70 protein-coding genes (2 of these 70 only partly in view) are annotated in these 115,343 nt (G+C 34.0%); 48 read left to right on the forward strand and 22 right to left on the reverse strand.

What is annotated here, in order from left to right:
* On the reverse strand, positions 1-332 hold the 5' portion of the coding sequence (locus tag OZP15_RS04590) for a low molecular weight protein-tyrosine-phosphatase (protein ID WP_269227308.1). The gene continues 136 nt to the left of window position 1, outside the view; 332 of the gene's 468 nt are visible here — the first part of the coding sequence; it begins with the start codon at positions 330-332; the stop codon falls past the left edge of the window.
* Positions 333-339: 7 nt separating this feature from the next.
* Complete coding sequence (gene dnaA, locus OZP15_RS04595; protein WP_281337135.1) at positions 340-1,767, reverse strand: chromosomal replication initiator protein DnaA; 1,428 nt, start codon at positions 1,765-1,767, stop codon at positions 340-342.
* A gap of 176 nt (positions 1,768-1,943) precedes the next feature.
* On the opposite strand from dnaA, the gene OZP15_RS04600 reads away from it, so the two are divergent.
* Positions 1,944-2,348, forward strand: coding sequence for an acyl-CoA thioesterase (locus tag OZP15_RS04600; protein ID WP_269227310.1), 405 nt, complete (start codon positions 1,944-1,946; stop codon positions 2,346-2,348).
* 49 nt (positions 2,349-2,397) lie between these two features.
* On the opposite strand, the gene OZP15_RS04605 is transcribed toward OZP15_RS04600, so the two are convergent.
* From OZP15_RS04605 to ribD, 3 genes are all read right to left on the reverse strand, one after another.
* On the reverse strand, positions 2,398-3,006 hold the full coding sequence (locus OZP15_RS04605; protein ID WP_281337136.1) for an IMPACT family protein: 609 nt from the start codon (positions 3,004-3,006) through the stop codon (positions 2,398-2,400).
* A 218-nt stretch (positions 3,007-3,224) separates the two neighbouring features.
* On the reverse strand, positions 3,225-3,836 hold the full coding sequence (locus OZP15_RS04610; protein WP_269227311.1) for an HAD family hydrolase: 612 nt from the start codon (positions 3,834-3,836) through the stop codon (positions 3,225-3,227).
* Positions 3,829-4,872, reverse strand: a complete 1,044-nt coding sequence (ribD, locus tag OZP15_RS04615; protein WP_281337137.1) for a bifunctional diaminohydroxyphosphoribosylaminopyrimidine deaminase/5-amino-6-(5-phosphoribosylamino)uracil reductase RibD — start codon at positions 4,870-4,872, stop codon at positions 3,829-3,831. The genes OZP15_RS04610 and ribD overlap by 8 nt, the downstream gene beginning before the upstream one ends.
* A 435-nt stretch (positions 4,873-5,307) precedes the next feature.
* Here ribD and prmC point away from each other — a divergent pair, with 435 nt between their 5' ends.
* Entirely contained in the window at positions 5,308-6,192 is an 885-nt protein-coding gene (prmC, locus tag OZP15_RS04620; protein ID WP_281337138.1) for a peptide chain release factor N(5)-glutamine methyltransferase, read from the forward strand.
* A 121-nt stretch (positions 6,193-6,313) separates the two neighbouring features.
* On the opposite strand, the gene OZP15_RS04625 is transcribed toward prmC, so the two are convergent.
* Both OZP15_RS04625 and OZP15_RS04630 read right to left on the reverse strand, forming a co-directional pair.
* A complete protein-coding gene (locus OZP15_RS04625; protein ID WP_281337139.1) occupies positions 6,314-6,676 on the reverse strand; it encodes a four helix bundle protein in 363 nt (120 codons plus the stop codon).
* Positions 6,677-6,791: 115 nt separating this feature from the next.
* Positions 6,792-8,030, reverse strand: coding sequence for an ABC transporter permease (locus OZP15_RS04630; RefSeq protein WP_281337140.1), 1,239 nt, complete (start codon positions 8,028-8,030; stop codon positions 6,792-6,794).
* A gap of 222 nt (positions 8,031-8,252) precedes the next feature.
* Here OZP15_RS04630 and hisS point away from each other — a divergent pair, with 222 nt between their 5' ends.
* Positions 8,253-9,623: a histidine--tRNA ligase gene (hisS, locus tag OZP15_RS04635; RefSeq protein ID WP_269227313.1), complete on the forward strand. Its 1,371-nt coding sequence runs from the start codon at positions 8,253-8,255 to the stop codon at positions 9,621-9,623.
* Positions 9,624-9,729: 106 nt separating this feature from the next.
* Here hisS and OZP15_RS04640 read toward each other — a convergent pair whose 3' ends face one another.
* From OZP15_RS04640 to OZP15_RS04670, 7 genes are all read right to left on the reverse strand, one after another.
* A complete protein-coding gene (locus tag OZP15_RS04640) occupies positions 9,730-9,933 on the reverse strand; it encodes a hypothetical protein (protein WP_269227314.1) in 204 nt (67 codons plus the stop codon).
* Between the two features lie 348 nt (positions 9,934-10,281).
* Complete coding sequence (locus OZP15_RS04645) at positions 10,282-16,728, reverse strand: DUF8693 domain-containing protein (protein WP_281337141.1); 6,447 nt, start codon at positions 16,726-16,728, stop codon at positions 10,282-10,284.
* A 652-nt stretch (positions 16,729-17,380) separates the two neighbouring features.
* Positions 17,381-17,599, reverse strand: a complete 219-nt coding sequence (locus OZP15_RS04650; RefSeq protein ID WP_269227318.1) for a hypothetical protein — start codon at positions 17,597-17,599, stop codon at positions 17,381-17,383.
* 159 nt (positions 17,600-17,758) lie between these two features.
* Positions 17,759-22,363: a DUF8693 domain-containing protein gene (locus OZP15_RS04655; protein WP_281337142.1), complete on the reverse strand. Its 4,605-nt coding sequence runs from the start codon at positions 22,361-22,363 to the stop codon at positions 17,759-17,761.
* A gap of 242 nt (positions 22,364-22,605) precedes the next feature.
* The gene (locus tag OZP15_RS04660) at positions 22,606-26,871 is read right to left on the reverse strand and encodes a M14 family zinc carboxypeptidase (protein ID WP_281337143.1); all 4,266 of its coding nucleotides are present in this window, start codon (positions 26,869-26,871) and stop codon (positions 22,606-22,608) included.
* 183 nt (positions 26,872-27,054) lie between these two features.
* Positions 27,055-29,142: a TonB-dependent receptor family protein gene (locus OZP15_RS04665; protein WP_281337144.1), complete on the reverse strand. Its 2,088-nt coding sequence runs from the start codon at positions 29,140-29,142 to the stop codon at positions 27,055-27,057.
* A gap of 211 nt (positions 29,143-29,353) precedes the next feature.
* Positions 29,354-29,917, reverse strand: coding sequence for a helix-turn-helix domain-containing protein (locus tag OZP15_RS04670; RefSeq protein WP_269227326.1), 564 nt, complete (start codon positions 29,915-29,917; stop codon positions 29,354-29,356).
* A 309-nt stretch (positions 29,918-30,226) separates the two neighbouring features.
* Here OZP15_RS04670 and OZP15_RS04675 point away from each other — a divergent pair, with 309 nt between their 5' ends.
* Entirely contained in the window at positions 30,227-31,909 is a 1,683-nt protein-coding gene (locus OZP15_RS04675; RefSeq protein ID WP_281337145.1) for a GH39 family glycosyl hydrolase, read from the forward strand.
* An 18-nt stretch (positions 31,910-31,927) separates the two neighbouring features.
* Positions 31,928-33,220, forward strand: a complete 1,293-nt coding sequence (locus tag OZP15_RS04680) for a PQQ-dependent sugar dehydrogenase (protein ID WP_281337146.1) — start codon at positions 31,928-31,930, stop codon at positions 33,218-33,220.
* On the opposite strand, the gene OZP15_RS04685 is transcribed toward OZP15_RS04680, so the two are convergent.
* The 6 genes from OZP15_RS04685 to OZP15_RS04710 form a co-directional block, all read right to left on the reverse strand.
* Entirely contained in the window at positions 33,221-34,357 is a 1,137-nt protein-coding gene (locus tag OZP15_RS04685; protein WP_281337147.1) for an acyltransferase family protein, read from the reverse strand.
* Positions 34,358-34,470: 113 nt separating this feature from the next.
* Positions 34,471-35,256 carry a 4'-phosphopantetheinyl transferase family protein gene (locus OZP15_RS04690; protein ID WP_269227331.1) on the reverse strand — a complete coding sequence of 262 codons (786 nt, stop codon included), beginning with the start codon at positions 35,254-35,256 and terminating at the stop codon, positions 34,471-34,473.
* Entirely contained in the window at positions 35,243-39,241 is a 3,999-nt protein-coding gene (locus OZP15_RS04695) for a non-ribosomal peptide synthetase (protein ID WP_281337148.1), read from the reverse strand. The genes OZP15_RS04690 and OZP15_RS04695 overlap by 14 nt, the downstream gene beginning before the upstream one ends.
* Before the next feature lie 344 nt (positions 39,242-39,585).
* Positions 39,586-42,216, reverse strand: coding sequence for an amino acid adenylation domain-containing protein (locus tag OZP15_RS04700; RefSeq protein ID WP_281337149.1), 2,631 nt, complete (start codon positions 42,214-42,216; stop codon positions 39,586-39,588).
* A gap of 591 nt (positions 42,217-42,807) precedes the next feature.
* Positions 42,808-46,782, reverse strand: a complete 3,975-nt coding sequence (locus OZP15_RS04705; RefSeq protein WP_281337150.1) for a non-ribosomal peptide synthetase — start codon at positions 46,780-46,782, stop codon at positions 42,808-42,810.
* Between the two features lie 83 nt (positions 46,783-46,865).
* Entirely contained in the window at positions 46,866-53,471 is a 6,606-nt protein-coding gene (locus tag OZP15_RS04710) for a polyketide synthase (RefSeq protein ID WP_281337151.1), read from the reverse strand.
* Between the two features lie 459 nt (positions 53,472-53,930).
* Here OZP15_RS04710 and OZP15_RS04715 point away from each other — a divergent pair, with 459 nt between their 5' ends.
* From OZP15_RS04715 to nagB, 29 genes are all read left to right on the forward strand, one after another.
* Positions 53,931-56,003, forward strand: a complete 2,073-nt coding sequence (locus OZP15_RS04715) for a DUF8693 domain-containing protein (protein ID WP_281337152.1) — start codon at positions 53,931-53,933, stop codon at positions 56,001-56,003.
* A 638-nt stretch (positions 56,004-56,641) separates the two neighbouring features.
* Positions 56,642-57,061 carry a T9SS type A sorting domain-containing protein gene (locus tag OZP15_RS04720; protein WP_281337153.1) on the forward strand — a complete coding sequence of 140 codons (420 nt, stop codon included), beginning with the start codon at positions 56,642-56,644 and terminating at the stop codon, positions 57,059-57,061.
* Positions 57,058-57,786: a DUF8740 domain-containing protein gene (locus OZP15_RS04725; protein WP_269227346.1), complete on the forward strand. Its 729-nt coding sequence runs from the start codon at positions 57,058-57,060 to the stop codon at positions 57,784-57,786. Before OZP15_RS04720 ends, OZP15_RS04725 begins: the two co-directional genes overlap by 4 nt.
* The gene (locus tag OZP15_RS04730) at positions 57,783-59,984 is read left to right on the forward strand and encodes a hypothetical protein (RefSeq protein ID WP_281337154.1); all 2,202 of its coding nucleotides are present in this window, start codon (positions 57,783-57,785) and stop codon (positions 59,982-59,984) included. Before OZP15_RS04725 ends, OZP15_RS04730 begins: the two co-directional genes overlap by 4 nt.
* Before the next feature lie 472 nt (positions 59,985-60,456).
* Positions 60,457-60,810, forward strand: a complete 354-nt coding sequence (locus tag OZP15_RS04735; RefSeq protein ID WP_281337155.1) for a hypothetical protein — start codon at positions 60,457-60,459, stop codon at positions 60,808-60,810.
* A 159-nt stretch (positions 60,811-60,969) separates the two neighbouring features.
* Entirely contained in the window at positions 60,970-62,382 is a 1,413-nt protein-coding gene (locus tag OZP15_RS04740; protein ID WP_281337156.1) for a nucleotide sugar dehydrogenase, read from the forward strand.
* 82 nt (positions 62,383-62,464) lie between these two features.
* Positions 62,465-63,766 carry a lipopolysaccharide biosynthesis protein gene (locus tag OZP15_RS04745; protein WP_269227349.1) on the forward strand — a complete coding sequence of 434 codons (1,302 nt, stop codon included), beginning with the start codon at positions 62,465-62,467 and terminating at the stop codon, positions 63,764-63,766.
* Positions 63,767-63,773: 7 nt separating this feature from the next.
* Positions 63,774-64,568, forward strand: coding sequence for a glycosyltransferase family 2 protein (locus tag OZP15_RS04750; protein ID WP_281337157.1), 795 nt, complete (start codon positions 63,774-63,776; stop codon positions 64,566-64,568).
* Between the two features lie 40 nt (positions 64,569-64,608).
* Entirely contained in the window at positions 64,609-65,532 is a 924-nt protein-coding gene (locus tag OZP15_RS04755; protein WP_281337158.1) for a glycosyltransferase family protein, read from the forward strand.
* A gap of 9 nt (positions 65,533-65,541) precedes the next feature.
* Positions 65,542-66,540, forward strand: coding sequence for an alpha-mannosyltransferase (locus tag OZP15_RS04760; RefSeq protein ID WP_281337159.1), 999 nt, complete (start codon positions 65,542-65,544; stop codon positions 66,538-66,540).
* 16 nt (positions 66,541-66,556) lie between these two features.
* Positions 66,557-67,528 carry a hypothetical protein gene (locus OZP15_RS04765; RefSeq protein ID WP_281337160.1) on the forward strand — a complete coding sequence of 324 codons (972 nt, stop codon included), beginning with the start codon at positions 66,557-66,559 and terminating at the stop codon, positions 67,526-67,528.
* Positions 67,529-67,751: 223 nt separating this feature from the next.
* Positions 67,752-68,729 carry an exostosin domain-containing protein gene (locus OZP15_RS04770; RefSeq protein WP_269227355.1) on the forward strand — a complete coding sequence of 326 codons (978 nt, stop codon included), beginning with the start codon at positions 67,752-67,754 and terminating at the stop codon, positions 68,727-68,729.
* On the forward strand, positions 68,726-69,811 hold the full coding sequence (locus OZP15_RS04775) for a glycosyltransferase family protein (protein ID WP_281337161.1): 1,086 nt from the start codon (positions 68,726-68,728) through the stop codon (positions 69,809-69,811). The genes OZP15_RS04770 and OZP15_RS04775 overlap by 4 nt, the downstream gene beginning before the upstream one ends.
* On the forward strand, positions 69,808-71,058 hold the full coding sequence (locus tag OZP15_RS04780; protein ID WP_281337162.1) for a glycosyltransferase family 4 protein: 1,251 nt from the start codon (positions 69,808-69,810) through the stop codon (positions 71,056-71,058). The genes OZP15_RS04775 and OZP15_RS04780 overlap by 4 nt, the downstream gene beginning before the upstream one ends.
* A gap of 5 nt (positions 71,059-71,063) precedes the next feature.
* Positions 71,064-72,368: a hypothetical protein gene (locus OZP15_RS04785; protein WP_281337163.1), complete on the forward strand. Its 1,305-nt coding sequence runs from the start codon at positions 71,064-71,066 to the stop codon at positions 72,366-72,368.
* Entirely contained in the window at positions 72,369-73,541 is a 1,173-nt protein-coding gene (locus OZP15_RS04790; RefSeq protein WP_281337164.1) for a glycosyltransferase family 4 protein, read from the forward strand.
* Positions 73,538-74,620, forward strand: coding sequence for a glycosyltransferase (locus tag OZP15_RS04795; RefSeq protein WP_281337165.1), 1,083 nt, complete (start codon positions 73,538-73,540; stop codon positions 74,618-74,620). Before OZP15_RS04790 ends, OZP15_RS04795 begins: the two co-directional genes overlap by 4 nt.
* A complete protein-coding gene (locus tag OZP15_RS04800) occupies positions 74,617-75,729 on the forward strand; it encodes a glycosyltransferase family 4 protein (RefSeq protein WP_281337166.1) in 1,113 nt (370 codons plus the stop codon). The genes OZP15_RS04795 and OZP15_RS04800 overlap by 4 nt, the downstream gene beginning before the upstream one ends.
* A 7-nt stretch (positions 75,730-75,736) precedes the next feature.
* A complete protein-coding gene (locus OZP15_RS04805) occupies positions 75,737-76,288 on the forward strand; it encodes a DapH/DapD/GlmU-related protein (RefSeq protein ID WP_269227367.1) in 552 nt (183 codons plus the stop codon).
* Positions 76,281-77,108, forward strand: a complete 828-nt coding sequence (locus OZP15_RS04810; protein WP_281337167.1) for a glycosyltransferase family 2 protein — start codon at positions 76,281-76,283, stop codon at positions 77,106-77,108. Before OZP15_RS04805 ends, OZP15_RS04810 begins: the two co-directional genes overlap by 8 nt.
* 1 nt (position 77,109) lies before the next feature.
* Positions 77,110-78,051: a UDP-glucuronic acid decarboxylase family protein gene (locus OZP15_RS04815; protein ID WP_281337168.1), complete on the forward strand. Its 942-nt coding sequence runs from the start codon at positions 77,110-77,112 to the stop codon at positions 78,049-78,051.
* 342 nt (positions 78,052-78,393) lie between these two features.
* A complete protein-coding gene (locus OZP15_RS04820) occupies positions 78,394-79,143 on the forward strand; it encodes a glycosyltransferase family 2 protein (RefSeq protein ID WP_269227371.1) in 750 nt (249 codons plus the stop codon).
* A gap of 97 nt (positions 79,144-79,240) precedes the next feature.
* Complete coding sequence (locus OZP15_RS04825) at positions 79,241-80,005, forward strand: polysaccharide biosynthesis/export family protein (RefSeq protein WP_269227372.1); 765 nt, start codon at positions 79,241-79,243, stop codon at positions 80,003-80,005.
* A 99-nt stretch (positions 80,006-80,104) separates the two neighbouring features.
* Entirely contained in the window at positions 80,105-82,435 is a 2,331-nt protein-coding gene (locus OZP15_RS04830) for an exopolysaccharide transport family protein (RefSeq protein WP_281337169.1), read from the forward strand.
* A 61-nt stretch (positions 82,436-82,496) separates the two neighbouring features.
* Positions 82,497-82,931 carry a VanZ family protein gene (locus OZP15_RS04835; protein WP_269227374.1) on the forward strand — a complete coding sequence of 145 codons (435 nt, stop codon included), beginning with the start codon at positions 82,497-82,499 and terminating at the stop codon, positions 82,929-82,931.
* 20 nt (positions 82,932-82,951) lie between these two features.
* On the forward strand, positions 82,952-84,301 hold the full coding sequence (locus OZP15_RS04840; RefSeq protein WP_281337468.1) for an exopolysaccharide biosynthesis polyprenyl glycosylphosphotransferase: 1,350 nt from the start codon (positions 82,952-82,954) through the stop codon (positions 84,299-84,301).
* Positions 84,302-84,323: 22 nt separating this feature from the next.
* Positions 84,324-84,518 carry a hypothetical protein gene (locus OZP15_RS04845; RefSeq protein WP_269227377.1) on the forward strand — a complete coding sequence of 65 codons (195 nt, stop codon included), beginning with the start codon at positions 84,324-84,326 and terminating at the stop codon, positions 84,516-84,518.
* 221 nt (positions 84,519-84,739) lie between these two features.
* The gene (locus tag OZP15_RS04850) at positions 84,740-86,833 is read left to right on the forward strand and encodes an alpha-L-fucosidase (protein ID WP_281337170.1); all 2,094 of its coding nucleotides are present in this window, start codon (positions 84,740-84,742) and stop codon (positions 86,831-86,833) included.
* Between the two features lie 151 nt (positions 86,834-86,984).
* Positions 86,985-88,898 carry a glucosamine-6-phosphate deaminase gene (nagB, locus tag OZP15_RS04855; RefSeq protein WP_269227379.1) on the forward strand — a complete coding sequence of 638 codons (1,914 nt, stop codon included), beginning with the start codon at positions 86,985-86,987 and terminating at the stop codon, positions 88,896-88,898.
* 336 nt (positions 88,899-89,234) lie between these two features.
* On the opposite strand, the gene OZP15_RS04860 is transcribed toward nagB, so the two are convergent.
* Positions 89,235-89,948, reverse strand: coding sequence for a LytR/AlgR family response regulator transcription factor (locus tag OZP15_RS04860; RefSeq protein WP_071185486.1), 714 nt, complete (start codon positions 89,946-89,948; stop codon positions 89,235-89,237).
* Between the two features lie 60 nt (positions 89,949-90,008).
* Positions 90,009-91,067 carry a sensor histidine kinase gene (locus OZP15_RS04865; protein ID WP_281337171.1) on the reverse strand — a complete coding sequence of 353 codons (1,059 nt, stop codon included), beginning with the start codon at positions 91,065-91,067 and terminating at the stop codon, positions 90,009-90,011.
* A 128-nt stretch (positions 91,068-91,195) separates the two neighbouring features.
* Here OZP15_RS04865 and OZP15_RS04870 point away from each other — a divergent pair, with 128 nt between their 5' ends.
* The 14 genes from OZP15_RS04870 to OZP15_RS04935 form a co-directional block, all read left to right on the forward strand.
* Positions 91,196-93,442: a GH92 family glycosyl hydrolase gene (locus tag OZP15_RS04870; protein ID WP_281337172.1), complete on the forward strand. Its 2,247-nt coding sequence runs from the start codon at positions 91,196-91,198 to the stop codon at positions 93,440-93,442.
* Between the two features lie 16 nt (positions 93,443-93,458).
* Positions 93,459-95,336, forward strand: coding sequence for a sodium:solute symporter family protein (locus OZP15_RS04875; RefSeq protein WP_281337173.1), 1,878 nt, complete (start codon positions 93,459-93,461; stop codon positions 95,334-95,336).
* A gap of 66 nt (positions 95,337-95,402) precedes the next feature.
* On the forward strand, positions 95,403-96,368 hold the full coding sequence (locus OZP15_RS04880; protein ID WP_281337174.1) for a glycoside hydrolase family 130 protein: 966 nt from the start codon (positions 95,403-95,405) through the stop codon (positions 96,366-96,368).
* Positions 96,369-96,387: 19 nt separating this feature from the next.
* A complete protein-coding gene (locus tag OZP15_RS04885; protein WP_349293292.1) occupies positions 96,388-97,440 on the forward strand; it encodes a carbohydrate-binding family 9-like protein in 1,053 nt (350 codons plus the stop codon).
* A gap of 36 nt (positions 97,441-97,476) precedes the next feature.
* The gene (locus OZP15_RS04890; RefSeq protein WP_281337175.1) at positions 97,477-98,637 is read left to right on the forward strand and encodes a glycoside hydrolase family 18 protein; all 1,161 of its coding nucleotides are present in this window, start codon (positions 97,477-97,479) and stop codon (positions 98,635-98,637) included.
* Positions 98,638-98,648: 11 nt separating this feature from the next.
* Positions 98,649-99,752: a family 10 glycosylhydrolase gene (locus tag OZP15_RS04895; RefSeq protein ID WP_269227383.1), complete on the forward strand. Its 1,104-nt coding sequence runs from the start codon at positions 98,649-98,651 to the stop codon at positions 99,750-99,752.
* 13 nt (positions 99,753-99,765) lie between these two features.
* Positions 99,766-100,782 (forward strand): isoaspartyl peptidase/L-asparaginase family protein, encoded by a 1,017-nt coding sequence (locus OZP15_RS04900; RefSeq protein ID WP_281337176.1) that lies wholly within the window; start codon positions 99,766-99,768, stop codon positions 100,780-100,782.
* Positions 100,783-100,834: 52 nt separating this feature from the next.
* Positions 100,835-103,141, forward strand: a complete 2,307-nt coding sequence (locus tag OZP15_RS04905) for a glycoside hydrolase family 20 protein (protein WP_281337177.1) — start codon at positions 100,835-100,837, stop codon at positions 103,139-103,141.
* 22 nt (positions 103,142-103,163) lie between these two features.
* Positions 103,164-105,029, forward strand: a complete 1,866-nt coding sequence (locus tag OZP15_RS04910; RefSeq protein WP_281337178.1) for a glycoside hydrolase family 35 protein — start codon at positions 103,164-103,166, stop codon at positions 105,027-105,029.
* Positions 105,030-105,059: 30 nt separating this feature from the next.
* Positions 105,060-106,544 (forward strand): alpha-L-fucosidase, encoded by a 1,485-nt coding sequence (locus OZP15_RS04915; protein ID WP_281337179.1) that lies wholly within the window; start codon positions 105,060-105,062, stop codon positions 106,542-106,544.
* Positions 106,545-106,553: 9 nt separating this feature from the next.
* Positions 106,554-108,797, forward strand: a complete 2,244-nt coding sequence (locus OZP15_RS04920) for a GH92 family glycosyl hydrolase (protein ID WP_281337180.1) — start codon at positions 106,554-106,556, stop codon at positions 108,795-108,797.
* Between the two features lie 12 nt (positions 108,798-108,809).
* The gene (locus OZP15_RS04925; protein ID WP_281337181.1) at positions 108,810-111,470 is read left to right on the forward strand and encodes a glycoside hydrolase family 3 N-terminal domain-containing protein; all 2,661 of its coding nucleotides are present in this window, start codon (positions 108,810-108,812) and stop codon (positions 111,468-111,470) included.
* A 324-nt stretch (positions 111,471-111,794) separates the two neighbouring features.
* Positions 111,795-114,887, forward strand: coding sequence for a SusC/RagA family TonB-linked outer membrane protein (locus OZP15_RS04930; RefSeq protein WP_281337182.1), 3,093 nt, complete (start codon positions 111,795-111,797; stop codon positions 114,885-114,887).
* A gap of 21 nt (positions 114,888-114,908) precedes the next feature.
* Positions 114,909-115,343 carry the beginning of a SusD/RagB family nutrient-binding outer membrane lipoprotein gene (locus tag OZP15_RS04935; protein ID WP_281337183.1) on the forward strand. Its footprint extends 1,167 nt past the window's final position, so 435 of the gene's 1,602 nt are visible here — the first part of the coding sequence; it begins with the start codon at positions 114,909-114,911; the stop codon falls past the right edge of the window.

Genomic DNA, 115,343 nt, shown 5'->3' on the forward strand with positions numbered 1-115,343 from the left:
TTCAAAATGAGTTGTACTTTTTCTCGGTGTTCTGGATTTTTAGTCATTAATATTACATCGTCATAATTGGAATTATCCATTACGTATATGTAATCAAATGCCTCAAAATCGTTCATAGAGAATTGTCTTCCTCTTTGATTTGAAATGTCTAAATGATGTTTTTGGGCAACAGCTATAGAACGTTCGTCAGGTTTTCGACCAATGTGCCATGAGCCTGTTCCTGCCGAATCTACACTGAATTTATTTTTAGGAAGTTTGGAGGCTAATATCCCTTCGGCTAGTGGTGACCGGCAAATATTACCTAAACAAACCATCAAAATTTTTACCGGCATAATGCGATTATAACGTTAGTTTTTTGTTGATATCTTCAACAAATTTCTTGAATTGTTTGTCGGTTGCTACTAAATTGTCAACCGTTTTGCAAGCGTGTAAAACGGTAGCGTGGTCTCGATCTCCTATTTGAGAACCGATGTTAGCTAATGAAGCTTTGGTGAATTTTTTGGCAAAAAACATGGCTAATTGGCGTGCCTGAACAATATGTCTTTTTCTAGTTTTGGATTGGAGCGTTTCCACGTCCAATTGGAAATAATCCGAAACAATTTTTTGAATGTAATCGATAGAAATTTCTCTTTTTACATTTTTAACGAATTTTTCGACAACACTTTTGGCCAGTTCGAGGGTTACTTCTTTTTTATTGAAAGAAGATTGTGCGATTAAGGAAATAATGGCGCCTTCCAGTTCTCTTACGTTCGATTTGATATTCCGGGCAACATATTCTATAATTTCTTCTGGAATTTCTACTCCGTCACGGTATAAAATATTCTTTAGGATTGAAATTCTAGTTTCGTAATCGGGTTGGTGTAATTCGGCAGATAATCCCCATTTGAAACGAGATAACAGTCGTTGTTCGATATCTTGCATGTCAACAGGAGCTTTGTCCGAAGTCAAAATGACTTGTTTTCCGTTTTGGTGCAAGTAATTGAAAATATGGAAAAATACATCTTGAGTTCCTGACTTCCCTGATAAAAATTGAACATCATCAATAATCAAAACATCGATTAGTTGGTAGAAATGAATAAAATCATTTCTGTTGTTCTTCTTGACCGAATCGATATATTGTTGTGTAAAAATTTCGGCAGAAATGTATAAAACTGTCTTTTCTGGATATTTGTCTTTGATTTCAACACCAATAGCGTGGGCCAAATGGGTTTTTCCTAAACCAACTCCACCAAAAATCAATAGGGGATTGAATGAAGTTCCACCAGGTTTATTGGCCACAGCCATACCTGCAGAACGGGCTAATCTATTCGAATCGCCTTCCAAGAAATTATCAAAACTGTAATTTGGATTCAATTGTGATTCGATTTTTAAATTTCGAATACCTGGAATCACAAAAGGGTTTTTTAATTCTGGATTGAGGTTTTTGTAAGGAGCATCAACATCCTGTGCTTTCATTGGCGAACGATTGGCACTTGGTAATTGTTCTGTAAACGGTTGTTTGTTACCATAAGTGTTCTCCATTTTAATTTTATAGAGTAACTTTGCATTTTTTCCGAGTTCTTTGGTCAATGCTACTTTTAATAATTTAACGTAGTGTTCTTCTAGCCATTCGTAGAAAAATTTACTTGGAACCTGAATATAAAGTGCGTTATCGGTAAGTTCAACTGACTTGATTGGTTCAAACCAAGTTTTATAGGCTTGATCTTGAATGTTGTCTTTAATAAAAGACAGGCAGTTTTCCCATACTGATTGTGCAGTCTTGTTCATATATTTGGTTAAATTATTCTTGTTTTGGTAATCGTTATTTGATAAAAAAGTGGTTGATTTTTTATCCGTTTTTCAGGGTAACAAATATGTGAATAAAAATCTCTTAAAAAAAATATTTAGCCCATAATTTTTATAAAAAAATGTTGTATGTACATTAGAATTTTAAAAAATAAGCAATGAATTATCATCAAACACAAATACGCGTTCGCTATTCAGAAACAGACCAAATGGGGGTTGTTTATCATGGGAATTATGCTCCTTATTTTGAGATTGGAAGGGTCGAATGGTTGAGAAACAAAGGGATTTCATATAAATCAATGGAAGAAAACGGAATTATGCTTCCCGTGGTTTCGTTGACTATGAATTACAAAAAATCAGCTCGTTATGACGAACTTTTGACTTTGAAAACAATACTAAAAAAACAGACTACTGTTAAGATTGAATTTGAGTACGAACTCTATAATGAAGGAGGTGAGTTATTAACAACGGGCAGTTCAATATTGGTTTTTGTGGACATAAAAACAGGAAGACCAATTGCTCCTCCGCAGTATATTTCAGAAGTTTTAAATAGAACGGAATAGACTTGCTGATTCATTGCGAAATAATGAAAAAACAGTGTCTTTTTTGGCATTATGAAAAGTTGGGTTTAATCTCAATTTCAAACATAGAATTGAAGATGTCGAATATCATTTCGGCATTTTTTTTTCGGGTTAGGATTTCAATTTCGCAACTCATTTCCATTTTTTGGTTTACAATTTCGATATTTTTTTCCTTGATAACCCGCATCACTTTGTTGATATTTTTATAACCGAACGAAATCAAGTAATGAACATCGATTGTTTTTTCGATGATTTCCGATGATTCGAGCGTGAGTTGCGCTGTGGTTTTATAAGCAGCAATCAATCCGCCAACGCCCAATTTTATGCCACCAAAAATTCGTACGACTACAATTAACACATTGGTCAAGTCAAAAGACTGAATTTGTCCATAAATAGGCATTCCTGCCGAATTGCTGGGTTCGCCATCATCATTGGCGCGGTACATTATTTTATCTGTCCCAATTTGATAGGCATAACAATAATGCACGGCATGAGGATGCTGCTTGCGTAAGTCGTCAATAATAGGCTTTACTGCTGTTTCTGATTGGATAGGGAAGGCGTAACCAAAGAATTTGCTATTTTTTTCTTTAAATAAAATCTCCGTTGAATGAACGGAGATTGTTTTATAGGTGTCTTTCATTTTTCAATGGCAATGCGAGGTATTCGCTTTTAAAAGTTTTCGCCACGAATTACACTAATAAACACGAATTACAATTCGTTTTTAATTGCACGAATTCTTAAAACATACAGAATTCGTGCAATTCAATTTTAAATTTTGAGAAAAATTAGTGATGATTGGTGCAATTCGTGGCTAATTTTTTCTTTTTTTAAAGCGAATGCCCTGATGGCAATGACAATTTACTGTATATTCAATTCAGTTTTTGAAAATAAATCTACGACATCTTCCTTGCCTACTTGAAGATTCCAAACATTAATCCCCAATGAAGCTGCAGAATCTGTGTTTTCTTTCTTGTCATCAACAAATAAAGTATGTTTAGCAATCAATCCGTGTTGTGCCAATACATAATTGTAAATTTCGGCATCGGGTTTACGCATTCCCATTTCAAAAGAGAAATACACTTTTTCGAAACATTGGTAAAAATCACTGTAAAAAGAAGTACCCGTTTTATTTTCGAAAGTATTGATGTGAATAGAATCTGTATTGCTTAATAAAAACAAACGGTACTTGGTAGCTAATTTTTGTAAAAACTCCAATCTTTTCAAGGGAAAATCCAATAAAATAGCATTCCAGGCTTCTTCAATTTCTTCAATAGAAGCTTTGGGCATTTGTTTTTGAAAGCCAAGCAAGAAGTTTTCTCTAGAAATTTCTCCTTTTTCGAATTGAATGTTCAAATTATCTAAATCCGTGTTCCATTGCGATAAACCTAATTTTTTAAGTCCATCCATAGTGGCTTGTTTATCTAAATTGATAAAAACATCGCCAAAATCAAAAATGATAGTATCAATCATAGTTTCTTGTTATTATAAGTGTGTCGTTTCCGACCGCTTGTTTTTCAATATTTTTAAAAGCTAGTGTTGGTGCTTGGGTTCCGTTTTCGAAGGAGTTGTTTCCTGTGAATATTCGTGCTTCATCCCAAAGATTTTCGTCAATAAAAGTCTGCAATGTTTGTCGTCCACCTTCAATAATCATGGATTGGATTTGGTGTTGGTGTAATCTGTCAACGATTTGTTGCGCCATATTTTTTCCAAAATCAATTCCCTCAAAGGTATCGATTTCTTTAGGATTTGAAGTGTCAGATTTCGAAAAAACAATCGTTTTAGCTTGATTATTAAAGATGCTGCTGTCTTTCGGAATGCGATTGTTTTGATCCAAAACAATTCGGATAGGATTGTTTCCTGTCCAATCTCTCACGTCTAGTTTTGGATTGTCGTCAATAACAGTTTGTGTTCCCACAAGAATAGCCTGTTCTTCGCTTCGCCATTTGTGAACCAACTGTCGTGAAAATTCATTGGTTATCCAAACTGGTTTTTGTTCTGCTTTGGATGAAGGAGCAATAAATCCATCCTGACTTTCGGCCCATTTCAAAATGATATAAGGTCTTTTCTTTTCGTGAAATGTAAAAAAGCGTTTGTTCAACTCGTTGCATTCTGTTTCGAGAACACCAACGGTTACTTTTATTCCAGCTTCAATTAGTTTTTTGATGCCGTTTCCAGCGACTTTTATGTTAGGGTCAACTGTTCCGATAACGACATTCGGAATCTCGTTTTCGATAATCAAATTGCAACAAGGCGGTGTTTTTCCGAAATGACTACAAGGTTCCAGACTGACGTAAATAGTCGATTTTTTTAACAACGATTTGTCTTTTACGGAATTCACAGCATTGACTTCGGCGTGTGGCTCTCCTGCTTTTTTGTGCCAGCCTTCGCCAATGATTTTGCCCTCACACACAATAACACTTCCCACCATCGGATTAGGATAGGTTGTTCCTAAACCATTTTGTGCTAATTCAATGCAGCGACGGATGTATTTTTTGTTGGTTTTCACAGATACAAAAGTAGTGATTTCTGCCGCAAAGACGCAAATCCACAAAGTTTATTAAGTACGCTTTTTTTATTTTACATGAAAAATAATATCTCACAGAGCAATGTTATTGAGATAAGCTTTTTGCCGTCACTTCGAGTGATTTTGAATAGTAATGCGACAGCTTTACTATTCAAAATTGTATCGAGAAGCCTTTTGAAATAGAAAGTTCTCGATACATTTTATTAAAAAAAGCTATCGCATTTTTTAATAAAACACTCGAACAGACGAGAATGAATACTTAGCTTAATAACACTGCTTTGAAAGGTTTTTTTTAATTTGAAAATGCAAGTTTTTTTCTTTGTGCCTTCGTTGCAATTTTGTTTTATTTTTTTGTGGTAAAATCCACTTGAGCAGAATAACAATAGCTATTTTTGTATCCTAAATTTTGCATTTCCTATGAAAATCAAAGAATACCGAACCCAATTTATTCAAGAACTTTCCACCATTTATGATGCTGGCGAAGCAGAAAGTTTTTTCTATTTGATTTTAGAAGATAAAAAACAGTTGAAAAGAATTGATTTGGCATTAACTCCCGATTTGACTTTTTCAGACGATGAAATTCAACTTTGGAATTCAATTTTAGAACAATTGAAACTAGAAAATCCAATTCAATATCTTTTAGGAAAAACGAGTTTTTATGGTTTGGATTTTGAAGTCAATGAAAATGTACTAATTCCTAGACCAGAAACTGAAGAACTAGTAGAATGGGTCATAACGAATCAACAAATCAACGAATCAACAAATCAACTAAAAATTCTAGATATTGGAACGGGGAGTGGTTGTATCGCCATTTCATTGGCAAAAAATATTCCGAATGCACAAGTTTTTACGATTGATGTTTCGGAAAAAGCTTTGGCTACAGCCCAAAAAAATGCGACAATGAATCAAGTGGAGGTTAATTTTATTAAAACTGATATTTTAAAAACCGACGATTTAGGAAAACTTCCCACTTCCCACTTCCCACTTCCCACTTCTTTTGATATTATTGTTTCGAATCCGCCTTATGTTCGGGAACTCGAAAAAATAGAGATCAAGAAAAATGTGTTGGACAACGAACCGCATTTGGCATTATTTGTTGCTGATAATGATGCGCTTGTTTTTTACAGAAAAATAGCCGAATTGGCTCAAAAAAATTTATCTCCAAACGGACAATTATTTTTTGAAATCAATCAATATTTAGGAAAAGAAATGTTGGAATTACTTGAAAATATGGGTTTTAAAAATATTGAATTGCGTAAGGATATTTACGGTAATGATAGAATGATTCGAGGTACGAGGTAAGAAGTACGAGATACGAGGTGGGAAGTGCGAGGTAGGAAATACGAAGTACGACATTCGAGGTATGAGGTACGAAGTGCTAGGCAAGAGATACGAAGTACGAAGTGTAAAAGTAACTAAAGTTTCACTTCTTGTCCAAGTTGTTTCTGGCTGTTTTTATTGACGCTACAACAATTGCTAAAATTTCATTTGATTCTTTCAAAAGTTTTTCAATTTCAATTTTAAGGTCTTGGTTTTTATTTATCTCAAGTATTATTTCAAGAAAAAAGCAACTTTCATCAGCTTCTTCCTCCACAATTTTTAACTTATTAATGAAATCTGCAGTCGATTTTGCTCTTTGTGATGCTCTGTAATTCGCTCCAACAGAACTTGAATACCTAATTAACTGATTGACATAAGCATTAAGCTCCCGAGAAACTGGCAATTTCGAACATAAAAAAGAACTATCGATAGTAAACTTTTTAGTTCTTGCTTTCATATCTATCATAATCTATAATTTAATTTTACTCTGTTTAACTCCTTGATTTTTTCCTTTTTTACCTAGCATATCCTACCTCTGACTTCCCACCTCGTACTTCGTACTTACTATCTCGTACCTCGAACTATTCATAGCGCAACGCTTCAATCGGATCGAGTTTCGAAGCCTTAATCGCTGGATACAAACCAGAAATGATGGCTACCGTAAAACTGGTCAAAAAAGCTGCAGAAATAGCGCCCCAAGGAATAACAAACACAAAATCTATAGCTGTAGCTATGGCATAACCTATTGCGATTCCTAAAATAATTCCAACCAAACCTCCTAATTGTCCAATGAGTAGAGTTTCTATAAAAAATTGGAAAGCAACGGTAGTTTTTTTGGCTCCTAATGCTTTTCGAACGCCAATTTCACGAGTACGTTCCGTGACTGAAACAATCATAATATTCATCAAAGCGATAGACGAACCCAAAATGGTAATGATGCCAATAACCCAAGAAGCCAATCCCAGATATTGTGTAATGCTCAATATTTTGTTGATTAAATCGTCACTTCGAACAATGGCAAAATTGTTGTCTTTTACAGGACTCAATTTGCGTACTCTTCGCATCGTACTATTGGCATTGTCAATGGCTTGATCCAAGAGTTCTTTTTTGGAAACCATAATGCTCATCGTGTAATTGATGTTGGGAGCTGTAAACAAAGAACGGGCAACTTGAATCGGAATTAAAACCCTTAAATCTTGGCTGTTGCCAAAGGTGGATCCTTTTTCTTTTAAAACTCCAATGACTTTAAATTTGGCACCACGAATGGAGATTATTTTATCAATTGGATTGACATCTTTCAATAATCCTTTTTCAAAATCGGAACCTACGATGCAATTATACGTATTGTTTTTAATGTCGAATTCGGTGAAATTTCTACCCGAACTGGTTTCTAAACCCGAGTTGGCCATAAAATATTCATCCACTCCTACGATTTTGTTTTCGGGATCAGTTTTAGTGGCTTCAAATTTAATTTCGGCGGTAGAAGTAGCTGTAAAAGAAATAGAAGTTTGAGTCAGAGGATAGCTGTATTTGTTCTTGAAAGCGACCGCTTGTGGATAGGAAATAATAGGATTGATAATTTCTCTTTCGCCGCCACGTTGTCGGGTATTGCTTTCGTATCGATTGATGTTGAACGTATTGGCTCCCATCGAAGCAAAATCCGAAGATAATGTATTTTCGAGAGCCGAAACTACTGTCAGAATTCCGACCAAAGCCGTGATTCCTATAGCAATAATCAACACAGTAAGGATGGTACGCAATAACTGGGTTCGGATAGAACCAATTGCAATTCGGACGTTTTCTCGAAATAGTTTAAACATAGTGGCTATTTGACACGAAATTACAATTTTTGTTACAAGTTTGCTTTAGATGATGGGATATTTATTTTAAAAACAAGATATTTGCATTGAGAATTAAAAATTACGAATTAAAAATTAAAAATCATACTCGAGAGCTCTGCTCGTAAACGCGAAGCAATTGGGTTTGAAGGAATTTTAATTCGTAATTTTTAATTTTTAATTTTTAATTCGTAATTTATTAAAATGGCATCAAAACCAAGTATTCCAAAAGGAACAAGAGATTTTTCACCTGCCGAGGTGGCAAAACGTCAATATATTATAGCAACCATAAAAAGTAATTTCGAGAAATTTGGTTTCCAACCGATAGAAACACCTTCGTTCGAAAACTCTGAAACCCTGATGGGAAAATACGGAGAAGAAGGCGACCGATTGATTTTTAAGATTTTGAATTCGGGAGATTATTTGGCGAAAGCTGATACTACTTTATTAGAAAATAAAGAAAGTAATAAATTGACTTCTAGTATTTCCGAGAAAGCATTGCGTTACGATTTAACAGTTCCATTTGCAAGATATGTGGTGCAACACCAAAGTGAGATTGAATTTCCATTCAAAAGATACCAAATTCAACCGGTTTGGCGTGCTGATCGTCCGCAGAAAGGGCGTTTCAGAGAATTTTTTCAATGTGATGCCGATGTGGTAGGTTCAAAATCGTTGTGGCAGGAAGTAGAATTAGTGCAGTTGTACGATTCGGTTTTTACACAATTAGGTTTGGAAGGCGTAACGATTAAAATCAATAACCGAAAAATTCTTTCGGGAATTGCAGAAGTCATTGGTGCTAAAGATAAATTAATCGATTTTACAGTCGCTTTAGACAAACTCGACAAAATAGGCGAGGACGGAGTAAAAACGGAAATGATGGAGAAAGGTATTGCAGCATCGGCAATCGAAAAAGTACAACCGTTATTCAATTTTACTGGAACCATTTCAGAGAAAATAGAAAAACTTTCAACATTATTAACGGAATCTCAAGAAGGATTAAAAGGAGTAGAAGAGTTGCGATTTATTTGTGACAACGTTGCTAATTTGGGTTTGAATAAAGCGGTTTTAGATTTAGATGTGACTCTCGCTCGTGGATTGAATTATTACACAGGTGCTATTTTTGAAGTGGCTGCGCCTAAAACTGTTTCGATGGGGTCTATCGGTGGCGGTGGGCGATATGATGATTTGACTGGGATTTTCGGTTTGAAGGATATGAGTGGAGTAGGAATTTCTTTTGGTTTAGACCGAATTTATTTGGTTATCGAAGAGTTGAATTTATTCCCGGAAACGGTGACTTCGACATCCAAAGCGTTGTTCATTAATTATGGAGAAAAAGAAGCTTTCTATTCGATGCAAGCTATTAGTCAATTGAGAAGTTTTGGGGTGAAAGTCGAATTGTATCCTGATAATGTAAAAGTGGGAAAACAATTTCAACACGCTGATAAGCGAGGAATTCCTTATGCAGTAATTGTTGGAGAATCAGAAATGAAAGAAGGGAAATTTGCTTTGAAAAATTTAGTTTCTGGCGAGCAGGTTTTAGTTGATTTTGAAGGACTCAAAGAGGCTTTGTTGTAATTTAGATATTGATAAACTTTGTCAAAGTTTTGAACTTTGACAAAGTTTTTAAACGAAAAACGTCCCGAGAAATCGGGACGTTTTTTTGCTTTTGTAAGAATGTGTTTTATTTTTTGGTACAACAACTTTTTGATTTTGTTTTGTCTTCAGTTTTGCTTTTTGCTTCACATTTTTTAGTTTCGTCTGCGCTCATTTTTTTAGAGCAACAAGATTCTTTTTTTGTAGTTTTTTTTGTGGTTGTTTTGGTTTCATTTGCTCCAGCATTGATAGAGAATAAAACAACTGCTACTGCGATGATTATTTTTTTCATTATTTTGATTTTTAATTTGTCTTTAAAGTGTGGTTCAAATTTAGGCAAGAATATTTTATTTCCAATAAGGAAACGAGTTAATGTTTGCTTAAGGTTGTGTATGACGAAACTTTAAACGTTGTAAAGAAGTTAATGGTTTTTCCGTCTCTTCGAGTGGTTTTCAATAGTAATGCGACAGCTTTACTATTAAAAATTGTATCGAGAAGTCTTTGGTAGTAGTGTTCTCGATACATTTTATTGAAAAAAGCGGTCGCATTTTTCAATAAAACACTCGAACAGACGAGTACTAATCTTTTAACTTTCTTATTTCAATAAAATGTTTGCAATAATTTTAGTAAAACCTTTCTTTTAGTTTACTATAATTTTCTTGCTGCTTTCGCCTTTAGCTGTTTTTACTTTTATGATATATACTCCAGCACTAACATTTGTCAGAGGGACTTGAATGTTTTGTTGGTCTAGATTATCCAGTTTCCAACTATTCATTTCTTGACCCAAGAGGTTGAATAAAGTCAGTTTTTCAACAGTAATGTCTTGTAAGTCGTTTTTGATTTCAACAATATTTCCGTTTTGTATGTGAGATACTCTGATATCATTAACAGTGTTTTGAGTCACATTTAATGTTTTGTCAATAAAACGCAAACTGAATCTAGAGTTATTTGTACCTGCTGGCAAAGTCACTTCATAATTTTGGGTTCTAATATCATGATAGGTATCTGTTAGATTATCATGAATAAACACTGGTTGTTGAGGGTCAAAGTTTTCTATTTCATCTATAGTGAAATTTACTTTTCCTTCGGTATTTGTTTTCACTCCAATTGGATAAGTCATATTGGTATTGAAATAACCTTCTCCTTGAATGACCAGTTGTTTACCACTGTTTAAGAAATACATATCGTTAGGAAAATCATCCATAATTTCGCCATCATAACCATTGTCAAAACCGTTAGTGGCTTTGTCATCCATAAAGCCAATCAATACCTGACGGTGGTAATTGTCTTTGTTGTTGTAACCCAAACGTATTTTTTTGTAAGCTACCGTCGTGTTGCTATTGATTACTTGAGGGATTTTACTTGTTCCTTTGGTTCTAAATAGGGTAGTTGAGGTTGCATCTGTTTCTTTGACAAAAGCTCTTTGTCCGTTGTTAAAATTAACTGCTCCACCAGTTCCGTTTCCATATACAAAGAAACCTTGACCCACCGGAATGTATTGTTTTGGAGTTTTAGAACTTGTTCCTACACCATTAATACCAGCAGGAGCCACAGGAGGTAAACCTCCAGTTAAATTAAGTACTCCATAGCCTCCAGCATATTCCCATAAGGTATGAGAGTTATTGCTTGGTGCGTGTTCCCAGAAATATAATGTTCCGTCAGTTGCTACACCATTACCATTACCTTTGTTAATATTGGCATTGTCATTGATAAATTGATAACCATCTATTGCTGATGGATAAGGATTACCTACCAGTAATAATTGGTTGGCGCTAACACTATTGCCAGTTATGGTGCCATTATTTGGTTTACCCACAAAAGTGAAATTAGTTGCTGTACCAGCTCCTTTTAAGGTGTATCCTTGCCCCACACGAAGTGAAAAGCTTTCGCTTATTGATTGCCAGTTAGCGTAAGAATCGGGTAAATTATCAAATGTGTATAACCAATAGCGAGCTAAACTTACAGGAGTGCCAGCATTTCCTGCCACACCATCATAAGTTGTGTTCCAAGTGATGTTTCTTGGAGTGGTATTAAACCCATCTTTCATAACACCAGTTACTGTATAATTCGTGTTGTTAGCAGTGCCATTAATTGGGCTAACAGGAGAACTCCAATAGTTGTAATTGTATTTGCTGGCTTGTCCTTGTTGGTCTCTTTCGATAGATCCTGCGCTGGTTACATCCAAGTCACTTCCTTGGGTTTGCACCAATTGTGACATTCCTACTAAATCTATTTTTCCGTCTAATTTTAGGTAATGCGACACTTCAATTTTAGTATTGTTGGTTGCGCTTATAGTACCGCTATTGACAAATAGTCCTAGTACAGTTTTGTCTGTAGTAGAGCTGATGTTATGAGTTGATCTTACGATATTCCAGTTAATTTTTGTCCCATTTTCTATAGAGTTACTGTTCGGAATGTACTGTAATGTACTATTAGTCCAAGTTCCTGCACTTTCCCACGGCGCATTTGCCGCTGATATATAGGGTAGAGGAGCGGTTTGTCTGTCAACGGTTACTACATTTCTTAATGCAGCCGTATAGTTGTTGTTGGATATGTCTTTGGCATTAGTATAAGTATAAGTTGACATTGGGTAATAAGCCATAAGATTTGCCCAAGGAATACTGCTAATTTCGTTTAACGTAATGGTATTTGGAACAATAGCACCATTTGTAGCGGTTCCGTTTCTCAAAATTTCTTGATTCATTACATATCGGAATTGAGCATCGTTTAGGGCTACATTCCATACTCGAACTTCGTCTATTGATCCATTAAAGTATGAAGTTGGAGCTACGCCATCTGCTGCTGCAATCAAGAACGATTGGTTGGTAGCCGCTGTTGGAGTTCCTGCTAGATTTGTACTAACGGCATTTATTCCGTCAATATAGATTTTAGCAGTTGTACCGTCAAAGCTTACACCAATATGATGCCAGATACCCACAGGAATTACTGCTGATGAGGTAATTGTTTTTTTACTAGCTCCTACAAACCAGCTCATTTCTGCTCTTCCTGCTGCATTGATACTTAAATCATAACCTTCGGTAAAAGTACTGTTTCTTTTAGAAAAAATGGTTCTGTTGGCAGTAGTACGATTTACCCAAGCCGAAACGGTAAAAGCAGGAGTTAAGTCTAATACTTTTCCAGCATCTAAATAATCGGAAGTACCGTTAAACTTGATACAACGTTCGAATGTTCTTTCTGGAGCATACCCAAAAGTGATGTATTTTGTTCCGTCAAAGTCATAAGAAGTTTCTAGATTGGATCCGTTTACGCTCATTACCCTGTATTCTGCAGTTGGGTTAAAAACTGGAGTATCAGATATAAACATCAAGAAATCGCCAGGAGGTGTTATGGTAGCAGTAAGCATGATAGAAGGGATGGATACTCTAGCTGTAGGAACATTTCCTCCAACTTCTACAACTTTCCATGTTCTTCCTACTGATACAAATTCAACGTTTGTGGTTAATGTAGGAGTTATTCCTGTACTCATATCGACAATAACAGGTGCTTGGGCCGCTAAAGTGCCTTGATTGTTACCCCAAACCAAGAAGTTTCTGTTGTTACAGGTGTTAGGGTTTAGATTATTTGTTGCTGCTATCGTGTTTAATCCAATAGTAATATCGTCAGTGGTATTAACTGTTTTAGATTGTTTTTGGTACAATTGGGAGTCATCATCTCTACCAATACCGGCAACGTCATAATTGTATCCTGTATTTCCAATAGTATTCCAGATTATATTTCCAGCTGAATCTATGTAATTTACATCATTAAGTCGAGTAGTAAGACTTACCCCTGATACATTACTACTGTTTGTTGCATGTAGCGTTATTCCGTATTTAAGACCTAAATAACTTTGTATTTTTTGTTGGTTTAAAGCACTGTTTGGAGCAGTGTAAACTACTACTTCTGAAAGTCTTCCGTTTAGAGCAGAAAAAGCTCTACCACTGATACCACTTCGTCCTGTTCCTAGATAAAAAGGGAGGTTTTTATACTCATAGAAGTTTAATAAGCTACCTGTTCCAGTGTCTCCAGTTCTACCGTCAAGATTGTCTATTTTAATTCCGTTTTTATAAATTTCTGTTGTAGTGCCACTTGAGTTAGTTTTTACGTTTATAATAAGCGGTTCGTTGTAAGTAACAGTTGTAGATGAAAATGATTTTCCATAGGAGTCAACACCTGGGGTAGGTGAGCCTGATCCAGGAGCATAAGCACCTACGTTGTGTGCTATAACTTCTGGTGTACTGTATCTTGCTGTTGTGTTTCCTAATCCTAATCCAGTAGGATCTTCGTGAAAACTTTGTTCATCACTTTTTCCACCCAGAGGAATTTGTCTTCCGTTAGTTCCCATGGTGTTTTGTGTTACATCATCAGGATAAACCACCACAAAATAATCTTGAGAGTACAAGCCTCCTTTACCATTCATATAGTCTTTATTAGCTGCATTAAAATCAACTACGGGATTAAAATTTAAGTTTCTCGCAGCATTATCTCTATATGTTGGAGCATCTGTAGTCAATGCTTTTACATTTTCTTTATTAATTAAGTCGGCTCTACTAGTATCATAAGCTTGGTCTTCCCATGCCGTTAATGGTGATCCATCTGTAGCAGCTATTCCTGCATTACTTTTGAACCATAGTCTTAAATTTTGATTGATGTTGGCAGGAGCAATAGGAGAATCAGCTAGCGCTACAATAGCATCTCCTTCTACTCCTACATTGTCAAAGGCAACTCCATTGTCAGTAGTTGAACCATTGGATCTAAATTCTACTTTGAAACGTACGTTTGATTGATTTCTAAAAGTTCCGTCTGCTAATAGAGTAGTAGCTCTGATAAATCGATTTGGACCAACTCCTACAGGTGTAAAAGCTAAAGCTGCAGTTGCATTGTTATCGCTCCACCCATTACTTCCTAGTGCGGATACAGATGTAGAATTGTACCAATTTATTCCGCTACCAGAAGCTCCTAATTGTACAAAGGCTCCATTGTTGATAGAATATAGTATGCGCATACCATCTACATTTGTTTCCGTGTCGTAACGTACATCTATATTGAATAACATATTTTCATACCCTGTAAAATTATAAACAGGACTGGTAATTTCTATAACGGCATTATTCGCATAATCATTAAAGTTATTGGTTCTCCAAAATGAATTTTCTCCAATTTCGGCTACCCCAGTGAATGTGTCTGTTCTTGTCCATGAGCCATTAGTGTTGGTTGTGTTTGTCCAACCTCCATCTGTAGCGTCAAAATCTTCATAGAATAAAGTGTAATCTCTGTGGTAGTTGGCATCAAGATAGGTAACAGAGATGTCTGCTGAAGTTGTTCCGCAAGAATTGTTTACTGTCCATCTAAAAACATAAGTTCCAATAGTAGGTACTGTAGCCGTTGACGAACCATTGGATGCGTTGCTAAAAGTAACTGTTCCTGAAGGTCCCGAAATTTTAGTCCAAGTCCCAGAGGCTGGGCTTCCTCCTAATGCTGGTGAAGTTAGCGAACCGTTAACTGTTATAGCACTACTGGCTACAGTTGCAAAAACACCAGTAGTTACAACCTGTGTTTTAGATGCTGTAGTAGTTCCACAACTACCACCAGCTGTGGTAAGTGTTAGCGTTGCTGTTCCTGTATAAGCAACAGGTGCTGTCCAAGTGGTTGTGTTTGGCGTGCTTCCAGTATTGTTAGTAAATGTTCCGCCTACACCACCGTCAGACCAAACTGCACTCGTAGCACCTCCTCCGAATGATCCACCTAATGCTACTGTTGTAGCACCTGAACAAATGGTTGTTAAAGCACTTCCTGCTGCGGCTGTTGGTGAGTTTGATGTTACTCCTAATGTTTGAGCAGTTCCATTACCACAACTATTAGACGGAGTAACACTTACAGTTCCTGAATTTCCGTTAGTAGTGACAGTAATTGAGTTTGTAGTTCCTCCAGCAGTTTGAGACCATCCAGCAGGGAAAGACCAAGTATAAGTAGTTCCAAGAACATTGGTTACACTATAACTTTGAGATGTTCCACCACAAAAAGAAGTACTTCCTGTTATTGCACTAGGTTGTGCTGGCACAGCGGTTAGCGTAACGTTAGCTGTATTATTAACTGTTATTGCATTGCTACAATTGTCTGGCGATACACCACTCGAAAGATTGGTAATCTGTATGTTAGTTAAACCAATATTATTTAAAGTACTAGTTGTAAAACTCCCTGTACCTGCTGATGTTACACTCATTGTAGCTGTAGCATTTGTAGCAGTATTTGCTCCAGTAAGGCTATAAGTTACGGTGTAATTTCCGGTTGGTAATCCAGTTCCTCCTGTAAGTGTAACTGTAGCTCCATTACCTGTACACAAAGGCGAAGCTATAGCGGTACTCGTTAAACTATAAGTTGGACAAGTCCAAGTAAGGATTACTTGACCGTTGGCTCCTGAACCACCATTTCGAGTGCCTGAAGTCCTTACAGCTCCCGAACCACCACCACCAAATGTATTCCCATTTAGTCCATTTGTGTTTCCTGAAACACCAGCTGCTCCATTGCCACCACCACCAGCACCACCAGCACCACCAACGGCTAATAATGCAGATAAACCATTACCTCCACTGCCAGCTCCACCACCACCAGCACCAGAACTTAAAGCACCACCAGCTGCACCATTACCACCATCACGTGTTATAGTACCCGTAGATGCTCCTGCTGTACCACCAGTACCAGCTGCAGTAGAGTTATTTGTTCCTCCGTTACCACCATCAGCTATGACTAAAGTAGCAAATGAAGAGTTTCCACCAGATGTATTCGCACCACCCCCTGTTCCAACGGTTATAGAGTATGCACCAGATAAAGCAGATACAGGAGTTGTTGGATTTGCTGCAAAAGCACCACCACCACCACCACCGCCTCTTCCATTTGAGCCAGATCTTGATCCACCACCACCACCAGCTCCCCAAGCTTCTACTCCTACTGTAGTAACTCCTGCGGGAACTGTAAAAGTCCCCGAAGCGGAATACGTTTTAGGTGATTGTGCTAAACCTGAAAAAGGAATAGCTATAAATAGCAGTAGCGTAAATAAGCTAATAAGAGGTAAAGTAGTTTTCTTCATGGTAATACAGTTTAATGATTCTCTGTTTTTGTTTTAAAATAGAGTCTTAAAATTGTTTTTCATGAATTAAAGGTATTTGTTTTTTGTCTAAAACATAGATTAAGTGCATATAAAATCGATGAAATACACAAATTAACAAAATAATGTAGGAAAAAAGAATTTATTTAAAATAAATAACTAACTGCTTTTTTTGATTTTTTATCAAAAAAAAGAAGACTGTTGCATTTGTTTTTTTAAGTTAATAAGCAAAGGGGAGAAGAGTGGTTTGTTTATGTTGATTTGCTGTTTTTTTTTATACTGTTACCTTTGTCAAAGTTTTAAAATTTGACAAAGGTTGCTATCTCCTGATAGATTTTATTACACCAAGCTACATATCGGTAATTGAAGAATTCGTCCCCGTCTGTTCGTTTTAAAGGAAAATGCGATAGCTTTTTCTTTAAAATGTATCGAGAACTTTAGGTTTAAAGGCTTCTCGATACAATTTCGAATAGTAAAGCTGTCGCATTACTATTCGAAATCACTCGAAGAGACGTTCATTAAAATCAGAATTAAAACGGTGTGAAATCCTTGTTATCCGTGTGCCATTGTATCATACAAATAGTTAAAAAAAACCTCTTATTTCACAATGAGAATAAGAGGTCTTGCTATCTGATTAATTGTTGATACTGTGTTTGATATTGTTTTTTAATTTCCAAAAAACAAAGGACAAGCCTACAATAGCTAAAATCCATAGATAATCATCAATAGGTAATGGGGTATCTGTTTCTTCTAAAGTTCCAGTATCGTCAGTTGTTCCTGGGTCGGCCATCATTACATAAGTAGCACAAAAATATAAGACTAGGGCGTAGATTTTTATTATATTATTTTTCATTTGTATCATTTTTTATTGGGGTTAAAAATGGGCATTAGTAGGCTTTTTTATTGAGTAGCTTTGTCAAAGTTTTAAACTTTTATAAAGCTTGATTTTTTTGTGCTAGGTTTATCTTTGTCAAAGTTCAAAACTTTGACAAAGATTTTCCTGACTGACAGTTTAATTCACTATTTTCTTACTGATTACTTTTTTGCTGCTTGCTGTTACTTTTACAATCAAAACCTGATTAGCGATTTTGGCAGTATCGATGCTAAATTCTTTGGCATTGATATTGTTTTTTTCGATTAGCAAACTTCCTTTGGTATCAAATAGTTGAATGCTTTCAATATTTTCAGCATCGGATTTGATGTGAATTGCAGCTTTAGATTTGTATATAGTTACATTATTGTCATTCAATTCTGGATTAACAATTCCTAGCGTTTTTTGATATTTCAAAGCAAATCTAGTATTGTCTGTTCCAGCAGTGGCAGAGAATGAGTAAGAGCTTGTTTTCAAATCGGTTTCAGCACCTGTGTTATTGTCTTTCAAGATGATGTCTTGATTTCCAGAGAACAAACCATCTACATGGTCAATAGTTATTTCAAAATTCCCAGCTGTTTCTGCTTTGAATGCAAGAGGAACAATATCTGTATAGTCAAAAGGAATGGCTCTACCTTGGATTACAAATTCTTCGTTTTCGACTAATGAGGTCAATGCGGTAGGATTATCGTTAAAGTATCTTCCGTCTATTGTAGCATCAATTCCAGCAGTAGCTCCAGTCATATAGGCAACCATCATTTGGTTAACAGGTTCGCTGTTTTTAGAAAGGTTCAGCCAAATTCTGTTTTTTTCGATAGCTTTAGTTCTTAAAAACTGATTGGCATTATTGCCTATACGCATGCCATTGTTGAAAATGAGGTTAGACAAAGTTGCTTTGTAGATAAATCCTTGCCCTACTTGGATGATACCATTAGGGATGATGCTACTACCGCCTCCGCCATTGGCTACTCCACCAGCAGTGGTGTATGTGGCATAAGAACTGGTGGCTGCATTATTGGTTTTTCTCCAAAAGTATAATGCTTCTATAACGCTGTTGGCACCTATAAAATCATCGGCATCAATAGTAGATGGATAAGGGTTTCCTGTGGCGTAATACCTGTTTGGAGTAATCCCTATACCAAAGCTTCCGTTGTTTGGCACACCTTGAAATTGACCTTCCCAAATGGTTGCTGTAGTTGGGTGATTGTTTGGCATACGAATTAAATACCCAGTTGTTGGCGTAAAATTAGTCGCAGCTGGTGTAGGAACTACATTGTAAAGATTGGTTACTGGATTGTAAGTATAGAAACGGCTGGCCAATGTTTGAGCCGAGAACGATTGCAGTTGTTGACTCGCTACAGGAGAAGACCATAATACATAATCCAAATATTTTAATGCACTAGTTTGTCTTTTTACAATGATGTTTCCAGTGTTTACAGCATTGGTAGTTTGAATTAAGTTGGCATTATTGTTCAAAGTAAAGCTACCTGAACTTACCGTTATAGCACCTGTTAATGTTACATTAAATCCAGACGGAATAGTAACTACAGCATTGTTGTTTACTGTTAGCGTGCAAGCGGTAATATTAGCAGCAACACTATAAGGTCCGGCAATAATTGCAGCTTTGCTAGCTGTTGGCGTTCCGTTAGACCAAGTTGCTCCATTCCAAGTGGTACTTTCGATAATTACATTTTGATTGGCAGTTATGCTCTGACCATTTCCATCGTTAAATGTCCAAGTGATAACAGTAGTTCCTGGAGTTGTAATTGGGAATACAGTAGGAGTAGTTCCTGTTATAGTTCCTGCGCAGGCATCTGTAGTTGTTGGTGCTGTTGGAGTTACCGAACACTGTCCTGTTATGTTTGCCAATGTTGGAGTTACTGGCGCAACGGTATCATCTATAATGATGTTTTGATCGGCAGTTGTAGTATTTCCGTTTCCGTCATTAAAAGACCAAGTCACTATCGTTGTTCCTTGAGTTGTAATTGGGAAAGTAGTTGATGTTGTACCTGTGATTGTACCAGCACAAGTGTCAGTAGTTGTTGGTGCAGTAGGGGTTACGGAACATTGCGCAGTAACATTGGCTAATGTTGGAGTAACAGGTGGTGTTACATCATTGATTGTTACGTTTGCAGTACAAGTACTGGTTTGTCCGTCAGCATCAGTAACAGTAAGGGTTACTGCTTGAACTGTGTTGGCATGAGTACAGTTGAAGGTATTTGGAGAAACTGAAATACTTGTAATTCCGATATCATCTGTTGAACCATTATTTACATCAGTTGTCAATACGGTTAATGAACCACTACTGTTTAATGATAGCGTAGCATCTTTGCAAATGGCTACAGGAGGAGAAGATATGATTTCTAATACTTTGAAATTGTCAAATCGAAACCCTTTGAAAGTTGTGTTGTAGCCGTGATTTCTATTGTTAGAATCGGTTCTTAATATGAATCGGAACTTTACACTTGCTTTATTGAATAATCCTGCATTTTCGGTTGCACTAATGTAATATTCCTCTAATACCCATTTGTCAAATTTATCTCCGTCATACAAAGCTTGTCCGTCAGGTTGGAAACCTTTATCGGCTGTTGTTTTTGATGTTGTTGAAAGGGTAGTGGAGTAATCGGTTACAGAAGTTGTTGTACCAGGTTTTGTGTATTTTCCATTCATTGTAATCCAAGTGGTTCCACCATCTGGTGATCCTTGTAATTGCACATAGTCAAAACTTCTTTCTAAATCCCATTTAGCGTTAAATTGAATGGCAACTTGTTGTTTTCCAGCTAATGAAATAGCATTTGTTTGCGTTAGATTTGCAGTAGTTATTGCGTTGGCGTAAGATGCAGCAGTATTTGTTGTAATACCAGCAGTTCCTCCAAAACCATCTGTAGTAGTTATGGCCCAAGAAGCAGTTCCTGAAGCAGTCCAACCAGCCAAAGCCAGTGTGGTTGGGTTAGCTAATGAGGTAAAAATGCTTGTTGGATTGTAATATTTTTCTATTCGAGTTTTATAAATGATGTAAGACCCGTTTGAAAGCGTAACTTCAAATTCAATTTTCTCTTTATTCGCAATAGTTGGGCTAAGAGTAAAATTTACATCTAGATTTCTTTGTTGTAAAACTGTCATTCCTGTTTGAACGGCAACATTAGTAACGGATAGAATATTTGAAGAAATAGGAGTAACCGTTAGAGTGAAATCTCCATCCGTTTGTCCTACTCTTTCAAGTCCAAAGTTTAAAGTCCCACTAGTACTTGTAATATCTGATTTAGTTAAATCGTGTAATTTTGCATATACCCCGCTGTAATAAGCAGCAATGAAATTCATTCTTACTGCTCTTTTTGCTATTGGTGTTATTTGGGTTGGTGTTGGCCAAAAACCACCTTCACCTGTTGGGGCTCCATTTTCAGGCGTCCAGCATAAAGTGTTTTTTCCAGAACCTTCACTCATCCAATCATTACAGTTACCATTGTTCCAATAGCTGATATTAGGACTTGATCCGTAAGCATATCTGCTGAATTGGGTCATGTCGTGAGAATATTGATAGTATTCATTTTCTCTTCCTGTGGGTACTCCTGGATTTGTAGCTAGATTATTGGTTCTATAAAAAGCAGCTCTACCATGAAGGGCGGCATTTTTGTAGGCGTGATGGTTTACAGATGTTTTGAAATTATGTAATAAGAAAAAATCTCTTATTATTGAAGTTTCAGCTTCAGAGAATCCAGCAGTTCCTCTGTAAGTGTCGTCACATCCATCAGGAGAAGATCCTTCATCGTCATAACCCCAATACGTTCCCCAGTTTCTGTTCAGGTCAATACCATCTAAATAAGTAGTACAAGCTCCAGTTTCTCTTCTGTTTTTTCTTTGCATTCCTCCACCATTTGGTGATTGTGTTTGGTTGTAAGCCAAACCGTCAGGATTTACGATTGGAATAAAATAGAGGTCGTGATGATCTACTAAATTCTTAACATCTGGATCAGTTGCATAGTTTTCTAGTAGATACCACATGTAGTAAGTTAGGTTCATTAAACTAGAAACTTCTCTAGAATGTGTCATTCCAGTATATAAGGTTTCAGGTTTGCTTCCTGTAATAGCTGAATTTGAAATTTTAACAACATAAATAGGTCTGCCTTCAATTGTTCGTTGGTCTGTTGGTGATGCATTTACTTTTGCAGTGATTAAGTTTGGGTACAAACTTCTCATCAAATCTAGTTGAGCATTGGTTTCGTCAACCGTTAAACAGCCTCCAAAAGAAGCTCCTAATTGAAAGTTAGCTGGAACCGTCCAGTCAATTTCTGTGTTTTCAAAACGATGGGTTATGTTGCCATAAGTAGTCGATTTTAAACTTGTGGTTCTAGCATTATTTTTACTTTTATTTTTAGCTGATGCTTTCAAAGTTCTCAAGTTGGTTTTGGCTTGAGGTAAATCTTTCACTGCTCGTTTTGCATAAAATGCTTCCATATCGGTAACAACAACTTGATAAGCTGTTACTGTTTTTACTTTTGATTCTTCACGAGTAGATAGCTCTATCAGTAAATTACCATCTGTATCAATTTGTGAACCACAATCTAAATCAAGTCCAAGTCTTCCCAACTTGTTCATTAATTCTGGTGTAGGGTTAGCTATTTTAATTTTTTTGTAAATCTCATTAGGTTCTGTTTTCGTTTTATGTGATTCATGATTGTGTGATTGCGAATGCAAAAACGTTGTAAAAAATAAAACAGGTAACAAATAAAGAGTAATTTTTTTCATATCTATTTGATTTAGGAATGTCAAATGTATGTTAAAATTTTTTAACCAACAAAATAAATTACCGTTTAAATGCATTTTATATCGATAAAATACATTTTTATTTTTAATAAAGTGTAAAAATATTACAAAAATTATTTTGCAAAGGTGAATAAATTATTAACAAGAATAAAATTGAATTCATGTTATTTTATAAAAAAAGCTTCCACATTAGTGGAAGCTTTAAAATATAAGATTGAAGTTTGTTATTGTTTAATTATACGTTTATTAGTAGTATTGCCATTGTCTAAAATTTCAAGAACGTAATTTCCAGAAGTTATTCCAGAAAGATCAATTATATTATTGGATAAATTTCCTTTAATAATGGATTGTCCAAGTAAATTGTAAATTGTATATGTAGCTGAGGATGAAGTTTCTTTAATATTCAATATTCCAGTTGTAGGATTTGGATATACTAGTATTGTAGAAGAAATGGAGTTGTTGGTTTTTGAAGCAATTCTAGCAGTGCTAGAAACTATATTTACAGTATAATCTTCTACCTGACCAGATGCAAATGTTTCGCAAGCAGTAGGAATCCCATTGTATTTCATTGAAACTCTCATTCTTGTTGCTCCAATTGTTGCAGTTGTAGGAATAGTAAAAGTTCCTGAAATTGGAGTTGTTGTTGAAATTGCTCTTGAAAAGACAAGTTCTCCAGTGTCAGCAAAATCACCATCACTGTTATAATCAATCCAAACCGCATATCCTTCATTTCGTCTTGAACTTGTCCAAGAAGGTGTAATTGTAATGGTGTATGCAGTTCCCCTATTTGCATTTGTTGCAATAGCCGTAAAGTTTTCATATCCAGCACTACCTGTAGAGGTGTTATTAATGTTTCCTAGTACTACTTTACCAATTCTTTCTCTTGATGTACTCGTTCCTTGTGAATTGCAATACACTAATGGAGGAGGTAAAGTGTTTACATTTAATGTGTTGCTAGAAGTTGATGTGTTTCCAGCTCCATCTTTTGCTGCAACTGTAAAAGAATAAACGGTATTAGCGGTCAATCCTGTAACCGTATAATTTGTTGTTGTTACCGTAGCTAATTTTGTAGTACCTCTATAGACATCATAACTTATTGGAGTACTGTTGTCGGTAGATGCTGTCCAAGTCAAATTGGTAGTTGTAGTTGTTGTTCCTGATGCTGATAAGCCTGTTGGTACTGATGGGGCTAAAGTATCTACAACTACCACTGTTTGCGTTTGAGTTGAGGTATTTCCGTTTCCATCATCATAAGTCCAAACGATTGTAAAATTCCCTGGCGTTGAATAAGTCAAAGGATTTGGTGTTGTTGCAACTATGGTTCCTTTACAATTATCTGTTGCAGTTGGAGGAGCGGTTACTGTAACCGAATTTTGTCCTGAAACATTTGGTAAAGATGTTATATTGGCTATTGGAGCAATGGTGTCATCTATAATTACATTTTGATTTTGCGTAATAATAGTACCATTTCCGTCATCAAAAGTCCAAGTTACAACTGTAGTTCCTTGAGTGGTGATTGGGAAAATTGTATTGGTTGTTCCTGTGATTGTTTGATTGCAAAAAAGGGTTATTGTTGGTGTATTTGGCGTTGCTGAACATTGTGCGCTAATATTTAGAAGTGCTGTCTGAGGAGTGGTATTATCAATGATTATGTTTTGATCGGCAGTTGTAGTATTTCCGTTCCCGTCATTAAAAGACCAAGTCACTATCGTTGTTCCTTGAGTTGTAATTGGGAAAGTAGTTGATGTTGTACCTGTGATTGTACCAGCACAAGTGTCAGTAGTTGTTGGTGCAGTAGGGGTTACGGAACATTGCGCAGTAACATTGGCTAATGTTGGAGTAACAGGTGGTGTTACATCATTGATTGTTACGTTTGCAGTACAAGTACTGGTTTGTCCGTCAGCATCAGTAACAGTAAGGGTTACTGCTTGAACTGTGTTGGCATGAGTACAGTTGAAGGTATTTGGAGAAACTGAAATACTTGTAATTCCGATATCATCTGTTGAACCATTATTTACATCAGTTGTCAATACGGTTAATGAACCACTACTGTTTAATGATAGCGTAGCATCTTTGCAAATGGCTACAGGAGGAGAAGATATGATTTCTAATACTTTGAAATTGTCAAATCGAAACCCTTTGAAAGTTGTGTTGTAGCCGTGATTTCTATTGTTAGAATCGGTTCTTAATATGAATCGGAACTTTACACTTGCTTTATTGAATAATCCTGCATTTTCGGTTGCACTAATGTAATATTCCTCTAATACCCATTTGTCAAATTTATCTCCGTCATACAAAGCTTGTCCGTCAGGTTGGAAACCTTTATCGGCTGTTGTTTTTGATGTTGTTGAAAGGGTAGTGGAGTAATCGGTTACAGAAGTTGTTGTACCAGGTTTTGTGTATTTTCCATTCATTGTAATCCAAGTGGTTCCACCATCTGGTGATCCTTGTAATTGCACATAGTCAAAACTTCTTTCTAAATCCCATTTAGCGTTAAATTGAATGGCAACTTGTTGTTTTCCAGCTAATGAAATAGCATTTGTTTGCGTTAGATTTGCAGTAGTTATTGCGTTGGCGTAAGATGCAGCAGTATTTGTTGTAATACCAGCAGTTCCTCCAAAACCATCTGTAGTAGTTATGGCCCAAGAAGCAGTTCCTGAAGCAGTCCAACCAGCCAAAGCCAGTGTGGTTGGGTTAGCTAATGAGGTAAAAATGCTTGTTGGATTGTAATATTTTTCTATTCGAGTTTTATAAATGATGTAAGACCCGTTTGAAAGCGTAACTTCAAATTCAATTTTCTCTTTATTCGCAATAGTTGGACTTAAGGTGAAATTTACATCTAGATTTCTTTGTTGTAAAACTGTCATTCCTGTTTGAACGGCAACATTAGTAACGGATAGAATATTTGAAGAAATAGGAGTAACCGTTAGAGTGAAATCTCCATCCGTTTGTCCTACTCTTTCAAGTCCAAAGTTTAAAGTCCCACTAGTACTTGTAATATCTGATTTAGTTAAATCGTGTAATTTTGCATATACCCCGCTGTAATAAGCAGCAATGAAATTCATTCTTACTGCTCTTTTTGCTATTGGTGTTATTTGGGTTGGTGTTGGCCAAAAACCACCTTCACCTGTTGGGGCTCCATTTTCAGGTGTCCAGCATAAAGTGTTTTTTCCAGAACCTTCACTCATCCAGTCGTTACAATTTCCATTGTTCCAGTAGCTGATATTAGGACTTGATCCGTAAGCATATCTGCTAAATTGTGTCATGTCGTGAGAATATTGATAGTATTCATTTTCTCTTCCTGTGGGTACTCCTGGATTTGTAGCTAGATTATTTGTTCTATAAAAAGCAGCTCTACCATGAAGGGCGGCATTTTTGTAGGCGTGATGGTTTACAGATGTTTTGAAATTATGTAACAAGAAAAAATCTCTTATTATTGAAGTTTCAGCTTCAGAGAATCCAGCAGTTCCTCTGTAGGTATCGTCACATCCATTAGGAGACGATCCTTCGTTGTCATATCCCCAGTAGGTTCCCCAGTTTCTATTTAGGTCAATACCGTCTAAATAAGTAGTACAAGCTCCAGTTTCTCTTCTGTTTTTTCTCTGCATTCCTCCACCATTTGGTGATTGTGCTTGATTGTAAGCCAAACCGTCAGGGTTTACTATTGGAATAAAATAAAGATCATGATGATCTACTAAATTTTTAACATCTGGATCAGTAGCATAGTTTTCCAATAAATACCACATGTAGTAAGTTAGGTTCATTAAACTAGAAACTTCTCTAGAATGTGTCATTCCAGTATATAAAGTTTCAGGTTTGGTTCCGCTAATAGCCGAATTTGAAATTTTTACTACATAAATGGGTCTTCCGCCTATTGTTCGTTGGTCTGTAGGTGATGCGTTTACTTTTGCAGTAATTAAATTAGGATATAAGCTTCTCATTAAATCAAGTTGAGCTAAAGTTTCATCAACTGTTAAACAGCCTCCAAAAGAAGCTCCTAATTGAAAATTAGCTGGAACCGTCCAGTCAATTTCAGTATTTTCAAATCGATGCGTTATGTTGCCATAAGTAGTAGATTTTATACTCGTAGTTTTGGCATTGTTTTTACTTTTATTTTTACTTGATGCTTTCAAAGTTCTCAAGTTGGTTTTGGCTTGAGGTAAATCTTTCACTGCTCGTTTTGCATAAAATCCTTCCATATCTGCAACAACAACTTGATAAGCTGTTATTGTTTTTACTTTTGATTCTTCATATGTAGAAACCTCTATGAGTAAATCACCATTTTGGTCAAATTGAGAACCACAATCTAAATCAAGTCCAAGTCTTCCCAGTTTGTTCATCAATTCTGGTGTAGGGTTAGCTATTTTGATTTTTTTATAAATCTCATTAGGTTCGGTCTTTGTATTATGAGATTCGTGGTTGTGTGTTTGTGAATGCAAAAAAGTGCTTGCTAATAACACAGATAACAAATAAAAAGTGATTTTTTTCATATCTATTTGATTTATGACTCTCAAATTTATGTTAAATTTTTTTTAAAAACAAACAAAAAATAGATAAAAAGTAATTTTTTGACAACAAAAAACATTTTTTTTGTTGATTTTTTGTTTCAAATTTAAAAAAAAACAACTAATTAGTTGGGTAAATGATGAAGTTGAAGTACCTTGCTTACAAGGTCAAAACAACAAATAAGTAAACTGAAACCCACCATAAAAATTTCGTGGATTTCCTGGATAGTAATAACGTGGAGAAGTTGTGCCAAAACCAACTGCATTGGGCAAAATACTGGCAGCGTATTTTTCGTTCAAGAGATTTTGTATTCCTGAACTAATTTCGGTTTTTAATTTTTTGAGTATCATAAAAGTATAAGTCACTTTTGTATCCAATAGTTGGTAGCGATTAGTGTATTTTGAATTGGCATCATCCATGGGCATCTTGCCAAAGAAACTATAATTAGCATTGATGTTTAAACCCAAATTGGTGCTTAAATTAAATCCTGAATTCCATTGGATATTAGGTACTGCTGGAAGTTTGTTTCTGGAATAATCGTTGTTTCTATCTATAAAATCAGTAAATATGAAATGATTAATCGTACCAGAACAATAAGGCTGAATTTTGATGATTTCATTTGGACTCCATTTGTAGTTTACTAAAAATTCAATACCTCGATGGGAACTTTTTCCAGCGTTAATTCCCATATATTGATCGTCGGAAATCCTGCGAGCTACAAGTAGATTTTCTACTTGTAAATTATAAAATACTAGTTCTGTGTAAAGTTTTGAACTCAAAAAATTCCCTTTGAAACCTAGTTCATAATTAATACCTGTTTCGGGTTTCAGATCAGTGTTAATTTGCCCTTCGGGTGTCAATGTTTCGGCAACAGTTGGTGTAGAAAATCCTTTGCTGATGGAAGTGAAAATGTTTTTTCCGGTAGCTAATTTATAAGAAACGCCTATACGAGGAGACCAAATCGAGCCGAAGTTATAGCTCTTTTTATCGGTTTCAGCAGTTGCAAAAATATCCGTTTGCTCATAATTAGTAGTATTGTAAGCCAGTCCCGATTCGAGAAACAGTTTCTTTAAAAGTTGCATATTCATTTGTATAAAAACATTTGAATTTGTTCTTTTTTGTTCTATTTCGCTGAAACGATCTCCTTGAATACTTCCTTGTCCGAGTTGTGATTGATACAGATTTCTATAAAGTGAAAAATCATAATTTTCGATTAAGGATTCAGTTCCAATGCTAAAAGTGGTTGGAATTGAAAAAAGGTTGGTGTTATGATTTACTTTAGATCGAAGAGTTAAAGTGTTGCTTTGGTCTTCTAAAATATCAAAAGGTCTGGCTTCATATCCGTCTTTGGTCGAGTAGGCAATACTGGTGTTTAATGTCCAGTTTTTGGAAAAGTCATGTTCGTATCCGAGTCCCAACAATGCTTTTTTATATCGTTCAAAACCCTTTGCGGCTTCCCAAGTTGGAGCTGCATTCTGTGGCGCATTGTTATAATTCATTTCGCTAATAGAACTGGGAATATAAGCTTTGAGTCGGGTGCCGATGGCAAAAAAAGAAAGAATGCCGTTCTTGGAAAGTTGTTGTTTCCCGAAGAAATTAAAAGATTTACGGTCGTAACTGCTGTTAGACCGATAACCTTCGTTTTCTAATGCACTATAATTAGTGTAAATATTCGTTTTTTGGTCACTGTATCCAGCAGTTAGGGTCTGTTTTAGAAGTTTAAAACTTCCTGCGGTAGTGCTTGTTTTTACAAAAGAATTATCGAAAGGAGTTTTGCTTGCCAATAAATTAATTGCTCCGCCAAGTCCAGCTCCAAAGCCCGTAGAATTAGGACCTTTTATGATTTCAATACCACCAATAGCCTCTAAATCGATGTCTTCTATAGTGGTTTCTCCTTCGGCAGTCGTCAGCGGAATTTCCTCAAAATAAGCTTTGATGCGAGTGGTGCTGTATTGCGATCTAGAACCTATGCCCCGAATGGTGATTTTATTGGTATTCAAACTCCCTTGTTGCATATAAACTCCAGGAACTTGGTTCAGGATTGGGGTGAGAATTACGCCATCGGTTTGTTGAATTTCTTTTTTAGTAATAATAGCAACGGATGTAGTTGAATTTTGTATAGAATTCTGAATAGGCAAACTTTTGACTATCAATTCTGGAAGTTCAAGAGTGTCTTTTTTTACTTGTCCTGAAATTGAATTACAATACAAAATCGATAAAAAATACACGAAGAGACAGGAGGTTGTTTGTCGCATTTATTGTTGAATATTATTTACGCAAATAATTAGAAAAATATATTGTTGCAATATTAAATAATGAACAATTAATAAAAATGTTTTTTGCCACAGATTTTAAGATTAAAATGATTTTTAAAATTAATCTGTGCTAATATGTGCAATCTGTGGCAAAATGATATATTTGATATTCATCAAAATACAAAATTAATGTTAAGTTACAGTTTTTATTTTAAGCAAAAATATCAATATACGTTACTTCGTCAGTAATAGGTGTAATGCCGTGTTTGTGCATCGCATTAAAATACAAACTGTCGCCTGATTTCAGGATGTATTCAGTGTCTCCAACTTGCATTTTCATACTGCCTTCAATAACAAAAACAAACTCTTCTCCATCGTGTGAAAGCTGATGTGGTATCACTTCGCCTTTTCGGGCAACAAATAAAAAAGGTTGCATTTTTTTGTCATGGTATTCTGATGCGTAAGGGAAAATATGATAGCCTTTTTCGGTTTTTGTGAGTTTTTCTATTGCAGTTTTTTGACTGGTTACAATCGTTTTGTTCCAACCTTCTTCTTCGAGTAAACCCGAAATAGATGTGCCTAATGTAGATGCTATTTTAACCAAAGTAGCCACCGAAGGAATGGTTTTGTTGTTTTCAATTTTAGAAATCATACTTTTAGACAAAGCACAATTATCAGCAACTTCCTGTAAAGTACGCTTTTGATTGATGCGCAATAGTTTTATTCGTGTACCTACTTCAAGTGAGTTTGCTGGAGTAATTTTTTCTTTTTCCAAAATATTTTCAAATTGTATTATTGTTTGGTAGTGATTTTATTTGATTTTTGATTTCCTGCAAGGTCTTTTTTTTTGACCTTGTAGGTATTTAAAATCAAGAAATACACCTACAAGGTTTTCAAAACCTTGCAGGAGTTATAACCTATTTATAATAAATGTATCTCATTGCTAAATGTTAAAAAAATGAATTATAAAATTAAAAATTATGATTCTAATATTATATAATTATATTTGTCAACATTGTTGAATACAAAGAAACAAATTTTATCAACACCAATTTTCAAAAATTCATAAATAAAAAAATAGAATATGTATAAACTAATAAAATGTTGCCTGATTGTTGCGGTGTTGCAGTTTTTAACTGCTCCAGCTTATGCCCAAAATCCTGAAATCACGGTGGATTTAAAACAAGAAATAGCACCAATGGCTCCAGTTTGGGCTTGGTTTGGTTATGACGAACCCAATTATACTTACATGAAAGACGGAAAAAAACTCTTGAGCGAAATAGCTGCTTTGAGTCCAGTTCCTGTGTATGTTCGTACGCACAGTTTATTGGTTAGTGGCGATGGTGTTGCGGCTTTGAAATGGGGATCGACGAATGCTTATACCGAAGACAGTTTTGGAAATCCAATATACAATTGGAAAATAGTCGATAGTATTTTTGATACCTATGTTTCTCGTGGGATGAAACCTTTGGCACAAATTGGTTTTATGCCTGAAGCTTTATCGACTCATCCAACGCCTTACAGACATTACTGGAAACCAGGTGATCCTTACACAGATATTATTACAGGATGGGCTTATCCGCCAAAAGATTATGATAAATGGCGAAAATTGGTTTATGAATGGGTCAAACATTCGGTGGAACGCTATGGTCAAAAAGAGGTCGAAAGTTGGTATTGGGAAGTTTGGAACGAACCAAACGGTCATTATTGGAAAGGAACACGTGAAGAGTTTTTCAAGATGTATGACTATGCCGCCGATGGACTCAAGCAAGCTTTACCTACTGCCAAAATTGGTGGAATTAATATAGCAGGAACCAAAGGCAAAGGCGCACAGGAATGGACGAATGATTTTATCAAACACTGTATCAGCGGGACTAATTACGCTACAGGGAAGATAGGTTCGCCTATGGATGCTATTCTTTTTCATGCGAAAGGAAGTCCGAAATTAGTAGAGGGTTCAGTTCGAATGAATATGGCACCACAATTAAACGATATTGAAACAGGTTTTAAATTGACGATGTCCTATCCAGAAACAAAAAATCTTCCTATCATCATTGGAGAATCTGATCCAGAAGGTTGTGCAGCCTGCGGCATGGCGACTAATCCTGAAAATGCGTACCGAAACGGAACGATGTATTCTAGTTACACTGCGGCTTCTTTTGCTAGAAAATACATATTAGCAGACCAAACAAAAGTAAATTTTCTAGGTGCGGTTTCTTGGTCTTTTGAGTTCGAAAATCAACCTTGGTTTTACGGTTTTCGTGATTTAGCAACTAATGGAGTCGATAAACCTGTGTTGAATGTTTTCAGAATGTTTGGTATGATGTCCGGAAAACGTTTGGAAGTAAAAAGCAACCGAATGTATCCAATAGCCGAAGTGTTGAAATCAAGTGTTCGTGGACAACAATCTGATATTGGAGCATTGGCAAGCAAGGATTCAAAATCGGCTGCAATAATGGTTTGGAATTATCACGATGACGATAAACTAGGCCCAACCGAAATGGTAAATCTAACCATCGAAAATATTCCTGCTAAAAAAGTGGCTCTAAATATTTATCTTATTGATAAAGAAAACAGTAATTCGTATGAAGTTTGGAAAAAAATGGGCTCACCTCAAAATCCTACGAAAGAACAAATCGATACACTCGAAAAATCGGGAAAATTAAAGACAGTCTTGACTAAAAAAATAAAAACGAATATTGGTAAAACTATTGTACCTTTAAAATTAGAACGTCAAGCTGTGGCTCTGGTAAAATTAGATTGGTAATCATTAAAAATACGCACAATGGCATTATATAAAAATAGAGTAGTAGGTTTTACAATTGCAATAATTTCAATATTCAATAGTTCAGTACAAGCGCAAGAATACAAAGACAAAGTAGTTTTACCCGAGCCGTATGCAACAAAGTCTAGCAAAGTGTTTTCGAAAGTAATTGGCTGGAAGGACAATCAAAAACCAGTTGCGCCCAAAGGTTTTACAGTTAGTAAATTTGCCAGTGGTTTAGCCAATCCACGATGGTTGTATGTAGCGAAAAATGGCGATGTGTTTGTAGCCGAGTCTGGTACAAGAATTCCAAAAAAGAAACGTACTGACGAAAAGGACGAATTTTTTGCATCAAAAGCTCAAAATTTTGGCAGTGCGAATCGCATTACGATGTTCAGAGACAAAGATAATGATGGCGTTTATGAAAGTAAATATGCTTATTTGGCTAATTTGAATCAACCGTTTGGGATGTTGGTGCTGGATAATTATTTTTATGTAGCCAATACCGATGAAATTTTACGTTTCCCGTATCAAGAAAAGGATAGTACTAATATTGGTAAACCTGAAAAAATACTTGATTTGCCTTCTGGAGGATACAACAATCACTGGACAAGAAATATAATTGCCAATCAAGAAGGAACAAAAATATATATTACCGTAGGTTCCGAAAGCAATGTGGCAGAACGGGGAATAGAATCTGAATTCAAACGTGCCAACATTCTCGAAATCAATCCTGATGGAACTGGCGAGCGCATTTATGCCAGCGGACTCCGAAATCCCAACGGTTTAGATTGGGCACCAGGAACAAAAACCTTGTGGACAGCCGTAAACGAGCGTGATGAATTAGGCGATGAATTGGTGCCAGATTATACCACCAGTGTAAAAGAAGGTGGTTTTTACGGATGGCCTTATTCTTATTTTGGACAAAATGTAGATCCACGCCACAAAGGAGCCAGACCTGATTTGGTCAGTAAAGCCATTGTGCCTGATATTGCTCTAGAAGCGCACACTGCCTCTTTGGGTTTGACATTTTATCGTGATAAATCTTTTCCTAAAAAGTACAGAAACGGAATGTTCATAGGGCAACACGGCTCTTGGAACAGATCAGTATTATCAGGTTATAAAGTGGTTTTTGTTCCCTTCAAAAACGGAAAACCATCGGGCAAACCAGAAGATTTTTTAACGGGTTTTATCGCCAATATCGAAAAACAAGAAGTATATGGTCGCCCTGTTGCAGTTGCCGTTTTGCCGGATGGCTCATTACTAGTTACTGATGATGCTGCCAAAACAATTTGGAGGGTTGCGGCGGAGTAATTATCGAGTAGCATGGTCAAGAAATATTTCTTCTGGAATAAATCTATTAATGTACTTGGATTTTAAGAATTCGATTTCCGCATCGTTTAATGCAATTGTTTTTATAGGATAGAATCCAATGCGAACAAATGGTACTTTTTTTAGAAACCTGTAAATAAGGCAACAGATTATAATATTTGAAAAAAACAGGAATGTGTGTAATAAAGGATTGTAGCTTTTCAGGTCAAACAGCACAACATAAACATCTTTGATAAAGATATGATAGGCTAAAATGAAAAAACTAGCTCTAGAACAATAGACAAAAAAAGAATTCAAAAACGGAATTTTCTCGATGTATCGACACAGATAAAGTACCGTAAAAACACCCAAAAGCGATAGTATTAAAAGATAATGATAATTGTAATGCAGTCCCGCTAAATTAAAATCGATTTTTACATTGAAACGGTGCAACATGAATTGGGATACAAAAAATAGAATAGGGAATACCAACATTTTGTTGCTATAAAAAAAAGATGTTCCGTTCAGGTAACGAGTACTAATTTCTTTAAAACTATACCCTAACAATAAATAAGTAAAAAAAATGGGTATGTACTGTGTCCAATGAAGTTTGATTTGTATAGTATTCAAAACAATGAGTACCAGAAAAAAAACGGTCAAGAATATATAATTTTTAGGCTTGTTGAATTCTTTGATTTCTAAAAATCCTTTTAGTGTGATTTGACCTAAAAACAGTGCCATAATAAACCAGAAGGAAACATTTATGGCATCAAAACTTCCATTATAGACGTAACGTCCTAAATTAATGATGTACCCAAAAGCATCTTTGAAAGTTACTACATCGGAAACAAGGACATAAAAAATTATTTTTAAAACAGTTAGACTAAGGATAAAGCTAATCAAAGGTTTTATTAGTCCGTCTATTTTATGATGCAAAAAGTGCTTGAAACTTAATCGATTGCTTAATAAATAGCCCGATATAAAAATAAATGTGGGCATTTTTAAAACCATTACTATGTTTTGAAACTCCATTAAGTAAGGGTAAATAGCAGTAAAATCGTATCGCCCAATGGTCATTAAAACAATACTAATACCTTTGGCGATATCAAAAATTTGAATTCTTTTGTCATTTTCTTTCATAATTTGCCCTTATTAATCGGTGATTAATTCGTTTTTTTTAATCCAGATTATTTGTCTATTCAAATAGAAATCAATCAAACAACTAAACTTTTTTTAGCAAATTGAATTGATTTTTAGGATTCAGTCATTTCTATTAAAGTTTCCATAATGTTAGGGATAGTATAGGTTACTAAATTTGGGGTAATTGTAGGTAAACTTTCAAAAGCTACTGTAGCTAAATAATGGTGTGCAATATCAAAACTATGTACTTGCCAGTTTTTTGTAGTTTTTAGCAAGCCTGAATCTAGAGTGTGGTGTCCACTTGAACACGGAATAAATTTAAAATCATCATCAATGCCTTTTCCTAGTGCTTTTGCCAAGGCTTCTTTGCGAGTCCATAAGGTGTAAAAGGCTTCTTTTTTATCCATTGTATTTTGAATGGCCAAAATTTCATCATTACTAAAAACATCAAAAAGAATGCTTTCAAAGTCAAAATCTTTTGCGCTATATTCAATGTCTATTCCTATTTCATTATGCGAAACAGCAATAAGTACATAATCTTCTGAATGCGAAACATTAAAAAACAATCCAGTATCAGAAGCCAAATAAGGTTTTTTATTGGCACGATATTCAAATGTAATTTTTTTCGGATCTAATTTAGTGTAATTTGCTAAAATAATTTTTAGAATTGCTCTAGAAATGATGAATCGGTTTTTGTCTATTTCTTGATAAAAGCGATTCGCTTTTTCGAACTCTGTTGAATTCAGAAATTGCTCTAAATCTGATTTTAATTCAATAAAATTAGGAACATAAATAGTGTAAATTGCAATCTCATTATCCTTTAAATGAAATGCTTTATTGGGTGTTAATTCATTCTTTTTTATTTTTGAATGCGTAATATGAATATTAGATATTGGCATGTCTTTTGTCTAAAAGATTCTGAATTTCTTTTGCTAAAATTTTGTCATTAGGAGGCGCTACCATATTCAAATGATTACCTGGGATGTTATGGATATTAATTCCTCTAGAAGCCGCTTTTTTCCATCCCAAATAAATAGGGTCTAATTTGAAGTTTGGATCATCTTTAGATCTAAATAAATCTACCTCAAGATCTTGAGGTTTTAAATGATAGCGATCTACAATTTTGTCTACCATAGCAGCTGCAATTTCAAATTCTTCTTGAGCGACTAATTCTTGTTCGGATAAAGGATTTTTGTTTACTCCAAAATGATTTTTTAGAATATGATCTTTTTTAGAGTTGAAACGCAATTTCAGCATTGACCAACTAGTTAGCATTTGTTTTAAAAAATTCAATCTCTTGTAGGTGCGATCTAGATATCTTGCTCGCTTTTTTCTCTCATAAGTTGCTTCATAATAAGAGGAATCTACATAAGTGTCTAATAAGGCAATTGCACTTACCGTTTTTCCTTGTTCTTTTAATTGACGAGCCATTTCAAAAGCTACAACACCACCGAAAGAAAATCCAGCCACTGCATAAGGTCCTTTTGGATTTGCTTTTAGCATAGAGTCAATATAACAAGCTGCCATTGCTTCGATAGATTCAAACCAATTGTCATATCCATTAGGACCAATTCCTTGAAAACCATAAACGGGTTGATCTGCATCGAAATGATTAATTACATTGGCAAAGTTTAAGATATTAAGTCCCGCACCATGCACCATAAAAAGCGGAGTTTTATTTCCGTTTGGTTTGATAGCTACTAAATGATCGGATATAATTTCGTTCTCTGAATTCAGTAATTTTGCTAATTTCTCGACAGTAGAATGTTGGAATAATGCCGAGAGTGGAATTCGTTTGCCAGTCGCTTTTTCAATTTTAATCATTACGTTCAGCGCCATAATCGAGTGTCCTCCCATTTCAAAGAAGTTACTGAAAATATCCACTTTTTCAACCTTTAAAATTTCTTGCCAAATACCAGCTACAAGTTTTTCTTCATTGGTACGAGGAGCGGTATATTCTTGACTGATTTCTGCATTCGATTTGTATTCTAATAAGGCTACACGATCTATTTTGTCGTTGAGTGTTCTAGGCATTTTTTCTAAAATATGAAAAACATGCGGCACCATAAAATTAGGTAACTGCGATGCCAGCTCATTTCTCCACAATCGGATTTCTTCTAGTTCGGACGTGATTTCATAATCAACTACAATAAAGGCAACAAGAATATCTGTTTTGGCTAAAACAATAGCTGATTTAATGCCTTTTATTGAGGTTAAAGCGTGTTCTATTTCGCCAATTTCAATTCGATGTCCTCTTACTTTAACCTGATGATCCACGCGTCCGAGACACATTACTTCTTTGCTAGGAAGTAATTTTCCAATATCGCCTGAAAGATACATGATGGCATCTTCTTTGTCAGAAAAAATATTTTTAATGTATTTTGAAGCCGTTAATTCGGGTTTCCCTAAATAACCTTTACCAACTCCGTCTCCGCCAATGGCAATTTCTCCAATAGCATTTGGTGGTAGTAAATTAAGGTGCTCATCTACAATATAGTATTGCATATTAGCAATAGGACCACCTACAGAAATTATCGTTTCTTCATCCTTGATGTGTTTGCAAGAAGAAAAAATAGTTACTTCGGTAGGGCCATATAAAGTCCAAAGTTCATCACTTTTTTCAATAAGTTCCTTGGCTAGTTTTGCAGGAAGCGGTTCGCCACAACACCATATTTTGATAGGTAATTTTTTTGACCATCCAGAATCCAAAAGCATTTGATAAGTGGTGGGTGTGGCTACTACCAAGGATATTTTTTCGTTGTCCAGCATTTCATAAAATAGTCTTCCGTCACTAGGTGTTTCGTGTTCTGGAATTACTAAAACAGCTCCTTTGAATAGCGGGAAAAACAATTCGAAACTCGCAATGTCAAATGAAATAGTAGAAATAAAAGGGACTCTATCGGTTTCTTTTATACCAGGTTCTATTTCTAAAGAGCAAAATAAATTCACAACATTTCTATTGGTTATTTTAGCTCCTTTTGGTTTACCTGTCGATCCAGAAGTGTAAAGAAGGTACAATACATTTTCAGGATCAACAACAGCTTCGAGTTTGGTTTCTGGATATTGATGTAATGATGCCATGGCATCATCTATTAAAATTGTATTAGGACATTGTGGCAAAGACAAAGCTAATTTTTGACTAGTTACTAGAAATTTAGCTTCAGAATCTTGAATCATATACTCAACACGCTTGATTGGGTATTCATGATCCAATGGCAAATAAGCAGCTCCGCATTGAATAATGGCTAAAATGGCATATACCAATTCTGGGCTTCTAGGGTAAGAAACTGCTATGTAATCACCAGATTGAACGCCTTGTGCGGTTAAATAATGAGCAAACTGATTGACTTTGATGTGTAATTCTTGGTAGGTTATTTTAGTTCCAATGTATTCAATAGCAATATTATTAGGCGTTTTTTCAGCTTGTTGGCTTAAAATTTCGGCTAATCCAACATTGGGATAAGGAGTTTCAGTATCGTTTAAAGCTTCATAAGCGGCTAAATAGTCTCCATTTATAGTTTCGGCTAATGGAGCTTTTGGATTAGCTATTAATTTTTCAATGATTTCTTCAAACGAAACCATCATTTGTTTTATGGTTTCTTCTTTGAATAAGGTGGTGTTATACGAACATTGAAAAACAGGACCGTTTTTTGTTCTACAAACATGAAGTTGAAATTCAAAAGAGGCGAATTTTCTAGGGTTAATTTTGAATTCATGAGTAAGACCACCAAGTGAAAAATCATTTTCTATATTTCTGCTTAAATCAACCGTTAATGTTACAGGAACTAGCGGAATTCTAGAGGGGTCACGAGCAATGGCTAATTTCTGAAGGAGATGTCCAAAACTTAATTGATGATTGGTATAGGCTTCTGATAATTCAGGATTTCTTTGTGATAAGTATTCTGAAAAACTAATTTTTGGATTTACTTTAGTTCGCAAAGGAAGAAGATTGGCACAATTTCCAATCAAATGTTTCATGTCGTATCTCCAATTTCCTGAAACAGGAAGACCTACTACTAAATCACTTTGACCTGTGATTTTGTTTAAAAACACTTCGTATGCCGAAAGTAAAGCTGTTGTTAAACTACAACTAGCACTATTAGCAAGTTCTTTTAATGAATTTACAAGACTGTCTTCAATAGGAAAATCAAGGCGTTGGCTGTTATAAGTTCGTAATTCAGGTCTTGAAAAATCTATTGGTAATTCAATTACAGGAACCGATTCTTTATAAGTTGTTAGCCAATACTCTTCTATTTTTTTGTATTCACTACTATCTATTAACGAATTTACTTTTTGAGCATAATCGCTGAAACGTTGTGGAGTTTTTAGGCTTGGAACTGTATTTTCAATAAAAGAGGTGTAGAGAATTCCTAATTCTTCGACTATTATATTGATGCTTAATCCGTCTCCAATAATGTGATGATGCGTTAGTATTACTATATTTTCTAGAGCATCAACTTTGATTAATTTAACTTTAAACAATGGATCTTTTACAAGGTCGAAAACAGCATTTACTTCTTTATCAATACTACTTTCTATAGCCTTTTCTTTTTCATCACTAGTAAGTTGAGAAATGTCATTGTGCGCTATTTCGATTTTTAAATCTTTATAAATGTTCATATAAACTCCATCAGAACTAAAAGAGGCTCTCAAGCATTCGTGACGTTGTACCAGAGTATTTATGGCATTTTCTAAAGCTTCGACAACTAGAGTTCCGTTTAGTTTTATAGAATAAGATAAATTATATGCTTTGTTGGCATCACTACTTCCAATCAAACAATCCGTCCATATTTCTAACTGTGAATTCGTTGTGTTGATCACGTTTTCAATTTCAGAGGAATAGGTCTCGATTTGAGTTTTATTGTTTTGTGATAGATTTTCCATTATATATGTTGAATTATTTCAATTTTATTTATTCGATGATTATTTCCTAACAATTCGATTGTATTAAATACTTCTTTTTGATTTGATTTTTTTAATGAATCAAGCTAGTTTTCTTTTATTTATCAGCTAAACTTTTAGGTAAAACTTCTCGGTTTTTAGTTATTAACCTGAATTGGATTAATAATTTTGGATAGTAATATATAAAAAATAACTTTTTTTGTTTTTAAGTTTTTGAAATTCAATAGCTTGAGTTTGTTTTTTATGGAATAAATTTTGATAAAGTTACTGATTTTTTTGTTTTATTAATTGCTTTTGTAATAATTTTGGTTGTGTTTTTTTGTTTTTTAACTTTTTATATTAAGATGTTTTTTATCTAAAATATCTTGAAACATTCGGGCTAAAATTTTGTCGTTTGGTGCCACACGAATATCGAAATTATCGGACGGTATAGTGTGAACAGTTAGTCCTTTCAAAGCTGCTTTTTTCCATCCCAAGTGAGGAGGTGCAAATTGATGATCTACACGATTTTTTGAACGGAATATCTCTACATCAATGTTTTGTGGTTTAAGGTGGTATGCGTCAAGAAGGTTTAAGATTTTTCCAGAAGCTTCGGCAAACCGTTGTTGTGCTAATATTTCCTGTTCAGTCATCGTGTTATTTTGTTCGAGATGTTTTTTCAGGATATAGTCTCTTTTAGAATTAAAACGTTTTTTGAATGATTCCCAACTGGTAAGCATATCTTTTAAAAAAACTAATCTTTTATAGGTCTGTTGGTATTTTCTAGCTCGTTTTTTTTGATTGTAGGTTTTGCAGTAGTAGGAGGAATCAGCATAAGAATCGAGTAGTGCTGTTAAGCTCACTTCTTTTCCTTGTGCTTTTAATTGTCTTACAACTTCAAAAGCAACAAATCCGCCCACACAAAAACCTCCTATGGCATAAGGACCAGTAGGGTTTATTTTTACAATTGAGGCTACATAATCAGCCGCCATTTCATCTATGGATTTATACCAGTTGTCAAAACCATTGTCACCTACACCTTGAATGGCATAAAAAGGTTGGTCTTCATCAAAGTGTTTGCTTAAATTGATGTAATTCAAAACATTGAGTCCGCCACCATGAATCATAAAGAAAGGCACTTTTGTACCATTAGGTTTTAAAGCAACAATACAACTAGAATCAATTTCTTCGCTATTGCTTATTAATTTTGCAAATTTTTCGACTGTAGAATGTGCAAATAGTACTGATAGTGGAAAACGTTTGCCAGTGTGTTTTTCAGTATCAATGATTACTTTTACTGCCTTGACAGAATGACCTCCTATCTCAAAGAAATCGCTAAAAATATCAATTTCTTTTAGGTTTAAACTTTCTTTCCAGATGGCGGCAACTAATTTTTCTTCCTCTGTTCGAGGAGCAGTAAGTGTTTGATTTTTGTCTGATAGCGATTTGAATTCTAATAATTTTGCTTTATCAACTTTGCCGTTTGGTGTGGTAGGGATTTTGTCTATAATATGAAAAACATTTGGAATCATGAATGGAGGTAAATGTGCCGCTAGTTCATTTTTCCATAATTTGATTTGATCTTGTTCTTGACTAATTTCAAAATCGGCTATCACAAATGCAATAAGGATGTCGGAATTGGCCAAGACTACAGATGATTTAATTCCTTTAATGGATTGCAAAGTGTTTTCTATTTCTCCAATTTCAATTCGATAGCCTCTTACTTTAACTTGGTTGTCTATCCTGCCAAGACATTGCACCTGACCATTGGGTAAAAGTTTTCCTAAATCGCCAGAAAGATACATTTTGCCGTTGGATTCTTTGTCAAAATTGTCGGGTACAAAACGCTCATTGGTCAGTTCAGGACGATTCAAATAACCCAATGAAACTCCGTCTCCAGCAATTACTATTTCTCCTACCTCACCTTGTTTTACAGGGTTTTTATTAACATCTAATAAATAAACGGTAGTGTTTGCAATCGGTTTTCCTATCGTTATTGGATTGTCATTTACTGTGATTTGAGTAAGAAAGGAGCATACAGTAGTTTCTGTAGGGCCATAAATATTCCACAATTCATTGCATCGTGATGATAGTTTGTGAGCCAAAGGTAAAGGTACAGGTTCGCCACCTATTAATATTTTTATATTCAAGGGTTTTTCCCATCCTGAATCTAATAGAATTTGCCATATACTTGGTGTTCCCCAAATAACACTAATGTTATTTTTAATCGCTTTTTGAAGTAAAAGTTGTCCGTCTAATCGGGTATCTTCATCAACAATAACCACACATGCGCCAAAGAGTAGGGGAAGGTAAATTTCCATTACCATGGCATCAAATGAGATTGTTGTTAAAGCAAATATTTTGTCCGTTGCTCCAATTCCAGGTTCAATAGCCATTGAATAAACAAGGTTAATGACGTTGCAATGCGCAACATGAACCCCTTTTGGTTTTCCTGTAGATCCAGAGGTGTAAATGATATAAGCACCAGATTCAGGTGTGGTTTTAATGGTTAAAGCTTCGTTAGGAAAATCTACTATTGCTTTTAGAATAGTTTCAATAGATAACGAAGTTATAGTATCAGAAAAGGTTTCTTTAGATTTTGATCCAATGTACAATGTAGCACCAGCGTCTTCCATCATTAAGTTGATTCTTGCCTCGGGATACAAAGTATCAATTGGAATATAGGAAGCACCACATTGTAAAACAGCAAACATCGAAGCGATTAATTCAGGAGTTCTGTCTAATGAAATAGCAACAATTTGTCCAGGTCTCAAGCCTTCTGACCAAAAATAATTAGCCATTTGATTGATTTGTTGGGCTAATTGACCATAAGTAACTTGCTTATCATCAAATTCAACAGCTATTGCATCAGGAAATTGTGTAGCTCTTTCAGCAAAAAGTTCATGTAATGTACTCTTGGGATAGGTCATTTGAATCCCTTTTATCTCATTTTCTAAATTATCATTTTCCTTGGTCATCGTGTTGTTTTAAAATTAGATTTAATGAAATAGTTTTTGTTGATGCAAATTCAATATTCACGGCTTTTATATTTTTAAGAAAAATATTATTTTTAGCAACTATTTTTCCTTTATGGTCGATGTTTTTTATATTGAATTACAAACAAAAAAAAGAATTTTATTTCACCAATGGTTTGTATCTTCTACACAAAGCTATTATTCTCGATGAATGGCATCTTTTCGATTGTGAAAAAAACATCTTATAGATTTTGAATTTTTAGCACTAGTTTATTTTAGCACCTTTTTTTTAAGCGCAATATCCTGTTTGCAAGGGTGTTTTAAGATTTGTTTTTTAAAATTTTATGATGTTCAAATCTAGTGATATAATAGCTATAAAAAAATCACTACAAATAGGGATTTTGTAGTGAAATAGTATTAGAAAAAAAATGATTTTTAGAAGTAAGGTTTCGCTTTGTTTTTTTATAAAAGCTAATAAAAATTAATCTATGTTGATTTAATTAGAATCCTAATTTCTCACTTTTGTTGGGCGGATACATAGAAATGAGTTTACTACTTTTATAGATTCAATGTTAAGAAATAGAGACTATTTCATTATGTGTTTGAATGTCTTTTGTTTAAAATTTCTTGCATTTTTTTTGCTAAAATGATGTCGTTGGGTGGCGCTACAATATTCAAATGATTACCAGATATATTGTGGATATTAATTCCACCTGCAGCTGCTTTTTTCCATCCCAAGTAAGTCGGGTCTAATTTGTATTCTTCTTCATCTGTTGCTCTAAATAAATCGACTTCAATGTTTTGAGGTTTAAGATGATAGCGGTCAACAATAGAGTCAACCATACTGTTGGCTTTTGAAAATTTATCAAAAGCAAAAGCTTCTTGTTCTGTCATGATGTATTTTGTGCCAAAATATTTTTTTAGAATATGTTCTTTTTTGGCATTGAAACGCATCTTAAAACCTTTCCAACTGGTAAGCATTTCTTTTAGAAAATCTAACCTTCTGTGGGTGTTGTCCAAGTAGCGAATTAGTTTTTTTTGCTGGAGTGTTTTATAGTAATAAGAGGAATCAACATAAGTATCAAGTAATGCGGTTAAGCTAACATTTTTTCCTTGTTCTTTTAATTGACGTGTCATTTCAAAGGCAATGATACCGCCAAAAGAAAATCCTGCTAACGCATAAGGACCATTGGGGTGAATTTTCACAATAGCATCTATATAATGTGCAGCCATATCTTCAATGGAATCGTACCACTCGTCATATTTTTTGGCACTACCTTGAATAGCATAAATGGGTTGATCTTCGTCGAAATGTTTGCTTAAATTAACAAAATTTAAAACATCCAGTCCTGCTCCATGTACAATAAAGAGAGGTACTTTGCTTCCGTTTTGTTTTATTGGTACCAAACAATCTGATTCAATTTTATTATCAGGATTCAATAATTGAGCAAATTTTTCGATAGTAGAATATTCAAATAAAGAAGATATAGGAATTTGTTTTCCTATTTTTTTCTCTATTTCAATCATCACTTTTACCGCCTTGATAGAATGCCCTCCTATTTCGAAAAAATTACTATAAATATCAATATGTTCTAAATTTAAGCTCTCTTTCCAAATAGTGGCAACTAATTTTTCTTCTTCTGTACGAGGAGCTGTGTATTCTGGTATGCTTTCCCAATTAGATTTGTATTCTGATAATGCTTTTCGATCTATTTTATCATTTGATGTTGTAGGCATTTTTTCCAGAATATGAAAAACATGGGGCACCATAAAAGTAGGCAATTGTGATTCTAATTCATTTCTCCATAATTGAATTTGATTCTGTTGATTTGTGATTTCATTTTCGGCTACAATAAATGCTATAAGAATATCATTTTTGGCCAATACTGCAGCTGTTTTAATATTGTCTATTGACATTAAGCTGTGTTCAATTTCGCCTAATTCTATTCTATAACCTCTTACTTTCACCTGATGATCTTTACGTCCAAGGCATTGCACTTGACCATTTGGGAGCAATTTTCCTAAATCTCCAGAAAGATACATTTTGCCATTTGATTCCTTTTCGAAGTGATTGGGAATAAAACGTTCTTCAGTCAAATCTGGACGATTCAAATAGCCTAATGAAACTCCGTCTCCAGCAATTACTATTTCGCCTATTTCGCCTTGTCTTACAGGATTTCTATTAGCATCTAATAAATAAACAATTGTATTTGCTATGGGTTTTCCAATTGTTATTGGATCATCATTTATTGAAATTTGAGTCAGTAAAGAACAAACAGTCGTCTCGGTAGGCCCATAAATATTCCACAATTCATCACATTTAGCTAGCAATTCATGGGCTAAAGGTTTTGGAACTGGTTCGCCCCCAATTAATGCTTTTATGGGTAATGGTTTTTCCCAACCCGAGTCTAGAAGAATTTGCCATATACTTGGCGTTCCCCACATCATCGTGATTTTATCCTCAACAGCTTTTTTTAGTAAAAGTCGTCCATCTCTTCTGGTTTCTTCATTCACAAATACAACACAAGCTCCAAAAAGTAAAGGAAGATAGGTTTCCATTACCATAGCATCAAAAGAGATTGTTGTTACTGAAAATATTTTATCTTTTGCACTAATTCCTGGTGCTGCAGCCATCGAATAAACAAGGTTAATGGCATTGCAATGGGCAACTTGAACTCCTTTTGGTTTTCCTGTAGAACCAGAGGTGTAAATAATATAGGCAGCAGATGTAGTGTCCACTTTGAAGTCTATAGCTGCTGTTGGTAAATCTTCAATAGCACTTAAAATAGTTGCAATAGAAATTGCATTTACTTTATCAGGCAAACCTTTTTTTGAATTTAAACCTATGTAGAAAGTAGCATCAGCATCCTCGATCATTAGGTTGAGTCTTGCATCAGGATACATAGGATCAATAGGGATATATGACGCACCACATTGTAAAACTGCAAACATGGATGCGATTAGTTCAGGCGATCTATCTAAAGAAACAGCAACAATTTGCCCAGGTCTTAAACCTTGAGACCAAAGATAATTTGCTGTTTGATTGATCATTTTTTCTAACTCACCGTATGTTATTGGTTTGTTTTGAAATTCCAGAGCTATAGCATTGGGTTGCGTTTTGGCCTGCACTGCAAAAAGTTCGTGTAAGGTACTTTTGGGATAATCCATTGTAGTCACACTTATTGTGTTGTTTTGGCTTGTAAAATCTTGAGATACAATTTGACCTAAAGTTTTTGAAGAATCTTCAACGGTTTTTTGTACCAGTTCTTCAAAAGAAACCATCATGTTTTTAATGGTTTCAGGATTGAATAGTGCTTCATTGTATGACCATTCGAAAACTAGATTTTTTTCGTTACCACTAGCATTTACAAAAATTTCAAAAACCCCATAAGCTTTTGGATTGCTTCTCATTTTATAAGTCAAATTAGAGAAATCAACACCATCAGTCATGCCCAAATCAATATTGAATGCAATAGGTACAAGAGGGATTCGAGAAGGATCACGGGCAACATTTAATTGCTGCAAAAGATTTCCAAAACTTAATTGGGAGTGCTCATAAGCATCAAATAGTTCTGATTTGCGCTGTTTTAAATATTCTTTGAAACTTATATTTGCAATTGGTTTACTTCTTAAAGGAAGTAAACTAACACAGTGTCCTATTAAGTTATTCATGCCTGCCACAGGTTGTCCTGCCACAGGAAGTCCTATTACGATGTCGTCCTGACCTGTTAATTGGTATAAAAATAATTCAAAACTAGTTAATAAAGTTGATACTAAACTAGAACCAACACTTAAGCCCGTTTGTTTTAGTTTAGCCAATAAATCGCTGTCTAGAGCTACATCTAAACGCTTACTTTTAAAGGTTCGGAGCGATGGTCTAGGATTATCAGTCGGAACATTTAAAACAGGTATAGAATTTTCATAAACCTCAAGCCAAAACTTTTCTGTTGCTTTGTTTTCATCACTTATTGAAAACAATTGCTCTTCATTTGCATAAGCACTGAATGCTATTGGTAAAGGGAGATCTGGTGCTTTATTTGTGATATAAGCAGAGTAAATACTACCTAATTCTTGCAATATAATTCCAATTGACCATCCATCACAAATAATATGATGTGCTGTAATTACTAGGGTATGACTATTTTCAGCAAGTTTAAGCAAACTCACTTTTAATAATGGTTCGTGAACAAGATCAAAAACGAAATAGGCATCTTCTGTGGTATATTTATCCAAAGCCTGTTTTTTATCAATCTCTTCTAAATTGGATAAATCTATTGTAGCAAGTTTTATAGTAGATTGTTTGTAAATTGACATATAAACGCCATCCGTACTAAAAGTAGCACGAAGCGCTTCGTGTCTTTCTACTAATGTTTGAATAGCCCTTTCCATTGCTATCGAATCTAGAGAACCTGAAAAGTCCATCGAAATGGACTCATTGTAGGCTCTTGCGGCATCACTTCCTCCAAAATAACATGCTGTCCAAATTTCGGATTGCGATTTTGTTGTATGAACAACAAGTTCTAATTCAGGACCTGCAAAAGGATCAAAAATGTGGTTTTGACTAGACATATTCTCTGGACTGTTTGGTAATTGTATTGTTTTTAAGCTATAAAATTAATAGCTATAAATTAATTATTTTATTAAAATATAAATTATAAATCTATTTTAAGATATTCTCCTTTTTTAGTAGAATCAGCAATAAACCAAGCTGGATTTCCATTTCTGTCTCGTCCTAGTTTTGCACCCTCTACCGGAGGATTGTTATTACTAATTACCGGGCTGTTTACACTCGATTCTTTTGGAGTTGAGATTTTAGATTTATTAGTAATAAAAAATCCTGAAGCAACCATTTTGTCAAGACAATTTTTGAACGTATTGATGAGTTGTATAAGATCTTCTTCAGTATAGGCTTCGGTCATAAAGCATGGAAAACCATCCCAAATGTGAATTCCATTTTCACGAAGCAAAGTAAATAACAATTCGCCATAAAGTACATCGTCATTAAATTTAAGCCTCCATAGAGAACCAAAATGATTGATTATCATTGGTGAATCTTTTTTCTTGAATTCAGCATTTAATTCAGATGCCAAACGGCTGGTCATATTGTTTAGTTTTTCTTGTAAAGCAGGACCTTGTTTTTTGAGATGAAGAAGAGAAGCTTTAGAAGCTGCAAGTGCCAGCGGATGTCTAACAAAAGTACCAGCAAAATAAGTAACTCCTATTTCAGGAATAGAATCGTCTCCGAATTGCCATTGTCCACCATCTAATGCGTCTAAATACTTACGATTACCAGTAATGGCTCCGATAGAAAGTCCTCCACCGATGACTTTTCCGTAAGTAGCTATATCAGCTTTAATATCGAAAAGGGCTTGAGCGCCACCAGGGTGCATTCGGAATCCAGTTATAACTTCATCAAAAATAAGTGCAATATCAGATTGAGTCGTTAGATTTCTTAAATTTTTTAAAAAAGCTACAGGTTGAAATTCAGGTCTTCTGCTTTGAACAGGTTCTACCAGTACAGCTGCTATTTCATCGGCACGTTCTGTAATGATGCGAAGACTTTCGTCTGTTCCATATTCTAAAATTAACATATTCTGAACCGATTCTGGCATGATTCCAGGCGCAGCAGGAAAAGTGACTAATTTTTTTGAACCACGAACTAAAACTTCGTCAACAATACCGTGATAAGAACCTGAAAAAGCGACTATCAAAGAACGTCCTGTTACAGTTCTGGCAATACGCATGGCACCTAAAACCGCTTCAGAACCTGTGTTGCAAAGTGCAGCACGATCGTGCTTGGTAAATTCGCAAAGTAGTTCACAAACCTCTCCGGCAAATGGATGTTGAGGACCTACTTCAAATCCGTTCTCCACTTGTTGGTGCAATGCTTCTTTAATAAAATCAGGTTGATGACCAAACATGCTAGAACCAAATCCATTTAGCGCATCAATATAGACATTACCATCAATATCCCAAAGACGGTTTCCGCTAGATTTTTCGATTACAATTGGATAAACGATTTCTTTTGTCAATGGTTTAAATCCAGTAACCACTCTAGGATCGGCCATTGTACTTCTATTCTTTTGAGCATAAGATTTGCTTGCTCCCGTTTTCGTTGTGTATCTTACAATTAGTTCATCTAAAAAATCCTTTTGAGATTGACTCATCGAATTTGCCTTTTTTTCAATTTTTGGAGAAGCTCCAAATGGTTTTTGATGTTCGGCAATTTCCTCGGCAGTTCTTACGTCTTCGTTAGTTTTTTTTGTAAATACAATTGGTTCTGGTTCTTGATATACTTGTTGAGGAATTTCGTTAGACGAAACGATTGGGTTTCCTTGAAGCAGTTCCATTTGTTTTCCTAACAATTGAAGTTGCTGCGCTATCAATCCTAAAGCCGTATTGTTTTGACTGTTTGATACAGAAAAATTCGTATTTGTTAAAGGTACAGGAGCTGTAATAGTATCAGAAACTCTTGGTGCAGGAGCAGGTGGATTGAATTCCTCTTTTGGAAGATTTTGATCAAGGTAATCTGCCAAAAGTGATGGTGAACTAAATTCTTCGTTAAGTTGGCGGAAGGTTATCGGTAGTTTGAAATCTTTCTTTAATTTAGTAGCCAGTTGCGTAAGTGTTAATGAATCTAATCCTAGATCTAAAAAACTTTGAGAAGAAGCATTAGTTGGGTAATCAATACCTGATGTTTGACTTACGATAGAAGAAATCTCTGTGAGGATAGTAGTTTTTCTCATAGGTTTATTTTTAATAGGATTGCTAATCGAATCTTGTGTTATGATTGTATTTGGGGTTGAATTTTGTATTGTTGTCATTGGAGGATCAATCCAACACAGTTTACGATCAAAGACATAACTTGGCAAGTTTATTTTTTGTCTTTCTTGGTTTTTGTAAAAGTTATTCCAATCCGGTTCAATGCCTTTAAGCCATAATTCTCCTAAAGCATTTAACAAAGAATGGTATTCGTTTTCTTGATTTTTAGGAAGGGTTAAACTCGAAAAAGCTGCAGTGCTTTTGCCTACTCCTTGTTGTTTGGTCAAAGTGGTTAATGTTTGACCTGGTCCTGCTTCCAAGAAAATAATATCTTCTAATTTTAATAAAGTATCTGCTGCGTCAGCAAAACGAACTGTATTACGTAAATGATTCGTCCAGTATTTAGTATCTATCGCTTCTTCATCTTTAAGCCAAGTTCCTGTAACGGTGGATACAATTGGTAAATTGGGTTTGTTAAGTTGAATTTTTTTCGCCTCTGATTCAAAGGTTTCCAAAATAGGATCCATCATATTAGAGTGAAAAGCATGACTAGTAAATAATAATTTATTAGCAATTTCTTTTTCGTCTAAAGTTTTAGCAAACTCATTTGTTTTTTCAGTTTCGCCAGCTACAACACATAAAACACTAGAGTTTATAGCAGCTATCGAAAGCGTTTCAGGAAGAATTGTTTTTAATTCATCTTCCGAAAGCCTTACTGATAACATGCTTCCATTAGGAAGTTCACTTACTAATCGACCTCTAACGGCAATTAAATGTAAGGCATCTTCTAAACTAAAAATTCCTGCCAAATGTGCCGCTACAAATTCTCCAATACTGTGTCCGCAAAATACTGTTGGTTTGATTCCCCAACTTAACCAAAGTTGAGCTAAAGCATATTCTGTTACAAATAAAGCAGGTTGTGTGTAGCGAGTATTTTTTAGTTTTGCTTCTGTTTCAGGAGTTACTGTTTCAGGATATAAAATTTCACGAATGTCTAATTGTAATTCACTCAATAAAAAATCGGCACAGGTATCAACAGCTTCTTTATAAACGATTTCGTTTTTATAAAGATTCATTCCCATTTGAGAAAATTGAGATCCTTGTCCTGGGAAAAGGAAAGCAAGTTCGCTAGGTGCTGTTTTTAAGATTGTACTTTTTGTTTTGTATTTGTCTGTTGAAAGTAATTCTTGACTTGCATCAACGCTATTTTTTGCTAGTAGAAAACTTCTGTGAATGAAACTATCACGCGTTTTATTTAACGAAAAAGCAACGTCTGCCAATGGTAAGTCTGGTGTCGATTCAAGAAAATTACCTAATTCGGTTTCATAACCTTTTAAACTATTTTCAGATTTGGCAGACCACATCAGTAGTTCCAGCGGACGACCTGATCCAGAAATTTTTTGTTCAGCAGGATATTCTTCTACGACAAGGTGAACATTCGTTCCGCCCACGCCAAACGAACTTATACCAGCTCTTAACGGTTGGTCTGATTCCCAACTACGTAATTTTGAATTCACGAAAAACGGACTGTTTTCAAAATCAATCACAGGATTAGGGTTTTCAAAACCTAATGAAGCTGGTATTAGTTTATTATTTATAGCCAAGATTGTTTTTATCAATCCAGCTACACCAGCAGCAGCAGTTAAATGTCCCATGTTGCTTTTTATCGATCCAATAGCGCAATAACCGTTTTTAGGTTGCTCGCCAAAAGCCATTTTAAGTCCTTCTATTTCTATAGGATCGCCAAGAGGAGTTGCGGTTCCGTGTGTTTCAATATAGCTAATAGTGTCGGGTGTTATTTGCGCATCTTGAATGGCCTTCATGATAGCTTCAGCTTGCCCTTCAGTGCTTGGAGCAGTAAAACTACCTTTGTTACCACCATCATTGGTAACTCCTATTCCTTTTATGATTCCATATATTTTGTCGCCGTCTTTTTGGGCTTGGTCTAAATTTTTCAGAAGAACAACACCGGCTCCGTCACTAAAAACGGTTCCTTTTGCAGACGCGTCAAATGAGCGACAATGTCCATCTGAACTTAGCATTGATCCTTCTTGATAAAGGTGTCCGCTAAAAATAGGTGCCGTTATACTAGAACCTCCAGCCAGTGCAACATCACATCGACCATTTCTGATGGCTTCGACTGCTTCGGCAATTGCAAGTAATGAAGTAGAACAAGCGGAATGAACACTTACAGCTGGCCCTTTCAGGTTTAATTGATAAGCAGTCCTTGTGGCTACATAATCTTTTTCGTTTACTGTTTCTGCTTGAAAATAACCAACTTGATCTAAAACGGCTGTGTTTGTTAGTATGTTTTTTTTGTAATAAGAGTTTGTGCCAGTACCTGCATAAATACCAATGTTTCCTTTGTAATGTTTTGGTAAATACCCGGTTTGTTCCAACGCTTCCCAAGCAATCTCCAAAAATAAGCGTTGCTGCGGATCCATTGCTTCGGCTAGTTTTGGATTGATTCCAAAAAAGGCAGCGTCAAAAGTATTGGCAGAAGGAATAATTCCACGAGCTCCTACATAAAGCGGATCATTACGAAGAGCTTCTGGAATACTAGAATCTATTTCTTCGGGTTTAAAAAAAGAAATGGTTTCTTTGCCTTCTTTTAAAACTTCCCACAATTCGTTTATGGATTTTGCACCAGGGAATCTTCCTGCCATACCAATAATAGCAACGTTTGTTGATGGATTAGCATTGTTGTTTTTTCTAGCGTATGTATTTGGGTCAATTTTTTTATCGGCTTCTAGATAATTGGCGATTTCATAAATAGAAGGAAATTGATATAGTTTTGTTACTGGTAATTTGTATTTGTAATCTTTCAGTAAAAATGCGACTACTTTTTGAGCCAATAAAGAAGTTCCTCCTAATTCAAAAAAGTTGTCATCAATTCCAATTTTTGGTATGTGGAGTAAATTAGTCCAAACTTGGGTAATGTTTTTTTGTATAACAGTAGTAGCTTTTTTATAAAGAGGGGCGTTACTTGGTCTGCTGTATTCAGGTGCTGGTAATGATTTTTTATCAATTTTGCCACTAGATGTTTTTGGGAAATCTTTAATCAATATGAAGTAAGAAGGCATCATATAATCAGGCAGCAAATTCGATGTTTTTTCACGAATATCGTTTACATCAATTTCTTGGTTTGATTGAATGTAAGCTACTAATTGAGTTTGTCCTAAATGATTTGAAGCCAGAACCACAGTTTGTTGTATGCTGTCCAATGAGTTGATGGCTAATTCTACTTCGGCTAGTTCTATTCTGTGACCACTAATTTTAACTTGATCATCCTGACGGCCTAAAAATTCAATATTTCCATCTTCAAGATATTTCGCAATATCTCCTGATTTATAGATTCGAATGTTTTTGCCTTCGGGTGATTTCCATTCCAGAAATTTTTCGTTGGTTAATTCTTTGTTATTCAAATAACCTTCTGCTAAACATTCGCCAGTAATATATAGTTCGCCAATTTCTCCATTTTCCAAAATTTCTTGATTTTGGTTCAGGATTAGTATGGAAGTATTATCAATAGGTTTACCAATAGAAGGTAAAGTTGCCCAATTAGCAGGGTTTCCGTCTAGTTTTAATTCAGTTACTACATGACATTCAGTTGGTCCATATTGGTTATAGAGAACGCAATTATCAAGTTTGCTAAAAAAAGCATTTACTTCGGGTGTGATTTTAAGTTGCTCGCCAGCAGTCATTATTTCTTTAAGCGAACTTGGAAATATATCGGTGCTTAAAGCAGCATCTGCTAGAGCTTGTAGCGCTACAAAAGGCAAAAATAGTCGGTTAACTTGTTGCTCTTTTATATAATTTATGAGCGCAATCATATCTAGCCTCAAATATTCGTCAATAAGTACAAGAGTGCCTCCAGTACTTAAGGTAGCCATAATTTCTTGGAAAGAAACATCAAAACTCAAAGGAGCAAATTGTAAAGTACGTGTTCCGTTTTTACTGGTTGAGTTTTTGTTTTGCCAATTGATAAGGTTTATGACCGCATCTTGCCCCAAACACACTCCTTTTGGTTCTCCTGTTGATCCTGAAGTGTATAGTATGTATGCTGCATTTTGAGCTATTTCATCTTGCTTGCAACCTGAATCTGTTGAGGTTTTGAGATTGTTATTCAATAATTTAAGCCCCATAGAAACCACATGTTCTTCATCAGCTTTGTTAGATAGGCAAAAGGTAAGATTAGAATTTTTGATAATATTTTGAATCCGATTTTTTGGGTATCCAAAATCAATCGGAAGATAAGCTTTGCCCGATTTTAAAATTGCTAACATAAAAACAATTTGATCTATACCTCGTGTTGTAGATAGTCCAATGATGTATTCATCTTTTGCATTTGCTAAAAGGGCATGGTGTACTTCAGAAACTTTTTGTTCTAATTGCTTGTAGGTAAGATGTATATTTTGAAATGCAATGCAATAATCGTTAGGGTGAAGTCTCACCGCATTTTCAAAAAGCAAATATAAATTATTGTTTTCTTTCATTTTCTTATCGATTATTTTGTCATTCAAATCCAGACTTACTTTTTGTTATGGTAAACTAGGATATTTTTTTGTACAACTCTATCAAGTAAACCAGTTTGTGAATTATTCTAATTTTCTTCTTAAAAACTGAAACAAAAAAATAAAAAATCAGGCACTAATTATTGCATTTTCTGTACAAAGCTATATTTCTCGATGAATAACATATTTTGTGTCGTGACAACTTTATTCTATCGGTGCGATTATTCTATTTTAATTTTTCAAAGAGTTAATTGTCTTGTCTTTATCACTTTAAAAAAAAGGTGCTAAAAAATATTTTTTTACAAATATATAAAAAAATAAGTCAATAGCTACTTATGAATGTAATTTTGTGTATTTCATCGGAAATAACAAGTATTTTGTCGATTTTATTTTAATTTTTAATAATATAGCAATGTAATCATTTTAAAGCCCCCTTAAACTGTGAAACATCTCTACTCAAAAAAAATTAGCCTACCCTTAATGATGACCTTGCTGATTTCTTTCAAAGGAATTAGCCAAACATCAAATGTTAGTAATAATACTGTTATGCAAACGTTGAATGCAACTGGTAAGGATGCTGTTGGAAGTTCTGGTACAGTTACTTACTCTATTGGACAAGTATTTTATACTTATATTGGTCAATCCGATTACAATGTAACTCAAGGGATACAACAAGAAGACATTAAGCCAAATGCAATTGCAGGAACCATTTCTGGTAATCAATCTATTTGCTCTAATTCACAACCAAGTTCTATAGTCCTAACAGGTAATAGAGGAACTATCCAGTGGCAATCTTCAACTGACAATGTAAATTTTACAGATGTAGTAGGAGAGACAACAAATACTTTGATGGGTAATTCAATAGGAGCTATAACTTTGACTAAATATTTTAGAGCGGTGGTAAGAAGTGGAGTTTCGTCTGCAACATCTTCAACGGTTGTGATTGAAGTGCCAACGACCACTTGGAATGGTGTTTCATGGGATAATGGTGTTCCTACGAGTACAACATCAGCAATTATAAGTGGTAATTATAATCTCCCTGCAAATATTAATGCCTGCACTTTGACTGTGAATAATAATGCAGTGGTGGTTATTCCTTCAGGTTTTAATGTAACTTTAAATGAAAGTATAACAGTGAGTTCAGGTAGTTTTACCTTAAGCAACAATGCTAATTTGATACAATTGTCAAATGTTGCTAATTCAGGAAATATTATTGTAAATCGTGAAAGTTTGCCTTTACTGCGACTAGATTATTCGTTATGGTCTTCTCCAGTAACTAATAATAGTGTTAATTTATTATCATTTTCTCCAGCAACCAATACGAATAGATTTTACGGATTTAATACATCTACCAATTTATACACCGCAGTTGATCCATTGACAACTAATTTTTCTTTAGGTCAAGGTTGTTTGATTCGTATGCCAAATGATACTTCGTCAGATGTTAAGACTATTTTTGCAGGATCTTTTGTAGGTGTTCCAAACAATGGTACTATTCCTGTTGCTATGGCAAATGAAGGTGCAGGAAGACGATTTAATTTAGTAGGAAATCCGTATCCATCGCCAATTAGTATTTCCCAGTTTGTTACAGACAATGCTGATAATATTACAGGCACATTATATTTTTGGAGAAAAACAAATAATTCGGCTAGTCCTTCCTACTGCACATGGACAGCGGGTACTTTTATATCAAATGGTGAAGTTCAAACAGCAAATTTGAGTGAAATTATTCAAACAGGTCAAGGGTTTATTGTTGAGGCTTTAAATTCAGCAACAGCAGTTACTTTTAATAACGGACAAAGAGCAGTAAATAATTCGAATCAGTTTTTTAAAACAAAAACTGTTGAAAAAAACAGAATTTGGTTAAATGCAACCAATTCAGCAGGAAATTTTTCTCAAATGGCTGTTGGTTACATTACTGACGCAACCTTGGCAGTAGATCAATATGATGGAAAATATTATAATGACGGAGTTGTTGCTTTAAATTCATTTCTTGATAATACTGATTATGTTGTTCAAGGACGTCCTTTACCATTTGATGGAACAGATGAAGTTCCTTTGAGTTTTAAAACAACAACTACAGGTGATTATACAATTGCAATTGATCATGTGGATGGCTTGTTTACGAACGTACAAGATATTATTTTGAAAGACAATGAAAAAGGGATTGAAATTAATCTAAAACAAAATCCTTATACTTTTAATGCCTCTGCGGGAGTTACAACTACAAGATTTTCATTGAAATATCAAAAAACATTAGGTGTTGATTCCTCATTATTGGATGAGAATAATGTATTAGCATACTTAAAGGAGGGTCAAATTTATATCAAATCAAATAAATTATCTATCGATACTGTTAAGATATATGACATTAGAGGTCAGTTATTGGTAGAAAAAAATAATATAAATGCAAACGAAGCTAGTTTTGGGGCTTCAAGATATGCAAATCAAGTACTGATTGTGAAAATTACATCAGAAGAAGGTACTGTCGTGAGTAAGAAGCTGATTAATTAGAATTGGTATTCGTGTTTGATATAATAAAGTTTAAAACAATTTTCGATTTGTTTTCGATTTTATGTTTTAGCGATTTTTTATAAAAACTGGTAAATAATGTTTTTTTGTAAAACGCTCAAAATCAGTTTTATGTTTTTATGATTCAATAGTGAATGTTTATTTAAAACCCTTAATAGTTATGAAATAGAAATAATAATCAGGTGTATTTTGAAAATTAAACAAAAAGGAAAGGTAAGTTATAATTAATAAGATAAATAATCGTTATTTTGCATCAGATTTTAAGTTAATTGAAAGGATAAAATTTTAGGTATCAATTTTTTATAGGTTAAAGTAATATCTTTCAAAATGCTTTTTTAGATTGTTAATTACCTGTTGACAACTATGATTTTTCAACATATTTGTAGTCTTATAATTATTAAATATGTTAAATTTGTGTTTTTGGTCGAAATAATGTATTTTTTATCGACTTTGTTTTTTTTATTTTAAATATTTTTGCATTAATATATTTATTATCTAAAAAAGTCCTAAACACTGTGAAGCATTTAAACTTAAAAATCACAAACCTCCTCATAATTATGATGTTGTTTTTTTCTTTCAAAGGTGTTAGCCAAAATACTCAAACAATTACAAATAATATCATGGGAACTATTAATGCGTCAGGAACCGATGCCTCTGGTAGTTCAGGTACAGTAGCCTACTCGATAGGGCAGGTATTTTATACTTACATAGGCTTTTCTGTTTATAATGTGGCTCAAGGTATTCAGCATGAAGTAGCAAATAATTCACTTGCCAAACCTGAAGTTAGTATTGAACCTAAAACAGAATTGTTCATTTTTCCAAACCCGACAACAGATTTTGTCAATATCAAAATGGAGGGTTATGAAAATGAATCAAAATCATATCAGCTTTATGACTTTCAAGGAAGGCTTTTAAAGCAAGATGTGATAAATCAGAATGAAACTCAAATTAGTTTGTATAATTTAAGTTCCTCTGTTTATATACTTCAAGTATATCTTAATAATAAAATTTTGAAAACATTTAAAATATTAAAAAAATGAAACTAAAACTTACCATTCTATTGTTTATGACTATTGTGCTTAACATTTTTGCACAGTCACCAGAAAAAATGAGTTATCAAGCAATTATTCGATCGCAAGACAATAGCTTGGTAATCAATTCGAATATAAGTCTCAAAATTATAGTACATCAAGGTACAGTAACAGGAACCAATGTGTATCAAGAAACACATTCTGTTACCACAAATAGTAATGGTTTAGTCTCTCTAGAAATTGGAACAGGAAGAATTATTATAGGTAATTTCAGTACTATAGCTTGGGAAAAGGGACCTTATTTTATAGAAACACAAGTAGATGTCACAGGAGGATCAAATTATAATATTATTGGAGCTTCACAACTTTTGAGCGTCCCTTATTCCTTACATGCAAAAACAGCAGAAAGGCTAGTAGGAGCTAATCCTTATAAAGCGGCCATTGTTCCATTTACCTCTTCTAGAAGCATCACAAGTACAGATATTAATAATATAATAGAATGTACAACCTCGGGAACACTAACTTTGACTTCTGGATTTGGAGCTATGGCAGTAGGAGATGTTGTTAATTTAGAAGCTCATAACGGGGCAGTATTAACTATACAAGCAGCATCAGGCGTGACAATTAATTATACTGCAAATGGTAGTGCAACGTTTACTAGTACTGCTGGTAACGTTAGGTTTGGGTTGTTAAGAAAATCGGGTCTAAATGCTTATATAATTTCGGGACAATGAAAAATTTAATTTATTTTCTTTCGCTCTTTTCAACAGTAGTTTTTTCGCAAAACTACAACTACGGTATTGAGGAGCGTCCAAAGCAAACAACTCCTGCTAAACCAGCTGGTGTAAATAATCAATTAGAAGAAATTGAATATTTCAAGGCTTATTTGTTGCCATTGTCGCAAAAAGCTACTATTCAAAAAGCACTAGATACTTATGGATCCGTACGTTTAGAAAAAGGCGATTATTCAGGAGTGCCAATTGTTATGAAAAGTAATCAAAAGTTGTATGGACACAATACTTTAAATCCAGTATCGCGAATTACAATAGCCGCTGGAAGCACAAATGTACATTTAGAAAGCTTAAATATTGATGGTGCTGGACAAGGAATACAATTTGAAGCAGGTAATCCAATAACAAATTGTATTATTAAAACTACAAAATACGGAACAATAACTGCTGTAGGTGCTAAATTAGAAAATAATCTATTTATTAATATATTAAGTAGAATTCATTTTGATTTTAGTGCAACAGGATATTATAGAAACAATAAATTTATAAAACAACAATCAGGAATAGTTTCTCCTATAGTTTTGATTAAGGGGAATAGTATCACTCCTAGTAATGGGAATGTGCATTTTTGGACAAATTTATTAACTCCTTGGGGTGACGGAATGGTTCTTGATAATTTAGGTGATACAACATTTATAGGAGTTGATGCTGAAGGTTGGAACGGTACTGGTTCTAGTGTTGGTAACAAGGCTGCTATTTATGCAAGAAATATGAGTAATTTGAAGTTAGCAGAAGTAGGAGGTGCTAATGGTTATTCACCTGTTAAAACACCAGGTTTTGATATTCAAGCTAATAATTTATTATTGATACACCCAGCAATTGGTAGTGATGCTATAAGTTTAGTATCTCCAAATGCAAATGTAGTAAATGTTGGGGCTTATATGAACTACGCTAGAAGTACAGGAACAGTAACGGGTTATGATATAACAGCTCAACGTTATCATTATCCTGATAATACTCAAGATGTTTTGTATAATGGTGTCGTTCAGAGTACAATAACTACTCCAGCTACTGTATCGACAATTAAAAATGCTTTTTTAGGAACAAAACTAACTCCTTGGACAAAACCCAATTGGGAAACATTACCAGATCCATTAGGTGTAAATTGGAAAACTGAAAGAATAGGAAAGCCAGATAGTAGAGATTATATTCAAAATTTGATTAATACTAAAGGTATTGCTGAACTTCCAGAGGGTGTTTTTTATATTGGGTCTACTTTAAATGTAAGTGGTCAAAATCAAGGTATAATAGGGTCTGGTACTGGAAAAACTGTTATATGCGGGTTGACAGATGATTTTCCGCTAATAACTATGGTATCATTCGTCAATGGAATAAATTATCATCTTTCTAATCTAACATTACAAGGAGGTAGTGTGGGTCAGTTTTTTCCTGAAAATTATGTGGGAACAGCTTATTTGAATACTAAATTTGTAGTTTACAGAGATCAAAAAATAGGTATCCACTATTATAAAATGGGTGGAACAGATAATTGTTTTTTTGATAATATTAGTTTTGTTAATTGTGGTGTTGGTATAATGCAAGAACCTAAAATGATTACAGATAATGTAGATATTTCTGGATATATTGATAAAGTTGTTTATTATAAAGGTCAGTATATTAATTGCGGAATTGGTACATCAAATCATGCCATGAGAGGAAATAATTTGAATTCATGGGTAGATTGTAAATATGATGGTAATCGAATAGCTTACAGTAATGGTAGTAATAATTTTTCAATAATGGCTAATTGTGATTTTACAAATACTACAGGTGAATATGTTGCAAAAGGAGGAGATTTGTCACTGTATGGTTGTAATTTTTATAATAACAGACCAACTATTGCATCTACTAACTTTGTTAATATATATGCTGAAGGTTGTAGTTTTTTGGATAAAGTACAGTTTGCAAGAGTGGTTCCTAATAATGATAATGGAGCTATAGTTATTAATTCAACTATTATTGGTGATGTGGTTACTAAAAATAGATCAGATAATAAAAAAGATAATTCATTATTCATAAATACAGCTTTACCTTTTCATCCCACACTGAGTAAATTTATGATGAAAGTAACTAATGGTAAACCAACTGTTGTTATTGAATCAGAACCTAACCCATATCCACAGTTTTTAGTAACTCAATAAAAAAATATAATTTGATAAAAAAAGCTTAAAATTAATACAAGTTAATTTTAAGCTTTTTTTGTGTGTATTTCTTTTTGCTTTGTTTTTAGTATAGTTTTCTTTAATTGTAATCAACCTTGAAATAAGCTAAAAGATGATTATGAAGTTTGTATTCTTTTTTAAAATTGATTATTAACTGTTGATAAAAGTAAAAATAGGTTATGTTGTATTTAATCGGATTTTAAAATCTTTTGACAGATTTATTATTGAGATAGTTTATCCTTATATATTTTTGAATAAAATTTAGAAGGTTTAATTAAAACAAAGCAATCTTTTAGCGTGATTACCCTTGGTGTAAAGGTGGTTTGTAGCAGAAATTAGAAATAAGTTTTTAAAGTAACTATCTGTTTGGAGCCTTTTTTAGATTTGCTTTAATATGAAAAACAAACAATAAAGAATAATCATTCGAAAATAATTTAGAACGAAGTTTTCAATGTCAAAAGAAAAAAAGATAATCACTTCCGAAGAATTCGATTTAGCTGTGCAAATAATAGCTGATTATAAAATGCAATTGGATAAGCAATTAAAAGAAGTTTTGGTTCGGAATCAAAAAATCGATATTCAAGGAGATATAAAAGAAAATAGCTTTAGGATGCTTCAAAGATATTATCAAATGTATTATGGTACAAAATTGAATTGGGAAGATTTGAAAACCATGGATAGACACCTGCTTGAGGCGATAGATTATGATAAAATAAAACAAATAAAAGGGTGTGGGCGTATGTCTTTATTTAATCTCAAGAAACTAATGATTTCTTATTCAGTTTTAGATAGAACGGAATTGTAAAAAGTGATAAAACAATTTATTTGTTGATTAATAAAAAATGCTTTTTGTATTAAAAATAAAACAAAAAAATACTAGAAAAATAGAAGCTACATTGCTTTGAATTATTTCCATTAGAATAGTAATATTACATATATTTGAATCAAAATTTAAAAGATTAAAATGAAAATAAAAAATATCTGTTGTCTAGGTGCTGGTTATGTTGGTGGTCCAACAATGTCAGTTATCGCTTTAAAATGTCCTGAAATAAAAGTAACTGTAGTCGATTTAAACCAAGCTCGTATTGCAGCTTGGAATGATGAAAATTTAGATAATTTACCTGTTTATGAACCAAGACTGGCTGAAGTAGTTGGAGAAGCGAGAGGTCGCAATCTTTTTTTCTCAACAGATGTTGATGCCGCAATTGATGCCGCCGATATGATTTTTATTGCAGTAAATACACCAACTAAAACCTATGGTGAAGGAAAAGGAATGGCTGCCGATCTTAAATTTGTTGAATTGTGTGCCAGACAAATAGCTCGAATTGCTAAAAATGATAAAATCATTGTAGAAAAATCAACTTTGCCAGTTCGAACTGCTGAAACTTTGCAAACTATTTTAGATAGTACTGGTAATGGTGTTCATTTTGAAGTGTTATCTAATCCGGAATTTTTAGCCGAGGGTACAGCAATCGACGATTTATTTAATGCCGATAGAGTATTGATTGGTGGAAAACAAACTCCAAAAGGGAAAGAGGCCATTCAAGCTTTGGTTGATGTTTATGCGCATTGGTTGTCGCCAAAACAAATTTTAACTACCAATGTTTGGTCTTCGGAATTATCAAAATTAACAGCAAACGCGTTTTTGGCACAAAGAATTTCTTCTATAAATGCACTTTCAGCCTTGTGCGAAGCTACAGAAGCTAATGTTGATGAGGTAGCTAATGCAATAGGAACTGATAGTCGAATTGGGCCTAAATTTTTGAAAGCCTCTGTAGGATTTGGAGGTTCTTGTTTTCAAAAAGATATTCTGAATTTAGTGTATTTGTGCCGCTTTTTCAATTTGCCCGAAGTCGCTAATTATTGGGAGCAAGTAATCATCTTAAACGATTATCAAAAATACCGTTTTGCTAAAAAAATTATTAGCTCTTTATTCAATACCGTTAGCGACAAAAAAATAACATTCTTGGGTTGGGCTTTCAAAAAAGATACGAATGACACTAGAGAATCTGCAGCAATTTATGTAGCGGAACATCTTATTGAAGACGGTGCTCAAATACATGTTTATGACCCAAAAGTTTCTGAAGCAAAAATTAAAGCTGATATGAGCTATTTGTGGGAACTAAATGGACTTACAGAACAAAGAATTGCATCAAAATTGAAACAAATATTTGTGTATAAGACACCAATGGAAGCAATGGATCAGGCTCATGCAGTAGCAATATTGACAGAATGGGACGAATTCAAAACGTATGATTGGGAAGCTATTTATACTAAAATGTATAAACCTGCTTTTGTATTTGACGGTCGTAATATTCTTGATGAAGAAAAATTAGCAGCAATAGGTTTTCAAGTAAAAGGAATAGGTAAAGGGTAATTTGCTCGTAAAGAAATAGATTGAGTTAGAAGATAGTTAGTACAGTTTTGAATTACAATATTTTTGGGTTAAAAAAACAGGAATGATTAGAGCTTTAGATAAAATAAAACAACACAAGCATTACGACAAAAGCTTAAACATTCTAAAGTTAATTTCTTTGGTAGGAAGTACAGAGATTTTACTAAAAGGAATTGGATTTATTTCAGGTATTCTGATTGTGAGATTTTTGCCTGTTCAAGAATATGCTTTTTATACACTGGCCAACACTATGTTAGGGACTTTGATTGTTTTAACAGATGGAGGTATATCTAATGGTATCATGTCTTTGAGTGGAAAAGTGTGGCAAGATCCAAAAAAATTAGGTGTTATTCTAGCCACAGGGCTAGACTTAAGAAAGAAATTTGCTTTGGTAACTATGCTAGTAGCTGTTCCAATTATATTTTACTTATTAATGCTGAACAAAGCTAGTTGGTTGACAGCAGTGTTAATATTACTTTCTTTAATTCCTGCGTTTTATGCTGACTTATCCGATTCTTTGCTAGAAATAACTCCAAAATTGCATCAGGATATCGCAAGCCTACAAAAAAATCAATTGACGGTCGGTTTAGGTCGATTAGCACTAACTGTATTTACGATATTCATTTTTCCTTGGACATTTGTTATCCTTCTGGCTTCAGGACTTCCTAGAATATATGGTAATCTAAAATTAAAAAAGATTAATGCAAAATTTGTAGATACCAACCAAAAACCAGACCCATTAATACGAAAAGAGATTTTGAAGGTAGTAGCTCGAATTTTGCCTAATATTATTTTCTTTGCTTTTTCAGGACAAATTGTAATTTGGATTTTATCTGTTTTTGGGAATGCAAATGAGTTGGCTAGTATTGGTGCTTTAGGCAGATTCTCCATACTTATAGGTCTTTTTACTAGTGTTCTAGCGACGCTTTTTATACCTCGTTTCTCAAGATTAGAAGATAATAAATCAAAAATTTGGAAAGTATTTCTAATTTTTCAATTGATACTATTTGTGTTTTCAGGTTTTGTTATGTTGATTGTTTTTCTTTTTCCGACACAAATGCTTTGGATTTTAGGAGCTTCATACAGTGGATTATCCTCGGAGCTTTTTCTGATTTTGTTGTCAAATTGTATTGGTCTTATTACTGCAATGACTGGTAACTTGATTGGGAGCAGAGGACATTTTTTAAACCCAATATTTGTTATTGGAATGAATTTGTGTACTGTAGTTACTGCTTTTTTTATATGGAATTTATCAACATTACAAGGGATATTGTATTATAGTATTTTGTACCAATGTGTTTCTTTAATAGTGAATTACGGTTTTAGTTTTTATAAATTAAGTTTTAATACAAAATCACATATTTAAATACCAAATGAAACTATCCATTATAACCATTAATTATAACGATTTGACAGGTTTAAAAAACACTGTTGAGTCTGTAATAAATCAAAGTTGGAAAGATTATGAACACATTATAATTGACGGAGGTTCTAAAGACGGTAGTTGTGAATACATCAATGACAACGCTCAATATTTTTCTTATTTTGTTAGCGAACCAGATAAGGGGATTTATAATGCAATGAACAAAGGTATTGCAAAAGCTAATGGAGAGTATTTATTAATGTTGAATGCTGGAGACTTACTGTATAATAATCAAGTTTTGAGTAAAATATTTGAAAAAACTAATTACACTCAAGATATTATTTATGGTGATGTAGATAGAGAAAGTAAAGGAGTTGTGTTTACAGAAAGCATTTTTCCAGACAAACTGACTTTTGGGTTTTTAAGATACGGCATGATTAGTCATCAAGCGGCTTTTTTTAAGAGAAAGCTACATGATACTGTTGGATTATATGACGAAACAATAAAATATGGAGCCGATTGGCATTTTATAATTAAATCAGTATGCAAGTATAATGCTACTTACTTGCATCTGAACTTTAAAATGGCAATATGTAGTGCAGATGGATTAACTTGCAATCCATCAGAATTTGATAAAATGTTTGAAGAAAAAACAACAGTTTTAAGGAAGGAATTTCCAGCTTTCGTTGACGATTATTTAGCTTTAGACGAATTAGATAGAAAAAAAATAAGCAACCGTGTCAATTATTTTATAGCTAATTTTAAACAATTTGTTAAAAAAATAATTGGATATAAAAAATCATAATTACTTCAAAACAAAAGAGATTCAATAAAATTTTAATAATATGAAAAAATTACCTGGTCAAGGAGGAATTACAAAAAAGATTGCTACATCAATTGGTAAGTCCAATCGTGAAAAATTTTTAAAACAAGTTGAATCAAATTTGGCTAATTTACTTGTAAAAGTCAATCCAAAAAAAGCTATAGCTATGGAAGTGGCTAGTTTTTCTTCTTGTAATGATTTTGCTGAACAAATGTTGTCAATAGTATCATTTCTCCGATATGTTGGTACACCGGTAAAATGGACTATTTATTCTGATGGATCACACACTCAAAGCCAAAAAGATTGTTTATTAAATAATTTTAATTTTGTGGCTATTTCGAGTATGGATTTTACAGAATTAAACTCCATAGAGCATTTGTGTAAAGAGGAGATAAAACCTTATCATGAGTATATTTTGCATTACGGAAAAAAGCTAGCTCTTGGAAGACGTTTGTATTATTATTTACATCATAAAGTAGAATTACCTACTTTATTTATTGACTCTGATATCTTATTTTATGATAAAGCTAATTCTTTTGATATAATTTTATCCGAAAATCCTAAACCTGATGGATGGTATATGCCCGATGCAATTTGGGGCTGTTTAGATAGTAGGTACAAAGAAAATTATAGCGAGCAATTTTATCAAGTTAATGCTGGCTTTATGTTGTTGAATAAGGATTTTAACATAACAAAAAATGGTTTGGATTTCTTTAAAACTATAGATTACAATTATGAATATTTTAGTGATCAAACTATTTTTCAAATTATATTAAAGGATAATTCTTTTATGCCTTTGACCCCTAAAACTTTTATACTAGATTCTGAAGATCAATTTGATTTTTCGTATCTATACAAGCCAAAACAAATGGCAGTTCGCCATTATACAGGGCCAGTTCGTCATAAAATGTGGCAAAAAAATTACAAATGGCATTTAGGTCTTTAAAAAAATAAAATGAAGAAAGGAATCATTTTAGTGGCTAATTTGAAGAGCCAGTGGTATTGTGAAAATCTAATTTACTCCATTCGTAAGAGTGGATGTCAATTGCCTATTCGCTTAATTCATTTTGGAGGAGAGCCAGTAAATTCTAAAAAAATATTAGATGAAGTAGAGTTTTTAACCGTTGATAATTTTTCAGAAGAAGCTAAAGCATTTATAAATAATTTAAGAAGCGTTTTAACAGATTGTCCAGTAGGCTTTTTGTATCGCTTTTTAGGTTGGTTTTCAGATTGGGATGAATTTATTTATTCAGATAATGATATTGTTGCTTTGATGAATTGGGAACGCTTGTTTGATCATACCCAAAATTACGATTTAATTCATGCTGATGAAGAATATACCACTCAAGGAATCTATAATTATTTGTTACCAGATGAGGTAGAAACTATTTTTGGTAAAGGAAGTTTAAGTACGGCTATGACTGCGGGACATGTGTTGGTCAAAAAAAATCCAAAAATGATAGCCGATATGAATGCAGCCGTAGATTGGTTCAAAAAGAATTCTGATATTCCTAGAAAACACGACCAATCCTTGATGCATATTGCTGCTTTAATAGGAAATTGGAAGTTGCTGAATCTTTGTAAGCCACCTCACAAATGGTTGAGTTCATGGACGGGTGACTATAAAAATAGTTTGGATTTAATTCATGCTATTCAAGGAGATGGTGAGAGGCAAACAGAATCCTTTAAAGCTTGGTTTTCAAGTTTATCTGGAGAAGAAAAAAAGCAGTACGAACAACAATCATCACAAAAAAGTATTAAAGTTTCGATAAGTCATTTGCATTATTCTGGAAGAGGACGTATCGGAGCCGAGGCTATTGATGATTTAATGTATTCAAGTCAAACAAATGAAAGTAGAATGATGCGGTTTTTTAAAGTTCAAATCGCTGATTTACTCTATATAACATACGTAAAAGGACAGATAAAGCGAGTGAAAAGATATTTAAACCGCTAGTCCAAAAATAAAATTTATGAATACAGCAATTTGTACTCTTTTTGAAGGTCATTACCATTATGGTGTGGCTACACTTTCAAACTCACTCTACAATCAGGGGTTTCGAGGCACTGTTTATGTAGGTTATCGAGGAGAATTGCCTAATTGGGCAGCTAAAGGGAAAAAAGAGTCAGTAGGAAAATGGAGCGAAGCAATAGTATTAAGTCCTACAGAAGGCTTACAACTTGTTTTTTTACCTTTAACTACGACTTATAGTTTGACCAATTATAAACCTGATTTCATGTTAGATTTATGGAATGGTCCTGAAAAAAATGCTGATGCATTGTTTTATTTTGATCCCGATATTGTTATCGAAGATTCTTGGATTTGTTTTAAACAGTGGGTTAATTGTGGAGTAGCACTATGTGAAGATGTAAATTCTCCTATACAAGAATTTCATCCCCGCAGAGTAGGATGGAGAAATTATTTTAAAAATTTTAATCTGGATTTAGAATATAAAAATCAAATCTATGTTAACGGAGGTTTCATAGGATTATTAAAAAAAGACATTGCATTTTTGCAATTATGGAAACAAATTCAGGAATACATGGGAGATGCCATTGGAGGTTTAGAGAAATCTATTTTTTCAAATCAAGGATACCATTCAACAATATCAAAAATGGAGGGTTTTACTATTTTTGATAAATCCGATCAAGATGCACTTAACGCAACTATTGAGGTTTACAATGGTGCAATTAGTTATATTGGTAAAGAAGGAATGGGGTTTGTTTCAGGTAAGCCAACAATGAGTCATGCTTTAGGAGCACCAAAACCTTGGAAAACAAATCATTTATTGAGGTCGTTACATGGAAGAGTACCAAGAAATGAGGATGTAGTATATTGGAAAAACACCTTAAGTCCCATTTTGGCACATTCAAAACAAGAAATTTATAAAAAAGAGTTAAGCGTGAAGTTTTCTAAATTAATAGGTAGGTTTTACAAGCTTTAAAGTCAATACGCGTTTAAAATTTGTTTCAATTTAGAAGATATTAATAAGAATTAATTTTAAATTTGTTTTTTTTAAATCATCTTTATAATATTTGGTTTAAGTATGATAATTTTAAATTTATTTTCACAAAATTCAAATAGTATTTTTGAATAATTTGTTAAAATGAAATTATATTTAAGAAAGATTTTGTTGAGTCTTTTATTTGATTAAAAAGAAAGTTTATATGAAAGTTTATATTTTATCAGCTTATGATGAAGACCAGTATAATTTTGCTTTTCAAAATTTAAAAAAATCTAGTTTGTATGATCCTTTTAAAAAATATGTTTTAGAAGAGAATCCAAAAAAAGCTGATATTATAATTTTTGTTGAGCATCATCCTGGTGATGACCCTTATTTTTTTCAAGTAATAAGGCATCCACTCTATAAGCTATATAAGAAAAAATGTTATTTGTATCATGACGATGACAATAATATAACTCTTTTGCCAACGATATCACCTTCTATTTGTAAATCTAATTTTAATAAAAAGATACACCATCCTTATCATTATCTCGAACAAATTTCTTTGAATCCATATATTCAATACCAACCAGAGAATAATGTTGAGAAGAAATATTTATTTTCATTCATGGGAGCTTGTCGTACCTATCCTCCAGTAAGGGATAAGATTGTAGCATTCTATCAAGGTGATAAGAATATTCATGACACAAAAAATACGAATTCATGGGATTTAGATGATGAAGAACGGGATGTTTATTTTAAAAATTATGCAGAAATTTTAGTTCAAAGCAAATTTATATTGTGTCCCCGTGGTATTGGACCTAGCTCTTACAGACTGTTTGAAAGTATGAAACTGGGTATTGCTCCAGTAATAATTTCAGACGAATGGATTCCAATAATAGGAATTGATTGGGACAGTTGTTCGATTAGAATTCCAGAGAAAGACGTTCACCAAATTGAAAATATTTTAAAAAGTAGGGAAAACGAGTATATCGAGTTGGGAGCTAATGCTCGAAAAAATTATGAAAAATTCATGTCATTTGACAATCAATTTCATTTTCTTTCAGATGCAGCTGCTACTTTACATGCCTTTAGGAAGGATGTTTCGATTTTTGATTATTTAGCGGAGTATATTAGGTTTTTTGAGCCTTTTCATTTTCGAAATTTATTAAGGTACTATAAAAACAAGTATGTAAAATGAGAATCCTTTTCATTTGTGGCTCTGCCGAACCAGGCAAAGATGGTGTAGGGGATTACACCAGGCGAATGTGTGGTGGACTCATTCGAAATAATCAGGATGCTCAAATTATATCTTTGTGTGACCACGAAGCTACTTCTTTTACTAAAAGTAGTAATCAAATGGTAGAGCAAACTACCGTAATAGTGCATCGAATTCCTGTTTCAGCCTCAAATAATCAGCGTTTTATTTGGTTACAAGAAGTTGTAAACAATTTTCAACCCGATTGGATTTCTTTGCAATTTGTGCCGTATAGTTTTAACCCGAAAGGATTGCCTTTTTGGTTGCCAACTTTCTTTAAAAAAATCAAAGGAAATCACAAATGGCATATTATGTTTCACGAATTGTGGTTAGGAATTGATAAAGAATCTTCATTCAAACATAAGTGTATCGGTAAATTACAACAAAGGATTGTTAAAAAATTAGTGCATCAAATTCAACCTCGATTCAATACTACACAAAATAAATTATACCAATTTTTTCTTCAATCTCATAAAATCGATGCTGATCTTTTGCCAATTTGCGGTAATATTCCCTTAACAGCAGAAAAAAAAGAGCAGTCAGATTTTATTCAGTTTGTGCTATTTGGAACCATTCATCCTGGTGCTCCTTTTAATGATTTTGTAGAAGATTTAAAGGCTAATTTAACGAAATTTAAAAAACCAATAAAGTTTGTTTTTATAGGTAAAAATGGTGCTGAACTGACTACTTTTACAACAATACTTGATAAGTATAAGATTTCTCACGAAGTTCTAGGAATACAACCTGAAAATGTAATATCTCAAGTGCTTGTCAACAGTGATTTTGGAATTTCTACAACGCCTTATTTTCAGACTGAAAAAAGTGGCGTTTATGCAGCTTACAGAGAACATCAAATAAGAACAATTTGTGTTTCGCGTGATTGGACACCAACAAAAGGGCAGTATGTTATTCCGCAAATTATTAAATATGAAAAAAATAAATTGAATATAATTCCGGTAGAAGTTCAAATACTTGATTTGCATCGATTAGTAACACAATTTATTAATTCTATATCCAAAATATGAAGGTATTAGTATCTCATCCTACTTTAAACGCCAATTCAAAAAACTTGGTAACTGGTTTGTTGAAAAACAATTTGATTTACAAGTTGTTTACAGCAATAGCAATATTCCAAGGACAATTACTATATAAGTTAGCTAGCAATCCGAAATTAAAAGACTTAAAAAGAAGGAGTTTAAGTCAGTCTTGGCAACCTTATACACGGTCAAAATCTTTTTATGAGTTTGGTCGTCTTTTAGCTTCGAAGTTAAAATTAGAGTTTTTATTAACACATGAAAAAGGTTTTTTTTGTATTGACAAAGTATATGAAAATCATGATAAATGGGTGTCTAGAAATTTATCCAAAGCAAAAAAAGAGGGGATTAAAGGAGTTTATGCTTATGAAGATGGGGCATTAACCACTTTTGCTAAAGCCAAGCAAATGGGGCTTTATTGTATATATGATTTACCCATTGGTTATTGGAAAAGTGCTCGTTCGTTAATGCAAAAAGAATTCGAAATCAATCCTGATTGGTCTAGCACACTTACTGGTTTTAGTGACTCATCTGATAAGTTGGATAAAAAAGATCAAGAATTAGCCTTGGCAGATGTTATTTTTGTGGCCAGTAGTTTTACCAAAAAAACATTAGAAGACTATTCAGGAAATTTGCCAGAAATAAAAGTAATTCCGTACGGTTTTCCAGAAGTGAAGCAAAAAAAAGAATACCAATCACTTGTAAATCGTAAACTTAAAGTTTTGTTTATAGGAGGTTTGTCACAACGCAAAGGGCTTTCTTATTTGTTTGAATCAGTAGAAGGAATGCAAGACAAAATAGAGTTAACTATAGTAGGAAATAAAGCTGTACCGAATTGTAAAGTATTGAATTTAGCTTTAGAGCAACATAAATGGATTCCGTCATTATCTCATAACGAAGTTTTGGCTTGTATGCAGGAGCATGATGTTTTTGTTTTTCCGTCTCTTTTTGAAGGATTCGGATTAGTTATTACCGAAGCCATGTCACAAGGAGTACCTGTTATTACAACAGAGCGTACAGCTGGTCCCGATTTGATAAAAAACGGTGAGGATGGATGGATTGTTCCAGCGGGTTCTTCAAAAGCAATAAAAGAAGTTTTTAATGAAATACTGGCAAAACCAGCAATAGTAGAACAATTTGGAATAGCAGCTCAAAATAAAGCAAAAACTCGTCCTTGGTCGGTTTATGGTCAAGAAATGGCAGATGCAATTTCATTGTTAGATTTTACAAACAAATAAGATTAATGACTACAATAGCAGTAAAAGAAGAAGTAATTCCAAATTATAATTCAATAAAAATAGCCATTTGGATGTATTTTTTACTTTGGATTTTTGAAGGCGCTTTGCGTAAATGGATTTTACCTGGTTTAGCGACTCCTTTATTGGTTGTACGTGATCCAATTGCTATTTATATCCTATTGCGTGCATTTTATTTGAATGTGAAATTTGTAAATCCTTATATTGTTTTAAGTTCCATTTTTACATTATTGAGTTTAGCAATTACCATGAGTTTTGGGCATGGGAATTTATTTGTAGGTATTTATGGCGCCAGAATAATGTTATTACACTTTCCATTGATTTTTGTAATTGGTGCGGTTATTACAAAGGAAGATATACTTAAGATAGGGCGTGTGATGTTAGCAGTCAATATTTTGGTAACTTTAATTGTTTATTTTCAATTTATAAGTCCACAAACGGCTCCCATCAACACTGGTATTGGAGGAGAAGGTAGTGCTGGTTTTTCGGGTTCAATGGGTTATTTCCGACCTTCTGGAACATTTTCATTTACAACAGGATTATCGTCTTATTATATTGTGGCATCTGTATTTGTGTTTTATTTTTGGCTGTCTAAAGAGGCTTGTTCCAAGATTTTACTTATTGCAAGTACAATAGCTTTGTTAATAGCTTTGCCGTTAACGGTTAGTAGAACAGCCGTAGCGGGAGTTATATTAGTTGGTTTGTTTGCACTTGTAGGCTCTTCAACTAGTTTTAAATCAATAGTTAGGTTGTTGGTTGCAATTATAGCTATTGTTGTATTATTTATTATTTTGCAGAAAACGACCCCGATTTTTAGTTTAGGAACAGAAGTTTTTATGGATAGAGTAGATACGGCAAATGAACAAGGAGGCGGATTAAAAGGTTCTTTTTTCATGAGAGTTTTTACTGATTTTGCTGGACCTATTGTTAGTTTATTGAATGAACCTTTATTTAAAGGTTATTTAGGAATGGGAACTAATGCAGGATCTCAAATGTTAACAGGAAAAACTAGTTTCTTAATTTCAGAAAGTGAGTTAGGTCGTGTTGGTGGTGAACAAGGACTTATTCTAGGAGGAGGACTTATTGTTTTAAGAATAATTTTTGCATTTGGGCTGTTGTTTAAGTCAATTAAATTACCAAAGGAAGATAAATTATTGCCTTTAATATTTTGTGGAACGGCATTGTATTTAATTATCCAAGGACAATGGGCTCAACCAAGTATGTTAGGTTGCGCAATAGTAGCATCTGGTCTTTTAGTAGCGAGTATAAATATGAATTCGAAAATCGAATAGATGAAAATAGTACTTTTTACTCACCCTTCATTTTTAGCTCATCAAAGCATGCCAAGATTTGCTCAAATGATTATGGCAGGTATGCAAAAAAAAGGGCATGAAATTACTGTGTGGAGTCCTAAAGCTGTTTTTTTTAAATTAGCTTTTAGAAAACCAATTTTAGAAAAATGGTTGGGTTATGTAGATCAATATATAATTTTTCCTATTGCAGTAAAATTTAGATTACTTACCAATGATAAAGCAACATTGTTTGTTTTTACGGATAATGCATTAGGACCTTGGGTGCCTCTAGTTAAGAAAAGATTTCATGTAGTACATTGTCATGATTTTTTGGCTCAACAGTCTGCATTTGGGTTGTTACCTGAAAACAAAACAGGAATAAGTGGAAAATACTATCAAAAATTTATTCGTTGTGGTTATCGTAAGGCTGAAAATTTTATCAGTATTTCTAAAAAAACCCAAACCGATTTACATCATTTTTTGATTAATGCTCCAAAAACATCACAAGTAGTCTATAATGGTTTGAATCAAAATTTCGAACCTGCAGTAGAGACTGTTGTGTTAAGAGAGATATTATCCAAAAAATTTAATGTCGATTTATCCAAAGGATATATTTTGCACGTTGGGGGAAATGCCTTTTATAAAAATAAATTTGGAGTTCTAGAAATTTATGATCAGTGGGCGAAAGAATTTGAAGCAAAAGTTCCATTAATTTTGGTTGGAGAACCTCCTACTGGTGAAATGGTAGTATTTAAAGAAAAGTCAAAAGTTTCAAAGTCAATTTTTTTTATAACAAATATTGGCGATTCGGATTTGAAACAGTTTTATCAAGGAGCCACGGTGATGCTTTTTCCATCGTTGTATGAAGGTTTTGGTTGGCCAATCGTTGAAGCTATGGCTTCTGGAAGTTTGGTTATTACAACAAACGAAGACCCTATGAAAGAAGTAGCGGGAGATGCTGGTTTTTATGTTCCAAAAAAACCAAATAATCATGAAGTAGTATTAAATTGGAAAACTTCAGCTGCCAAAGAATTAGAAAAAGTAATCAATTTGACTCCTGAGGAAAGAGATAATGCTATAAAAAAATCAATTTTACGGTCAAGAAAATTTTCATCACAAGGTTTTGTTGATGCCATAGAAACAATATATTCACAAATTTTACAAAATAAATGAAAGTAATCCATTTTATAGCCAGTGTCGATAAAGGTGGTGGTGGAACTACCGAATACATGCGTTTATTGAGTAAAGCATTAAAAGACGATATTACTCTTATCATTGCTACAGGTGTTTCTGAAGAGCCTATAACGATAGATGGAGTTTCTATAAAATTTTTCAATACTAGTATGTTTCGCTGGTTTTCTATGCTAAATGAGTTTCGCTTTTTTCTTAAAAATGAGAAACCTGATATTGTACATATTAATGGTATTTGGAGTCCTCAAAACTGGGGATTTCAAAAAGTGGCTCAAGAATTAAAGATAAAAGTTGTTTTGTCTCCACATGGAATGTTAGAATCTTGGATTTTGGAACATAATCCTTTGAAGAAAAAAATTGCTCTTTTTTTATTTCAAAATAAAGCAATTCAAACTGTAGATATCCTACACGCAACTGCTCAAATGGAGGAAGATAGTATTCGGAAATTAGGTTATGATAATCCAATTACAATTATTCCCAACGGTATTGATTTAACTGATGTGAAAGAGATTAAAACCTATTATGGAACAAAAAAAATAGTATTTTTATCCCGAATTCATCCCAAAAAGGGAATTGAAATCTTATTAGAAGCTTGGCGGAATTTAGAAACTAAAGGTTGGACTTTGGAAATAGCGGGTAACGGAGATGCAGCCTATATCGAAAATTTGAGTCAAAGTGCTCAAGATCTGAAAAACGTCTTTTTCGTTGGAGCGATGTATGAAGAAGCCAAATGGAATTTTTTGCGATTAGCTGATGTGATGGTTTTGCCAACTCATAGCGAAAATTTTGGTATTGTAGTAGCAGAGTCATTAGCAGTTGGTGTACCTGTAGTAACCACTACGGGAACTCCTTGGCAAGATTTAGAAAGTTATAATTGTGGTTGGTGGATTGATTTGTCTGTAGAAAATTTAAAATTAACTTTGTCAAAAATTTTCAATACCCCCTCAGAAGTTATAGCTAATATGGGTAATAATGGAAAAAACCTTGTTAAAAAAAAATATGACATGCAGGCAATAGGAAAGGATATGGTTGAATTGTATAATACTATTTTAAAGGGATGAAAATAACAATAGTTCAAGGTGCATTTTTTCCCATACCTCCCGTTTTAGGTGGAGCTGTTGAAAAAATGTGGTACGGTTTAGCAAAAGAATTCGTGATTCAAGGGCACGAAGTAAGTTATATATCAAAATCACACAAAGGTTTTTTAGATTTTGAAACTGAAGGAGGCATTAGCCATACGAGAGTCAAAGGTTATGAAGCTCCATCTTCCGGTATTGTCCTTAAGATTTTAGATTTATTTTATACTTTAAGAGCAATACGAAAAATACCGAATGATACAGATATTATCATTTCCAATACTTTTTGGTTGCCGATTCTTTTATCCTCAAAGCAGCAAAAAAAATGTATGCTTGATGTAGCAAGGATGCCTAAAGGACAAATGAAGTTTTATACTAATAATGGTCGTTTGAGAGCTAACTCAACTCCTGTTGCAAAAGCAATAAAAGACGAAATCAATGCAAAATATTTCGATAAAGTGGTGATGATACCGAATACATTACCTTTTAAAAGTAATAGTGCAATAGATTTTTCCGTAAAAGAAAAATTAATATTATACACAGGAAGAATTCATCCTGAAAAGGGATTGGATATTTTGATAAAATCCTTTGAGTTACTAAATAAAAACGATTGGCAATTACAAATTGTTGGTCCCTATTCTACAGCTACAGGAGGTGGAGGAGATGCTTATTTGCAGGAGCTAAAACAATTAGCCAAAAATAGTAATGTAGTATTTATAGAACCTGTTTTTGATATCGATAAATTGAGTGAAATATATTCAAAGGCATCGATATTTGTTTATCCTTCTGTGGCAGAGCAAGGTGAGACATTTGGGGTATCACCGTTAGAAGCCATGAGTTGGGGGTGTGCTACTATTGTATCAAACCTAGAATGCTTTAAAGATTTTCTTATTCATGATAAAAACGGTTTATGTTTCGATCATCGTTCTGAAAATAGGGTCGATATTTTGAGTCAATACCTTAAAGATTTAATTAATAATCCAAAACGATTAGTTGATTTAGCAAAAGCAGGATTAGTGGTTAATGAAACCCATTCTAATGAAAAATTAGCAACTGAATTTTTAAAGGAATTTAAGGCTATGAAAATTAAATAAATAAAAAATGAAACAGCAGTACGAACAAAATTCGCCCTATGATTCACCATGGACTAAATCCCAAAGGATAAAAATGTTCGTCTGGGAATATGTTTGGCTTTTATTTTGTGTTTGGACTCCAAAACCCGCTAATCGGTGGAGGTTGTTTTGGCTAAAATTATTTGGATGTAAAATTTACGGAAAACCTTTTGTACACCAAAGAGCTAGAATTCAAATTCCGTGGAATCTAATTTTGCATGATTATGCCTGTCTTGGGGATAGGGCAAATGCTTATACTTTGGGGGTTATCGAAATATTTGAGCATGCTACTGTTGGGCAAGAAGTGTATCTTTGCACTGGCACACACGCATTCGATCAGCCAGCCATGAACTTAATAACAAGTAAAATTACTATTGAAAGAAATGTGTTTATAGGTGCTAGAGCTTTTATCATGCCAGGAGTAACTATTGCTGAAAATGCTATCGTTGGTGCAGGAAGTTTAGTGACTAAAAATGTAGATAAAAACGCCATAGTAGGAGGGAATCCTGCCAAATTTATAAAATCTAGAAATTTTGAATAAGATACCTGTTACCGTCATTGTTTCAGTTAAAAATGAAGCACTCAATTTACCATCTTGTTTGGAGAAATTAAAGCGATTTGATCAGCTAATAGTAGTAGATTCAGGGAGTACTGATGATACTATTACTATTGCCAAAGAAATGGGAGCTGAAGTACTTCAATTTAACTGGAATGGTAAATTTCCGAAAAAGCGAAATTGGGCACTTCAAAACGCCAACCTTTTACATGAATGGATTTTGTTTTTAGATGCAGATGAATTTGTTACAGATGCTTTTGTAGATGAAGTAGCTATCAAAACTTTGGATCCTAATTATAATGGTTATACCATTCAGTTTGAGAATTATTTTATGGGGAAAAAGCTTCGCTATGGTTATGGTTTCAATAAATCGGCATTGTTTAAGAAATCTAAAGGAGCTTATGAGAAAATAGACGAAGATTTATGGAGTCATTTAGACATGGAAGTACACGAACATCCTATAATAGAAGGTAAAGTAGGTGTTGTCAAGGCAAAAGTTGTCCATAAAGATTTTAAAAATTTAGAACATTATATTGATAAACACAATGCCTATTCTACTTGGGAAGCGCAAAGATATTTACAACTCAAGCAATCAAAAAACGGGCATTTATCTTTGAATCAAAAAATTAAATACGGTCTTCTTAATACAGGCTTGCTTCCTGCAGTTTATTTTATAGGAGCCTATTTTCTAAAATTAGGATTTTTAGACGGGAAGGAAGGATTTTATTTAGCACGTTTCAAATCACATTATTTCTTTCAAATTCAAACTAAAGTAGCATTATTAAAAAAAATAAAAACAAACTAAAATGAAAAAAATATTAGTAACCGGAGGAGCTGGATTTGTAGGTTCTCATTTGTGTAAAAGATTATTGAATGAAGGTAATGATGTAATTTGTCTTGATAATTACTTTACAGGAGCCAAGTCCAATATTATCGAACTATTGGATCATCCTTATTTTGAAATGGTTCGCCATGATATAACAGAGCCTTATTTTGCCGAAGTAGATGAAATCTATAATTTAGCTTGTCCTGCATCGCCAGTGCATTATCAATATAATCCAATAAAAACAATCAAAACTTCTGTAATGGGTGCCATTAATGTTTTGGGATTAGCAAAACGTGTTAAAGCTAAAGTGTTGCAAGCTAGTACAAGTGAGGTTTATGGAGATCCATTGGTTCATCCTCAAAAGGAAAGCTATTGGGGGCATGTGAATCCTATAGGAATTCGTTCTTGTTATGATGAAGGAAAACGTTGTGCCGAGACTTTGTTTATGGACTATCACAATCAAAATGATGTGGCCATAAAAATTATTCGAATTTTCAATACTTATGGGCCAAATATGAATCCTGCCGATGGTAGAGTAGTGTCTAATTTTATTGTACAAGCCCTAGAAGGAAAAGACATCACTATTTTTGGAGATGGATTACAAACTCGTTCGTTTCAGTATGTAGATGATTTGGTAGAAGGGATGATTCGAATGATGGGGTCAGATCCAGCATTTTTAGGACCTGTGAATTTAGGTAATCCAAATGAATTCACCATGCTCGAATTAGCAGAAGCAATTATTGAATTGACAGGGTCAAAATCAAAAATTATTTACATGCCATTGCCACAAGACGATCCAAAACAAAGACAACCTGATATTGCTCTTGCTAAAGAAAAATTACAAGGTTGGGAACCTAAAATACAATTGAAAGAAGGATTGACAACAACTATTAATTATTTTGACAAGCTATTATTGAAGTAATGTGAGTTGAATGATTTTAAAGACCTTATGATTGTCTTTATAAATTAATCTTATTAGAAAGAGTAGAAAATTTTATTTTCTACTCTTTTTTTTGCCCAATAATGACTAAATTCTCCAGGAAAAAGTTCGTTTCAGAGGTTTGTTTATTTAGGTTGTGTTACTTTTTAATTTCTTGATGAGTAAGCTCATATTCATTATTTATAAGTTCAAAAGAGTGTTTTTTTGTGTTTTTAACGACTATTGCGGTGCTTTGTCGAGAACTTTTTTTAGAAGAATTCTTTTGTTCTAGTTTTACCTTGGAAATTAGGAAGAACATTTATTTTACCCTAAAAAATAATTATCATGAGAATTACTATAATCACTGTGTGTTACAATCGAAAAGCAACTATTGGTAAAGCCATTAATAGTGTTTTAGAACAAGATTATGATGATGTAGAATATATTATTGTTGATGGTAATTCTACAGATGGAACAAAAGAAATTATTGAGTCTTATGGAGATAGAATTAGTCGATATATTTCTGAACCTGACAAAGGGATGTATGATGCAATAAATAAAGGATTGAAATTAGCAACAGGAGATGTTATCGGTTTGATGCACTCTGATGATGAGTTTTATGACAAGAAAGCTATAAGTAGAATAGCAGCTCGTTTTAATTATGAGCAAAACATTGATGGTGTTTATGGAGATGGTGTTTATGTTTCAAATGATAATGAAGAGCGCTTGATTCGTAATCGTATAGGCGGAATGTTTAGCCTTAAAAAAGTAAAAGAGGGTTGGTTGCCTCTTCATCCAACGGTTTACATAAAAAAATCAGTTATCGATCAACATGGTTTGTATAATCTTGATTTTAAAATAGCTTCTGATACAGAATTCTTACTTCGTTATTTGTATAAGTATAAAATAAAGATGAGTTACATTGATGCTTATATTGTAAAAATGCGAATGGGAGGAATGAGTACCAGCATCAGACGTGCTTTTGAGGTTTTGTATGAAGATTATAAAATATACAAATTTCATGGTTTAGCCGCATTTGGAGTTGTTTTTCTTAAGAAAACCATCGCTTTAAGGCAATATTTAGTTCAACTATAAAAACTATTTTTTTTGTAAAATTGCTTTTGTTTTTATTGGTAATTTAGCAAGATTATGTTTTGATTAATTAATGTTTTTTGTAAAAATTTCAAACCCCATGAAAAAAATCCTACTACCTACAATTTTATTCTTTGTTTTACTATTACAATCTTGTACTACCAAGAGGCAAATGCTCTATTTGCAGGATATAGATAAGCAATCTAATTCTGTTTTGACTTATTCAACAGCAAAGATTCAAACAAATGATATATTAAAAGTTGATATTAGTGATCTTAATCCTGTAGTAGCAGCACCATTTAACATTGGTTCTTCAACTGGTGAAACATCAGTAGATATGATGAAGTTGTCAGGTTATTTAGTTTCTCCTCAAGGAAATATAACATTGCCTATTTTGAATGAGATTAAAGTAGGAGGGTTGACTCCATCTGATGCTGAAGCAACAATCAAGGCACGCCTAATAAGTGAAGGTTATTTAGTAAGCCCTACGGTACAGGTGCGAGTGCTTAATAATAAATTTACTATTTTAGGTGAGGTGAATGCACCAGGCGTAAAGCCTTTTAGTGAAGAATCTATTAGTTTACTCGATGCAATAGGAATGGCTGGAGACATAACTTATTCGGCAATACGAAAAGATGTAAAATTAATTAGAGAATTGGATGGTAAACGTATTGTGTATCATGTTGACTTAACTAAATCTTCTTGGATGTCTAATCCTGATTTTAGAATTAGACAAAACGATGTTATTATAGTAACGCCTAACAAACTAAAAGTAAATAGTGGCGGGGTAATCAAAGATCCAATCCAATTATTAGGAGTGGTAGCTTCTCTTTTAGCACTCTTTTTGGTAATAAAACAAAATTAAAGCAAATTACATAAAAGCATGATTTAAGTATTTCCAGTATTGGATTAGATTTTTCTTGCTCTAAAAAGTATTACATTTATATCTATCAAATAAAAAAAAATGGATTTTAAAAAAGAATTTTTCAAGTATTTTCAATATTGGCCTTGGTTTTTGGTTAGTTTGATTGTATTTATGGGTACTGCTTTTCTTTACATTAAGTCAGTGCCAAGCACCTACCAAACTTCGGCTTTAATCTTTATTGACAAAGAAAAAGAAGCAGAAACAAAGATTATTACTATTAGTGGTGATCAAAAAAGTGATAAAGATAAGTTAGAAGAAGAAATTAGATTAGCTACATCCAATGATTTTTTATTGAAAGTGGTAAAAAGTTTAAATTTGAATGTAAATTATTTTGAAAAAGTATATAATGTTCAAAGTAAAAACATAGGTGAAGTTCCTTTTCTAGTAACGACAACCGTCTCAAAAGATTTATTACCACAAGTTGCTTACGATATTAAAATTAATAGTCAAGGATTTGTCATTACAGATCCAATTACTGAACAAAGCTATACTGTTAATGGATTTGATGGAAAACAAACAGTAGAAGGATTGCCTTTTACAATTCAATTATCAGCAAAAGCAAAAAACAATCCTTCTGCTTATTTTGAAAATGAATATGTAGTGAAATTGGAACCTAATGATGCTGCTTTAAATAACCTAAAATCATCACTAGAGGTTTTGACAGATGAAAATTCTAAAGGAACAATTGAGTTCAATCATGTTGGTGTTAATCCAGTACAGTCAAGAGAAATACTAAAAGAAATTATTGTCTTGTTGGACAAAAATATTGTTATCAACAAACAAAAACTTTTCACCAATACAGTTTCCTACTTAAATCAAAGAATAAGAAATTTTGGTAAAGAAAAAGACTCTATCGAGAGTGTAAAAGAAAAGTTTTTACAAAATAATGACATATTGGTAATGGACAATTATATTGTCGAAAAAACGGCCGATAGGAGTATGAAAAATGAGAGCAGCATGCTCAATGAAAAACAAATAGCATTAACCAATTTTGCTATAAATGATATACGAAGATCAGGACCTACTAAAACTTTGGGTACTGATTATAAATTAGAAGCCCCTACAGTAAATCAAATGCTGATAAATTATAACGCTAGACTTTTAGAAAGTGAATTGATTTTGCAAAGGGCACAAAAAAACAATCCAACTTACATAAGTTTAATGACTCAACTTCAGGTTCAAAAACAAGAAATTTTGAACACTCTAGAAGGTTATTTGAACTTTTTAAAACAAACCAATAAGGTTAATAAAACAGAACAAAGCATTGCCGATTCAAAAGCGAAAAGTATCCCAACACAGGATAAAATATTAGGAAATATCAATAGTAATCTTGTTACAAAAGAAGGAACTTATGCGGCATTATTGCAAAAAAGAGAAGAAGCAGTTTTAAACGGAGCTATTTTAGAATCGAATTTAAAGACTTTAAACTCACCAGAAACCAATTATTCAGCCATTTTTCCGCAGCCTAAATCATTTATGTTAGGAGCCTTAATGTTTGGATTATTGATACCATTTGGAATTATTTATGTTGGTTTACAGTTAGATTCCAAGTTGCATAATGAAGAGGATATCCACAAAGTAATGCCTAATGTGCCTTTTTTAGGATACATTCCTAAAATTGATACTAACGAAAAGTTAGACAATTCAGCAACTTCTCGTTCTACAATAGCCGAGGCAACTCGAACCTTGTTCTCGAACGTAACCTATTTATTGCCAGGAAGAAAAGAACATAAAGGAAATTTGATAGTATTTACTTCCTCTATTCAAGGAGAAGGGAAATCATTCTGTGCTTTTCACAACGCTGTAACAATTAGTAATCTTAATAAAAAAGTATTATTGATAGGTGTCGATTTAAGAAACCCTCAATTGCATGAGTACTTTGGTTTAGAAAAAAATGTATTAGGACTTACTGATTTCTTGTCTAATAAAAGTGAAGATTGGAAAAGCTTCTTAAGAAAAGATACTAATTTTTCAGAAAATCTAGATATACTATTCGCTGGAGAAATTCCTCCAAATCCAACTCAATTGTTGACAAATTCTAATTTGGAGTCTTTGATTGAAGAGGCAAAAACAATTTATGATTTTATAATTTTGGATACAGCTCCAGTTCAAATGGTATCCGATACACTCAATTTTAGTTATTTGGCTGATGCTACTGTATATGTTATGAAATATGATTTTACAGACAAAAGTACTTTAAGTAGTGTAAATAACTTTATTAAAAAGGAACAATTAAAAAATGTTGGTGTTGTTATTAATGGAGTAGATATGAAAACAGCTTATGGTTATGGCTATGGACCAAACTACAGTTATCAATATCAAGAAGCCAAAGTAAAAAAACCTTGGTATAAAAGGAAATCCAAAGCATAAAAAATTGTGCGCAAATAATTCAGTTGTAACAAACCGATTTATTAAAACTAAATAATATAATATGTCAAAAAAAATAGTACTCTTGCTATTGCTTTTTGTGATTGCTGTTGTTTTTTATTTTTCATGGTTACCAGATTCTACTTTTAAGAATGAAACTTATTTGCCAGTATGGCTTTTAAACTGGAGTAATCATTATTATAATTTACGAACTGCTGTACCTTTTTTGGCTGTAGGTTTTTTATTAGAGGCTTATGCCCAACATAAGCGGTCTAATGACATAGGTTATGATAAAAATTTGAATTTCTTACAAAACATAGGTGTTTCAACATTTATAGTTTGTGTAGCCGAAGGAGGTCAATTTTTAATTCAGAAAAGAAATCAAGACTTGGAAGATGTCTTTTACGGAATTCTAGGAAGTATAATAGGAGTATTAGTATATTTTTTATTTAATAGAGTAAGAAAGAAATGCGAAATCGGCATAAATTTACCTTCATAATTTGCTGTGCCATTGCAGATATGATTGCTATGGTACTAGGAACAGTACTATTCTTAAATTTTGCTACAGAAGAAATAGTAGGTTGGAATACTCTCTTTCTTGACAAAATGATTCCTATAACAATTTTGAGTTGGTTGTTTGCTGTAACCTATTTTAAATTGTACCGAGTTGACGTTCTTTTTAGTCTGGAATATTTTTTTAGTAACAGCTGGCGTGCTTTCTTAACACAAAGAATTCTATGGCATAGTTATATATTTATTTTTCAGGATGATGTGATTTACTTTTTTGGGAGTAAAGCTAATTTGTTTCAATTGAGCTTTTTGCTAGCTTATTTTTTGTTGTCAAGAATTTTGTTTACGATTATTATTGGTAAAATTAAGAATTGGGTTGTCAAACGTTATACAGTAGCAATTTGGGGATTTAATAGAACAAGTATTGAATTAGCAACTCATTTAGAAAGCAACTCATTTTTTATTCATTTTTTGGGAATTCTTAACGAAAATTCAACAGTCAATTACACGAATAATGAAGAGTTTACCGCGGCGCTTACAGAAGCAATTCTGAATGCATCAAATCAAAATGTAAATGAGTTGTATATTGTTTCTAAACCTGATTTTATTTCAGACTTGAATTGTTTCTTTGAACTAGGTGATAAACATTGCATGCGATTGAAATTTGTTCCTGATTTTTCATCCATTTCAAAGAAACATTTTAGTTCCACGCATTTAGATAATTTTCATGTGATTAAACCTCGTTATGAGCCATTGCAAAATGCTTATAATAGGTTAGTTAAGAGGGTTTTTGATATTGTTTTTAGCAGTTTGGTTATTGTTTTCATATTGTCGTGGCTTTATCCTTTGTTGGCATTTATTATCAAGAAGCAAAGTAAAGGACCAGTTTTATTCAAGCAAATGCGAACGGGTAAAAAAAATGAACCTTTTTGGTGTTATAAATTTAGGAGTATGTATGTAAATGTTGGTGATGAAAGCCAACAAGCTAAAAAAGGCGATTCGAGAATTACACCAATAGGAAAATTTCTTCGGTGTTCCAGTTTAGATGAAATGCCTCAATTTTTTAATGTTTTAATTGGTGACATGAGTGTTGTAGGGCCTCGTCCACACATGATTAAACATACATCAGATTATAATGATCATATTAATAATTTTATGGTTCGTCATTTTGTCAAACCAGGAATTACGGGTTTAGCACAAGTATCAGGTCTTCGGGGCGAAACAAAAGAAGTGTCTGATATGGTACGTAGGGTAAATAAAGATATTGAATATGTACAACGTTGGAGTTTAATAAAAGACATTAAAATTTGCTTTTTAACAATTATAGTAACATTAAAGGGTGATAAAAACGCTTTTTAAATTAAAAAAAAAAATAGAAATTATGGATATTAACTACTTTATTGGTTTGCTTACAGGAATTTCTGTAACTACTTTCATCATTGGAAAAGAATTGTATAAATATTATACAAAATACACCATTCAACAAAAACAGTTGAACAGAATTTTGAAATTGAATGATAAAATTCAAAAAAAGCAGTCTATTAAAACTACAAATTTAGCTGCTAGTGTAAGTTAATTTTGGATAGTTATTGCTACAGACGTAGGTAAATTATAATTCAAATTTGAAAACCCAATACAAGACATAGTCTAGTATTGGGTTTTTTTAGTGTACAAAAATAGAGGATATGTCCCAAAACTCTTTTAAAATTGTTGTTGGTCGAAATTGTGAGTATTAGAATTTTAAATACCATAATTTTATATCTAAATAATTAATAATCAAAAACAAAGTTCGTTCTCATGAAAAAACTATTTCTATTATTTAATTTTTTCTACATTATACATTCGCTTTATAGTCATGAATTTATAAAACCACCGATGCCTTTTGGACCAATTCCATCGCAAAAACAAATAGATTGGCAGGAAATGGAATCTTATGCTTTTATCCATTTTTCTCTAAACACTTTTACCAATAAAGAATGGGGTTATGGTGACGAATCGCCTGAATTATTCAATCCAACTGCTCTTGATGCACGACAATGGGCTAAAGTGGTTAAAGAAGCTGGAATGAAAGGAATTATACTAGTAGCGAAGCATCATGATGGTTTTTGTTTGTGGCCATCAGCTTATACAGAGCGTTCTGTAAAAAATTCGCCTTGGAAAAATGGCAAAGGCGATGTTATAAAAGAATTGGCAGTAGCCTGCAAAGAATACGATTTAAAATTAGGGCTCTATCTTTCGCCTTGGGATAGAAATCATCCCGATTACGGAAAACCAGCCTACATTACTTATTTCAGAAATCAGTTGAAAGAATTACTCACTAATTATGGTGATGTATTCGAAATGTGGTTTGACGGTGCTAATGGTGGCGACGGCTATTATGGCGGAGCCAATGAAATTCGAAAAATTAATACACTTCAATATTATGATTGGGATGAAACCTATAAATTAATTTATAAAATGGCTCCCAAAACACTGGTTTGGGGAATTGGTCCATCGGAAGCAAGGTGGATAGGAAATGAAGAAGGTTTTGCCAATGCAACCAACTGGAGCCTTTTGCGTCAAAAAGATGATTTGGCTGGAAAAGTACATTATTCCGAGTTTATGTCGGGACATGAAGATGGCGAAAAATGGGTTCCTGGAGAAGCCGATGTTTCTATCAGACCAGGTTGGTTTTACCACGAAGTAGAAGATGATAAAGTACGTTCATTGGACGAAATGGTTGATATTTATTATAAATCCATAGGTCGAAATGCGACTCTGCTGTTGAATTTGCCTCCAGACAAAAGAGGGTTAATTAACCAATACGATATTACGAGACTAAAAGAATTTACCGCAGTCATTCAATCCGATTTTAAAACAGAATTATTAGTAGCAACTAAAGTTACGGCAGTTAATATTCGAGGAAACGACGATACATTTTCGGCTAAAAACCTTATCGATGGCGACAAAAATTCCTATTGGGCAACAGATGATGGGATAAAAACAGCCGCTGTTGTATTTGAATTTAATACCCCAACTGCTGTTAATCGTCTTTTGCTTCAAGAATACATACAGTTAGGACAACGCATTAAAGCCTTTACAGTAGAAGCTAAAGTGGATGGAAAATGGAAAACAATTGCCACCGAAACGACTATTGGTTACAAAAGAATTTTACGATTTGATAGAGTAGTTGCTTCGGCATTGCGAGTAACTATTACAGATGCTAAAGCAAGTATTGTTTTGTCGAATATTCAAGCTTTTAACGCACCTACTTTTGTACACATTCCCGAAATTAATAGAGATAAAAATGGCGAAGTAACAATGCAATCTGAAGCAGGAAATCGTATTTATTACACTCTTGACGGTGCTGTTCCAACTGCGAAAAGTACTTTGTATAAAGCTCCTTTTCGATACAATAAAGCAGTTCAAATAAAAGCAATTGCAGTGAATATATCAGAAAATAGAAGCAGTGCAGTACAAACGGCTCAATACGGAATGTCTAAAGAAAAATGGAAAATCGAGACTGCTTCTAGTGGCGATAGGGATTCAGCAATACGAATTATAGACGGAAATTCTACTACGGGCTGGAGTTTTGGAGATGATAAACACCAATTGCCTCAAGAAGTTTCTATAGATATGGGCAAATTGATTGTAATAAAAGGATTCAGTTATGTGCCGCAGCAAGTGGGAAATAATCTGGATTTGATTTCTAATTATGAATTTTACACCAGTATTGATAATATCCAATGGACAAAGCAATCGGAAGGAGAATTTTCGAATATTAAAAACAATCCAATAGAGCAAATTAAACTTTTTTCGAAAGTTAAAGCGAGGTACATAAAATTTGTAGCAAAAGCAAAAATCGGAAAAGGAAACAGCCTTACGATAGGCGAAATAAACGTGATAGAATAACCTTGATTGTAATTATGAATTGTTTAAAATCAACTTTAAGTTTAGAATTATGTCTTTTGGCGAAGACCAATAGTTATTAGTCGAATTTTTAATTCTAGCCAATAATAAAGTTTTAATTTTATCCTATAGTAATAAACCAATAATTGTTAAAATGATTAAAGAAGGTATAAGTTATAAAGAGGCTGGAAAATTTGAAGAAACCCGTTTTGAGAAAATTCATAACGTAATTTTTGATTCGTCTAAAGAAGCTTCAGTATTAGTAGCACATGAAATAGCCAATTTAATTCAACTAAAAGAAGAATTGGGAGAGCCTTGTATTCTGGGATTAGCAACAGGATCTTCGCCTATAAAAGTGTATGAAGAACTGGTTAGATTGCACAAAGAAGAAGGTTTGAGTTTTGCAAATGTGGTAACCTTTAATCTGGATGAATATTATCCAATGGATAAAAACAATATTCAAAGTTACCATCATTTTATGCACGAACATCTTTTTGATCATGTAAATATTCTTCCAGAAAACATCAATATTCCCGACGGTAATATAAGCAGTGAAGAACTACAACAATACTGCATAGATTATGAAATGAAGATTAAATCCTACGGCGGATTGGATTTTCAATTACTAGGAATTGGTAGAACAGGACACATCGGGTTTAACGAACCAGGTTCACATATTAATTCAGGAACCAGAAGTATTACATTAGATCATTTGACTCGTGTTGATGCTGCTTCCTCATTTTTAGGAATTGATAATGTACCCAGAAGAGCCATCACAATGGGAATTGGTACGGTTCGAAATGCAAAAAGAATCGTTCTTTTAGCTTGGGGAATTAGCAAAGCAGATATTCTAAAAAATACTATCGAAGGCGAAGTTTCTTCACAAGTGCCAGCAACCTATTTGCAAGAACATAGTAACACGACTTTTGTTTTAGACAGCGAAGCATCATCAGAATTGACCCGAGTAAAAACACCTTGGTTGGTAAAATCATGTGTTTGGACTGAAGAATTAAAATTAAAGGCAGTAGTTTGGTTAAGCGAATTGACGACAAAACCAATTTTGAAGTTGACCGACAAAGATTATAACGATAACGGAATGTCTGGCTTAATCGCCGAAGAAGGAACAGCTTATAACTTGAATATTAAAATGTTCAATCTCCTACAGCATACCATCACAGGTTGGCCAGGCGGAAAACCCGATGCTGATGATACCTACAGACCTGAACGTTCTAATCCTTCAAAAAAGAGAGTAATTATTTTTAGTCCGCACCCTGATGATGATGTGATTTCGATGGGAGGAACTTTTGATCGATTAGTAGAACAAGGTCACGAAGTACATATTGCGTATCAAACCTCGGGAAATATAGCTGTTTCTAATGAAGAAGCATTGAAATTTGCCGAAGTTTCTTCGGTTTTAAATTCAGAATCAAAGGAGTCCAACAGCATTATTAATTTCTTGAAAAACAAAGGGAAAAACGATATTGACTCGGTTGAAGTTCAAAAATTAAAAGGATTAATTAGAAGAAGTGAATCTCTAGGAGCTACCCGATATTTAGGTGTTCCAGATACTAATGTTCATTTTTTAGACCTTCCTTTTTATGAAACAGGAACCGTAAAAAAAGGCAATCTTACAGCAGTTGATATAAAAATTATGTGCAATCTTATTGAAGATATCAAGCCACATCAAATTTATGCAGCAGGAGATTTAGCCGATCCACACGGAACCCACAAGGTATGTTTAGACAGTTTGTTTGAAGCTTTAAAACAATTAAAACACAATAGTTATATGGATGATTGTTGGGTTTGGTTGTATCGAGGAGCTTGGCACGAATGGGAATCTTACCAGATAGAAATGGCTGTTCCTATGAGTCCAGACCAAGTGCTTAAAAAACGCCATGCTATTTTTTATCACCAATCTCAAAAAGATGGCGTTATGTTTCAGGGCGATGATAGTAGAGAATTTTGGGTTCGTGCCGAAGATAGAAATAGAGAAACCGCAAAAAAATACAATGATTTAGGATTAGCTGAATATGCTGCAATAGAAGCATTCAAGCGTTATCATTTTTAATCATTATTAAAGATAGTTTAGTTAGTTTAAGTTGGTTATGGTTATGTTAGCTTGAAAAATGCAACCCTTGCGGTTGCATTTTTTGTTTATTCTCTTTTTGAAATTCGTTGAATTGAGCGAACGGAATTTATATTTAATAAAATTATAAAAATCGGTATTAAACAGAGGATTCGCTTTTAAAACTAGTAGAAACGAATTTCACGAATTAAAGATTGCTAAAATTGAATTGTCAAGAATTTAAGCGTTTTTATGATTTTGTGAAATTTTTAAAGTTTACTATTCGTGCAAATTTGTGGAATTCGTGTAAAAATTTTTTAAAAGCGAATGCCGTGGGTATTATATCGCCGAATTTAATATTCTTTGTTTTACCTCGTCAATATAAGATCTTCCTATAACGTATCGTAAACCTTCAATTTCGATGCTATTTCCCTCTACGGCATCAATTTTATCAATAGCCACAGTATAAGAGCGGTGTATTCGAATAAAATCTCTTTCGGGTAATAAACTAGTAAAATCGGATAAGGTACTGTGGATGATGTATTTGCCTGAAGTAGTGTTTATTTTTAGATAATCCTTTAGGCTTTCGATTACTAAAATTTCGTCCAAAAAAATCTTTTTCATTTTCTTTTTGTCAATTTTCACAAAAATAAATGGATGATCTTTACTGTTTTCTTGAGGGGTTTTATGTGTAGTATCAAGTCTTTTGTTGATTTTATTCACGGCTTTCATCAACCTTGGAAATTCTATAGGTTTGACTAAATAATCCAGAACATCTAATTCATAGGTTTCTATTGCAAATTCGTCATAGGCACTTGTGATGATAAGTAGCGGTGGATTTTCCAGACTTTTAATAAAATTAATTCCATCTAAAACGGGCATGTTAATATCGAGAAAAATAACATCAACACTGTTGTTTTTTAAAAAATTTAAACCTTCAATGGAATTACTGAATGAATTGATTAATTCTAAATCTTCAATTTGTTCGATGTAGTTTTTTATTACATTAATTGCTAATGGCTCATCATCTATTATTAGACATTTGATTTTCATTTTTTATATAATTTTTTAAGAGTCAAAACAATTGTAAAAAGGAGGGAGAAAATAAGTTTATCAGGAAACTTTAATTTTAAGCTTTATTACAAAAATATTGTTTTTATTTTTAATTGACAGCTTATAATCGTTTTTGTTATACCCTAATTCGAGTCTTTTTTTCACATTTTCAATTCCTATACCACTTGACTTGTTAAAGTTATCTACATGCTTTGTAATTGTAGGCATTGGGTTTGAAACCGAAAAATAAAGAAAATCTTCTTTAATCTTAAAATTGATGTCTATTTTAACATGTCCTACATTTTTATTGACACCGTGCTTGAAAGAATTTTCGATAAATGTGAGTAATAACATTGGCGAAATTTCCTTATCCTGAATATCGCCAGAAATATACATATTGACTTCCAGTCTTTCATCATGACGGATTCGTTCTAAATCCAGATAGTTTTGGATACAAAGAATTTCGTTTTCCAATGTTTGCTTCTTACTCTGCGTTTCATAAAGCATGTAGCGCATTAGCTCCGACAATTTCAGAATAATTTTAGGCGTTTTATTCGATTTTTCAACTGATAACGAATAAATATTATTCAGTGTATTAAAGAAAAAGTGAGGAGAAATTTGAGACTTTAAAAACAATAATTCGGTTTCAAGATTTGATTTTTCCAAATCAGTTACACGTTTATGTTCTTTGATAAAGTCTAAAGTAATTTTAATAGCCGTTACAAAAGTAATCACATAAAGTTCGCCTATCATCATATCGATGGTGTAATTGAGCGATAATTTATCTACATGTTCCGGACCTTCAGGCCATACATTGCGGCTTATTAATAAATAGGTAAGATTAAATTTTATTAACACCATACTAAACAAGGCAATTAATAAAACTATAACATAAGTAAGATATCTTTTTTTATAGACTAAATTAGGCATGAGCACTAAAATATTCAAATAACATAATGTCATGTGAATGGGAAAACCTAATAAATTAGATTTTAACGAATACAAATAGTCATTAAAATAACTTCCCCATCTAAAAGTATTAAATACGAAGTAAATTAACCAAAAGATAATATGGTAGTGCAATGGAATTTTGTGAAACTTGTTTGAGTTGAAAATCATTGTTGGGATTTTTAGGTTTCTTGTACCTTTTTGTGGTGTTTAGCTTTGTTTTTTTGTTATCCGTCTAAAATTATTTCGACAGCGCTCAAATTTATATAAATTTAATGTTAAAATTAAGAATATCGCTTATGAAGAATATCGCTTTAGTTGTTTTTACTGCAATCTTACTCGCTAATTGTAAATCAAACAGTGATAAAATTAACAGTAACAATGAAGATTTAATACATTTTGTTGACCCATTTATTGGAACAGGAGGACACGGACATACTTATCCAGGTGCCACAGTTCCTTTTGGAATGCTTCAGCCTAGTCCGGACAATGGTATTTCTAGTTGGGACTGGTGTTCGGGTTACCATTATTCAGATTCTATTGTTGCTGGTTTTAGCCAATTGCATTTAAGCGGAACGGGAATTGGCGATTTGGCTGATATTTTATTTATGCCTATCAATAAACAAGTAGATTTAACTTTAAAAGTAACTTCTCGTGATTCACTTCCTTATAAATCTGGATACAATCATGACAACGAAAAAGCAAGTCCGGGATATTATCAGGTATTTCTAAACGATCCTAAAATTAATTTAGAATTAACTTCGTCTGAACGTACCGCTTTTCATAAATATACTTTCACTAAAAACGACAAACAATCTGTAATTATTGATTTGGGTTTTGCCATTAATTGGGACAAGGCTACTGAATCTGGAATTACAATTGAAAATGAAACTACTATAAGCGGCTATCGTTTTAGCACAGGATGGGCAAAAAATCAGAAGGTGTATTTTGTAGCCGAGTTTTCAAAACCTATTTCAAAACAGGATTTGACTGCCGATGGAAAATTAATAAAATCGAATGCCGTAAAAGGAGAACGAACTGCCGCACAGTTATTTTTTGACGAAAAAAACACTACTGAATTAGGCGTAAAAATAGCCTTGTCATCTGTGAGTGTGGCTAATGCCAAAGACAATTTAGACCAGAGTAATTTTAATTTCGAAAAAGTAAAATCAGCAGCAGCAACAGCTTGGAATACGGCTTTATCGACTATAAAAGTAGAAACTCCTGTAGATTCATTGAAAACTATTTTTTACACCGCTATGTATCATGCCCAATTAGCACCTGTAACGTATAGCGATAAAAATGGTCAGTTTAGAAAAGAAAATGATCAGATTGTAACCGATAAAAATAATACGACCTATTCTACTTTGTCGCTTTGGGATACTTTTAGAGCCGAAAATCCTTTATTGACTTTATTGGCTCCTGATAGAGTTTCGGGTATGGTGAATTCAATGTTGGTATATTATGAAACCAAAAAAATATTACCCGTTTGGACTTTATATGCTAATGAAACCAATACCATGACTGGTTATCATTCGATTCCTGTAATTTTAAACGCTTACAAAAACGGAATTAAAGGTTTTGATGCCGAAAAAGCATATCAGGCAATGAAAACCACGATGATGCAAGACGAACGTGGTTTGAATTTCTACAAACAATACGGTTTTATTCCGTATAATTTATTAGACGAATCGGTTACTATAACTTTAGAATATGCTTATGATGACTGGTGTGTAGCGCAAATGGCAAAAGCATTAGGCAAAGAAGCCGATTATCAGTTTTTTCTAAATCGTTCTAAAGCCTATCAGCATTTATTTGATTCGAAAACAGGATTCATGCGCGGAAAATCAGCAGACGGAAAATCATGGAACGAACCTTTTGATCCCAAACATTCGAATCATAGAGAACACACCGATTATACCGAAGGAAATGCCTGGCAACACAGCTGGTTTGTGCCCCATAATGTAGATGAATTTATTTCGCTTCATGGAAGTAAAGAAGTTTTTGCAAAACGTTTAGAACAGTTGTTTACCGAAAGTTCAGAAATTACAGGAAATAATGTTTCGGCAGATATTTCAGGATTAATTGGGCAATATGCACACGGAAACGAGCCAAGTCATCATATTGCTTATATGTTCAATCATGCTGATCAGCCTTGGAGAACGCAATATTGGGCACGTCATATTTTAGATACCCAATACAATACAACACCAAATGGTTTAAGTGGAAATGAGGATTGCGGACAAATGTCAGCCTGGTATATTTTTAGTTCTTTGGGATTGTATCCTATGAATCCTGCTTCTGGCGAATACGAAATAGGAAGTCCTATTTTCGAAAAAACAACCATTCAACTTCAGGGAGGAAAAACTTTTGTGATTGAGGCAGAAAATGTTTCCAACAAGAATTTTTACATTCAGTCAGCAACCCTTAATGGCGTTCCTTTTAATAAAACAGCAATCTCACACCAACAACTTTTGCAAGGCGGAACGCTTCATTTTGTTATGGGATCGGAACCAAATAAAAACTGGGGATTAAAAAATAACTAACTAATAAATAAGATTAATGGACATTATCGACGTATCAATCATAGTAGCATATATTCTACTCTCGGTAGGAATAGGAATTTGGATTTCAAGAAAAGCATCAAAAGGTTTGGATGACTATTTCCTTGGTGGAAAAACAATCAAATGGTATTTTTTAGGCTTGAGCAATGGCTCGGGAATGTTTGATGTTTCGGGAACTTCTTGGATGATTGGAGTATTGTTTTTGTACGGAGTAAAAAGTTTTATGTTCATGTGGCTTTGGCCAATATGGAATCAGATTTTTGTCATGATGTTCCTTGCTGTCTGGATTAGAAGGTCAAAAGTAATGACCGGTTCGGAATGGATTTTAACCCGTTTTGGAAGTGACCGGGCCGGTAAAGCATCACATATTATTGTTGCCATTTTTGCCATTATTTCTACTATTGGATTTATCGCTTACTTTTTTGAAGGAATTGGAAAATTCGTAACTATTATTCTCCCTTGGGATTTAACGCTTTTTTCCGGCGATTTAATTTTGCTGACATCTGAGCGTTCTTATGCTTTAATCATTATTCTTTTAACCACAATTTATACCGTAAAAGGCGGAATGTTTTCGGTAGTAGCCACCGAAGTTGTTCAATATTTAATCATGATTGTTGCTGGAGTTTTAATTGCGGGTTATGCCTTTATCAATTATACTGATATTCAGATCAATTCGGTTATTACCGAAGAATGGAAAAATGTTTTCTTTGGCTGGCAATTTGAAACCCAGTGGAGTGATAAATTCCAAACCTTCAATAATTTAATAGATTCAGAAGGATATAAAATGTTTGGTGCTTTTATTGGAATGACTTTATTCAAAGGATTTTTTGCCAGTATTGCTGGACCAACACCGAGTTACGATTTACAACGAATCCTTTCGACAAAATCAGTAAAAGAAGCAGCTTATATGAGCGGTTTTACCAACCTGATTTTATTTATTCCAAGGTATTTATTAATCACCGGAATCGTAGTCATTGCGTTAGTAAATCTAGCACCCGAATTGAATGCCAATACTGGATTAACCGGAGCCGATTTAGAATTATTAATGCCTAAAGTAGTTAATTTATATATTCCTGTTGGAATCAAAGGAATTCTGTTAGCAGGTTTATTAGCGGCTTTTATGTCTGGATTCTCCGCATTCGTAAATGCAGGGCCGGCTTATATTGTAAATGATATTTATAAAAAATATTTTAAACCCGTTGCTACAAATGAGCATTACATTAAGGTAAGTCAGATTTCTTCTTTCCTTGTAGTGGGTTTAGGCGTTTTTATGGGATTCTTTGCTGATTCTATTAATTCGCTAACACTTTGGATTACGAGTGCTTTATATGGAGGTTATGTAGCGGCCAATTTCCTGAAATGGATTTGGTGGCGTTTTAACGGCTGGGGCTATTTCTGGGGAATGTTCGCTGGATTGGTCGTAGCTTCTTTGCAATTTGCTTTAGGTCAGGCCAAAGGGAGTTTGTCTGAAGGTTCATTTTTATACGATTTAGCACAAGTACAAGCCATTTATTTATTTCCAATAATATTCGGTTTCTCTATTTTGGGTTGTCTTTTAGGAACTTTTTTAAGCAAACCAACAGACATGGAAGTGTTAAGATCTTTTTACAAAAATGTAAGACCTTGGGGTTGGTGGAATCCCGTGTATAAAACTTTAAAAATAGAAGATCAGTCTTTCGAAAAAAACAATGATTTCTGGAAAGATATGCTCAATTGCGTGATCGGAATTGTGTGGCAGTCCAGTATGATTTTGCTTCCGATATTTTTCATCATCAGAGATTATCCAAAAGCAACAGCAGCCTTAATTGTGTTTTTAGTAACGACTACAATATTAAAATTTACCTGGCTGGATAAAGTTCGAAGAATAGAAGATTAGTCTATAATAGATTGAAAAATTTAAAGATTGAAAGATTAAAAAAATAAACGATTAAACAAAAAAATAATGAGTACAATTCCTTGGCAAGATAGACCCGAAAACAGTAACGATGTAATGTGGAGATATTCTGAAAATCCAATTATTGACAGATACGCAATACCATCATCAAATAGTATTTTTAATAGTGCAGTTGTTCCTTTTAAAGACGGATTTGCAGGTGTTTTTAGATGTGATAACAAAGCGGTTCAAATGAATATTTTTGCTGGTTTTAGTAAAGATGGAATCAATTGGGAGATCAATCACGAACCCATTGTAATGCAATCTGGAAATACTGAAATGATTGAATCAGCTTATAAATATGATCCTCGTGTAGTTTTTATCGAAGATCGTTATTGGATAACCTGGTGTAATGGCTACAACGGACCAACAATTGGTATTGGATACACTTTCGATTTCGTAGAATTTTTTCAATGCGAAAATGCTTTTTTACCTTTCAATAGAAATGGTGTTTTGTTTCCACAAAAAATAAACGGAAAATATGCCATGTTAAGCCGTCCAAGTGATAACGGACATACACCTTTTGGAGATATTTGGATTAGTTACAGTCCGGATATGAAATACTGGGGCGAACATCGTTTGGTTATGAAACCAAGTCCTTTTGAACAAAGTGCCTGGCAGTGTACCAAAGTAGGAGCAGGCCCAATTCCAATTCTTACCGATGAAGGCTGGCTGATGATTTATCACGGTGTAATTAACACTTGTAATGGTTTTCGTTACGCCATGGGGTCAGCACTTTTAGATGTTGATTCACCAGACCAGGTTAAATACAGAACACAGCCGTATTTATTAGGACCAGCAGAAATTTATGAAATGGTAGGAGATGTTCCAAATGTAGTTTTTCCGTGTGCCGCTTTGCATGATGCAAAAGAAGATAAATTAGCCGTATATTACGGTGCAGCAGATACAGCGGTAGCAATTGCTTTTGGAAAATTAAGTGAAGTGATCCAATTTACAAAAGAGAACAGTTTATAGAAAAAGTATGCTTGTAAAAATGAAATATTTAGCCCTTGTATTCGGATTAATTTCTGTAATTGGTTTTGCCCAATCCAAAAAAGGAATGGTGCCAAAAACCTATGTGGCTTATAAAACAGCAGATAAAATTGTTATAGATGGAGACGATTCGGATGCTTCCTGGTCTAAAGTAGATTGGTCTGATGCTTTTATCGATATCGAAGGCGTACAAAAACCAAAGTACAATACACAAGTAAAAATGCTTTGGGATGAGACCAATTATTACATTTTGGCTAAAATGCAGGAACCACATGTTTGGGCAAACTTAAAACAGCGCGATACTATTATTTTTTACAATAACGATTTTGAAGTTTTTATCGATCCAGATGGCGATACTTTTAATTATTACGAATTAGAAATCAACGCCTTAAATACCGCCTGGGATTTATTTTTATCAAAACCTTACAGAGAAAATGATCTTGTGGTTTTAAACGATTGGAATATTACAGGGTTGCAATCGGCGGTTAAGATAAGCGGCACTTTAAATAATCCAAACGATACCGATGAAGGCTGGATGCTGGAAATTGCGATTCCGTGGGCTGCGTATCAAAAATCGTACGGAGAGGACAATGTACCGAGAGATAATTTTTGGAGAGTGAATTTCTCGAGAGTCAATTGGCAACATGATATTATCAATGGCAAATACGAAAGAAAGAAAGACACTTCAGGAAAATTTTTGCCTGAATACAATTGGGTTTGGTCTCCGCAAGGGGTAATCAACATGCACGAACCTGAAAAATGGGGTTATGTTTATTTTTCTTCGAAAGAAGGAAAAGATAAATTTACCATTCCACAAGATGAAAAAGTAAAATGGGAATTGTACACACTGTATCGTGCACAAAAAAGATATTATCAAAAAAACAATACTTGGGCTAAATCATTAGAATTACTGAATAAATCCTCGATTGTTGTTGATGGAAAAATAATAAAACCCGTTTTAGAAAATTACAAAGCAGGATATACTATTTCCATAAAGAGTCCTTTTTCCAATAAAATAGTGACTATTAAAGAAGACGGTCGGTTTTTAAAGTAATACAATTAGACAAATTATTAATACCAATTTATACCAATGATTCAATTGAAACAGCACAATACAGCAACCAAATCCGTTTTTTTAATCCTAATGGCTAGCTTATTTCTGGCTTGTGCTTCATTGGGAAAAAAAGAAAATCAATCGAAAGACGATTTTAAAATAATTGGATATGTTGCTGGTTACGAAAAATTTGATCCAGCAAAAGTAGATGCCACTAAATTGACACACATTAATTATGCATTTGCCAATATTGTTGATGGGAATGTACAATTTGAGTTGGCTACCGATAAAGCAAAAATCGAAAGCGTAATAGGGCTGAAAAAGCAAAATTCTGATTTAAAAGTTTTGTACTCTATTGGTGGCTGGGTTTGGTCAGACCAATTTTCGAATATTGCGGCTTATGCTGAATCCAGAGAAAAATTTGCTAAAAGTGCTGTGAAATTAATGATATCATACGGTTTTGACGGCATTGATATCGACTGGGAATTTCCAGGACAACGTGCAGAGGATAATGTTTTTAGACCTTCGGATAAAGAAAATTTTACTTTGTTGTTGGCTGAATTACGCAATCAATTAGAAATTCAAACTAAAGCAGATAATATCCATTATTTACTAACCATCGCCGCAGGAGCTGATCAGGAATATCTCAATCACACCGATTTAAAAAAGGCGCATCAGTATCTTGATTTTATAAACCTAATGTGTTACGATTTTTATAACGGTTGGTTTTTTCAAACCGGACATCATGCTAATTTATATCCATCCAAAGAAGAAAAATTTGGAGGAAACAGTAGTAGTCAATCGGTGGATTTATTTTTAAAAGCAGGAGTTCCCGCAAACAAACTTATTTTAGGAATTCCTTTTTATGGCAGAAAATGGGAGAAAGTTGTGCCAACAAATAATGGTTTATACCAATCTGCTCAAACAGGAAGCGCTATTGTAGCATCCTGGGAAATTGCAGCCGATATGAAATCAGGAAAATTTCAGGAATTATATGATGATTCGGCAAAAGCTTCCTATTTATGGAATGCGCAGGACAAGATTTTTATTTCTTATGAAACGCCAAGAGAAATTGCCTTAAAATCAGCATTTATCAAACAAAAAAAACTAGGCGGTGCTATGTTTTGGGAATACAGTTTAGACAACAAGCAAGAGTTATTGAACAAGCTGTATGAAACTATGACCGCCAAAAAATAAATTTCAGAGCTATGAAATATATCACACTACTCATAATTGGATATTTTTTAGTGTCCTTTAATATTCGGGATTTCGAAAAGAATAGCATTCAAAAGGGGGAAACTAAAACCGAATTCAAATTTGGAGTATGGATTACCGCCGATGCTAAAAGAACGAACGAATCTTATACCGAAGAATTTAAAAAATATAAAAACGCAGGAATTGATGAAGTGTTGATTAATACCAGCACAAGTCCCGAACTTTTAAAAAGATTAGTTCCAATAGCTGCCAAAGAAGGTTTAAAAGTACACGCCTGGATTATGACTATGAATCGTCCGGGAGATACTGTGGCTTTACAACATCCAGATTGGTATATGGTTAGCCGAAGTGGAAAATCTTGTTTTGACGATCGTCCTTATGTAGATTATTACCAATGGTTGTCACCAAGTCATCCCGAAGCTCGCCAGCACATTTATGATTTACTGGAAGGTTTAGCAAAAGTAAAAGGCATCGAAAGTGTGCATTTAGACTACATCCGTTATCCCGATGTGTTTTTACCAGTTGGATTATTACCGAAATACAATTTGGTACAAAACACCGAGTTACCCGATTACGATTTTGATTATTCAGATGCCAGCGTAAATGCTTTTATGAAGGAATTTGGCAGAGATCCAAGAAAACTGGAACATCCTGAAATAGATATGGAATGGAAACAATTTCGTTTGAATCAAATTAAGAATGTGGTGGATCATGCCTATGAAATTGCACACAAACACGGAAAAAAATTAACAGCAGCGGTATTTCCTTTTCCAGAAATGGCCGATCACATGGTGCGTCAACGTTGGGACAAATGGATTATTGATGAAGTGTATCCGATGATTTATCATAACTTTTATAATGAAGGAATGAATTGGATAGGTTTTGCTACCCAACAAGGAGTTACTGATTTAAAAGGAAAACAAACCAAATTAAACACAGGAATTTATGTTCCAGGAGTAGAAAGTGAAGATGAATTGAGAAAAACGATTTTGTTAGCGAAAGAAAACGGTGCAGCAGGAGTTACGTTTTTTGATGGTCCAGCCATTTCTGATGCCTATTTAAAAGTGATTGCAGCAACCAAAGCAAGTTTGAAATAAAAGAATCAAAGCCATGTCAAACAGAAGAGATTTTATCAAAAAAACTACATTAGGAACATTCGCTGTAAGCTCATTGTTTGGATTACAGGGAGTGGCTCAAAATACCGAAGAAGTAAAAAAAGAGCCTGTTAAAAAAGTAAAAAAACCGGTGGTGATCTCTACCTGGAATCATGGTTTGCCTGCTAATGCAGAAACCTGGAAACAATTAAAAGCAGGAAAACCAGCTCTGGATGCAATAGAAGCCGGAATGAAAATTCCTGAAGCCGATCCCAATGTTCGTAGTGTGGGTTACGGAGGATATCCTGATCGCGAAGGAAAGGTAACATTAGACGCCTGCATTATGGATCACAACAGCAATTGCGGATCTGTTTCTTTTTTGCAAGGAATTATGCATCCTATTTCGGTAGCGAAAAGAGTTTTAGAGAATACGCCACACGTTATGTTATCCGGGCAAGGCGCATTACAGTTTGCACTTTCAGAAGGATTTAAAGAAGAAAATTTACTGACCCCAGAATCCGAGAAAGACTGGAAAAAATGGTTAGAAGAATCCAAATACAAACCTGTTATCAATATCGAAAATCACGATACCATTAGTATGCTGATGATTGATGAAAATGGAAATCTTTCAGGAGGCTGTACTACAAGTGGAGCAGCCTGGAAAATGCATGGTCGTGTTGGAGATTCTCCCATTATTGGCGCAGGACTTTTTCTGGATAATGAAGTGGGTGCAGCTGCGGCAACAGGATTAGGAGAAGCCGTAATCAGAACAGCTGGAAGTGCGATGGTAGTGGAATTAATGCGTCAGGGAAAATCACCATTCGAAGCTTGTAAAGAAATCACTGAACGTATTTACAACAAACATAAAAACCATAAAGACATGGAATATTTACAAGTGGGATTTATTGCTTTGAATAAAAATGGGGAACATGCAGGATATAGTTTACGCTCTGGTTTCAACTATGCCATTTGCGATGACGAAAAAGGAAACAGAATGGAAGATGCAAAATTTAAAATGTCCTGGGATAAATAAAGAATGCATTCAGTATCAATTTAAAATAACACCTTCTTTAAAATAATAATTTATGAGAATAATTAAAACAACCCTATTAGCGCTTTTCATTCTTGTTTCAAGTGCTGTTTTTGCGCAAAAAGACATTACAATAATTCCAAAACCCGCTAATATTGAGGTTAAAGAAGGCGTTTTTCAGTTTTCAAAGGATACTAAAATTATTGCAAGCAATGCTGCTCAAAAAGAGATTGCAACTGCTTTGATGAGCAAATTTAAAGCCGCAACGGGATGGCAACCTGAATTTTCGAATAAAAAGCCAAAGAGCAATTACATCGAATTCAAAATAGATAAAAACCTGAATCGGGAGGCGTACCTATTAGAAGTAACTTCTAAAAGTATTGTAATTACTGCCAAAGAAAATGCGGGTTTGATTTACGGACTGGAAACTATTAGACAATTATTACCCACAGCTATCGAAAGTAAAAATCAAGTGGCTAATGTCAATTGGGTTATTCCGAATGTTAGTATTAAAGATGAACCTCGTTTTCAATGGAGAGGTTTGATGCTGGATTTATCGCGTCATTTTTTTGATAAAAATTATGTAATTCAAACAATTGACCGATTGGCAATGCTAAAAATGAATGTATTGCATTTGCATTTAGTTGACGATCAGGGCTGGCGAATTGAAATTAAAAAATACCCAAAACTAACAGAAATTGGTGCCTGGAGAGTCAATCAGGAGAATGTGATTTGGAATGCCCGTTTAACAGTTGATCCAAATGAAAAAGGAACTTATGGCGGATTTTTAACCCAAGAAGAATTAAAAGAAATTGTAAAATACGCCGCAGCTAAAAACATCCAAGTTATTCCAGAAATCGAAATGCCAGCACACGTGAGCAGTGCTATTGCGGCTTATCCCGAATTGGCTTGTTTCAATCAAAAAATAGGTGTGCCATCCGGTGGAGTTTGGCCTATTACGGATATTTATTGTGCAGGAAAAGAGAATACTTTTGAATTTTTAGAAGATGTAATTGACGAGGTGATTGCAATTTTTCCTTCAAAATACATTCACATTGGTGGAGATGAAGCAACTAAAACCAATTGGGAAACCTGCCCGCATTGTCAAAAAAGAATGCAGGAGGAAGGTTTGAAAAATGTACATGAATTACAGAGTTATTTTGTAAAACGAATGGAGAAATACATCAATTCGAAAGGTAAAAAAGTAATTGGATGGGACGAAATTTTAGAAGGCGGATTAGCTCCTGATGCCACAGTAATGAGCTGGAGAGGAACTGAAGGCGGAATTGAAGCTTCTAAACAACGTCACGATGTAATTATGACACCAGAATCACATTGTTATTTTAACATCTATCAAGGGCCGCAAAATGAAGAACCTTTGGCTTTTGGAGGATTTATTCCACTGACTAAAGTATATCATTTTGATCCTGTAGTGGACGAAATGACACCAGAACAAGCCAAGCATATTTTAGGTGCTCAGGCTAATTTATGGGCTGAATATATTGAGAGTACACAAGAATCAGAATACATGATTTTTCCAAGATTAGGAGCTATGGCAGAGGTTTTATGGAGTCCCAAAGAAGCCCGAAACTGGAATGATTTTACCACCAGATTACCTTCTTTATTAGCACGTTTTGATTATTTGGGAATCAATTATTCTAAAAGCGCTTATTTGGTATCTGCTGCTTCAAAGGCTCATTTGGATAAAAAACAGGTAAAAGTAGCTTTGAAAAATGAATTTCCAAATGCAGATATTCGCTATGTTTTAGACAATAAAAATTTAGACAATCAAGCCATAAAATACACCGATTCTATTACAATTCAAGGAACAACTATTTTAAAAGCTTCTTTGTTTAAAGAAGATAAACCAGTAGGTAAAGTTTTTACGGATAGCATTCAATTTCATAAAGCGGTAGGTAATAAATTGACTTTTAAAAATCCGTATCATGAAAACTACAAAGCGGATGGTCCACTGGGTTTAGTTAATATTATTAGAGGAAGCAAAAATTTTCATGACGGACAATGGCAAGCCTGGCTGGTGGATGATATGGAAGTAGTTATTGATTTAGAGAAAAACCAATCCATTCATCAGGTAACTTTAGGGGCTTTAGAAAATCAAGGTTCGGGGATTTATTTTCCAACCGAAATAAAAGCTTTTGTTTCTACCGATGGAAAAACGTATAAAGAAGTTGGGAAAATAATTCGTCCGTTTGCTATTAATTCGAATTCAGAATTGAAAGATTTTAAAATTAGTTTCGAAAAAACCAATGCGAGATTTGTAAAAGTAATTGCGACTAATTTAAAGAAAAGTCCAAAAGGAGAAAGTTCTTTTCTGTTTTTTGACGAAATTTTAGTTGATTAATAAGAATATAATCTGGAAGAAAATGAATAAGATATTATTTAAGCTCGGAGTATTATTGATTTGCCTGATGCCGTTTTTTAATACGGCACAAACAAAAGGATTTTCTATATCTAATGGAGAATTTCATCAAGATGGGAAAATTATAAAAATCCATTCAGGAGAAATGCACTATGAGCGTATTCCTAAAGAATATTGGAGACATCGATTGCAAATGCTTAAAGCTATGGGAATGAATACTGTGGCAACTTATGTGTTTTGGAATTATCACGAAATTGAGCCAGGTGTATGGGATTTTAAAACCGGTAATAAAGATTTGGCTGAGTTTTTACGTATTGCTAAAAGTGAAGGATTATATGTGATTCTTAGGCCAGGTCCGTATGCATGTGGGGAATGGGAATTTGGAGGATATCCTTGGTGGTTGCAAAATAATCCAGATTTAGTAATTCGTACCAATAACAAAGCATTTTTAGAAGCGTGTAAAACGTATCTGCAAAATTTGTATGCAGTGGTAAAAGGAAATTTTGCAAACCAGGGAGGGCCAATTATTATGGTTCAGGCTGAAAATGAATTTGGTTCGTATGTTTCTCAAAGAACCGATATCAGTGCTGAGGATCATAAAGCTTACAAAACAGCCATTTACAATATGCTTAAAGAAACTGGTTTTCCAGAGCCTTTTTTTACTTCTGACGGTACCTGGCTGTTTGAAGGCGGTGCTGTTGAAGGCGTGTTACCGACTGCAAATGGAGAATCAAATATAGAGAATTTAAAGAAGCAGGTTGATAAATTCCATAAAGGACAAGGGCCTTACATGGTGGCAGAGTTTTATTCCGGTTGGTTGGATCATTGGGCAGAACCATTTGTTAAAATTGGATCTGAGGAAATTGCAAGTCAAACCAAAAAATACCTTGATGCAGGGGTTTCTTTTAATTATTATATGGCACATGGCGGTACTAATTTTGGATTTACCTCTGGGGCAAATTATAATGAAGAAAGTGATATTCAGCCTGATATTACAAGCTATGATTATGATGCGCCTATCAGCGAAGCAGGTTGGGCAACACCAAAATTCATGGCTATTCGTGAAGTCATGCAAAAGTACTCCAAAACAAAATTACCGGCGATTCCAGAGAAAATACCGGTTACAAAATATCCTAATCAGGGTATCAAATCCAGTATGGATGTTTTAAGTTGGATAAAAAAAGAAAAAGCAGTTGTAAATGACCAACCCTTAACATTTGAAAAGTTAGGTCAGGGAAATGGATATGTTTTGTATCGAAAAAGATTTACGCAACCAATTTCTTCTGGCAAATTAAAAATTGAGGGATTGAGAGACTTTGCTACTGTTTATGTAAATGGAGTTAAGGTGGGGGAATTGAATAGAGTTTTCAAAAATTACGAGTTGACCCTTTCTATTCCTTTTAACGGTATTTTAGAAATTCTGGTTGAAAACATGGGACGTATTAATTACGGAGCCGAAATAGTACATAATACTAAAGGTATTATTGCTCCAGTATTCATTAATGAATATGAAATTAGTGGTGGATGGGAAATGTATAAAATGCCGATGAATGAAGTGCCGGCTATTAAAAATGAAACGATAAAATCGGGACGCCCAGTTTTATATGAATCTATTGTAAACATAGAGAAGCCAGCCGACACTTTTCTTGATATGACTAATTGGGGAAAGGGAATTGTATTTGTTAACGGCCACAATCTTGGTCGCTACTGGAAAGTAGGACCGCAGCAAACGCTGTATGTACCAGGCTGCTGGTTGAAAGCGGGCGAGAATAAGTTTGTTGTATTGGAACAGCTTAATGAAAATTCCCAGACAGAATTAATTTTTACAGATCAACCGATACTTGAAAAGTTAAATAGAGATACAAACTAATAACAGATTGAATAATTAAAAACAGAAAGAATGAAAAAAAGTATAGCAATCATAGCCCTATTATTTTCGGTACAAATGTTTTCACAAGCCATTTATGAAGACGAAAGATATGTGCCAGAAACAGATCCATTAGTACTAAAGAATTTGGACGAATGGCAGGGCAAAAAGTTTGGTTTACTGATGCACTGGGGAACTTACAGTGAATGGGGAATTGTAGAATCTTGGTCTATCTGCCCTGAAGATTATGGATGGTGCGAACGCAAAAAAGGAAGCAATCCAGCCAATTATAATCAATATGTAAAAGATTATGAAGGATTGAAAAAAAACTTCAATCCTACTAAATTTAATCCTGAAAAATGGGCAAAAGCAGCTAAAAATGCCGGGATGAAATACATGGTTTTTACCACAAAACACCATGATGGATTTAATATGTTCGATACCAAATATTCGGATTATAAAGTAACCGATGCTGGTTGCGCTTTTAGTACGAATCCAAAAGCAAATATTGCAAAAGAAGTTTTTAATGCTTTTAGAAAAGAAAATATTTCTACTGGAGCTTATTTTTCTAAACCTGACTGGCACAACGAAAATTATTGGGATCCTTATTTTCCTCCTTTCGACAGAAATGTAAATTATGATCCAGCGGCATATCCGGATAAATGGAAAAAATATGTTGATTTTACACATAACCAAATTTTAGAATTATTGACCGATTACGGTAAAATTGATATTTTATGGCTAGATGGTGGCTGGGTTGCTAAAACCAGCAAAGAGGATGTTAAGAAAGGATTTGCTGAAAAATTTGCTGAAAACGAATCAGGAAACGGATTTATCAAACACAGAGTAGTGGATCAAGACATTAAAATGGATGAATTGGTAGTTAAAGCACGTCAAAAACAACCCGGATTAATTGTAGTTGACAGAGCAGTTCACGGAAAAAACCAAAACTACTTAACTCCTGAAAACCGTGTTCCAGAAAAAACTTTGCCTTATCCTTGGGAATCTTGTATCACTTCAGGCGGAGGATGGTCTTACACTCCCGATGCTAAATATTTAACAGGAAGACAAGGGATTCACATGTTGATTGATGTGGTTGCCAAAGGTGGAAATTTGTTGCTAAACGTAGCTCCGGGACCTGATGGCGAATGGCAGCAAGGTGCTTATGATTTATTGACAGCTTACGGTGATTGGATGAAAGTAAACAACACCGCCATTTACAACACTAAACCTATTGCTCCATACAAAGAAAATAATATTTGTATGACTCAAAATAAGGCAGGAAATGTGTTCTTGTTTTATTTGGCTAAAGAAGGAGAAAACACCATTCCATCAGAAGTGATTGTGAATTCGATTAGTCCAAAAAAAGGAACAAAAATCACCATGTTAGGTTCTAAAACGTCCTTAAAATGGACTAAATTAGACAAAGGATTTAAAGTGATCATTCCGGAAAGTTTGAGAAATAATTTACCATCAAAAGAAGCCTGGACTTTAAAAATTGAAGCGATTAACAGATAAAATTAAATTATGGTTTTATATAAAAGGATAACATTACAAACAGTATGTTTTTTTTACATACTGTTTTTTAGCGCAGCTATTTTAGCACAGCAGCCAGCCGATTTTGTCAATCCGTTTATTGGAACTTCCAATTTTGGAGCTACTTTCCCTGGACCAATTGCGCCAAGAGGAATGGCTAGTATTAGTCCGTTTAATGTTTCCGGACCTCAAAACCGACCTTTGGAAAAAGACAGTCAGTGGCTGTCCAATCCCTATGTGAACGAGAACAAATTTCTAACAGGTTTCAGTCAGGTAAACTTAAGCGGAGTCGGTTGTCCGGAATTAGGCGTTATTTTGCTGATGCCCACTACGGGAACTGTTGAAACCAATCATTTAAAATACGGTTCTACTTATTCTAACGAAATTGCCAAAACGGCCTATTACAGTGTAAATATTGATAAATACAAAGTGAAAGCAGAATTTACAGCTTCGAAAAGAGTAGGTGTCAGCCAATTTACTTTCCCTAAAGGACAATCCAATATTTTACTGAATCTTGGTGTAGGTTTAACCAATGAAGAAGGAGCAATGGTAAAAATAGTTTCTTCCACAGAAATTGAAGGAATGCGAAGCGTGGGTTCGTTTTGTTACAACAGTCCAGAAGATGCTTATCCCGTTTATTTTGTAGCCAAATTTTCGAAACCAGCAGACCAATTTGGTGTTTGGAAAAAACCAGCCCAATACAATGGAGCTGAAGCCCAATGGATGGGGTATAATGGCAAAACCCGAATGATGGAAAATACTATTAAAACGGTAGTTGGAGATAGTATTGGAACGTATTTTACCTATCAATTCGACAAGGAAGAAACCGTGAATGTTAAAATAGGAATTTCCTATGTAAGTATCGAAAATGCCCGTGAAAATCTCGAAAAAGAAACTGGAAATAAATCCTTTGATGCAGTTTACAAAGAAACATATGACGAATGGAATACCGAACTTTCTAAAATTCTAGTTGAAGGCGGTTCAAAAGACGATAAAACTATTTTTTACACCGCATTGTATCACACTTTAATTCATCCCAATACTTTAAATGATTACAACGGAGAATATCCTGAAATAAAAAGAAGCAAAATTGGCAAAACGGATGGCACTCGTTACACCGTATTTTCACTTTGGGATACCTATAGAAATTTACACCAACTGATGTCTTTGGCTTATCCAAAACAACAATCGGATATGGTGAAAAGTATGCTCGAAATGTACGATGAAAATGGCTGGTTGCCTAAATGGGAATTGAATTCTACCGAAACTTTTACGATGGTAGGCGACCCTGCCAGTATTGTAATTGCAGATACTTATCTAAAAGGAATTCGTGATTTTGATGTTCAAAAAGCCTATAAAGCAATGCTGAAAGGCGCTGATCAAATGGAGAATAATCCACTTCGTCCAGGATTGAAAGATTATATCGAAAAAGGATATTTGACTACTAATGATCGTGGGCCCGTTTCTACCACACAAGAATACAATGCGTCGGATTATTCCATTTCACTTTTGGCGAAAGCCCTGGGAAAAACTGCCGATGCCAATCGATTTAAAAAGCGTTCGTTGTCGTACAAAAAGTTATTCGATAAAAATTTAAAATTATTGCGACCAAGACTAGCTGACGGAAAATGGTATGAACCATTTGATCCTGTTTCGGGAGCTAATTTTGAGGAGAATGTAGGTTTTATCGAAGGGAATGCCTGGCAATATGCATTTATGGTTCCGCACGATATTAAAGGTTTGATCCAATTGATGGGCGGAAATAAAGGCTTCTCCAGCCAATTGCAAAAAGTATTTGATAGCAAGCAATTTGATATGGCGAACGAACCTGATATTGCTTATCCGTATTTGTTTAATTATTTGAAAGGAGAAGAATTTAAAAGTCAGGATTTGGTTAAAAAATTAGTTCGCGAATATTTCCAAAACAAGCCAAAAGGATTACCTGGAAATGATGATACAGGAACTATGTCAGCCTGGTTAGTTTATTCGATGATGGGAATTTATCCTATTGCTCCTGGAGAACCTGTTTACACGATTACAACGCCTATGTTTGATAAAATTACCATCAAGTTAGATTCTAATTATTATAAAAAAGAAAGCATTGTAATTGAACGAGAAGTCAACAATGACGGCAAAATCAAGCAAATTCAATTAGACGGAAAAGCAGTAAATAGTTATTTTATTTCGCATGATGATTTTGTGAATGGAACAACCTTAAAAGTGATTCAAAATTAAAAAAACAACTTTATGTTAGTAATAAAAGTAAAAAAGATAAGCCTTGTTTTAGTAGCGTTTGTAGGTTTTAGTAGCCTTGGTTTCGCTCAAAATAAATATCCTTATCAGGATTCCAAATTAGAAGTTGAAGCGCGGGTAAAAGACTTGTTAAGCCGAATGAGTCTGGAAGAAAAGGTGCGTCAAATGGATATGTACAAAGGCGAATTTTTTAAAGAAAAAGAAGATTTCTCTAAAACGAAATCCAATGCTAAAATTGGAAAATTAGGAATCGGAGCCATTCATGATATTTATCCGCGTTCGGCAAAAATGATTAATGATCTTCAAAAAGAAGTGATTAAAAACAACCGTTGGGGAATTCCAGCATTGATTATGTGTGAGATGCTTCACGGTTATTTAGATGACGGAAGTACAGCTTTTCCCATGAACATTGGTTTGGGAGCTACTTGGGACACTAATTTAATGGATAAAGTAGGGAAAGTAATTGCTACCGAAGCCAGAGCGCATGGCGTTCATTTTGGTCTTGGACCCAATTTAGATTTAGGTCGCGAACCAAGGTGGGGAAGAGTGGCAGAAACTTTTGGTGAAGATGCTTACTTGAACAGCGAAATTGGTTTGGCAATGATTAAAGGAATGCAAGGCGATGATTTAAAATCAGATCGTTCGATTATTGCAGAACCGAAACATTTTGCTGTTCACGGAATTCCACAAGCGGGAGGAAATTCTTCTCCAATTTTAGTGGGTGAACGTTCGGCTCGTGAAGATCATTTGCCTTCTTTTCAAAAAGCATTTACAAAAGGTGGCGCTTTAGGAACCATGTGTGCTTATTCTGAATTAGATGGGATTCCTTGTGCTGCTAATCATTGGTTGTTGACTGATGTTTTACGAAAAGAATGGGGTTTTAAAGGAATTGTAGTTTCTGATTTGGGAGCTATTAAATACCTTCAAACCACACATTATGTTACTAATTCTCCAAAAGAAAGTATCCGTGAAGCAGTTGCTGCAGGAGTGGATATGCAATTTTATGATTTTACGAATGAGTTTTGGCAACAAAGTCTGATCGAATTGGTAAATGAAAAGAAACTGACCATGGAACAAATTGATCGTGCGGCTGGTGGGGTTTTACGATTGAAGTTTATGTTAGGTTTATTCGAAAATCCATATACAGAAAAAAATCTAATTAAAGAGCGTTTTCATACCAAAGAAAATCAGGACATCGCTCTTGAAGCAGGACATAAATCGATGGTTTTATTGAAAAATGAAAATAATCTTTTACCACTGAAGAAAGACATTCAAACTATTGCTGTTATCGGCCCTAATGCCGATGCATCAAGACTGGGAGGATATGCGGTTAAAAATAAAGTAGGAACTACAGTTCTTGAGGGAATCAAACAAGTGGTGGGTAAAGATACGAATGTACTTTATGAAGAAGGTGTTCCTTTGATTGTAAAAGGACAAATTATTCCATCTAAATATTTATTTACTCCTGATGGATCTCAAAACGGATTAAAAGGAGAATATTTCAATAATAGAAATGTGGAAGGAACTCCTGCATTAACACGTATTGACAATCAATTAGAATTCGATTGGCCCTGGAATCCGGGTGTAGGGGTGAATGATGATGATTTTTCGATTCGTTGGACCGGTTATATTCAATCCGAAAAATCCTTTGACGGTTGGTTAGGCTTAAGTTCTGATGACGGAATCAGAATGTGGATTGACGATCAATTGGTCATTGACAACTGGACAAAAGGAGCAACGAGTATTGTAACTACTCCAAAAAACATTGAAGCAGGAAAAAAATACAAAGTCCGCATTGAAATGTGGGAAGGTGGCTGGGGAGCCAGAGTACACTTGCGATGGAATCTTGAAAAGATAAACCTGCAACCAGCGATTGATATTGCTAAAAAAGCCGATGTTGCTGTAGTGGTTTTAGGAGAATCGAATGAATTAGTGGAAGAAAACAGAGATGTGGCGAGTTTAGATTTACACGGAATGCAACAGGAATTAATTGAAGCGATTCAAAAGACAGGAACACCAGTAGTTTGTGTGTTGCTAAACGGTCGTCCGCTTTCTATAAACTGGATTAACGAAAATATTCCAGCTATTGTGGAAGGTTGGTTTCCGGGAGAAGCTGGAGGAAAAGCAGTAGCTGATGTTTTGTTTGGAAATTATAATCCAGGCGGAAGATTGCCGATTACTTTTCCAAAATCGGTTGGGCAATTGCCTATTTATTACAACCAAAAACCATCGGCCATACATCGTTATGTTTCTGAAAGTGAAAATCCGTTATATACTTTTGGATACGGTTTGAGTTATACCACATTCGAATATTCGAATTTAACTTTAAGTACTTCTGAAATTAAAGCTGACGGAAGCTTGAAAGTAAGCATTGATGTTAAAAATACCGGAAATTATGACGGAGATGAAGTGGTGCAATTGTACATTAATGATGTGTATAGTTCCGTAACAACTCCTGAAAAAACACTAAAAGGTTTTAAAAGAGTACATATCAAAAAAGGAGCGACTGAAACGGTAGAATTTACTTTAACTCCTGACGAATTGGCTATTTGGAACCGGGAAATGAAAAACGTAGTAGAACCTGGCGATTTTGAAGTGATGGTAGGAGGAAATTCAGTAAATTTATTGAAGTCAAAGTTTAAGGTTATGGAGTAAATGGTATTGTTATAAGACAATAAAAAACACTCGTTTAAACTAAAATTATCAAAAAACATTAATCTTTAAAAAAGGTTAATGTTTTTTGTTTAAGATAAGTTTAGTTTTGTTGTGAAATAGTCAATGCTATTTGTAATAGCTTGATAATTGTTTGTTAAAATAGCTTTTAGTGTAAAAAAAAACGTAAAATTAAACAAACACCTTTGCAGATACGTCATTGGTCGAAATTATATTTTAGTAACGATTTATAGTGATAAATTTAACAAACAATTAACCCTAGGGCTGGTTGAAAAGAAAACAAATTAATAATTCAAAAACCAAATTATGATTCAAAATGTATTAAAACTACTGTTTGTATTTTGCTTGTTCGGATTTCAAAACGTTCAGGCTCAAACTACAGTGAAGGGAACAGTTACAGATGCCAAAAGCGGTTTTCCACTGCCGGGAGTAAACATCGTTGTTAAGGGGACAACAAATGGTGCATCATCAGACATGGATGGTAAGTATAGTGTTAATGTTCCTAATCAATCGGCAATTTTGGTCTTTTCCTTTATAGGATCAGTTTCAAAAGAAGTTGTAGTAGGGAGTTCGACTACTATAGATGTATCACTAACTGAAGATGCTCAACAATTAGAAGAAGTTGTGGTAACAGCTTTGGGTATCAAAAGAGAGAAAAAAGCAATTACCTATTCGGCACAAAATGTTGATGTAGATGAAATTTCTCAAGCAAGATCATTAAACGTTGCTAACTCACTTTCGGGAAAAGTGGCGGGTCTTAATTTTTCTACTACTTCAAATGGTGTAGGAAGTTCATCCAGAATTACTTTAAGAGGAAATAGATCTCTTAATGGTAATAACCAACCTTTGTATGTGATAGATGGTGTGCCAATTAGTAACGGAACTACAACTGGTAATCCTGATATTGATACAGGAGGAACTACTCAACCAGATGGTATCTCTAATATTAATCCTGAAGATATTGCTTCGATGACAGTTCTTAAAGGACCTTCTGCAGCAGCTCTTTATGGAAACAGAGCAAGTAATGGGGTTATTATTATTACCACTAAATCTGGAAAAGCGGGAAAAACTTCTGTTTCATTGTCTTCAAACTTTATGGCTTCTTCAGCTTACAATTTGACCAATTTTCAAAATGAATACGGACAAGGAGATCAAGGAGTTTACAATCCTATTTCTGTATCAAGTTGGGGAGGAAGGTTAGATGGAAGTCAAGTTTCGGCATGGCAATTAGCTCGTAATCCTAATTATGCTGGTCCAGCAACTACTAGCTATTCGGCACAGCCAGATAATGTTATTGATTTTTATAAAACAGGTTATAATTTAGCTAATACTTTAACTGTTACTACAGGAAATGAAAAAGCACAAGGCTATTTTTCTTATACCAATACTCAAGCAGAGGGTATTGTAAAAGGCAATGATTTAGACAGACATAATCTAAATTTAAGATTGACAAGTAAATTATCGGATAAGTTTTCATTGGATGTAAAAACGAATTACATCATTCAGAATATTGATAATTTACTTCGAACAGGGGAAGAGTCTATTGGAACTTCGGCTTATTTATTGCCTCGTAGTATTAAATTTAATGAGTACAGAGATTTTGAATATACTGATGCTGCAGGACAATTACAACAAAACTACTTTATAGACGAAACTGGATCTCCAGGAGGAAACCCTTATTGGTCAGCTTTGCGTAATGATTCTCGTGAAGACAAAAGAAATAGATTTATTGGTCTTGCCTCTCTTAAATATGATATTACAAGTGCTTTAAGTTTACAAGTTAGAGCAGGTTTAGATCAAATGACTAATACTGCTGTAAGAAACAGATATGCAACCAGAGCATTTAATAACAATTTAGGTTCTTATTCTGAATCGTATGAAAAAGTAAGCGAGTTTAATACAGATGCGTTACTTTCATACAAACAAACATTTGGTGACTTTTCAGTAGGACTTAACGCTGGTGCTAATATGTTAAAACAATCTAGTTCAGGATTAAATTCGGGTGGTATTTTAAGTAAAAGAAACTATTTTTCTTTGATTAATGTAGCAACTATTGGATCCAATTCTACAGCATCAGAAAAACAAGTGAATTCAGTTTATGGATTTTCTCAAATAGGTTTCAAAAATTATTTATTCTTGGATGTAACTGCTAGAAATGACTGGTCTTCTGCATTGCCATCGCAAAATAGATCTTTCTTTTATCCTTCATTTGGTCTTTCTGCGGTAATCTCTGATATGGTTACTTTACCTGAAGCTATTAGTTTTGCTAAAGTTAGAGCTTCTTATGCAAAAGTCGGTAATGATACTGATCCTTATCAAACAAGTTCTCAATTATCATACATTGGTGGTAACGGAGGTATGTTGTACTCTCAAACTACAGCTGCAAATCCTAACCTAAAACCAGAGATGTCTAGTTCTTCAGAGTTTGGTGCAGATGTTAAATTTTTGAAAAATCGTTTAGGATTAGAATTTACGTATTTTCAAACCAAAACTTCAGATCAAATCTTTTACATCAATACTCCTGAATCTTCTTCAAAATCAAGAGCGGTGTTAAACGGAGGTGATATCGAAAATAAAGGTGTTGAACTTACGCTTACTGCTACTCCTATTCAAACAGAAGACTTTAGCTGGGATATTATGGCCAATTATGCTTCTTATAAATCTAAAATTACTTCAATCTATGATAATAGAGAGGAATTGGTTATTGGAGAAGGAAGATTAGTTAGAAGTAAAGTAATTAAAGGAGGCGAATATGGTGATTTATACATAAAAGGATTTCAAAGAACAGCTGATGGTCAGATTATTGTAAATGCAGCTGGTATTCCTTTGGCAACAGATGATTTTAGTGTTCGTGCTGGTAACTTTAACCCAGATTGGACTGCGGGTTTAAAAAATAATTTCACCTACAAAAATTTTAATTTAAGCTTCCTAGTTGATTTTAGAATTGGAGGAGAAGTAATTTCATACACTCAAGCAAGACAAGCAGGTTTAGGTGTAAGTGACATTACTTTGGCAGGAAGAGAAGGTGGAATTATTGTGGATGGTGTTGTAGCAAGTGGATCTACTTTTGTTCCAAATACAACAAGTATTACTGCAGAACAATATTGGACAGCTATTGGACAAAGAACTCCAGTTGCAGAACCTTTTATTTATGATGCAACAAACATTAGATTGAGAGAACTTGTTTTTGGATATTCATTACCAAAACAGTTGTTAAAAAGCACCGGTTTATCAAGTATTGATTTCTCTGTAGTAGGTAGAAATTTATTCTTCTTCTTAAACGAAGCAAAATATTTTGATCCAGAAGCAGGATCAGGTACAGGAAATTTACAAGGTATCGAATCTTTCAATATTCCTTCAACAAGAGAGTATGGTGTTAATGTAAGATTTGGATTTTAATTAAAAATAAAGAGAGATAATATGAAAAATTATAAAATTAAATCAATAGGAGTTGTCATGTCTATGCTCGCTGTTTTTTCAAGCTGTACACAAGACTTTGACGAAATAAATACAAATAAAAATACGCTTACTGAAGAGCAATTAGATCAAACTCTTGCAGGTCCAGCTTTTGCATCAGCCTTATATGCTGGGATACATCACGGTTCTTATTCTTCTCCTGGAGTAGATGATCAGGGAACATGGGGTATTGCAACAGGTATTTTACCATCAACTTTTACGCATTACTTAAGTTGTGGTTATGGTACTGAAAGAAATGCTTTTGTAAACGGTTATGAAGGACGTGGATGGTTGCGATTCTATACCGTTGCTGTACCAGCTCTAAACAATGCTTTCAAAGCATCTGAAGGTAACGCTGAAGCTACAGCTGTCTTAAAAATCTGGAAAGTATATATGTAC

The sequence above is a fragment of the Flavobacterium eburneipallidum genome (genome assembly GCF_027111355.2).
GTDB classification, from domain to species: Bacteria; Bacteroidota; Bacteroidia; order Flavobacteriales; family Flavobacteriaceae; genus Flavobacterium; species Flavobacterium eburneipallidum.

Excerpts from the sequence above, each read along its gene's own strand:
- OZP15_RS04910 (WP_281337178.1), top strand. The coding sequence starts at position 103,164 with ATGAATAAGATATTATTTAAGCTCGGAGTATTATTGATTTGCCTGATG.
- OZP15_RS04890 (WP_281337175.1), top strand. The coding sequence starts at position 97,477 with ATGATTCAATTGAAACAGCACAATACAGCAACCAAATCCGTTTTTTTA.
- OZP15_RS04650 (WP_269227318.1), bottom strand. The coding sequence starts at position 17,599 with ATGAAAAATAATATAATAAAAATCTACGCCCTAGTCTTATATTTTTGT.
- OZP15_RS04625 (WP_281337139.1), bottom strand. The coding sequence starts at position 6,676 with ATGATAGATATGAAAGCAAGAACTAAAAAGTTTACTATCGATAGTTCT.
- hisS (WP_269227313.1), top strand. The coding sequence starts at position 8,253 with ATGGCATCAAAACCAAGTATTCCAAAAGGAACAAGAGATTTTTCACCT.
- dnaA (WP_281337135.1), bottom strand. The coding sequence starts at position 1,767 with ATGAACAAGACTGCACAATCAGTATGGGAAAACTGCCTGTCTTTTATT.
- OZP15_RS04655 (WP_281337142.1), bottom strand. The coding sequence starts at position 22,363 with ATGAAAAAAATTACTCTTTATTTGTTACCTGTTTTATTTTTTACAACG.
- OZP15_RS04645 (WP_281337141.1), bottom strand. The coding sequence starts at position 16,728 with ATGAAGAAAACTACTTTACCTCTTATTAGCTTATTTACGCTACTGCTA.
- OZP15_RS04860 (WP_071185486.1), bottom strand. The coding sequence starts at position 89,948 with ATGAAAATCAAATGTCTAATAATAGATGATGAGCCATTAGCAATTAAT.
- OZP15_RS04665 (WP_281337144.1), bottom strand. The coding sequence starts at position 29,142 with ATGCGACAAACAACCTCCTGTCTCTTCGTGTATTTTTTATCGATTTTG.
- OZP15_RS04930 (WP_281337182.1), top strand. The coding sequence starts at position 111,795 with ATGATTCAAAATGTATTAAAACTACTGTTTGTATTTTGCTTGTTCGGA.
- OZP15_RS04820 (WP_269227371.1), top strand. The coding sequence starts at position 78,394 with ATGAGAATTACTATAATCACTGTGTGTTACAATCGAAAAGCAACTATT.
- OZP15_RS04675 (WP_281337145.1), top strand. The coding sequence starts at position 30,227 with ATGTATAAACTAATAAAATGTTGCCTGATTGTTGCGGTGTTGCAGTTT.
- OZP15_RS04760 (WP_281337159.1), top strand. The coding sequence starts at position 65,542 with ATGAAGAAAGGAATCATTTTAGTGGCTAATTTGAAGAGCCAGTGGTAT.
- OZP15_RS04800 (WP_281337166.1), top strand. The coding sequence starts at position 74,617 with ATGAAAATAACAATAGTTCAAGGTGCATTTTTTCCCATACCTCCCGTT.
- OZP15_RS04775 (WP_281337161.1), top strand. The coding sequence starts at position 68,726 with ATGAGAATCCTTTTCATTTGTGGCTCTGCCGAACCAGGCAAAGATGGT.
- OZP15_RS04720 (WP_281337153.1), top strand. The coding sequence starts at position 56,642 with ATGGGAACTATTAATGCGTCAGGAACCGATGCCTCTGGTAGTTCAGGT.
- OZP15_RS04895 (WP_269227383.1), top strand. The coding sequence starts at position 98,649 with ATGAAATATATCACACTACTCATAATTGGATATTTTTTAGTGTCCTTT.
- OZP15_RS04740 (WP_281337156.1), top strand. The coding sequence starts at position 60,970 with ATGAAAATAAAAAATATCTGTTGTCTAGGTGCTGGTTATGTTGGTGGT.
- OZP15_RS04790 (WP_281337164.1), top strand. The coding sequence starts at position 72,369 with ATGAAAATAGTACTTTTTACTCACCCTTCATTTTTAGCTCATCAAAGC.
- OZP15_RS04870 (WP_281337172.1), top strand. The coding sequence starts at position 91,196 with ATGAAGAATATCGCTTTAGTTGTTTTTACTGCAATCTTACTCGCTAAT.
- OZP15_RS04815 (WP_281337168.1), top strand. The coding sequence starts at position 77,110 with ATGAAAAAAATATTAGTAACCGGAGGAGCTGGATTTGTAGGTTCTCAT.
- OZP15_RS04880 (WP_281337174.1), top strand. The coding sequence starts at position 95,403 with ATGAGTACAATTCCTTGGCAAGATAGACCCGAAAACAGTAACGATGTA.
- OZP15_RS04735 (WP_281337155.1), top strand. The coding sequence starts at position 60,457 with ATGTCAAAAGAAAAAAAGATAATCACTTCCGAAGAATTCGATTTAGCT.
- OZP15_RS04610 (WP_269227311.1), bottom strand. The coding sequence starts at position 3,836 with ATGATTGATACTATCATTTTTGATTTTGGCGATGTTTTTATCAATTTA.
- OZP15_RS04710 (WP_281337151.1), bottom strand. The coding sequence starts at position 53,471 with ATGAAAGAAAACAATAATTTATATTTGCTTTTTGAAAATGCGGTGAGA.
- OZP15_RS04905 (WP_281337177.1), top strand. The coding sequence starts at position 100,835 with ATGAGAATAATTAAAACAACCCTATTAGCGCTTTTCATTCTTGTTTCA.
- OZP15_RS04795 (WP_281337165.1), top strand. The coding sequence starts at position 73,538 with ATGAAAGTAATCCATTTTATAGCCAGTGTCGATAAAGGTGGTGGTGGA.
- OZP15_RS04630 (WP_281337140.1), bottom strand. The coding sequence starts at position 8,030 with ATGTTTAAACTATTTCGAGAAAACGTCCGAATTGCAATTGGTTCTATC.
- OZP15_RS04660 (WP_281337143.1), bottom strand. The coding sequence starts at position 26,871 with ATGAAAAAAATCACTTTTTATTTGTTATCTGTGTTATTAGCAAGCACT.
- OZP15_RS04705 (WP_281337150.1), bottom strand. The coding sequence starts at position 46,782 with ATGTCTAGTCAAAACCACATTTTTGATCCTTTTGCAGGTCCTGAATTA.
- OZP15_RS04780 (WP_281337162.1), top strand. The coding sequence starts at position 69,808 with ATGAAGGTATTAGTATCTCATCCTACTTTAAACGCCAATTCAAAAAAC.
- OZP15_RS04915 (WP_281337179.1), top strand. The coding sequence starts at position 105,060 with ATGAAAAAAAGTATAGCAATCATAGCCCTATTATTTTCGGTACAAATG.
- OZP15_RS04690 (WP_269227331.1), bottom strand. The coding sequence starts at position 35,256 with ATGCCAATATCTAATATTCATATTACGCATTCAAAAATAAAAAAGAAT.
- OZP15_RS04605 (WP_281337136.1), bottom strand. The coding sequence starts at position 3,006 with ATGAAAGACACCTATAAAACAATCTCCGTTCATTCAACGGAGATTTTA.
- OZP15_RS04765 (WP_281337160.1), top strand. The coding sequence starts at position 66,557 with ATGAATACAGCAATTTGTACTCTTTTTGAAGGTCATTACCATTATGGT.
- OZP15_RS04730 (WP_281337154.1), top strand. The coding sequence starts at position 57,783 with ATGAAAAATTTAATTTATTTTCTTTCGCTCTTTTCAACAGTAGTTTTT.
- OZP15_RS04725 (WP_269227346.1), top strand. The coding sequence starts at position 57,058 with ATGAAACTAAAACTTACCATTCTATTGTTTATGACTATTGTGCTTAAC.
- prmC (WP_281337138.1), top strand. The coding sequence starts at position 5,308 with ATGAAAATCAAAGAATACCGAACCCAATTTATTCAAGAACTTTCCACC.
- OZP15_RS04865 (WP_281337171.1), bottom strand. The coding sequence starts at position 91,067 with ATGATTTTCAACTCAAACAAGTTTCACAAAATTCCATTGCACTACCAT.
- OZP15_RS04925 (WP_281337181.1), top strand. The coding sequence starts at position 108,810 with ATGTTAGTAATAAAAGTAAAAAAGATAAGCCTTGTTTTAGTAGCGTTT.
- OZP15_RS04900 (WP_281337176.1), top strand. The coding sequence starts at position 99,766 with ATGTCAAACAGAAGAGATTTTATCAAAAAAACTACATTAGGAACATTC.
- OZP15_RS04685 (WP_281337147.1), bottom strand. The coding sequence starts at position 34,357 with ATGAAAGAAAATGACAAAAGAATTCAAATTTTTGATATCGCCAAAGGT.
- OZP15_RS04745 (WP_269227349.1), top strand. The coding sequence starts at position 62,465 with ATGATTAGAGCTTTAGATAAAATAAAACAACACAAGCATTACGACAAA.
- OZP15_RS04850 (WP_281337170.1), top strand. The coding sequence starts at position 84,740 with ATGAAAAAACTATTTCTATTATTTAATTTTTTCTACATTATACATTCG.
- OZP15_RS04600 (WP_269227310.1), top strand. The coding sequence starts at position 1,944 with ATGAATTATCATCAAACACAAATACGCGTTCGCTATTCAGAAACAGAC.
- OZP15_RS04700 (WP_281337149.1), bottom strand. The coding sequence starts at position 42,216 with ATGACCAAGGAAAATGATAATTTAGAAAATGAGATAAAAGGGATTCAA.
- nagB (WP_269227379.1), top strand. The coding sequence starts at position 86,985 with ATGATTAAAGAAGGTATAAGTTATAAAGAGGCTGGAAAATTTGAAGAA.
- OZP15_RS04680 (WP_281337146.1), top strand. The coding sequence starts at position 31,928 with ATGGCATTATATAAAAATAGAGTAGTAGGTTTTACAATTGCAATAATT.
- OZP15_RS04885 (WP_349293292.1), top strand. The coding sequence starts at position 96,388 with ATGAAATATTTAGCCCTTGTATTCGGATTAATTTCTGTAATTGGTTTT.
- OZP15_RS04830 (WP_281337169.1), top strand. The coding sequence starts at position 80,105 with ATGGATTTTAAAAAAGAATTTTTCAAGTATTTTCAATATTGGCCTTGG.
- OZP15_RS04805 (WP_269227367.1), top strand. The coding sequence starts at position 75,737 with ATGAAACAGCAGTACGAACAAAATTCGCCCTATGATTCACCATGGACT.
- OZP15_RS04840 (WP_281337468.1), top strand. The coding sequence starts at position 82,952 with ATGATTGCTATGGTACTAGGAACAGTACTATTCTTAAATTTTGCTACA.
- OZP15_RS04875 (WP_281337173.1), top strand. The coding sequence starts at position 93,459 with ATGGACATTATCGACGTATCAATCATAGTAGCATATATTCTACTCTCG.
- OZP15_RS04845 (WP_269227377.1), top strand. The coding sequence starts at position 84,324 with ATGGATATTAACTACTTTATTGGTTTGCTTACAGGAATTTCTGTAACT.
- OZP15_RS04835 (WP_269227374.1), top strand. The coding sequence starts at position 82,497 with ATGTCAAAAAAAATAGTACTCTTGCTATTGCTTTTTGTGATTGCTGTT.
- OZP15_RS04755 (WP_281337158.1), top strand. The coding sequence starts at position 64,609 with ATGAAAAAATTACCTGGTCAAGGAGGAATTACAAAAAAGATTGCTACA.
- OZP15_RS04770 (WP_269227355.1), top strand. The coding sequence starts at position 67,752 with ATGAAAGTTTATATTTTATCAGCTTATGATGAAGACCAGTATAATTTT.
- OZP15_RS04825 (WP_269227372.1), top strand. The coding sequence starts at position 79,241 with ATGAAAAAAATCCTACTACCTACAATTTTATTCTTTGTTTTACTATTA.
- OZP15_RS04920 (WP_281337180.1), top strand. The coding sequence starts at position 106,554 with ATGGTTTTATATAAAAGGATAACATTACAAACAGTATGTTTTTTTTAC.
- OZP15_RS04750 (WP_281337157.1), top strand. The coding sequence starts at position 63,774 with ATGAAACTATCCATTATAACCATTAATTATAACGATTTGACAGGTTTA.
- OZP15_RS04695 (WP_281337148.1), bottom strand. The coding sequence starts at position 39,241 with ATGGAAAATCTATCACAAAACAATAAAACTCAAATCGAGACCTATTCC.
- OZP15_RS04785 (WP_281337163.1), top strand. The coding sequence starts at position 71,064 with ATGACTACAATAGCAGTAAAAGAAGAAGTAATTCCAAATTATAATTCA.
- OZP15_RS04640 (WP_269227314.1), bottom strand. The coding sequence starts at position 9,933 with ATGAAAAAAATAATCATCGCAGTAGCAGTTGTTTTATTCTCTATCAAT.